This is a genomic window from Actinacidiphila oryziradicis (assembly GCF_005047355.1).
Classification (GTDB): Bacteria; Actinomycetota; Actinomycetes; order Streptomycetales; family Streptomycetaceae; genus Actinacidiphila; species Actinacidiphila oryziradicis.
Window position 1 is genome coordinate 53888 of record NZ_SUMC01000024.1, and the last position, 84884, is coordinate 138771.

General features: G+C 70.1%; 85 protein-coding genes and 7 pseudogenes (1 of these 92 cut by a window edge). 49 read left to right on the top strand and 43 right to left on the bottom strand.

Annotation, left to right across the window (positions count from 1 at the left end; genetic code table 11):
• Positions 1-776, bottom strand: partial view of an amidohydrolase family protein gene (locus FCI23_RS24010; protein WP_136725998.1) — the 5' portion only. Its footprint begins 169 nt before the window's first position; 776 of the gene's 945 nt are visible here — the first part of the coding sequence; it begins with the start codon at positions 774-776; its stop codon lies beyond the left edge, outside the window.
• Positions 777-904: 128 nt separating this feature from the next.
• Between FCI23_RS24010 and FCI23_RS24015 the strand changes: the two genes are divergently transcribed.
• Positions 905-1330, top strand: a complete 426-nt coding sequence (locus FCI23_RS24015) for a MarR family winged helix-turn-helix transcriptional regulator (RefSeq protein ID WP_322973886.1) — start codon at positions 905-907, stop codon at positions 1328-1330.
• Here the strand turns inward: FCI23_RS24015 and FCI23_RS58355 are convergent.
• A complete protein-coding gene (locus tag FCI23_RS58355) occupies positions 1311-1658 on the bottom strand; it encodes a hypothetical protein (protein ID WP_211265458.1) in 348 nt (115 codons plus the stop codon). The genes FCI23_RS24015 and FCI23_RS58355 overlap by 20 nt on opposite strands.
• Before the next feature lie 125 nt (positions 1659-1783).
• Positions 1784-2662, bottom strand: a complete 879-nt coding sequence (locus tag FCI23_RS24025; protein ID WP_136726000.1) for an alpha/beta fold hydrolase — start codon at positions 2660-2662, stop codon at positions 1784-1786.
• Positions 2663-2787: 125 nt separating this feature from the next.
• Here FCI23_RS24025 and FCI23_RS24030 point away from each other — a divergent pair, with 125 nt between their 5' ends.
• Positions 2788-4764, top strand: coding sequence for an AfsR/SARP family transcriptional regulator (locus tag FCI23_RS24030; protein WP_136726001.1), 1977 nt, complete (start codon positions 2788-2790; stop codon positions 4762-4764).
• A gap of 112 nt (positions 4765-4876) precedes the next feature.
• Here FCI23_RS24030 and FCI23_RS24035 read toward each other — a convergent pair whose 3' ends face one another.
• Positions 4877-5542 carry a TetR/AcrR family transcriptional regulator gene (locus FCI23_RS24035; RefSeq protein WP_136726002.1) on the bottom strand — a complete coding sequence of 222 codons (666 nt, stop codon included), beginning with the start codon at positions 5540-5542 and terminating at the stop codon, positions 4877-4879.
• Positions 5543-5835: 293 nt separating this feature from the next.
• Between FCI23_RS24035 and FCI23_RS24040 the strand changes: the two genes are divergently transcribed.
• Positions 5836-7209 carry an MFS transporter gene (locus FCI23_RS24040; RefSeq protein WP_407646018.1) on the top strand — a complete coding sequence of 458 codons (1374 nt, stop codon included), beginning with the start codon at positions 5836-5838 and terminating at the stop codon, positions 7207-7209.
• Between the two features lie 596 nt (positions 7210-7805).
• Here FCI23_RS24040 and FCI23_RS24045 read toward each other — a convergent pair.
• Positions 7806-10388, bottom strand: coding sequence for an MFS transporter (locus tag FCI23_RS24045; protein ID WP_136726004.1), 2583 nt, complete (start codon positions 10386-10388; stop codon positions 7806-7808).
• Positions 10389-10392: 4 nt separating this feature from the next.
• Positions 10393-10830 carry a MarR family winged helix-turn-helix transcriptional regulator gene (locus FCI23_RS24050; RefSeq protein ID WP_246143934.1) on the bottom strand — a complete coding sequence of 146 codons (438 nt, stop codon included), beginning with the start codon at positions 10828-10830 and terminating at the stop codon, positions 10393-10395.
• Positions 10831-11556: 726 nt separating this feature from the next.
• On the opposite strand from FCI23_RS24050, the gene FCI23_RS24055 reads away from it, so the two are divergent.
• Complete coding sequence (locus tag FCI23_RS24055; protein ID WP_136726006.1) at positions 11557-12165, top strand: flavin reductase family protein; 609 nt, start codon at positions 11557-11559, stop codon at positions 12163-12165.
• A 36-nt stretch (positions 12166-12201) separates the two neighbouring features.
• Here FCI23_RS24055 and FCI23_RS24060 read toward each other — a convergent pair whose 3' ends face one another.
• On the bottom strand, positions 12202-13704 hold the full coding sequence (locus FCI23_RS24060) for an NUDIX hydrolase (protein ID WP_136726007.1): 1503 nt from the start codon (positions 13702-13704) through the stop codon (positions 12202-12204).
• 158 nt (positions 13705-13862) lie between these two features.
• Here FCI23_RS24060 and FCI23_RS24065 point away from each other — a divergent pair, with 158 nt between their 5' ends.
• Positions 13863-14120: a hypothetical protein gene (locus tag FCI23_RS24065; protein WP_136726008.1), complete on the top strand. Its 258-nt coding sequence runs from the start codon at positions 13863-13865 to the stop codon at positions 14118-14120.
• A gap of 24 nt (positions 14121-14144) precedes the next feature.
• Here the strand turns inward: FCI23_RS24065 and FCI23_RS24070 are convergent, their stop codons facing one another.
• Positions 14145-15269, bottom strand: coding sequence for a 5-methyltetrahydropteroyltriglutamate--homocysteine S-methyltransferase (locus tag FCI23_RS24070; RefSeq protein WP_136726009.1), 1125 nt, complete (start codon positions 15267-15269; stop codon positions 14145-14147).
• Positions 15270-15393: 124 nt separating this feature from the next.
• Here FCI23_RS24070 and FCI23_RS24075 point away from each other — a divergent pair, with 124 nt between their 5' ends.
• On the top strand, positions 15394-16719 hold the full coding sequence (locus FCI23_RS24075; RefSeq protein WP_136726010.1) for an MFS transporter: 1326 nt from the start codon (positions 15394-15396) through the stop codon (positions 16717-16719).
• On the opposite strand, the gene FCI23_RS24080 is transcribed toward FCI23_RS24075, so the two are convergent.
• Genes FCI23_RS24080 through FCI23_RS24090 form a run of 3 tightly spaced genes read right to left on the bottom strand, consistent with a single transcriptional unit; the run spans position 16700 to position 19777 of the window.
• Entirely contained in the window at positions 16700-17692 is a 993-nt protein-coding gene (locus tag FCI23_RS24080) for an acyl-CoA dehydrogenase family protein (protein ID WP_136726011.1), read from the bottom strand. The two genes, FCI23_RS24075 and FCI23_RS24080, sit on opposite strands and share 20 nt — an antisense overlap.
• Before the next feature lie 58 nt (positions 17693-17750).
• Positions 17751-18905 carry an acyl-CoA dehydrogenase family protein gene (locus FCI23_RS24085; protein ID WP_136726012.1) on the bottom strand — a complete coding sequence of 385 codons (1155 nt, stop codon included), beginning with the start codon at positions 18903-18905 and terminating at the stop codon, positions 17751-17753.
• A complete protein-coding gene (locus tag FCI23_RS24090; protein WP_136726013.1) occupies positions 18905-19777 on the bottom strand; it encodes an enoyl-CoA hydratase in 873 nt (290 codons plus the stop codon). The genes FCI23_RS24085 and FCI23_RS24090 overlap by 1 nt, the downstream gene beginning before the upstream one ends.
• A 78-nt stretch (positions 19778-19855) precedes the next feature.
• Here FCI23_RS24090 and FCI23_RS24095 point away from each other — a divergent pair, with 78 nt between their 5' ends.
• Genes FCI23_RS24095 through FCI23_RS24105 form a run of 3 tightly spaced genes read left to right on the top strand, consistent with a single transcriptional unit; the run spans position 19856 to position 22481 of the window.
• A complete protein-coding gene (locus tag FCI23_RS24095; protein WP_136726014.1) occupies positions 19856-20644 on the top strand; it encodes an SDR family oxidoreductase in 789 nt (262 codons plus the stop codon).
• Positions 20645-20686: 42 nt separating this feature from the next.
• Positions 20687-21274 carry a TetR/AcrR family transcriptional regulator gene (locus FCI23_RS24100; protein ID WP_136726015.1) on the top strand — a complete coding sequence of 196 codons (588 nt, stop codon included), beginning with the start codon at positions 20687-20689 and terminating at the stop codon, positions 21272-21274.
• 49 nt (positions 21275-21323) lie between these two features.
• Positions 21324-22481 carry an acetyl-CoA C-acetyltransferase gene (locus FCI23_RS24105; RefSeq protein ID WP_136726016.1) on the top strand — a complete coding sequence of 386 codons (1158 nt, stop codon included), beginning with the start codon at positions 21324-21326 and terminating at the stop codon, positions 22479-22481.
• Positions 22482-22583: 102 nt separating this feature from the next.
• Here the strand turns inward: FCI23_RS24105 and FCI23_RS24110 are convergent, their stop codons facing one another.
• Genes FCI23_RS24110 through FCI23_RS24125 form a run of 4 tightly spaced genes read right to left on the bottom strand, consistent with a single transcriptional unit; the run spans position 22584 to position 25982 of the window.
• Positions 22584-23639: an NAD(P)H-dependent flavin oxidoreductase gene (locus FCI23_RS24110; RefSeq protein ID WP_136726017.1), complete on the bottom strand. Its 1056-nt coding sequence runs from the start codon at positions 23637-23639 to the stop codon at positions 22584-22586.
• Positions 23639-24364 carry a CoA-transferase subunit beta gene (locus FCI23_RS24115; protein WP_136726018.1) on the bottom strand — a complete coding sequence of 242 codons (726 nt, stop codon included), beginning with the start codon at positions 24362-24364 and terminating at the stop codon, positions 23639-23641. The genes FCI23_RS24110 and FCI23_RS24115 overlap by 1 nt, the downstream gene beginning before the upstream one ends.
• Positions 24361-25209: a CoA transferase subunit A gene (locus FCI23_RS24120; RefSeq protein WP_136726073.1), complete on the bottom strand. Its 849-nt coding sequence runs from the start codon at positions 25207-25209 to the stop codon at positions 24361-24363. The genes FCI23_RS24115 and FCI23_RS24120 overlap by 4 nt, the downstream gene beginning before the upstream one ends.
• A gap of 14 nt (positions 25210-25223) precedes the next feature.
• Entirely contained in the window at positions 25224-25982 is a 759-nt protein-coding gene (locus FCI23_RS24125; RefSeq protein ID WP_136726019.1) for an enoyl-CoA hydratase family protein, read from the bottom strand.
• Between the two features lie 78 nt (positions 25983-26060).
• Between FCI23_RS24125 and FCI23_RS24130 the strand changes: the two genes are divergently transcribed.
• The 5 genes from FCI23_RS24130 to FCI23_RS24145 all read left to right on the top strand — a co-directional run bounded on the left by FCI23_RS24130 (position 26061) and on the right by FCI23_RS24145 (position 28924).
• Positions 26061-26837, top strand: coding sequence for an SDR family oxidoreductase (locus tag FCI23_RS24130; RefSeq protein ID WP_136726020.1), 777 nt, complete (start codon positions 26061-26063; stop codon positions 26835-26837).
• Positions 26838-26850: 13 nt separating this feature from the next.
• Positions 26851-27762, top strand: a complete 912-nt coding sequence (locus tag FCI23_RS24135; RefSeq protein WP_136726021.1) for an SDR family oxidoreductase — start codon at positions 26851-26853, stop codon at positions 27760-27762.
• A gap of 143 nt (positions 27763-27905) precedes the next feature.
• On the top strand, positions 27906-28253 hold the full coding sequence (locus tag FCI23_RS24140; protein ID WP_136726022.1) for a hypothetical protein: 348 nt from the start codon (positions 27906-27908) through the stop codon (positions 28251-28253).
• Between the two features lie 69 nt (positions 28254-28322).
• The gene (locus tag FCI23_RS56600) at positions 28323-28478 is read left to right on the top strand and encodes a hypothetical protein (protein WP_169316915.1); all 156 of its coding nucleotides are present in this window, start codon (positions 28323-28325) and stop codon (positions 28476-28478) included.
• A gap of 263 nt (positions 28479-28741) precedes the next feature.
• The gene (locus FCI23_RS24145) at positions 28742-28924 is read left to right on the top strand and encodes a hypothetical protein (protein ID WP_136726023.1); all 183 of its coding nucleotides are present in this window, start codon (positions 28742-28744) and stop codon (positions 28922-28924) included.
• Here FCI23_RS24145 and FCI23_RS24150 read toward each other — a convergent pair whose 3' ends face one another.
• Positions 28925-29425 (bottom strand): VOC family protein, encoded by a 501-nt coding sequence (locus tag FCI23_RS24150; protein ID WP_136726024.1) that lies wholly within the window; start codon positions 29423-29425, stop codon positions 28925-28927.
• Positions 29426-30130: 705 nt separating this feature from the next.
• Between FCI23_RS24150 and FCI23_RS24160 the strand changes: the two genes are divergently transcribed.
• Positions 30131-30682 carry an MOSC domain-containing protein gene (locus tag FCI23_RS24160; protein ID WP_136726025.1) on the top strand — a complete coding sequence of 184 codons (552 nt, stop codon included), beginning with the start codon at positions 30131-30133 and terminating at the stop codon, positions 30680-30682.
• A 101-nt stretch (positions 30683-30783) separates the two neighbouring features.
• On the opposite strand, the gene FCI23_RS24165 is transcribed toward FCI23_RS24160, so the two are convergent.
• Positions 30784-31599: a peptidoglycan recognition protein family protein gene (locus tag FCI23_RS24165; protein WP_246143935.1), complete on the bottom strand. Its 816-nt coding sequence runs from the start codon at positions 31597-31599 to the stop codon at positions 30784-30786.
• 228 nt (positions 31600-31827) lie between these two features.
• Between FCI23_RS24165 and FCI23_RS24170 the strand changes: the two genes are divergently transcribed.
• Positions 31828-32574: a class I SAM-dependent methyltransferase gene (locus tag FCI23_RS24170; protein ID WP_136726026.1), complete on the top strand. Its 747-nt coding sequence runs from the start codon at positions 31828-31830 to the stop codon at positions 32572-32574.
• Positions 32575-32585: 11 nt separating this feature from the next.
• Here FCI23_RS24170 and FCI23_RS24175 read toward each other — a convergent pair whose 3' ends face one another.
• Together FCI23_RS24175 and FCI23_RS24180 are read right to left on the bottom strand one after the other, a co-directional pair.
• Positions 32586-33386, bottom strand: a complete 801-nt coding sequence (locus FCI23_RS24175) for a class I SAM-dependent methyltransferase (protein ID WP_136726027.1) — start codon at positions 33384-33386, stop codon at positions 32586-32588.
• Between the two features lie 9 nt (positions 33387-33395).
• The gene (locus tag FCI23_RS24180; protein ID WP_136726028.1) at positions 33396-34625 is read right to left on the bottom strand and encodes a DUF4032 domain-containing protein; all 1230 of its coding nucleotides are present in this window, start codon (positions 34623-34625) and stop codon (positions 33396-33398) included.
• Between the two features lie 46 nt (positions 34626-34671).
• Here FCI23_RS24180 and FCI23_RS24185 point away from each other — a divergent pair.
• Positions 34672-35477 (top strand): annotated as a pseudogene (locus tag FCI23_RS24185) (FAD-dependent oxidoreductase).
• 4 nt (positions 35478-35481) lie between these two features.
• Here FCI23_RS24185 and FCI23_RS24190 read toward each other — a convergent pair.
• Positions 35482-36234 carry a hypothetical protein gene (locus FCI23_RS24190; RefSeq protein ID WP_136726075.1) on the bottom strand — a complete coding sequence of 251 codons (753 nt, stop codon included), beginning with the start codon at positions 36232-36234 and terminating at the stop codon, positions 35482-35484.
• Positions 36235-36442: 208 nt separating this feature from the next.
• Positions 36443-36967 (bottom strand): PadR family transcriptional regulator, encoded by a 525-nt coding sequence (locus FCI23_RS24195; RefSeq protein ID WP_136726029.1) that lies wholly within the window; start codon positions 36965-36967, stop codon positions 36443-36445.
• A gap of 100 nt (positions 36968-37067) precedes the next feature.
• On the opposite strand from FCI23_RS24195, the gene FCI23_RS24200 reads away from it, so the two are divergent.
• A complete protein-coding gene (locus FCI23_RS24200; RefSeq protein WP_136726030.1) occupies positions 37068-37832 on the top strand; it encodes an alpha/beta fold hydrolase in 765 nt (254 codons plus the stop codon).
• A 54-nt stretch (positions 37833-37886) separates the two neighbouring features.
• On the opposite strand, the gene FCI23_RS24205 is transcribed toward FCI23_RS24200, so the two are convergent.
• Complete coding sequence (locus tag FCI23_RS24205) at positions 37887-38489, bottom strand: class I SAM-dependent methyltransferase (RefSeq protein ID WP_136726031.1); 603 nt, start codon at positions 38487-38489, stop codon at positions 37887-37889.
• 13 nt (positions 38490-38502) lie between these two features.
• On the opposite strand from FCI23_RS24205, the gene FCI23_RS24210 reads away from it, so the two are divergent.
• The 7 genes and pseudogenes from FCI23_RS24210 to FCI23_RS24240 all read left to right on the top strand — a co-directional run bounded on the left by FCI23_RS24210 (position 38503) and on the right by FCI23_RS24240 (position 44081).
• Positions 38503-38838, top strand: a complete 336-nt coding sequence (locus FCI23_RS24210) for a YnfA family protein (protein ID WP_136726032.1) — start codon at positions 38503-38505, stop codon at positions 38836-38838.
• A gap of 134 nt (positions 38839-38972) precedes the next feature.
• A complete protein-coding gene (locus tag FCI23_RS24215; RefSeq protein ID WP_136726033.1) occupies positions 38973-39743 on the top strand; it encodes an MHYT domain-containing protein in 771 nt (256 codons plus the stop codon).
• On the top strand, positions 39740-42313 hold the full coding sequence (locus FCI23_RS24220) for a sensor histidine kinase (RefSeq protein WP_136726034.1): 2574 nt from the start codon (positions 39740-39742) through the stop codon (positions 42311-42313). Before FCI23_RS24215 ends, FCI23_RS24220 begins: the two co-directional genes overlap by 4 nt.
• A pseudogene (locus tag FCI23_RS24225) lies at positions 42310-42694 on the top strand (roadblock/LC7 domain-containing protein). Before FCI23_RS24220 ends, FCI23_RS24225 begins: the two are co-directional and overlap by 4 nt.
• Positions 42691-43071 (top strand): DUF742 domain-containing protein, encoded by a 381-nt coding sequence (locus tag FCI23_RS24230; protein WP_136726035.1) that lies wholly within the window; start codon positions 42691-42693, stop codon positions 43069-43071. Before FCI23_RS24225 ends, FCI23_RS24230 begins: the two are co-directional and overlap by 4 nt.
• Positions 43052-43675: a GTP-binding protein gene (locus FCI23_RS24235; RefSeq protein WP_407646017.1), complete on the top strand. Its 624-nt coding sequence runs from the start codon at positions 43052-43054 to the stop codon at positions 43673-43675. The genes FCI23_RS24230 and FCI23_RS24235 overlap by 20 nt, the downstream gene beginning before the upstream one ends.
• A 145-nt stretch (positions 43676-43820) precedes the next feature.
• A complete protein-coding gene (locus tag FCI23_RS24240) occupies positions 43821-44081 on the top strand; it encodes a hypothetical protein (RefSeq protein WP_136726036.1) in 261 nt (86 codons plus the stop codon).
• A 67-nt stretch (positions 44082-44148) separates the two neighbouring features.
• Here the strand turns inward: FCI23_RS24240 and FCI23_RS24245 are convergent, their stop codons facing one another.
• On the bottom strand, positions 44149-45168 hold the full coding sequence (locus tag FCI23_RS24245; protein WP_136726037.1) for an alpha/beta fold hydrolase: 1020 nt from the start codon (positions 45166-45168) through the stop codon (positions 44149-44151).
• A gap of 148 nt (positions 45169-45316) precedes the next feature.
• Here FCI23_RS24245 and FCI23_RS56605 point away from each other — a divergent pair, with 148 nt between their 5' ends.
• Complete coding sequence (locus tag FCI23_RS56605; protein ID WP_169316916.1) at positions 45317-45490, top strand: hypothetical protein; 174 nt, start codon at positions 45317-45319, stop codon at positions 45488-45490.
• A 531-nt stretch (positions 45491-46021) separates the two neighbouring features.
• Here the strand turns inward: FCI23_RS56605 and FCI23_RS63845 are convergent.
• The gene (locus FCI23_RS63845; RefSeq protein WP_136726038.1) at positions 46022-46336 is read right to left on the bottom strand and encodes a hypothetical protein; all 315 of its coding nucleotides are present in this window, start codon (positions 46334-46336) and stop codon (positions 46022-46024) included.
• A 130-nt stretch (positions 46337-46466) separates the two neighbouring features.
• On the opposite strand from FCI23_RS63845, the gene FCI23_RS63850 reads away from it, so the two are divergent.
• From FCI23_RS63850 to FCI23_RS24270, 4 genes are all read left to right on the top strand, one after another.
• Positions 46467-46652 carry a sensor histidine kinase gene (locus tag FCI23_RS63850; protein ID WP_136726039.1) on the top strand — a complete coding sequence of 62 codons (186 nt, stop codon included), beginning with the start codon at positions 46467-46469 and terminating at the stop codon, positions 46650-46652.
• Positions 46653-46863: 211 nt separating this feature from the next.
• Positions 46864-47280 (top strand): roadblock/LC7 domain-containing protein, encoded by a 417-nt coding sequence (locus FCI23_RS24260; protein WP_136726040.1) that lies wholly within the window; start codon positions 46864-46866, stop codon positions 47278-47280.
• 6 nt (positions 47281-47286) lie between these two features.
• Positions 47287-47538: a DUF742 domain-containing protein gene (locus FCI23_RS24265; RefSeq protein ID WP_136726041.1), complete on the top strand. Its 252-nt coding sequence runs from the start codon at positions 47287-47289 to the stop codon at positions 47536-47538.
• Positions 47539-47660: 122 nt separating this feature from the next.
• Positions 47661-48527: a DUF6397 family protein gene (locus FCI23_RS24270; RefSeq protein ID WP_136726042.1), complete on the top strand. Its 867-nt coding sequence runs from the start codon at positions 47661-47663 to the stop codon at positions 48525-48527.
• Positions 48528-49550: 1023 nt separating this feature from the next.
• On the opposite strand, the gene FCI23_RS24275 is transcribed toward FCI23_RS24270, so the two are convergent.
• The 7 genes and pseudogenes from FCI23_RS24275 to FCI23_RS24300 all read right to left on the bottom strand — a co-directional run.
• A complete protein-coding gene (locus FCI23_RS24275; RefSeq protein ID WP_136726043.1) occupies positions 49551-50069 on the bottom strand; it encodes an SRPBCC family protein in 519 nt (172 codons plus the stop codon).
• Entirely contained in the window at positions 50066-50383 is a 318-nt protein-coding gene (locus FCI23_RS24280) for an ArsR/SmtB family transcription factor (protein WP_136726044.1), read from the bottom strand. The genes FCI23_RS24275 and FCI23_RS24280 overlap by 4 nt, the downstream gene beginning before the upstream one ends.
• A 345-nt stretch (positions 50384-50728) precedes the next feature.
• A pseudogene (locus FCI23_RS24285) lies at positions 50729-51680 on the bottom strand (UDP-glucose dehydrogenase family protein); the annotation flags it as partial.
• Positions 51681-51789: 109 nt separating this feature from the next.
• Positions 51790-52164 (bottom strand): annotated as a pseudogene (locus FCI23_RS24290) (NAD-dependent epimerase/dehydratase family protein); the annotation flags it as partial.
• A gap of 126 nt (positions 52165-52290) precedes the next feature.
• A complete protein-coding gene (locus tag FCI23_RS60020) occupies positions 52291-53127 on the bottom strand; it encodes a hypothetical protein (protein WP_246143936.1) in 837 nt (278 codons plus the stop codon).
• A complete protein-coding gene (locus FCI23_RS60025) occupies positions 53076-54209 on the bottom strand; it encodes a glycosyltransferase (protein WP_246143937.1) in 1134 nt (377 codons plus the stop codon). Before FCI23_RS60025 ends, FCI23_RS60020 begins: the two co-directional genes overlap by 52 nt.
• A gap of 84 nt (positions 54210-54293) precedes the next feature.
• Positions 54294-55043 (bottom strand): annotated as a pseudogene (locus FCI23_RS24300) (NAD-dependent epimerase/dehydratase family protein); the annotation flags it as partial.
• Here FCI23_RS24300 and FCI23_RS63855 point away from each other — a divergent pair.
• Positions 54942-55405 (top strand): annotated as a pseudogene (locus FCI23_RS63855) (glycosyl hydrolase 53 family protein). The pseudogenes FCI23_RS24300 and FCI23_RS63855 overlap by 102 nt on opposite strands.
• A gap of 53 nt (positions 55406-55458) precedes the next feature.
• Here FCI23_RS63855 and FCI23_RS24310 read toward each other — a convergent pair.
• The 5 genes from FCI23_RS24310 to FCI23_RS24330 all read right to left on the bottom strand — a co-directional run bounded on the left by FCI23_RS24310 (position 55459) and on the right by FCI23_RS24330 (position 60365).
• On the bottom strand, positions 55459-56292 hold the full coding sequence (locus FCI23_RS24310; protein ID WP_211265460.1) for a fumarylacetoacetate hydrolase family protein: 834 nt from the start codon (positions 56290-56292) through the stop codon (positions 55459-55461).
• Positions 56293-56503: 211 nt separating this feature from the next.
• Positions 56504-57136, bottom strand: coding sequence for a methyltransferase domain-containing protein (locus tag FCI23_RS24315; RefSeq protein ID WP_322973888.1), 633 nt, complete (start codon positions 57134-57136; stop codon positions 56504-56506).
• A 187-nt stretch (positions 57137-57323) separates the two neighbouring features.
• The gene (locus FCI23_RS24320) at positions 57324-58733 is read right to left on the bottom strand and encodes an aldehyde dehydrogenase (NADP(+)) (protein WP_136726048.1); all 1410 of its coding nucleotides are present in this window, start codon (positions 58731-58733) and stop codon (positions 57324-57326) included.
• Positions 58734-58756: 23 nt separating this feature from the next.
• Entirely contained in the window at positions 58757-59452 is a 696-nt protein-coding gene (locus FCI23_RS24325; RefSeq protein ID WP_246143938.1) for a GntR family transcriptional regulator, read from the bottom strand.
• 25 nt (positions 59453-59477) lie between these two features.
• Positions 59478-60365, bottom strand: a complete 888-nt coding sequence (locus FCI23_RS24330) for a dihydrodipicolinate synthase family protein (RefSeq protein ID WP_136726049.1) — start codon at positions 60363-60365, stop codon at positions 59478-59480.
• 121 nt (positions 60366-60486) lie between these two features.
• Here FCI23_RS24330 and FCI23_RS24335 point away from each other — a divergent pair, with 121 nt between their 5' ends.
• From FCI23_RS24335 to FCI23_RS24345, 3 genes are read left to right on the top strand one after another with little or no spacing between them, the layout of a single operon-like run.
• Positions 60487-61848 (top strand): MFS transporter, encoded by a 1362-nt coding sequence (locus FCI23_RS24335; protein ID WP_136726050.1) that lies wholly within the window; start codon positions 60487-60489, stop codon positions 61846-61848.
• Entirely contained in the window at positions 61845-62861 is a 1017-nt protein-coding gene (locus FCI23_RS24340; protein WP_136726051.1) for a dihydroxyacetone kinase subunit DhaK, read from the top strand. Before FCI23_RS24335 ends, FCI23_RS24340 begins: the two co-directional genes overlap by 4 nt.
• Positions 62858-63499 (top strand): DAK2 domain-containing protein, encoded by a 642-nt coding sequence (locus FCI23_RS24345; RefSeq protein ID WP_136726052.1) that lies wholly within the window; start codon positions 62858-62860, stop codon positions 63497-63499. Before FCI23_RS24340 ends, FCI23_RS24345 begins: the two co-directional genes overlap by 4 nt.
• Positions 63500-63506: 7 nt before the next feature.
• Here FCI23_RS24345 and FCI23_RS24350 read toward each other — a convergent pair whose 3' ends face one another.
• Positions 63507-65543: a S9 family peptidase gene (locus FCI23_RS24350; RefSeq protein WP_211265461.1), complete on the bottom strand. Its 2037-nt coding sequence runs from the start codon at positions 65541-65543 to the stop codon at positions 63507-63509.
• A 149-nt stretch (positions 65544-65692) separates the two neighbouring features.
• Between FCI23_RS24350 and FCI23_RS24355 the strand changes: the two genes are divergently transcribed.
• Entirely contained in the window at positions 65693-66238 is a 546-nt protein-coding gene (locus FCI23_RS24355; protein WP_136726053.1) for an NUDIX domain-containing protein, read from the top strand.
• Between the two features lie 179 nt (positions 66239-66417).
• Here the strand turns inward: FCI23_RS24355 and FCI23_RS24360 are convergent.
• Together FCI23_RS24360 and alc are read right to left on the bottom strand one after the other, a co-directional pair.
• Positions 66418-67430, bottom strand: a pseudogene (locus FCI23_RS24360) (LLM class flavin-dependent oxidoreductase).
• A 135-nt stretch (positions 67431-67565) separates the two neighbouring features.
• A complete protein-coding gene (gene alc / locus FCI23_RS24365) occupies positions 67566-68729 on the bottom strand; it encodes an allantoicase (RefSeq protein ID WP_169316918.1) in 1164 nt (387 codons plus the stop codon).
• 306 nt (positions 68730-69035) lie between these two features.
• Here alc and FCI23_RS24370 point away from each other — a divergent pair, with 306 nt between their 5' ends.
• From FCI23_RS24370 to FCI23_RS24415, 11 genes are all read left to right on the top strand, one after another.
• Complete coding sequence (locus FCI23_RS24370) at positions 69036-69737, top strand: helix-turn-helix domain-containing protein (protein ID WP_136726054.1); 702 nt, start codon at positions 69036-69038, stop codon at positions 69735-69737.
• A 634-nt stretch (positions 69738-70371) separates the two neighbouring features.
• Complete coding sequence (locus FCI23_RS24375) at positions 70372-71931, top strand: amidohydrolase family protein (RefSeq protein ID WP_136726055.1); 1560 nt, start codon at positions 70372-70374, stop codon at positions 71929-71931.
• 88 nt (positions 71932-72019) lie between these two features.
• Positions 72020-72859, top strand: a complete 840-nt coding sequence (locus FCI23_RS24380) for a creatininase (protein ID WP_211265462.1) — start codon at positions 72020-72022, stop codon at positions 72857-72859.
• A gap of 125 nt (positions 72860-72984) precedes the next feature.
• Positions 72985-74448 carry a purine-cytosine permease family protein gene (locus FCI23_RS24385; RefSeq protein WP_246143942.1) on the top strand — a complete coding sequence of 488 codons (1464 nt, stop codon included), beginning with the start codon at positions 72985-72987 and terminating at the stop codon, positions 74446-74448.
• Between the two features lie 8 nt (positions 74449-74456).
• Entirely contained in the window at positions 74457-75410 is a 954-nt protein-coding gene (locus FCI23_RS24390; RefSeq protein WP_169316919.1) for an amidohydrolase family protein, read from the top strand.
• Between the two features lie 58 nt (positions 75411-75468).
• Positions 75469-76692 (top strand): M20/M25/M40 family metallo-hydrolase, encoded by a 1224-nt coding sequence (locus FCI23_RS24395; protein ID WP_211265463.1) that lies wholly within the window; start codon positions 75469-75471, stop codon positions 76690-76692.
• Between the two features lie 194 nt (positions 76693-76886).
• Positions 76887-77561, top strand: coding sequence for a substrate-binding periplasmic protein (locus FCI23_RS24400; RefSeq protein ID WP_169316920.1), 675 nt, complete (start codon positions 76887-76889; stop codon positions 77559-77561).
• Positions 77562-78260 (top strand): amino acid ABC transporter permease, encoded by a 699-nt coding sequence (locus tag FCI23_RS24405; RefSeq protein WP_136726060.1) that lies wholly within the window; start codon positions 77562-77564, stop codon positions 78258-78260.
• Positions 78253-79071, top strand: a complete 819-nt coding sequence (locus FCI23_RS24410; protein WP_136726061.1) for an amino acid ABC transporter ATP-binding protein — start codon at positions 78253-78255, stop codon at positions 79069-79071. Before FCI23_RS24405 ends, FCI23_RS24410 begins: the two co-directional genes overlap by 8 nt.
• The gene (locus FCI23_RS56620) at positions 79068-79217 is read left to right on the top strand and encodes a hypothetical protein (RefSeq protein ID WP_169316921.1); all 150 of its coding nucleotides are present in this window, start codon (positions 79068-79070) and stop codon (positions 79215-79217) included. Before FCI23_RS24410 ends, FCI23_RS56620 begins: the two co-directional genes overlap by 4 nt.
• Positions 79217-80287: a dipeptide epimerase gene (locus tag FCI23_RS24415; protein ID WP_136726062.1), complete on the top strand. Its 1071-nt coding sequence runs from the start codon at positions 79217-79219 to the stop codon at positions 80285-80287. Before FCI23_RS56620 ends, FCI23_RS24415 begins: the two co-directional genes overlap by 1 nt.
• A gap of 146 nt (positions 80288-80433) precedes the next feature.
• Here the strand turns inward: FCI23_RS24415 and FCI23_RS24420 are convergent, their stop codons facing one another.
• Positions 80434-80883 carry an ATP-binding protein gene (locus tag FCI23_RS24420; RefSeq protein ID WP_136726063.1) on the bottom strand — a complete coding sequence of 150 codons (450 nt, stop codon included), beginning with the start codon at positions 80881-80883 and terminating at the stop codon, positions 80434-80436.
• Between the two features lie 392 nt (positions 80884-81275).
• Here FCI23_RS24420 and FCI23_RS24425 point away from each other — a divergent pair, with 392 nt between their 5' ends.
• The 3 genes from FCI23_RS24425 to FCI23_RS24435 all read left to right on the top strand — a co-directional run bounded on the left by FCI23_RS24425 (position 81276) and on the right by FCI23_RS24435 (position 83274).
• Complete coding sequence (locus FCI23_RS24425) at positions 81276-82139, top strand: helix-turn-helix domain-containing protein (RefSeq protein WP_136726064.1); 864 nt, start codon at positions 81276-81278, stop codon at positions 82137-82139.
• A complete protein-coding gene (locus FCI23_RS24430; protein ID WP_136726065.1) occupies positions 82136-82372 on the top strand; it encodes a DUF397 domain-containing protein in 237 nt (78 codons plus the stop codon). The genes FCI23_RS24425 and FCI23_RS24430 overlap by 4 nt, the downstream gene beginning before the upstream one ends.
• 89 nt (positions 82373-82461) lie before the next feature.
• Complete coding sequence (locus tag FCI23_RS24435; RefSeq protein ID WP_136726066.1) at positions 82462-83274, top strand: SAM-dependent methyltransferase; 813 nt, start codon at positions 82462-82464, stop codon at positions 83272-83274.
• Between the two features lie 64 nt (positions 83275-83338).
• On the opposite strand, the gene FCI23_RS24440 is transcribed toward FCI23_RS24435, so the two are convergent.
• The 3 genes from FCI23_RS24440 to FCI23_RS24450 form a co-directional block, all read right to left on the bottom strand.
• Positions 83339-83737 carry an STAS domain-containing protein gene (locus FCI23_RS24440; RefSeq protein WP_136726067.1) on the bottom strand — a complete coding sequence of 133 codons (399 nt, stop codon included), beginning with the start codon at positions 83735-83737 and terminating at the stop codon, positions 83339-83341.
• A 201-nt stretch (positions 83738-83938) separates the two neighbouring features.
• Positions 83939-84382 carry a glycoside hydrolase family protein gene (locus FCI23_RS24445; protein WP_136726068.1) on the bottom strand — a complete coding sequence of 148 codons (444 nt, stop codon included), beginning with the start codon at positions 84380-84382 and terminating at the stop codon, positions 83939-83941.
• On the bottom strand, positions 84334-84711 hold the full coding sequence (locus FCI23_RS24450) for a hypothetical protein (protein ID WP_136726069.1): 378 nt from the start codon (positions 84709-84711) through the stop codon (positions 84334-84336). Before FCI23_RS24450 ends, FCI23_RS24445 begins: the two co-directional genes overlap by 49 nt.
• Positions 84712-84884: the final 173 nt, after the last annotated feature.

Sequence of the window (84884 nt, forward strand, 5' to 3'; positions counted from 1 at the left end):
AAGGCGAGCAGGGCGGGCAGGGCGCTCGGGCTGGCAGACAGCGCGGTGTCGAAGTAGAACCGCTTCAGGTCGCCGATGACGTCCTCGGCGGTGCGGTTCGGGTCGATGACGGCGGGGGTCAGGCCGGAGAACCGGTAGGCGGCGTAGGGGAGGAACCCGCCGCCGTGGGAGAGGATGACCTTCAGGTTCAGGTATCGGCTCATGACGCCGTTGAGGACCATGTTCAGGGCGGTGCGGGTGGTGTCGAAAACGTAGTCGGCCAGGGGCGCCGGCGTGCCGGGCAGCAGTGGCATCGGGGGCTGGGCGGGGTGGATGAATACGACCGTGTGGCGCCGGTCGAGTTCGGCCCACAGCGGCTCGAAGTCCGCGTCGCCCAGGTAGCGGCCGTGGGCGTTGGACATCAGCACGACACCGTCGGCGCCGAGGGTGTCCAGTGCGTAGGTGGCTTCCTCCAGGGCGCCGTCGACGTCCGGCAGCGGGACGCTGGCGAAGGAGCCGATCCGGTCGGGGTGGTCCTTGGCCATCTCGGCTCCGTACTCGTTGACGGCGCGGGCCAGGGTGCGGGCCTCGGCGTCGTCGCCGAGGTGGACGCCGGGCGCGGTGACCGAGAGGACGCCGGTGGCTATGCCCTGCTGGTCCATCATCGTGATCGCGTCGCCCGCGCTCCAGGCCGGGATGGCCCAGCCGCCGGAGTCCATCCCGTGGGCCTCCAGGACCTGCGCCCAGACCGGGGGAACGATGTGCTGGTGGACGTCGATGCGTGCAGGAAAGTTCATTGCTTTCCTTCCTATAAGTTAGCTTGCTAACGACTTTATTTAGTAAGCTAACGGTCATGCGAGAGAGAAGCAAGAGCACTTCGGGTAAGAATAATAAATCGGACATTACGGTTGTCCCGGGAGTCGGGGTGGATGAGCTGGCTCAGGCCGCGGACGCCCTGTTCTACGCGATGCGCCGCGCCCGTGCCTCCGCCGGACAGGCCGGCCCCGGTCTGTCCCTGGCTCAGCTGGCCCTGCTGGACCCGCTGATGGCGGAGGTGGAACTCCCGGTCGGACGGCTGGCCGCCGCCGCGGACGTCAGCGTCCCCACCGCCACCCGCATGCTCCAGCAACTCGAAACCAAGGGCAGCGTGACCCGCCGACGCTCGACCACGGACGAGCGTCAGGTCCTGGTCCGCCTTACCGAAGACGGCGCCGACCAGCTCACGGCCGTACGCACCCGGCTTCGGGAACGCCAGGCCCGGGGCCTGGCGCAGTTCTCGTCCGACGAGCGCATTCAGCTGGCCCGTCAACTGCGCCGCCTGGCCGACGTGATCACCAGCCTGGACCAGTGATGTACGAGCTCGCACGGCCGGAAGCGGCCGGCCGGCGTAGGTCACCCGGCTGGCTTGATTCGGGCCGGTCGCCGACGCCCTGCGCGTAGCCGAGGGAACCGTCCGGGTGGACGGCTGTTGTCACCAGGCCGTTCCAGGCGCTGGCGACGATGGGCCGGTACTGCCCGGCCGTGTCGACCTTCCAGAAGCCGTCCGCGCGACTCTTGGTGTGGGTGTAAAGGCCGTACATGGTGTCCGCGAAGGCGGATTCGCCGCGCAGCACGCCGAGCCGCGCAGCACGCCGAGCCGGGCGGAGGGCGGCATGGCCATCTGGAGAGCGTTGCACCACGTCCAGTCGTCGTATCGGCCGGGGGCGGCGATCATGCGGCGCAGCGATGCCGCGGGTCCCGCCTCACTCGGTGTTCTCCCATGGCCGGCGCTGCCCTGCCCGGCGCCGCTCCCGGCCTCGGTCGTTCAGCGGGCGAGGAGGTCTCGAAGTGCCTTGGCGATGTCGGCGGGAGCTTCTTCGGCCATGAAGTGGCCGCAGGCGACGGAGGTGTGCCGCAGATCCGGTGCCCAGGCGCTCCACAGGGCTGCCGCGTCGAAGCCGAGGGCGGCGCCCCAGTCCTGCTGGAGCACGGTGACCGGCATCCGCAGCCGGTTGCCGGCGTCCCGGTCGGCCTGGTCGTGGTCGATGTCGATGCCGGCGGAGGCGCGGTAGTCGGCCACGATCGAGGGCACCGCGTCGCGGCAGGCGTCCAGGTAGGCGGCGCGGACGTCGGCGCTGATCGCCTGCGGATCATTGGTCCAGATGTCGAGGAAGTGGCCGAAGAAGGTGTCCGGGCCGGCGGCGATCATCTGCTCGGGGAGGCCCGGGGGCTGGGCCATCAGGTAGAGGTGGAAGCCTACGACGGCGGTGACCCCGCGCATCACCTCCCACATGTCCACCGTGGGGAGCACGTCGAGGCAGGCCAGATGAGTGATCGTCCCGGGGTGGTCGAGCCCGGCGCGGAAGGCGACCAGGGCGCCGCGGTCGTGCCCGGCCAGCGCGAAGCGCTCGTGCCCCAGCGTGCGGGCCAGGGCGACGATGTCGGCGGCCATGGTGCGCTTGGCGTAGGCCGTGCCGTCGGTCTCGGCGGGTTTGTCGCTGGCGCCGTAGCCGCGCAGGTCGGGGCAGATCACGGTGTGGTCGGCCGCGAGGTCGGCGGCGACATGCCGCCACATCAGGTGGGTCTGCGGGAAGCCGTGCAACAGCACGATGGGACTGCCCGAGCCGCAGACGGCCGCGTTCAGGGAAACGCCGTCGGCGACGGGGATGCGCTCGTAGGTGAAGCCGGCGATGGCAGGCGCCATGGTTTTGTCCTTCTCCGTAGGTGACCAGGGTGACCGGATGCGTTGAAGCCTGCCGGGCGCGGATGAGCATCGAGTGAGCGCGCTACGGTGACCAGGGGCGATGCCCCCGGAAAGGCTGGTCAAGGGTGCAGGTCGGGTTCGGGGTGCTGGGGCCGGTGGTGGCCTGGGACGGTGCCGGTGGCGCGATCGCGTTGAAGGGGCCGCGGCACCGCGCGGTGCTGGCCCGGCTGATCGTCGCCCGCCGCCACGTCGTCCCGGTCACCCGCCTGGTCGAGGACCTGTGGGCGGATCCGCCCCCGGGCGCGGTGGGCGCGGTGCGCACCTTCGTGGCCGCGCTGCGCCGCGCGCTGGAACCGCAGCGCCCGCCTCGTACTCCGGCCCGGCTGCTGGTCACCGAGGGCCCGGGATACGCGCTGCACGCCGAGCGGGGCGCGGTGGACGCCTGGCGTTTCGAGCAGGCAGTGGCCGCCGCCGCGGCGCTGCCACCCCAGCAGGCACTCGCCCGGCTGGAGGAGGCGCTGGGACGGTGGCGCGGTCCCGCCTACGCCGGGTTCACCGAGGAGTCGTGGGCCCGTGCGGAGCGCTCCCGCCTGGGCGAGCTGCGGCTGCACGCCGTCGAGCGCCAGGCAGAGGCCCGGCTGGGCCTGGGGCTTGCCGCCGAGGCGGTGCCGGATCTGGACGCGCATGTGGCCGAGCACCCTTGGCGCGAGGACGCCTGGCGACTGCTGGCCCTCGCGCTGTACCGCACCGGCCGCCAGGGCGACGCGCTCGCGGTGCTGCGCCGGGCACGAACGCTACTCATCGAGCAGCTGGGGGCGGATCCGGGTCCGGGACTGCGCCGCCTGGAGGCGGACATCCTCGACCACGCCTGCCACCTCGACCCCGAATTGGGGCCGAGCGGCCCGGCGGGGCGGGTGTGGGCGCAGGCGGCCGCCGCCTATGACCGCACCGTGGCATCCGGCGCCCGGGCCCGACTGGAGTCGACGGTAGGCCTGCTGCGCAATCTCGCGGTGACCGGAGGCGGCGGCCTTCAGGCCGCCCGCCAGCACCGCGTGGCGGCCATCACGGCAGCGGAAGAGCTCGGCGACGCGGAACTGACCGCCCGCGTGATCGGCGCCTACGACGTCCCGGCGATCTGGACCCGTGTCGACGACCCACAGCAGGCCGCGCGTGTCGTGGCGGCGGCCGAGCGTACCCTGGCCGCCCTCCCGCCGGGTGCGCACCCGGCCGCGCGGGCCCGCCTGCTGGCCACGATCGCCCTGGAGTCACGCGGCACCGGCTCAGCGCGTGGGCCCCAGGCCGCCGGGCAGGCAGAGCAGACCGCCCGCCGCCTGGACGACCCCGCGCTGCTGGCGTTCGCCCTCAATGGCGTGTTCATGCAGACCTTTCACCGTGCGGGTCTGGCCGCACGCCGGGACGCGATCGGCGCCGAGCTGATCGCCCTGTCCGCCCGGAACGGCCTGGCCACCTACGAGGTGCTCGGACACCTCATCCGGCTCCAGGCCCGCAGCGCGCTCGCGGACTTCCCCGGAGCCGACGGGCACGCGTCCGCCGCAGACCGTCTGGCCGAGCGCCACGAGCTGCCGCTGGTAGGCGTGTTCACCCAGTGGTATGGGGCGCTGCGGCTCGCGGCCACCACGCGGACACCGGCGGCCGAGGCGGAGGCGGCCTACCAGGACGCCGCCGCGCGACTGAACGGCGCCGGCATGCCCGGACTGGAATGCGGGCTGCTGCCGCTCGCCCTGCTGTGCCTGCGCCTGCGGCGCGCCCGGCCCGCCCAAGCCGACGAACGGACCGGTTGGGGGCCCTACGAACCATGGGCCCGCCCGCTGGTGCTGCTGGCCCAGGAACGCCGAGGTGAGGTCACGGCGGCGCTGCGCCGGCTCCCGGACCCACCCCGCGACCTGCTGTTCGAGGCCCTGTGGTGCCTAGCCGCGCGCGCGGCGATCGCCGTCGGCGACCGGGAGACGATGGAGCGCGCCCAGACCGAACTCGCCCCCGCAGCGGCGGAGCTGGCCGGGGCGGGCAGTGGCCTGCTCACCCTCGGTCCGGTCTCGAAGCACCTCGACGACCTCGCTACCGCCCTCCGGCATCCTCGGTGAGCAAATCGCACCGCTCCTCGCCCAGGTCGTGGGCCTTCCACCTCGTGCACCGCCTCCCCGCACGCCGTACTTCGCTCCGCTGCGTGTCCCGTCAGCTCAACCGACAGCGCGGTCAGGAGGTGGCCGCCAGGGCCTCGATCGAGGCGATGGTCTGGTCGAGGACCACGTCGTAGAGGCGGGCGTAAGCGGCCGGCAGTCGCGGCAGCAGCGGTTCGGCGGCCTGCCTCTCCTCCTCGGGGCGGAGCGCCAGCGCTTGCTGCATCGTGGCCACCACCTGCTCTGCGGGGCTCCGGTTCGTCTCGTACGACGCATAACCGATGGTGGTCGAGCCGATCAGGATGACGGCGAGGGCTAGGTTGTCCTCGCTGAGTCCCAGCGGGCGGAGAATCGCGGCCAGCTTGGCCAGCGCCCGCAGTCCCACGGGCTGTTGTGTCGCGGCCATGTAGGGCAGGAGCTGGGAGTAGGGCCGTAGCCGCTCCCGGGCTCTGCGCATCCAGCAGCGCACCTGCTCCTGCCAGGTGTCACCGGTGGGATTGCTCGGCTCCATGTCGGCTATGACCCGGTCGGCCACGGCTTGGAGCAGGGTGTCGCGGTCCGGGAAGTACCGGTAGAGAGCCATCGGGGCGGAGCCGACAGCCTCGGCCACGCGCTTGATGGTCAGCTCGGTGCCGGGTTCACGCTCCAGGAGACGGACGGCGGCCACGATGATCTGCTCGTGCGAGAAACGCGGCGGCCGTCCCCTGCCCCGCCGGGCCGTTCCGCTGGCTGTCTGCGCCATCCGACGCACCCCTTCCCTTCCCCCCCGCAGGCGAGGGCACCAGCCTGCCAGATTGCGCGGCCACTATTTAGTGTACGACGTACGATAATTGTGCCAGACTTACCGCACACAGGCTGGGAGCCCGTCACTCGCAGGTGCACACTGACGCGGCGTGACGCGGCCATGAGAATGGAAACGGAGGCACTCCTGTGCCCGCAGTCACCTCTCCCACCGAGGACGCCGGACGCGCTCACCCGGCGCGTCCCGGCGCCGTCGTAGCCGTGCTGGCCTTCGGCGGCATCGTCGTGTCGGTGATGAACACCCTGGTGGTGCCGCTCATCTCCCAGCTTCCGACGCTGCTGCACGCAACGGCGTCCGACGCCTCCTGGGCGATCACCGCCACGCTGCTCGCCGGAGCCGTCGCCACTCCGGTGGTCGGGCGGCTCGGAGACATGTTCGGCAAGCGGCGGATGCTGCTGCTCAGCGTGTGCGTGCTGGTGGCCGGCTCGATCGTGTGCGCGCTCAGCGGCTCACTGGCGCCGATGGTCGTCGGACGGACGCTGCAGGGCTGCGGCGTCGGCGTCATCCCGCTGGGCATCAGCATCATGCGCGACGAACTGCCGCCCGACAAGATCGGCTCGTCCGTGGCGCTGATGAGTTCGTCTCTTGGAGTGGGCGGTGCCCTGGGTCTGCCCGGCGCGGCGTTGCTCGCGCAGCACGCCGACTGGCATGTGCTGTTCTGGGTGTCGGCGGCCCTGGGCGCCGTGGTGTTCGCCCTGGTGCTGGCATTCGTACCGGAGTCCCGGGTCCGCAGCGGCGGCCGGTTCGATCTGGTGGGCGGCATCGGGCTGTCGGCCGGACTGGTCTGCCTGCTGCTGGCGATCTCCAAGGGCGCCGACTGGGGCTGGACCAGCGGCCGGACCGACGGACTGTTCAGCGCCGCGGTCCTCATCTTCCTGGTGTGGGGGCGGTGGGAGCTGCGGAGCAAGCGGCCGCTGGTGGATCTGCGTACCACCGCGCGCCGTCAAGTGCTGCTGACCAACCTCGCCTCCGTCGTGGTCGGTTTCGCTATGTACGCGATGTCTCTCGTACTGCCGCAGCTGCTGCAGATGCCGAAAGCCACCGGATACGGTCTCGGGCAGACAATGCTGGTGGCGGGTCTGTGCCTCGCCCCGGGCGGCCTGGTGATGATGGTCGTGTCACCGCTCTCCGCATGGATCACAGCGAATTGGGGGCCCAAGTTCTCGCTGATGCTCGGCTCCGCCGTGGTCGCCGCCGGATACGGCCTGAGCGTGGTCTTCATGGACGCGGTTTGGCAGCTCATCGTCGTCGCGACCCTGATCGGCGGGGGGATCGGCCTCGCCTACGGCGCCATGCCCGCGCTCATCATGTCAGCGGTCCCGCAGTCCGAGACCGCCTCCGCCAACGGCCTCAACAGCCTCATGCGGTCCATGGGCACCTCGATCTCCGCTGCGGTGGTGGGCGTCGTCCTGGCACACATGACCACCGCGTTCGGCACCTACTCTCTTCCGTCCCGGGCCGGTTTCCGCACCGCCATGATCATTGGCTGCGGCGCGGCTGCCGCCGCCGTAGTACTCGCGGGATTCCTGCCGAACGGCCGTCCCGTGGCACGTGTCGCGGCGGCGCCGGACGGGCATACCGTGGCGGAGCCGGCCCCCGCCGGCTGACGGCCGGCTCCCGGGGGAACCCAGGTCCCGGCCGTACAGCCGGAGCAGCGGACGGCCGAGGCGGCCGGCGTGCCCGGGCCGCCAGGCCGGGGCCCGGCGGCAACCGAGCCGCCGACGGCCATGGCCATCACCGTCATGGTCAGGGAGCCCAGCGAGCCGATGGAGCCGGCATGCAGCAGATACAGGGCGAGACCGGAGGCCGCCGCCATGGTGGCAATCGCCGCGACCGCCGCTACCGCCCCCTCCAGCGCGTTTCGCAGCGGCTCGTCGGACGCGCGGGCGCCGACTTCGGTCGTAGACATGCCAGGAGACTCCATTCGGTTCCGGAGGCGCATGGGGTGAAGACCGTGCCACCGTTACCGGGAAAGCCTGGCCCTGGTGGTTGACCGGTCCCGGAGAGGTCCTGTGCGTTTCCTGGGAGATCGGCCAAGGAGCCATGGGACATGCCCAGGGCTACGGCGGCGCAGGGCCCGGAACCGGCTCCCGGCTACCAGAACATTCTCAGAAACGCGGCCCCGGCGGCCGGTCGGCGGAATGCCCGAAAGGCCGGCCCGTACGTCTGTGCTGCACGTACGGGCCGGCCTTTCACCGGAATGTCACCCCTCGGGGTGGCTCAGCTCCACGTCGAAGCCCTTGGCCCCGCTGCCCTCGAGCGTGAGGGCCGTGGCCACCGGGGGGTAACCGCTGGCGATGAGCGAGTACGCGCCCGCGTCGAGGTCGGTGAACGCGTACGCGCCGTCCGAGCCGGTGGTGGCGGTGCTGACGACATTCCCGGCCGCGTCGAGCAGGGTGAGCCGGGCATCGGAGAGCGGGCGGTGGTCGGCGCCGGCCCGGACGGTGCCCTGCAGTTGGGCCCCCGCCTGCAGAGTGATCTCCAGCCGGGTGATTCCGGCACCGCCGACCTGGACAAGCCGGGCGGTAGGCCGGCAACCGGTGGCGTTGACCGCGACCGTGAAGTCGCCCGCCGGCAGCTCGGCGAAGGTGAAGCCACCGCCCGGGTCCGTCTTGCCGGTAGCCAGTACCTCGCCCCGGACATCGGTGACCACGACCATCGCGCCCTCGACGGGCAGGTCGTCCAGCGCGCTGGTCACGACGCCGGTGAGCCCACTGCTCACCGACAGCAACACGTCGTACGCCACCGGCTCCCCGCCGACTGTGACGGTGGACGCCTGCGGCTGGCAGCCGTCGGAGGCCGCGATCAGGACGTACGTACCGGAGCCCGGTACGGGGAGGGTGTAGCTGCCGTCGGCCTGGGCGGCGGCCCGGCCGAGCTGCTGTCCGGTGAGGGAGATCAGCGTGAGCGTGGCGGCTGCCACCGGAGCGCCGTCGGAGCCCCGCACGTGGCCGTGGACGGCAACTGAGCCGGCCATCGGGACGCTATCGCCGCCCGATGAGGCAAACATCGCCACCGGTTGCGGCCGCGTGGCTTCGGCGCCCACGCTGACCGGTTCCCGCTCCAGTTCGGGCTCGGGCTCGGGCTGAGACGCGGGCTCTGCCGCCTCGGCGGCGCGCGCCTCCAGCGCGGAGATCTTCCGCAGCGGCACCTCCTTGATGAACAGGATCACCAGGAAGGCGAGGACCATCACGATCGCGGCGAGCAGGAAGACCGTGTGCATGGCGTTCGCGAAGCCCGCTTTGAAGGGTTCGGCCAGGCGCGGATCCAGCTTCTGGATGAAGGAGGAGTCGCTGAGGACGCTGGAGGAAGTGCTGCTGGATCCGCCCGAGTGCTTCAGCATGGTCAGCACCGGCTTGTTCGCCGGGTCCGCCAGGACTGCCGGATCCTTCAGCGCGGCCCTGAAACTCGCGGTGGACGCGGCCGACGCGAATGCGGAGGCGATCTTGCCGGTGACTGTGCTGAAGAGCACCGAGAGGAAGATCGCCGTACCGGCGGTGCCGCCCATCTGCCGGAAGAAGGTGGACGAGGAGGTCGCCACACCCATGTCCTTGAGCGGCACCGCGTTCTGCACCGCCAGGACCAGCGTCTGCATACAGCCGCCCAGGCCCAGGCCGAAGACGGCCATGTAGATCATCGTCTGCCACAGCGGCGTGTCCCACTGGACCCTGAGGTAGAACAGCACCATCGCGGTGACCATCAGGGCGCTGCCGACGATCGGGAAGATCTTGTACCGGCCGGTCTTGGAGGTGACCTGACCGGAGGTGATCGAGGCGATGATCATGCCAGCCATCAATGGCAGCATCTCCAGGCCCGACTTGGTGGCACTGGCGCCCTTGACGATCTGCAGGTACTGCGGGATCACCAGCATGCCGCCGAACATGCCCATACCGATCAGTACCCCGGCCAGGCTGGTCAGGCTGAAGACCGGGATGCGGAACAGGCGCATCGGGATCAGTGCGGCGTCGCCCATCAGGCGCTCGACGAAGATCCAGACGATGATGCCGACCCCGCCGACCGCGTAGCAGGTGAGGGAACGCGTAGAGCCCCAGCCCCAGCCACGGCCCTGCTCGGCGACGAGCAGCAGCGGCACCACACCGATGATGAGAGTGAGCGCACCCCACCAGTCGATGCGGGACACGCGGCGGGTGTGCGGGATGTTGAGCACCTTGGCGACGACGAACAGCGCGATGATGCCGATGGGGACATTGACCAGGAAGACCCAGCGCCAGCCGACGATGCCCAGGATGCTGTTCGTGCCCGCGAGGAAACCGCCGATCAGCGGGCCGCCCACACTGGCGACGCCGAATGTCGCGAGCATGTAGCCCTGGTAGCGGGCGCGTTCGCGGGGCGAGACGATGTCACCGATGATCGCCAGCGCGAGTGACATCAGACCGCCGGCGCCGATGCCCTGGAAGGCCCGGAACCAGGCCAGCTCGGCCATCGAGGTCGAGAAGGTGCACAGCGTGGAGCCGACGATGAAGACGCTGATCGCGCCCAGGAAGTAGGGCTTGCGGCCATGGAGGTCGGACAGCTTGCCGTACAGCGGTGTCGAGATCGTGGAGGTGATCAAATACGCGGTGGTGGCCCAGGCCTGCTGGCTGAGGCCGTGCAGATCGTCCGCGATGGTCCGGATGGATGTACTGACGATGGTCTGGTCGAGCGCGGCCAGGAACATGCCCAGCAACAGGCCGCTAAGGATGGTCAGGATCTGCCGGTGGCTGAGGCCGCCCGGCGAGGTTATCGGTGTGGACCCCGCGCTCTGCGCGGGGGCTGCGTGGCTCATCGTGCTATATCTCCCTGTCCTCCGCCGACACCCCTGAGCGACCTCCTGGGCACTGTCGCGCGTTGTGATGTTCCAGCAAGTCGTCATTGAGATGTGTCAACAGCCGGACGAGCTGGAAGCGGTCCTCGGGCGTCCATCCCTGAAGAATGGCCGCGACTTCGGAGTCCCGCTCATGTCGGTACTGCTCAAGGGCGGCGCACCCGGCTTCGGTGGCGGTCAGCAGTGCGCCACGCCCGTCTTCCGGGTCCGGCCGGCGTTCGATCAGGCCGCGGTTCACCAGGGACCTGGTCCGACGGCTGACCGTCGAAAGATCGAGGAGTGTGTCCGAGGCCAGATCGGTGGCCCGCCGCGGACCGTCCATCACCAGCCGGGCCAGCAGTAGGCGGTCCGCGCCGCCGGATTCGTACTTGGCATGCTGTTTCCAGGCAGAGGCCAGCCGCATGAGCCGTACCATTTCGGCTCCCAGACTGGGGGCGGCCTCCACTGCGGTCAGCGTGCCGGGGCCAGTGCCGGCGGAGGTACGGGGTCCGCTCCCGCGGTCATGGGTTGTTCTCGCGTTGATCGCCTGTCCCCTCTGAAACTTGCTTGGCCCCAGCAAGCATAGGTTAATTGCTTGCCTAGGGCAACTTAATAGCGGGGGTGCGTGGTTGGCGAGCGCGGGTATGCCGTCGACCCGGTGGCGCGGTCGGTCCGTCAGGGCTCGTCCGGTGTTGGGTTCCAGCACGGCAAGCGCTTGCTAGTCGTGCCTCGCGCTGCGGGTCACCGGGCCGGGGGTTCAGGGTGAGAGTTGGCCAGTCGCTGTCCGCCCCAACCGCGGTCGCAGGAATCCGCCTCCCGTATGCAGGGTCACTTTTGACCCGGAACCGTACGCTGCCGTGCACAGCCGCGTTCTGTGGAAGCCGCCGGCGTCGGCGTGTACCGCTTGATCATGTTGCTCTTGCCACTCAGCTACCTGAACTGCTTCCTCCGGGACCCATCCGTCCCAGTATCAGGCTGTCCAGACCAGCGGGGAAACTTCACGGGCGCGGGGACGCAGGGCAGCGTCGTGTACCTGGACACGGTGCTCCTGTAGCGCCGGGGTGCCAGGCCTGGCCGGGCCGCCCTCCGGCTTGGTGACGCAGCAGAGTGTTGCCGGGGTCCGCGCCCACCTGCGGGGATACTGGACCCCATGCGTGTCGACTTCGATCCCGAAAACATGAGCCGCAATGATTTCTACCGTCTGCTGACGTCGGTCGTGGTGCCACGGCCGATCGCGTGGGTGTCCACGGTCTCGGCAGATCGGTTTCAGGCAAACCTTGCCCCGCACAGCTTTTTCACGGTCGCGTGCGTCAGTCCGCCCGTTGTCCAGTTCACCTCCGTCGGGCGGAAGGACTCGCTGCGCAATATCGAGGACACCGGTGAATTCGTTGTCAACCTGGCGCCGGAGCATCTCTTCGAGCACATCAACGCGACCGCCACCGACTTCCCGCCCGGTGTGAGCGAATTCGACGCGGTCGGTATCGCCCGCGAGCCGAGCCGGCTGGTGAAGCCGCCGAGAGTGGCGGCGTCACCGGTCGTGCTGGAGTGCGAGCTGCACAGCACGGTACGGCTCGGTGACTCCACTGTCGTTTTCGGACGGGTGGTGTACGCCGCGGTCTCCGAGGCCGTAATGGCCGACGGGCTTCCCGACGTACGCAAGCTCCGGCCGCTGTCCCGCCTCGGAAAGGACGAGTGGGGCACGATCGGCGAAGTACTGGAGATCTCCCGGATCCGGTACGAGGACTGGCAGGACCGCTAGGTTCCGCCGCGGCCCTGTGCCGGACTCTGCCCGGGCCTAGCCCAGCCGGACGTTGTGCAGCAGAAGCAGCGCCGCCGCCATGTTGGCGGCCGGGACGTCACCGCGGGCGACCATGTCCGGGACGGATTTGAGCGGCACCCATTCGCGCCGGTCGGACTCGAAGTCGTCGACCGGGGGACCGTCGTAATCGGCCCGCTCGGCCCAGTAGATGTGGTGGGTGGCGTCGGTGAGCCCGTTGGAGGGTTCGAGGGTGAGCAGATGGCGGAGGGGGCCGGGTCGCCAGCCGGTCTCCTCGAACATCTCGCGGGCGGCGGCGGCGGCGATGTCCTCGCCGTCCTCGACGATCGCCGCCGCGAGCGACGAGGCGTGCTCGGCCTGGCCGCGGCGGAGCTCGACATGGACCAGCACGGCCAGCCGGTGCACCCGCCCGCGCGGGTGGGTGGGCAGGCCTGCGGCGTGGTCGGCGTACTCGTGGGCGGACCGCAGCTGGCCCAGGCTGAGAAACGCCTCCGCCAGCTGTACGTCGACCAGCCCCGGCTGGACGTAGCCGGTCTCGGCCGGCTCCTCCTCCGCGCGGATGCGTCCCTCCGCCGCCTCGGCCAGCCGGGCGCAGCGCATGACGCCGGCCGGATCGCCGAGATGTCCGTAGGTCTTCGCCTGCATCGCGTACAGGTCGGCGGCGAGCGCCGGGGTGACGTGGGAGCCGGCCGTACGCAGCGCGGCCTCGGCGAAGGCCACCGCCGCCCGGAAGTCGCCCAGCCACAGCGACTGGTAGACGAGCATGCCGACCACGCAGGCGCCCAGCCGCCGGTCGCCCGAGGCCTTCGCCAGCCGCAGAGCCTGGTGGAAGTAGCGCTGGGCCAGACCGTACGCGTCCGCGTCATAGGCGCAGATGCCGGCGATCCCCACCAGGCCGCCGACCGCCCGGTGCAGATGGCGGCCGACCGCGTCGCCGTAGTGGCCGCGCAGCAGGGGCGCGGCCTCGGCGTTCAGGAAACGGATGATCCGCTCGCGGGTCGCGACCCCGCCCGCGCTGCGGTAGAGCCCCTCGAAATGCGCGCGGGCGGCCCGCAGCATCGCCACGTCGGCCATCCCCACCTGGTCGCGGCCACGTCGTGAGACATCGGTGTCCTCGGGCGGGTTCTCCCACTCCCACACCGGGATCACGGCGTCGGTGCCGGTGAGAGGGGCGGCCTTGCGGACCCCGGGGCGGCGCTTGAGGTCCGAGCGCCACAGGGCGGTGGCGGTGTCGACGAAGCCGGACAGCGGTGTGCCGGCCGGTGGCACGGTGCCGGGAGCGCGCATCCCGATGTCGCCGAGCGTGAGCGGCCGCCGGACCGCGCTGCCGAGGACCTCGCAGATCAGATCGGGCACCCGGCCCCGTGGCCGCTGTCCGCTGATCCACCGGGTGACCGCGGTACGGTCGTAGCCGAGCACCAGGCCGCGGGAACGGCCGGCGGCGTTGACCCGGGCGGCCAGCCCGGAGTGGGAGAGGCCGGCCTCCGCGAGCAGCGCGTCGAGCAGGATGTTGGGTTCCATGGCGGACCCCCTGAGTAGGACAAGGGCAGCGTAGTCCCCCCGTATTCACACGGGTTGCGATCCGCTCGCCCAACTCCAGGTGGCGCACACGCTCCCGCGCACATGCCAGAAGTACTTGACTGGAGCCCCATCCACAAGAGAAAAGCCCGGAGCAGGACATGACGGAGCACCAGCACGTGACAGCCAACGCGGACCTGACTGAGCTGCGCCGCAGCCTCGACGTGGGTCTCACCCGTATGGACGGCCGGCTCGCCCTGCTGCTGCACCGCGGCGAGCAGACCGAGAAGGATCTCGAAGACCTCGAGACCCGGGTGAGCGGGATCGAGCGTGGCCGCTGGCCCCTGCCGGGCGTGGCCGCCCTCACCGCCTTATGCGCCCTCGCCGTCAGTGTGTGGCAGGCGATCGGCCACTACTGAGGGCGGCTGCCACGCGGCGCCTCATCAGATACCGCCCCACACCTCTTCGGCGGTCTCCACGATCAGCCGCAGCTTCGCGGCCTGCTCCTCGTACGTCAGGGCGTTGCCCTCCGAGGTCGAGGAGAAGCCGCACTGCGGCGAGAGGCAGAGCTGGTCGATGTCGACATAGCGGCTGGCCTCCTCGATCCGGCGCTTGAGGGCGTCCTTGTCCTCCAGCGTGCCCCGCTTCGTCGTGACCAGGCCCAGGACCACGGTTTTGCCCGGCGGCACGAAGCGCAGCGGTTCGAACCCGCCGGAACGGTCGTCGTCGTACTCCAGGAAGAAGCCGTCGACCTCCAGCTGGGTGAACAGGGCCTCCGCGACGAAGTCGTATCCGCCCTCGGCCGCCCACGACGACCGGAAGTTGCCCCGGCACATATGAGTGGTGACAGTCATGCCGTCCGGGCGGCCGGCCAGGGCCGCGTTGATCTGGCGGATGTACCGCTCGTGCTGGTGCTCGGGGTCGCCGCCCTGCCCGGCGACGAGTTCCCGCTGCCGGGGATCGTTGAGATAGGCGAGGCTCGTGTCGTCGAACTGGAGGTATGTGCAGCCGAGGTCGGCCAGCCGCCGCAGCTCCTCGGCGTAGGCGGCGCTCAGGTCGTCCCAGAAGGGCCCGAGGCCGGGGTAGACGTCCGGGTCGATCGCGGCCCGGCCCCCGCGGTAATGGACCATGCTCGGCGAGGGGATGGTGAGCTTGGGCACCGCTGTGGTCACGGAGTCCCGCAGGAAGCGGAAGGCGTCGGCGAAGATGGTCTCGCGCAGCGATATCCGGTCATGGACACGAAGCGCCGCGGAGGAGAAGTCGAGCTCGCCTCCCTCGTTGTAGAAGTGCACGGCGAGTTTCTCGTCCGTCGGCCGGACGCCGCCCAGCCGGTAGATGAAGTCCATATGCCACGAGGCGCGCCGGAATTCGCCGTCCGTCGCCGCCCGCAGCCCGGTCTCCTCCTGCATCCGTACCACTTCGCGCACCGCCTCGTCCTCGACGGCCCGCAGCTGCTCGTCGGTGACCGTCCCCTTCGCCTGCTCCTCGCGAGCGCGCAGCAGGCGCTGCGGACGGAGCAGACTGCCGACATGGTCGGCGCGGAACGGCGGCCGGGTACGCACGGACATGGGCACTCCCCGAATTGGTGGCGGCTACGTCAGGTGGCGTGCCTGCGACGCTAGGCGCCCCCGTCCGGCGCCGTCAACGGGAGAGGCGCGGAGCGGGGGTACCCTCTGCGGAGTCACTTGAAAGATGTACGAGGAAGCAAAGCTGGCAGTGGATACCGCGAAGAGCACCGCCGACGACGCCGCCCCCGCGGAGGACGACCCCGCCATACCCACGCGCGCCGGCTGGCGCCAGTGGCTGATGGACACCACACCGCTGCGGCACCCGGCCTACCGCCGGTTGTGGTCCTCGACCACGATCACTTCGGTCGGCAGCCAGCTCACCGCGGTGGCCGTTCCCAAGCAGGTCTACGACATCACCGGCTCCTCGGCCTGGGTCGGCTACGCCAGCGTCGCGGGCCTGATCCCACTGGTGGTCTTCGCCCTGTGGGGCGGCGCGGTCGCGGACAGCGTGGACCGGCGCAAGCTGATGCTCACCACCAACATCGGCATCGCCGTTACCTCGCTGCTCTTCTGGGCGCAGGCCTTCGCGGGCGCGCAGTCGGTGGTCCTGCTCATGGTCCTGCTCGCCCTCCAGCAAGCGATGGCCGGCATGAACTTCCCCGCCCGCAGCGCCTCCATCGCCCGCCTCGTCCCCGCCGCCGAGCTCCCCGCCGCGAACGCGTTGGGCTCCACCGTCATGCAGACCGGGCAGATCGTCGGCCCGCTGCTGGCCGGCGCGTTCATACCGGTCATCGGGCTGCCCGCGCTATATCTGATCGATTCCGTGGCCCTCTGCGTCACCATATGGGCCGTCTGGAAGCTTCCCCCGCTGCCGCCCCTGACCGGCCTGGCCACCCGGCGGGCCGGGTGGCGTGAGGTGGCCGCCGGCTTCCGCTACATCACAGCCCACCGGATCCTGCTGCTCTCCTTCCTCGCCGACATCGTCGCCATGGTGTTCGGCATGCCCCGGGCACTGTTCCCGCAGCTCGCGCACACCACCTACGCCCCCTGGGGCGAGGGCTTCGCGCTCGGCCTGCTCTTCGCGGCCATTCCCATCGGCGCGGTGGCCGGCGGTCTGCTCTCCGGGACCTTCTCCCGGGCCCGGCGGCACGGCCTCATGGTCACCGTCGCGGTCGTGGGCTGGGGGGCGGCCATCACCGGATTCGGGCTCAGCGCGAGTCTGTGGTGGGCCACGGGCTTCCTGGCGCTGGCGGGCGTGGCCGACATGGTCTCCATGGTTTTCCGCAGCGCCATCCTGCAGTCTGTCGCCACGGACGAGATGCGCGGCCGTATGCAGGGCGTCTTCACCGTCGTCGTGGCGGGGGGACCGCGTTTCGCCGACCTTCTCCACGGCGTGACCGGCTCCGCCCTCGGCACCCGGACCGCTGTCACGGCGGGCGGCCTGCTGGTGGTCGTGGTGACCCTGGTGCTGGCGGCGGCGGTGCCGGAGTTCAGACGCTACCGGGCGTGACCGGCCGCCCCTCCAGGACCTGGGCGCGGCACTCGGACGGCGTGCCCCACGCGTTGCGCAGGGCGCGGGCCTTGAGTATCCAGAGCGACAGGTCGTACTCGGCGGTGTAGCCGATCGCTCCGTGCAGCTGCAGCGCGGTCCGTGCGGCGGCGTACGCGGCCTCGCCACAGGCGGCCTTCGCGGCGGCGATGTCGGGCCCGGACAGGGTCAGTGCGGCACCGTAGAGCAGCGGCCCGGCGAATTCCAGGGCGATGAGAGTGTCGGCCAGCCGGTGTTTGACGGCCTGGAAGGAACCGACGGGGACACCGAACTGGGCGCGCTGCTTCGTGTACGCCACTGTGCGCTCCAGGAGCGCGAGGCCGGTGCCGAGGGCCTGGGCTGCGGTCGCGAGCGTGGCCCAACGGCCGGCGTGCGCCGCGGCGTGGCGCACAGCGGGGCCGGTGGCGAGGAGGGTGCCGCCGAGCGGCCGGGCGAGGCGGCGGGCGGGGTCGAAGGAGGGCTGGACGGGCCCGAGCCCCTCGGCGAGCAGGAGGCGGTCGCCGTCGGTGAACAGCACGGCGTGGGCGCAGTCGCCGTCCACGGCGTACGGGCCCGAAGCCGGCAAGGACAGGGACAGGCAGCACTCGCCGGAGGCGATGCCGGGCAGCCACCGTTTGGCGAGCGGCGGGTCGCCGAGCCGGTCGAGGAGCGCGGCGGCAGCCACCGTCTCGGCGAGCGGCCCCGGCACGGCGTGGCGGCCGAGTTCGGTGAACGCGGCGGCGGTTTCGACGGGGAGAGGCCCCAGACCCTCGTACTCCTGCGGTACGGCGATGGCGAGGACCCCGGCCTCGGCCAGCCGGGCCCACAGCACGCGGCCGGGAACGGGATCGCCCGCTGACCAGGCCCGCACGGCGGCAGGCGTATCCGCCGAGGCGAGCATCCGGTCGAGGGTTCGGGCGAACTCCGACTGCTCCTCGTTCAGCACGAACTTCATGAAGCTGTCCCCTCTCCGGGAGCCGGGGCGCACGGTCCGCCCTGAGGGAGGTTCCGCGTCACCGGCGCCCCTTGGGGAGGCCGAGCAGCCGCTCGGCGATGATGTCCCGCTGGATCTCGTTCGTACCGGCGTACACCGGCCCGGCGAGGGAGAAGAGATACCCCTGCGCCCACTCCCCGTCGGACAGTTCGCCCAGCGGACCGAGCAGGTCCAGCGCGGTCTCGTGGAGGGCGATGTCCAGCTCGGACCAGAAGACCTTGTTGAGGCTGGCCTCGGCCCCGGCCGGCCCGCCCCGGTCGGTCCGGGAGGCCTGGGCGTAGGCCGACAGCTGATAGGCGCGGGCGCCGGTCACCGCGTCGGCCACCCGGTCGCGCAGTGCCGTGTCGGCCGGGTCGGCGTGCTCGCGCCACAGCGAGGTGAGCCGGTTGGCGGCGGCGGTGAAGCGGCCGGGGCTCCGCAGGGCCAGACCACGTTCGTTGCCGGCGGTGCTCATGGCGACGCGCCAGCCGTTCCCGGGCTCGCCGATGACGTCCTCGTCGGGTACGAAGACATCGTCGAGGAAGATCTCGGCGAAGGCGGGCTTGCCGTCGAGCCGCCCGATGGGCCGTACCGTCAGCGCCTCGGCGCTCAGCGGGAACATCAGATACGTCAGTCCGTGGTGCGGCTTCGACGTGCCGGGGCGGCCGGGATCGCTGCGGAAGAGCCCGAAGGCGCGGTCGGCGAAGGCTGCCCGCGACGACCAGGTCTTCTGGCCGTTGAGCAGCCAGCCGCCCTCGGCGCGGCTCGCGGTGGAGCGGAGCGAGGCGAGGTCGGAGCCCGCTTCCGGCTCCGACCAGGCCTGCGCCCAGATCACCTCGCCGCGCGCCATCGGCGGCAGGACCCGGGCGAGCTGTTCGGGTGTGCCGTGCTCGAAGAGGGTGGGGGCGAGCAGGTTGATGCCGTTCTGGCTGACGCGGCCGGGCGCTCCGGCGGCGTAGTACTCCTCCTCGAAGACGAGCCACCGCAAGGTGGTCGCGCCCCGGCCGCCGTACTCCTCGGGCCAGGAGACCACCGACCAGCGGTCCGCTGCCAGCTCCCGTTCCCAGGCGCGGTGGGCCGCGAAGCCCTCCGCCGTCTCCAGCGACGGCAGACCGGCCGCGGGCACATGAGTGGTGAGCCAGGCCCGGGCCTGTTCCCGGAAGGCGTCGTCCTCGGGGGAGAAGCGCAGATCCATCAGCGGCCCGCCTCTCTCATGGCGGCGATGTCCATGCCGCCGAGCGAGTCGGCGGCGGTCTCGGCGTTGTGCGCGTGGGCCAGATGGTGGAGCCCGAATACGGAATCGAGCCCGGCGTGCAGCCCCATGAGGTCCTCGGCCTGGTTGACGGCCCGCTTGGTCAGGGCCAGTCCCATACGGGGCATCTCGGCGATCCGCAGTGCCAGCGCCATGGTCTCCTGGGCGAGGGTGGCGCGCGGCACGATCCGGTTGGCCATGCCGATCTCGTAAGCGCGCTGCGCTGTCATCCGGTCCCCGGTGTAGAGGAACTCCTTGGCGACCCGCGGCGGCATCACCCAGGGGTGGGCGAAGTACTCCACGCCGGGGATGCCCATGCGCACCACGGGGTCGGCGAAGAAGGCGTCATCGGAGGCGACGATGAGGTCGCAGACCCAGGCGAGCATCAGTCCGCCGGCCACGCAGGCGCCCTGCACACTGGCGATCACCGGCTTGGGCAGTTCACGCCAGCGCCGGCACATCCCCAGGTAGACCTCGGACTCGCGGGCGAAGCGGCTCTCCGCGCCGCTTCTGTCGCTGTGGTCCCACCACAGCCCGGCCCTTCGCTCGAACGGCAGATGCGCGTCGCGTTCCGGGGTGCCGATGTCGTGCCCGGCCGAGAAGTGCGGGCCCGCTCCGGCCAGCACGATCACCTTGATGTCGTTGTCCTCGGCCGCTCGGTAGAAGGCCCGGTCCAGGGCATAGGTCATGGCGGAGTTCTGGGCGTTGCGGTATTCGGGCCGGTTCATGGTGATGACGGCGACGGGGCCCTGCGGCTCGTAGCGAACCGGTTCCTCCGGCCTGCCCGGCCCGTCTGGCTGATCCGGCTCGTCCATGCGCGACTCCCTTCCCTAACAAGTGTTTGGTAGGTTAACGTGCGGGTCGTCAGCCGTCGAGATCCCGGGGAGCAGCCTGTGGACAGGCCGGACAAGCCGGAGTACGTCCCCGGACACGGACTGCTGGCCGGACGCACCGCCGTCGTCACCGCCGCCGCCGGTGCCGGCATCGGCGGTGCGACCGCGCGGCGGCTCCTGGAGGAGGGTGCCCGGGTCGTCATCGGCGACGCCCATACCCGCAGGCTCAAGGAGGCCGAAACCCGGCTCGCCGCCGAATTCGGCCCGGACCGGGTCGCCGGACGCCCCTGCGACGTCACCGAGGAAACCGACGTCGGCGCGCTCCTCGACCTTGCCCAGGAACGGCACGGGCGTCTCGACATCCTGGTCAACAACGCCGGCCTCGGCGGCACCGCCGAACTCACCGACATGACCGACGAGCAGTGGGACACGGTCCTCGACGTGACCCTGGGCGGCACCTTCCGCTGCACCCGGGCCGCGCTGCGCCGGATGAAAGCGGCCCATGGCGGAGTCATCGTCAACAACGCGTCGGTCCTCGGCTGGCGTGCCCAGGCCGGGCAGGCGCACTACGCCGCCGCCAAGGCCGGGGTCATGGCGCTCACCCGCTGCGCCGCCGTCGAGGCCGCCGCGTACGGGGTGCGGGTGAACGCCGTCGCGCCGAGTCTGGCCATGCACCCGCACCTGGTGAAGGTCACCACGCCCGAGGTGCTGGCCGAGCTCACCGCCCGCGAGGCCTTCGGCCGGTACGCGGAGCCGTGGGAGGTGGCCAATGTCATTGTCTTCCTGGCGAGCGGCTACTCCTCGTACATGACCGGGGAGATCGTCCCGGTCAGCTGCCGGCACCCGTGAGGCGAGAATGGCAATGTGCCGAAAAGCAGCAAGAGACCCACGATGAGCGCGTCCCCCGAGCGCCGCAGCGAACTGCTCGCCACAGCGGCGGAGGTGTTCGCCGCCCAGGGGTACAACGCGACCACCGTGCGGCAGATCGCCGACGCGGCCGGGATGCTCGCGGGCAGCCTCTATTACCACTTCGACTCCAAGGAGTCGATGGTCGACGAGATCCTCTCGGCGTTCCTCGGCGAGCTGTGGGCCGGGTACGACGCTGTCCTCGCCGCCGGGCTCGGCCCCAGGGAGACGATCGAGGCGCTCGTCACCGAGTCCTTCCGGGAGATCGACCGGCACCGCCCGGCGGTCGCCATCTACCAGAAGGAGGCCATGCACCTCTCCGTCCAGCCACGGTTCGGCTATCTGGCCGACTCGCAGAAGAAATTCGAACGGGCCTGGCTCGGCACCCTGGAGCGCGGCGCCGACGCCGGGGTGTTCCGCGCAGACCTGGACCTCCGGCTCACCTACCGGTTCATACGTGACACTGTCTGGGTCGCCGCCTCGTGGTACCGGCCCGGCGGCCTGCATACTCCGGAGGAGATCGCCCGCCAGTACCTGTCGATGGTGCTGGACGGCATCGCCGTACAGAGCTGACACAACACGACACAACATACCGAGATCCGATATCCGCGAAGGAGCAGTCATGGCCGAGGCCTATATCGTCGAAGCGGTACGCACTCCGGTCGGACGGCGCGGCGGCGGACTCTCCGCCGTCCACCCCGCCGACCTCGGCGCGCACATCCTGAAGGCGCTCGTCGACCGCTCCGGCGCGGACCCGGCGGCGGTCGAGGACGTCATCTTCGGATGCCTGGACACCGTCGGCCCCCAGTCCGGCGACATCGCCCGCACCTCCTGGCTGGCCGCCGGGCTCCCCGAGGAGGTGCCGGGCGTGACCATCGACCGCCAGTGCGGCTCCTCCCAGCAGGCCGTCCACTTCGCCGCCCAGGCGGTGCTGTCCGGCACCTCCGACCTGGTGGTCGCGGGCGGGGTGCAGAACATGTCCCAGATCCCCATCGGCTACGCCAGCCACAAGGCCGTCGAACCGCTCGGCATGACCGGCGGCCCCTTCGCCGGCTCCGAGGGCTGGCGGGCCCGCTACGGCGACCAGCCGGTCAGTCAGTTCTACGGCGCCGAGATGATCGCCCAGAAGTGGGACATCTCGCGCCGGGACATGGAGGAGTTCGCGCTGCGCTCCCACCAGCGGGCACTGCGGGCCATCGACGAGGGCCGCTTCGAGCGCGAGACCGTACCGTACGGCGCCGTGACGGCGGACGAGGGGCCGCGCCGCGACACCACCCTGGAGAAGATGGCAGGGCTCAAGATCCTTGTCGAGGGCGGCCGGCTCACCGCGGCCCTCTCCTCGCAGGTCTCCGACGGTGCCTCCGCCATGCTGATCGCCTCGGAGCGCGCCGTACGCGAGCACGGCCTCACCCCGCGGGCCCGGGTGCACCACCTCTCCGTACGGGGCGAGGACCCGATCCGCATGCTGTCCGCACCGATCCCGGCGACGGCGTACGCGCTGAAGAAGGCCGGTATGACCATCGAGGACATCGACCTTGTGGAGATCAATGAGGCCTTTGCCCCCGTCGTGCTCGCATGGCTGAAGGAGACCGGTGCCGACCCGGACAAGGTCAATCCCAACGGGGGCGCCATCGCCCTCGGCCACCCGCTCGGTGCCACGGGCGTGAAGCTGATGACCACCCTGCTGCACGAGCTGGAGCGCACCGGCGGCCGCTACGGCCTGCAAACCATGTGCGAGGGCGGCGGTCAGGCCAACGTCACCATCATCGAGCGGCTCTGAGTCCCTTTCCGCCGCCCGCGCGCCGCCCGACCCTGAGGGCCGGGCGGCGCTTCCTGTCGTGCACCAGGCCGCAAGGTAGGTCCCGCCCCCGGGCACGCGGCGTCACCGAAGCGCCCCGCCCGTCAACCGGGCAAGCGCCTCGTCGGCTTCCGACATGATGCGGCCGACCAGCTCCGCGCAGGACGGCAGGTCGCCGATGACCCCGGCGGCCTGGCCGGAGGCCATCACGCCCAGGTCGGTGCGGCCCTCCACCATTGAGGCCCTCAGCAGCATCGGGGTGTTGGCGGCGAGCAGCACCTGACTCCAGCCCAGCTCTTTGCCCCGTTTCATGGCCAGGCCGTCGCGGATCAGGCGCGTCCAGCTGGTGCCCGACAGCCGCCGGAAGGACGCGGCGTGCCGCAGGGCGCCTACGAGAGCGGCCGCCGGGCCCGAGCGCTCCAGCGAATCGGTCAGTTCGCTGCGGAGCATACGGTGCGGAAGGCCGTCGACCTTGGTGGTGACCATGATGTCGGCGGCGGAGGCGGCGAGGTATCTGGCCTTGACGGCGTCCGGGACGGTGCTGTCCGAGGTGAGCAGGAACCGGGTGCCCATGGCGATACCAGCGGCACCGTAGGCGAGCGCGGCGACCAGACCGCGGCCGTCGAAGAAGCCGCCCGCCGCGATCACCGGTATGTCCACGGAGTCCACCACCTGCGGGAGCAGCACCGTCGTGGCGACACGCCCGGTGTGGCCGCCGCCCTCACCACCTTGTACGAGGACGGCGTCGGCGCCCCACGCCGCGACCTTCTCGGCGTGCCGCAGGGCGCCGACCGAAGGGATCACGACGACGCCCGCGTCCTTGAGCCGTACGATCAGCTCACGGGACGGCGCGAGCGCGAAGGACGCGACTTTCACGCCCTCCTGGATGATGATTCCGACACGCTCGGGCGCGTCGCCCGCGTCCGCGCGCAGGTTGACCCCGAAGGGCGCGGCGGTACGGGCCTTCACCTCGCGGACGGCTGAGCGCAGCTGGTCCGGTGTCATGGTGGCGGAGCCGACGATGCCCAGCGCCCCCGCGTTCGCGGCAGCCGAGACCAGCCGGGGACCGGCCACCCAGCCCATGCCGGTCTGCACGATGGGGTGGGCGGCACCGGTCAGTGCGGTCAGCCGGGTGTCCATCACGGTCGCACCTCGCGGTCGCGCAGGCCCCCGGCGTCCAGCACCTCGCGGATCAGCCGGAGTTCCTCGGCGGTGGGCTCGCGGGTGTACGGGACCGGGTCGCGGACGACGAGCGGGAAGCCCGTGGCCTGCTGGACCTGCTCGACCGTCACCCCCTGGTGCACAGAGGCGATGCGCATGGACCGGTCGGGCGTGTGGAAGTCCAGTACGGCCAGGTCGGTGACGACCCGGCGCAGGTCGTGGAAGCGGGTCGCCGAAGGACCGGCCGCCGCGGCCCGGTCGTATCCGACCCCGCAGACCATGTCGACCGTGGTGACGAAGACCCGTGGCGAGTGCCTGGGGACCCAGTAGCTGGTCGGATTGTTGAGGGTGTTGACGGGGGCGCCGCGGACCCCGAGCAACTGGCGGGACGGCCTCGCCCAGTCGCCGATGCAGGAGATGTTCTGGTTGCCGTAGCGGTCCAGCTGACTGGCGCCCATCATGACGTGCCGCCGTCCGCCGGTGACCATCGCCAGGTGCCTGCGGTACGGCAGCCAGCCCTCGACGGCGTCGCCGACCAGCAGTGCCTCGCCGTCGGTGAGCAGCAGGTCGGGGGAGAAGGTGTGCCGCGCCAGCCGGGCCCCGATCGAGGGCACGGCCCCCATGGGGCTTGCCAGGATTTCCCCGTCCCCGCGCCAGGCCTCGGCGCAGGCGAGGACGCACGTCTCGGCCCGGGTGGCGTTCATGTCTGCTCCTTCCGGAACGCTTCCACGGCGGCCTGGTACGTGTCCTCGTCACCGCTCAGGAAACGGTCGCTGAAGGCCCGCCAGGTATCAGGGTCGCCCGCGGCGGCGGCATAGGCGCGCTGGAAGGTCTCGTCGCGGCCGTAATCCGGGGCACATGAGGTGAAGTGCGCGCCATTGGGGGCTTCTACGACGCCGCTGACGCAGTGGCGCCCGATCAACAGGGTCTGCGGACCGCCGGCCTCCAACAGCTCGGCGCTGTCCACGATCCGCTCGCACGACACATATGCGGCGTCCGCCGCCTCGCAGAACAGGTCGTCGAAGTACGGGTCAGGGCCGAGGTACTGGCTGTTGCCGCGACGGTCCGCACGGTTGAGATGCACCAGGGCGGCGTCCAGCCGCAGCGCCGGGACCGCGGCCAGCTCCTCCCCGTTCTCGTACGGCGAGGTCACCGTCCGCAGCTGAGGGTTGACCCTCATCACGTCCGAGCCGAGCCCGGCCCTGACCGGCATGAACGGCAGCCGGTGCACAGCGGCGGTGAGACCCCACATGACCATTGCCTCGTCCAGTTCCGTCATCTCGAACCCGCCGCGCTGCCGGGCGGAGCGGAAGTGCGGCTCCAGGGGGATCGAGTCGAGGGTGGCGAAGGCCGCGACCAGCCTGCGGATCTTCCCGGCGGCGGCCAGCAGCCCGACGTCCGGGCCGCCGTAGGAGACGACGGTCAGATCGGTGACGTCGGAGCGCAGGAGTGCCCGCACCAGGGCCATGGGTTTGCGGCGCGAGCCCCAGCCGCCGATGCCGATTGTCATGCCGTTGGCCAGCCGCGCGACCACATCCTGCGCGGACATCCTCTTGTCGCTGCTCACTGCCGCTCTTTCTCCTTTGCCGACACGAAGGCGTCGCGATGCCGGTCCGCGATACCGCTGAGGTTGGCCTCGAAGGTGAAGCCCTGCTCGAAGCGGTAGCTGCGGCGTACATCGACCGGGTCGATCCCGTTGATGGCCGCCTTGGCGAGCCGCAGCAGGCTGCCGTCCTTCGCCGCGATCTCGCGGGCCAGCTCCAATGCCGCGTCCCGCAGCTGTTCGCGTGGCACGACCCGCCACACGGAGCCGTGCCGGTGCAGCTCCTCGGCGGTGGCGGTGCGCGAGGTGTAGTACAGCGTCCGCATCAGGTGCTGGGGCACCAGCCGGGCCAGATGGGTGGCCGCGCCGAGCGCGCCGCGGTCCAGCTCCGGCAGGCCGAAAACCGCGTCGTCGCTGGCGACGATCGCATCGGCGTTCCCGGCCAGGCCGATGCCGCCGCCCAGGCAGTAGCCGTGCACGGCCGCGACCACCGGGACCTCGCACTCGTAGACGGCGGCGAACGCCTCGTAGCAGCCGCGATTGGCGCCGATCAGAGCCTCGTGGCCGGCGCCGCGCTGCATCTCCTTGATGTCCGCTCCGGCGTTGAAGCCGCGCCCCTCCGCGGTGAGGACCACACAGCGCACCCGCTGATCGGCGCCTGCGGCGCGCACTGCGCGGGCCAGGTCGTACCAGCCCTGTACGGGTGGGGCGTTGACGGGCGGGAAGTGGGCGGTGATGACTACGACGCCGTCATCGGGATCAGAGGTGGAGACACCCATGGGAGGATCAGCTACCTTTCCACCAAACGTTTGTTAGGTGGAAGGTAGCAGCGGTCCGCGCGCTGCGGGAGGTGTCATATGGCGCTCACTATCGATCTGTCCGGGAGTGTCGCCCTCGTGACCGGCGGCACCAGAGGCGTCGGCGCGGGGATCACCCGCGCTCTGCTCGGCGCCGGCGCGGACGTGGTGACCTGCTCCCGGCGCCCCCCGGACCGGCCCGTCGAGGCCGCCGGGCGCACCGCCCGCCATCTACGGGCCGACCTGCGCGACCCCGATGCCGTGCGCGGCCTCTTCGAACAGGTAAGCAGCACCTATGGCCGGTTGGACACCCTGGTCAACAACGCGGGCGGCACGCTCTTCCGGCTGCTCGCCGACTCCGACGCCCGGCACGCCGCCCGGGTTGTCGAGCTCAATCTGCTGGCGCCGGTGACGGCCTCGCTGGCCGCGTACGAACTGATGCGACGTCAGGAGCACGGCGGATCCGTGGTGATGATCGGTAGCGTGAGCGGCACCCGTCCCTCGCCGGGCTCCGCCGCCTATGGGGCAGCCAAGGCCGGTCTGGCCAACCTCGCCCGGTCCATGGCCGTGGAATGGGCGCCACATGTGCGGGTCAACACCCTCGTCCTCGGCATGGTCCGCACCGAGCTGTCCCATCTGCACTACGGAGACGCCGACGGCATCGCCGCCGTCGCCCGTACCGTGCCGCTGGGACGGCTCGCCCAACCGGACGAGATCGGCGACGCCTGCGTCTTCCTCGCCTCCAGCAGCGCCGCCTACATCACCGGCGCCAGCTTGCACGTGCACGGCGGCGGGGAACGCCCCGCGTTCCTCGACGCCGCCAATGCCGACCGCTGAAGGGATCCTTGTGATGGCCGGAATCTGCAACGGACGTGTCGTCATCGTCACCGGGGCGGGCCGCGGCCTCGGCCGCGCACACGCGCTGGCCTTCGCGGCCGAGGGAGCCCAGGTCGTCGTCAACGACCTGGGCGTGGGCCTGGACGGGGCGGGCGGCTCGGCGGGCCCCGCGGCGACGGTCGCGGACGAGATCAGGGCGCTGGGCGGCGAAGCGGTCGCCAACGGTGACGACATCGCCACTGCCGAGGGCGCCCGGGGGCTTGTCGCCACCGCCCTTGACGCTTTCGGGCACCTTGACACACTCGTCAACAACGCTGGGTTCCTTCGCGACCGGATGCTCGTCAACCTCGACGAGGACGACTGGGACGCCGTCATCCGCGTCCACCTCAAAGGCCACTTCCTGCCGCTGAAGTACGCCGCCGCCCACTGGCGCGCCGAAACCAAGGCCGGACGCGCCGCGGATGCCCGCATCGTCAACACCAGCTCCGGAGCCGGGCTGCTCGGCAGCGTGGGCCAGGGCAACTACTCGGCCGCCAAGGCCGGCATTATCGGTCTCACCCTCGTCGCCGCCGCCGAACTGGCCCGGTACGGCGTCCGCGTCAACGCCATCGCGCCTGCCGCCCGTACCCGGATGACGGAACAGGCCTTCGCCGCCACCATGGCCGCGCCTGTCGACGGCACATTCGACGCCATGGCGCCGGAAAACGTCTCCCCCCTGGTCGTGTGGCTCGGCTGCGCCGCCTCCTCGGCTGTCACCGGCCGCGTCTTCGAGGCCGAGGCCGGGCGGATAACCGTCATGGAAGGCTGGCGCCCCGGCCCGACGGCCGACCGCGGCATCCGCTGGACCGCCGCGGAGGCGGGTGAGACAGCGTTGAAACTCCTGGCCGCCGCTGAACCCCCACGGGGGGCTTACGGCGCGGAGTGAGGCGGGCCGCCACTATGACGGCCGCGGGGCCGCAGGTCCGCCGATCGGGTGAACGCTTACCGCATTCGGCGTACGAAACGCTGGCGGGCCGGTATCCGCGCGGCTATCTCTGGAGCGTGCGTAGGCACCCGGAGGGACGGCATATGGCGCCCGCAGCAGTTCGACGGCCCGGCCGGGCTCCGGCCAGGGCGGGCGTACCGCTGCTCGTCGTCCTGGTGTGTCTGATGCTGCATGCTCTGTGCGCGCCCGTTCCGGCACCGTCGCTGCCGGACCGGGGCGAGGCCCCGGTGGCGGGCCCCGAGGTGCCGGGCGGCGACTCGCACGACCATCCGGAGCCGATGTCCCGCCGCCGAGCCGCCCAGACGGCCAGCCTGCCGCACACCGCCGCGGCGGCCGTGGACGCGGTGTCCACCGGCACGGTGTCCGGGCCCTCGCGGCTTCCCGCCCCCGCGTGCCCGCCGTGGCCCCTGCGCACCGTCCTGCGCTGCTGACATAGCCCGGCCGCCCGGCGGCGGCCCGCAGGCCATGCAGAAAAGGACGAACACCGCAGGAGATACCCCATGCCCCTGGACATTTACGCCGCCCTGGGCGCGCTCATCCGCGCCGAAGCGACCCGCGAGACCGAGCCTATGACCGACGTCCCACTGTCCGGCGAGCCGGAACATGTGCAGGCCGAATGCGACGACTCCGCAGACCCCGGACCGGAGCGGAAGTAGCCGCCCCCCGACGCGGGGCGCAACGCCGGGCGGCCGTCAATGATGGCGCCGCCCGGCGCTGGGCCGGTGCACCGGGCTCCGGGCGACGCGTTGTTGCCCGGGAGTGCTGCGCCGCGTTCGGCCGGGCTGCCCGTACCGGCGTGGAGGCGCAAGAGCCCGGCGGCGCACAGCCTGCCGCGAAGCCGGCCGCCGGGCAGGGAACCGATGCCGTCCGTACAGCGTTTATCCGGTAAGCGGTGGATACCGCAGACGGAGGCCGCAAGATGTCCAAGCGCGCGAAGTATGCCGTCGGTGGCGTGGCGGTCGGGATCATCCTGCTCTGGATCCTCCCGACCTGGATCGCCCTGCTCATCATCGTCGGCGTGCCGGTGGCCGCCTACCTCACGCTGGACCCATCGCAGCGCCGCAGGGTACGCCGGGCCGGACGCAAGGAGATAGGCCGCTGATCAGGTCGCGGAGTCCGCTGCGGCACCGGTTCTGAGGTCTGACCCCCAGCGCCCGAGGGATTCCTGGAGATCGAGCGGGCGTGTCTGGGGGGCGGCGTCCGCGGCGGGCCAGTCCTCGCGCGGCACCCGCCACATGACCTCGAACTCGATGCCGTCCGGGTCCTTGGCGTAGAGCGACTTCGACACGAGGTGATCGCTGGCGCCCACCAGTGCTCCGCGCTCCGCCAGCCTGCGCTGCGTCTCGGTGAGCTCGCCGAGGGTGCCGACCTCCCAGGCCAGGTGGTAGAGCCCGACCCGCCCCTCCTGGGGGCCCGGGGCGTCCGCTCCGATGGCGAAGAGCCCGAGGTCGTGGTCGTTGAGGGTGTCCTGGGAGCGGAGGAAGGCGGCCTGTCCGGCGTACTCGGCTGCCACCTCGAAGTCGAAGACGGAGGTGTAGAAGTCGACGGAGCGGGCGACGTCGCGTACGTAGAGCACTGCGTGGTTGAGACGGCGGACGGGCATGACCTGCTCCTTCGGTGCGGCTGCCACCAGCCTAGACGGTTCTGATTGAATTTTAAAGTAAGAGACGCGCCACCGCTCGGGTGAGCTGCGGGGCGGACGGATCCGGTTGCGATTACGTCCTGTCCTATGATCATTTCAGCTGTCTGGCGCCGGGCCACCAGGGCCACCCTGTGCGCCGCCGTCGTTCTCGCTCCCGTCGTGCTCGCTCCGGCCGTACCGGCTGCCGCTGCCGCCCAGCCCGTCTCCTTCCCCGTACGCCCCGGACGCCTGCCCGAGCCTCCGGACGTGGGCGCCGCCCGGGTGGAGCTGACCAGGCTCACCGTCGCCGGGCAGCGCCCCATGCAGGGCTACTCTCGGGCCAAGTTCCCCCACTGGGCCAAGCAGGGAGCCAACTGCGACACCCGCGAGGTCGTCCTGGCCGAGGTTCGCCAACGACTTCACCGACTCACAGCTCATCGCGGTCTCGGCCGCCTCCAACCGGTCCGAGGCCGACCAGGGTCCGGACGAGTGGAAGCCGCCGCTGCGCTCCTACTGGTGCGTCTACGGGCGTGCCTGGACCGATGTGAAGTACGATTACGGGCTGACGGTGACCGAGGGGGAGAAGTCCTCCCTCGAGGAGATGCTCGACACCTGCCTCGTCGGGGGGTGACCATTGCCCGTCGGCATAATACCGACGGGCACACCGCACGAGGGGAGCACTGCGCGATGGGCGGAACGGGCGGAACGGTCACAGCGGTCAGCCGGGATACCGGGCACAACTTCACCAAGCCGGTCAGGGACAGCATCCGGCTGCTCGCCGGGCTCGGTGTCGAGGGCGACGCGCACCTGGGTGTCACGGTGCAGCACCGCTCACGCGTGGCGCAGGATCCGACCCGGCCCAACCTCCGCCAGGTCCATCTGATCCACAGTGAGCTGCACGAGCAGCTGAGCGCCGTGGGCCACGAGGTCCGGCCGGGCGAGCTGGGTGAGAACATCACGACCGCCGGCATCGATCTGCACGCCCTGCCTGTCGGAGCCAGGCTCCGGCTCGGTGCCGACGCGGTGGTCGAGGTGACCGGTCTGCGCAACCCCTGCGTGCAGATCGACGCGTTCCAGGACGGCCTGCTCAAGCGGGTTGTCGGACGGGACGAGGAGGGGAATGTGCTCCGCCGGGCCGGGATCATGGGCGTTGTTCTGGCAGACGGCGAGATCCGGCCGGGCGACGCCATCGGCGTCGAGCTCCCGGCAGGGCCGCACCGCCCGCTCGAACGGGTTTGAGCGGCAGCCCCCGACCGGCGCGACCAGCTCGAGATCGGCATCGGCCAGGATCCTGCCCACTCGCTTTTCGCCGGGTACGGCCGCAAAAACCGTGCTGGAGACTAACGCCGTCCCTGGATCCGGGCGGCCTGGGCGCGGATCTCCGGTAGCCGGTCGTAGAGGGCGCGTCCGGGACAGTCGGTGAAGAAGCCGTCACGGTGGCCGGAGATGACCTTGAAAACCGCGGACCGGCCCTTGTGGTAGCGGCTGGCGTCACTCGTGGAAATGAGGCGGGTGTGCCCGCGGGGATCGGTCCCGGACAGTCCCAGTTTCCACGCCGAGAGCTTCGCGATCGCGTCGATCATGTCCTGGGGCACGGTGGTACCCGCCGGAAAGGTGCCGATCGCGGCGACTCCCATCGTTTCGTTGTTGAACCCCACGGTGTGCGCGCCGATGACCGGCCGCTCGATGCCGCCCGCCCGGCCCTCGTAGATCGTGCCGCACTTGTCGATGAGGAAGTTGTACGCGATGTCGCCCCAGCCCCGATCCTTGACGTGGCCGGTGTAGAGATTGCGGATCATGCCAGGGACCTGGGAACAGTCGTAGGCATTGCCGGTGTCGGTGTGGTGCAGGACGACCGTGCGCACGGCGTCGGCGTAGCGCGTCCCCTTGTCGCGCAGCGACTCGTCGGCCCCCCAGCGCGCCCGGGTGATGATGTCGGGCTGCGGTGCGGTGTACAGGGGCACGCTGCGCGCGAGCCCGGACACCGGGAGAGCCATCGGGGGCACCGGGCCGGGCAGCGGGCTCGGCCGGGGAGGGGCCTCGCCGCGGACCGAGGCGTACGGCGTGGTGATGTGCGCGCCCCAGGCCGTGAGTGCGGCGGTGCCGGCAAGCGCGACGCCCGCCGCGCCGATCGATGCCGCTTGAAAGGAGCGCATGAATGAATCGTCAGTTGATATGCCTGGCTGCTGTTGCGGTGACACGCCCGAGTGGCCCGCTTGTCACCCGTACGTAGGACGACGCCCCTCCTGTCCCGCATCCGGTGCGGCCCGCCGGAGCCGGTCCTGCCGGTGCGCAGTTCGAGTGATCACTATTCGAGACTCGGGTATCACAGAATGGACACCTTGAGTAGGCTCACCACGTAGCCAAGGGACAAGGAGCGCCAAATGCCCAGGGAATGGGATGCCACTGCGTACGATGCGCTGCCGCTGCCGCACCAGCAGTGGGGCAAGCGCACCCTGGGGCAGCTGACCCTCAACGGCACCGAGCGGGTGCTCGACATGGGGTGCGGCACCGGCCGTGACACCGCGGCGCTGCTGGACCTGCTGCCGCGTGGGCAGGTCGTCGCCGTGGACGGCTCGCTCCGGATGCTGGACCAGCTCCGTAAGCGGCTGGCCGGCCGGCTGGACCGGGTGGAGGTCGTGTACGCCGACATCACTGAGCCGCTGCCGGTCCAGGGGCACGTCGACGCGGTCACCAGTGTGGCCACCTTCCACTGGATCCCCGATCACGCAAAGCTCTTCGCCGGTATCGCGGCCGTGCTGCGCCCCGGCGGCCGGTTTGTCGCCGAGTGCGGCGGTCTCGGCAATATCGCGGCGGTCTCGGCCGCCGTGGACAGTTTTCTCGGCGAACAGCCCGCCGTGTGGAATTTCGCCGGAGCCGAGGAAACCGAGCGGCGCCTGCGTGATGCCGGGTTCACCGGCATCGACGTCGCGCTTGTCCCCGATCCCGCACGGCTGGAGCCGGGGGAGCAGCTGCGGAACTATCTGGCCACAGTCGTCCTCGGCGGCCAGCTCGAACGGCTGCCGGCGGCTGAGCAAGAGGCCTTCGTCACGGCTGTCGCGGCCCGGCTCGCCGAGCCCGTCATCGACTACGTACGGCTGACGATCTCGGCGACGCGCGCCGCGAGCTGACGGCTCCTCACTCAGGCCGTACGCCGAGCCAGGCGCAGCTCCGTCAGATACCGCTTGGTGATCCGCCCTCCGTACCGGTTGTCGATCACCCGCGCGATGCAGCGCAGCAGGCCGTCCCGGGCCACGGGGTCGAGCGCGCGGTGCCCGGAGTAGGTGCGGAGTACGGCGAGGTACTCCTGGGTGGAGTACGTGATCTCCCGCTCGTAGCGGTGGAAGGCGGCGGGGCCGAACCGGCTGGAGCGGTCGGTCTCCTCGTGATCCTCAGGGATTTCCGCGGCCCCCCGTAGCCGCAGGCCGGGCGGTGTCGCCGGATCGAAGCGTTCGTAACACTCCTGGACCTCCGCGAAGAAGTCCTCGCTGCCCCCGGCCACATGGTGAGTGGCGACCGTGGCGAGTACGCCGCCGATCCGGAGCGCGTCGGCGGCTTTCGCCACCCGCACGGCGGGGTCGATCCAGTGGAAGGCCGTCGCAGAGAATACGGCGTCGAACGGCTCGGCCGGCAGCGGCCACTCCTCGAACGCGCCCGTCACCACCTCCACCGCCGGGAACCGTGCCAGATTGCGGCGTGCCACGGTGGCCATGGCCGGGCCCAGCTCCACGGCGGTGATCCGGCACCCCCGCTCGGCCAGCGGGACGGTGGCCTGTCCGGTCCCGCAGCCGATCTCCAGCACCCGGGACCCGGCACCGATCCCGGCCGGTGGTGCGGCGAGGTCGTCGAAGAGCCGGGGCGGGTAGCCGGGACGAACCCGGTCGTAGAGCTCGGCGTCCTCGTCGAAGACCTGCCGCAGACGGGTGCGTTCCAAGTCGGGCATGGTGCCAGGTTAGTCCGGGACGGGTGGCGCTTTGGGGGTGTGCGGGAGGATATTGCGGAGGTAATCCTCGACGGTGGCGTCCAGGCCGACGTCCTTCTGGGCGCGTTCGGACAGGAACCAGCGGTGTTCGAGCAGCTCGTGGTAGATCTGCGCGGTGTCGACCGTGGCGCGCAACTCGCGCGGTATACCCCGCACCGTCGGCCGGAAGACATCACGGACCCAGCGGTGCGCGAGGACCTCGGGGCGGGCGCCGAGCGGGTCGCCGGGGGCGTAGTCGTCCTGGGTGGCCATCCAGGTCTCCAGGTCGTTGAGGAGGCTGCGGGCCTGGTTCTCCTCGGCGTCGAGACCGGTCAGCCGCAGCAGTTGACGCTGGTGGTGGCCGGCGTCGACGACCTTGGGCAGGAAGGTGACGGAGTCACCGTCCGGGGAGCGCTGGATCTTCATCTCGGCGACGTCGAAGCCGAGTTCATTGAGCCGGCGGATCCGGTGGTCGATGTGGTGCCGCTCGCCGAGCGGGTACACGGACTCGTGGGTCAGCTCGTGCCACAGAGCGCAGTACCGCTCGACAATCGCCTCGCCGAAGAGCACCGGATCCACGGACGGGTGCAGTGATCCGCCCGCCTCCAGGTCCATCAGCTCGCCCGCGATGTTCACCCGGGCGACCTCGATGTCGTAGTCCCGCTGCCCTTGCGTCAGCTTCGGCTGGATCTGTCCGGTCTCGGCATCGACCAGATACGCGGCGTAGGCACCCGCGTCCCGCCGGAAGAGGGTGTTGGACAGCGAGCAGTCGCCCCACGCGAAGCCGGTCAGGTGCAGGCGTACGAGAAGGACGGCGAGCGCGTCCAGCAGGCGGCTCACCGTGCTCGGCCGCATCGTCGTCTCGAACATGGAGCGGTACGGCAGTGAGCCGTTGAGGTGCCGGGTGATCAGTACCGGCTCCAGCGGTTCGCCGTGCCCGTCGGTCCGCCCGGTCACGACACCGAGCGCGTCCACGGCCGGGATGCCCAGCCGGTCCAGGTCCCGGAGCAGCCCGTACTCCCGTACGGCAGCCCACTCGCCGACCTCCTTGACCGCGACCACCTCCTCGCCGGCCCGGGCGAACCGCACCACATGCCGGGAAATGCCGCGCGGCAGTGCGACCAGGTGCTCCTCCGGCCACTCCTCCAGGGGGATGCTCCACGGCAGGTCGAGGAGGGCCGCCGGGTGCTCGGGTGCGGTCGCGGTGATCTGCAGGTCCATGATGGTCAAGTGTGCGGTATCCGGAAGACCGAGGAGCGTACGGGGCATGGCGGAACGGCTGGTCGTGATCGGCGGCGACGCGGCGGGCATGTCGGCCGCCTCACAGGCGCGCAGGCGCCGCGGGTCCGACGACCTGGAGATCATCGCCTTTGAACGCGGCCGGTACGCCTCGTACTCCGCTTGCGGCATCCCGTACTGGATCGGCGGCGAGGCGGGCGGCCCCGACGCGCTGACCGCCCGTACCGCCGGGGAGCACCGGGCCCGCGGCATCGACCTCCGGCTCGGTACGGAGGTGGTCGAGATCGACCTCGGACGACGCCGGGTGCGCACCCGGGAAACGGGTGGCGCCGAAGCCTGGACCGGATTCGACCAGCTGGTCATCGCCACGGGCGCGGTCCCGGTCCGCCCGCCGGTCCCCGGCATCGACGCCGACGGGGTGCACGGAGTGCAGACCCTCGATGACGGCGAAGCGGTGACCCGGACGCTCGGCCGGGGCCGTGTACGGCACGCCGTGGTGGTCGGCGGCGGCTATATAGGGGTTGAGATGGCCGAGGCCCTGATGCGGCACGGGCTGGCCGTGACCGCGGCTACTACCCGGGGGCCGCCCCGATGACCGTCAAGATGCTCGCCGAGATCGGCACCGGACGGCTGCTCGGACTGCAGATCGTCGGCCGTGAGGGCGCGGCAAAGCGTGTCGACATCGGCGCAGTGGCGCTCACCGCCGGGCTGACCGTGGAGGAGATGACCGCCCTCGACCTCGGCTACGCACCGCCGTTCTCCCCGGTCTGGGACCCGGTGCTGGTCGCCGCCCGCAAGGCGGCGGAAAAGGTCGCGGCCGGACGGTGCGACTGACCGCTCAGGCCGGGGCTGCTGAGGCCGGGCGTACGGCCAGCTGCTCCAACGCCTCCAGAAGCCCCGGCAGAGCCGGCCCCCGGCCCACCGGCAGCACCTCGCCGGGCTCCTCGTCCAGCAGCACGAACGCGATGTCGTCGGTGCGGGCGACCATGCTCCAGCCCGGCCCGTCGACCCGGAGCGTACGCACTCCTTCGCCGGCCGGAGCGGAACGTATCCGCCCGGGCGGCGGTGGATTGCTCACGTACTCCTGGGCGCCCTCGAGGGCCCGGCGGATGCCTTTGTGCAGCCCCGTCGGCTTCTTGTCCGCTCCGCCCGGTGACGCGGGGGCGCCGAGCTGCTCACGCCATACGCGCCACTGGAGCGCGATCTCGTCCGCGCCCAGGCGGCGTTGTGCCGGGCCCCATACCCGGGTGTCGGGCGGGGCCAGCGGAGGCCTGCCGCCCTCCTCCTCCGACGGGTCGTGCGGATCGGCGACGCCCGGCGCGGCCACCGCCACCGGCAGCGGCCAGCCGGGCAATGAGGCCACGACCGACCTGTCGTCGGGCGACAGGTCGTACTCCAACCCGCAGTCCCATGCCGCCAGCGCACACGCCACCAGGGCCGTGTCGCTGATCGCCACCGTCCACCGGGCCCCGTCTCCGTCCTGTCCGAAGACCAGCCCGTATCCCTCCGCGGCCGGTTCCAGCCCCAGCTCCGCGCACGCCGCCGGGTAGTCGTCGGCGAGGACACCAGGGAACTGGGCGGGCGTCAGCATCGCCGCCGTAAGCACATACAACGCGTCGTCGTCCGTCGCTGACACGGGACCTCCCCTTTTTCGATGGTTCGCGCACCCTAACCAGCCGGTAACACCCGCGTCGAGGGGGCCGCGCATCAAGCCTGTCCGGGCGGATCGTCGCGGTCGCGCTTGTGATCGCAGGCGCCGGACACCGCGCCTTCCTCCACGGAGACCGCTCGGACACGCCCTAGCCGGCGAGTCCGTCCAGGGTGGCCCGCAGCCAATTCAGTTCGGCGCGGGTCGTGGCGCGGGCGATGGTGAGGATGCCCTGCCTGAACGGGTCGCCGACCTCCTCTGCGCGCAGCGGGCGGTCGCCGTCGTAGAAGAAGCTGGCCGGCTGACGCAGGAAGGCGAGGCGGCGTTCCAGGACGCCCGCCTGCTGCCCGGGTTCGTCGAGGTGGCGGAGGAAGGCGAGGACGGTGAACCAGCGGTTCTCGTCGCTGATGTCGAGGTCGGCGGGTTCGGCGAGGCGGTGGCGGAGCTCGGCGCGCCCGGCGGGGGTGAGGGAGAGCACATGGCGGGGCGCGGCGACGGCGCCCGGGCGCGTCTCGCGGCGGAGCCAGCCTGCCCTCTCCAGCCGCTTGATGGCGGGATAGAGCGTGCTCTCGGCCACCGGCTTGATGTGTCCGGTGAGTGCGGCGATGCGTTTGCGCAGCTCGTAACCGTGGAGTGAGGCGTCGTAGAGAAATCCGAGGATCGCGAGTTCCAGCATGCGCGGCATTCTTCCGCAACTGCGCAGTACATCGCCATCGATATACATCGTCGCCGATGTATTCTGATGCGTTGTCATCCGAGGAGCGGAGGGGGAAGCCATGCACCAGGCGCAGTTCACCGACGACGGGGCGCATATCCGCTGGACGGAGGCGGCGGGGGCCGAGCCCGCGCGGGTGTACGTCCACGGGCTCGGCGCGGCCTCGGCCGCCTACTTCGCGCACATCGCGGCACATCCGGCCCTCGCCGGCCGGCGCTCGCTCTTCGTCGACCTGCCCGGCTTCGGGCTCAGCGACCGGCCGGCGCGCTTCGGCTACACATTGGAGGATCACGCGTACGCGCTGGCTGCGGCGCTCGACGCGGCCGGGGTGGCGGCGGCCGAGATCATCGCGCACAGCATGGGCGGGGCGGTGGCGATCGTACTTGCCGCCCGCCGGCCCGACCTGGTGTCCGGGCTCGTCCTCGTAGAGGCGAACCTGGACCCGAATCCGCCGGCGACGGCGGGCAGCAGCGGCACGGCGCGCTATGAGGAGGACGATTTCATTCACGGCGGCGGATTCGCCGAGACGCTGGAGCGAGTCGGCCCGCTCTGGAGGGCGACAATGCGGCTGGCCGATCCGCTGGCCCTGCATCGCAGCGCGGTCGGCCTCGTCCGGGGCACCCGGCCGACGATGCGCGAGCTGCTGCTGGACATGGACATTCCCCGGCTGTTCCTGACGGGAGAGCTGAGCGGGGATCCCGCCGGCCGCGACGAACTGGTGGCCGCCGGGGTGACGGTGGAGACAGTGCCCGGCGCGGGCCACAACATTATGTTCGACAACGCCGAGGCGTTCGTCGCAGCAGTGTCCAGAGATCGGAGCCGGTGATCGTTCAGATTCGCACCTGGATGTTCTGACCCTGGCCGCCGAGGCCCCGGCCGGTCACATGGGTTTCCTGACCGCCAGGGCCAGGAATCGGGTATCTGTGTCGGTGTAGGCGGCGAGATCCCAGCCCGCAGCAGTCAGCAGCGGGCGCAGATTGGGTTCGGCGCGTAGATCGTCGGCGGTGAGAGCGCGCCCCTGGCGGGCGGCCAGGGCAGCCCGGCCGACAGGGTGGAAGACGACGAGGCGCCCGCCGGGCCGGGTGACCCGGGCCAGTTCGCGCAGGGCGTCGCCGGGGCCGGGCAGGTGGCCGATCAGCCCGGCGGCGAAAACCGCGTCCATGGCGGCGTCACGCAGCGGCAGCAGCGCGGCGTCGGCCACCATGAGCGCGCCCTGGTGGTGGCGGCCCGCGCGCACGGCCGCGTAGAGCATCTCCGGGGTGAGATCGGCGCCGATGACACGCCCGGCGGGTCCGACCGCCCTGCGCAATGGCGGCAGGGCCCGCCCCGTGCCGCACCCCGCGTCGAGCACGGACTGCCCCGGGCGGAGCCCGAGTTCGGCGACGGCGGCCTCATAGGCGGGGCCGTCGTCGGGGAAGCGCTTCTCCCAGTTGCCGGCGCGGGCGGCGAAGAACTCCCGGACACGCTCACGATTGGTCTCCATGCATCATGTTCGCATGGTCACGATTCGTTCCATGGCTCTCTTCGTACTCGCCGCCGTCCTCGAGATCGGCGGTGCCTGGCTGGTCTGGCAGGGCGTCCGCGAACACCGCGGATGGGTGTGGATCGGGGCGGGTGTGATCGCGTTGGGCCTGTACGGATTTGTGGCGACCTTGCAGCCGGACGCCGATTTCGGACGGATTCTGGCCGCGTACGGCGGGGTGTTCGTGGCCGGGTCGCTGCTGTGGGGGATGGGTGTGGACGGGTACCGGCCGGACCGGTTCGATGTCGCGGGAGCGGTGGTCTGCCTGGTGGGCGTGGCCATCATCATGTATGCGCCACGGAGCGTCTGAAGATTGCGCCAGGCGAGCACGTTAGAGCGCCGCCCGGTCATTCGGGACCGGACCAGAGCGCGGCCCTGTCAAATTCCGCCTGGTTCCGCAATGCCGCGGATCAGCCGCGCTTCCCGGATTAGCGTCCCGGATCCATGGGACACATGGACCACGCCAGCTTCGGCTGGCTGACCCCGACGCTTTCGTACGCCATGGCGTGCGTCGGTTCGGCACTCGGACTGCGCTGCACCGTACGGGCCCTGGCCGCGACCGGCCGCTCCCGCCGTAACTGGCTGATCACCGCCGCGAGTGCGCTCGGCACCGGCATCTGGACGATGCACTTCATCGCCATGCTTGGCTTCGGCGTCAGCGGCAGCGAGATCCGCTACGACGTGCCGCTGACCGTCCTCAGCCTGCTCGTCGCCATGCTGGTGGCCGGGATCGGGGTGTTCGCCGTCGGCTACGGCCGGCGGCGGCCCCGCGCTCTGGCCGCAGGGGGGCTCACCACCGGCCTGGGCGTGGCCAGCATGCACTACCTGGGCATGGCGGCCCTGCGGCTGCACGGCACGGTGAGCTACGACCCCTGGCTCGTCGGGCTCTCCGTGCTGATCGCGGTGGTCGCCGCGACGGCCGCGCTCTGGGCGGCGCTGACCATCCGCGCCCCGCTCGTCGTGGCCGGAGCGTGCCTCGTCATGGGCGCGGCGGTGAGCAGCATGCACTACACCGGGATGCTCGCGGTACGGGTGGCGGTCCACCCCTCGGTGCAAGCACTGCCAGGCGCCAGGGCCACCGCTTTCCTTTTCCCGCTGGTCGTGGGACTCGGCTCGTACCTCTTCCTCACCTCCGCGTTCGTCGCTCTCTCCCCGACCGCCCGCGAGCGCGCCGCGTCCGAATCGGCCGAATCCCTGCGTGAGGCCGCCGTATGAACACCCAGCACCGTGGCCGTCGCGCGCACGCCGGGCCGCCCGCGGACGAACGGCCGGCCCGGCCGGCCCTCACCAGGTCGGTGACCGAAATCCCCTTCCCGCCCCCGCACCCGCGCACCGGCACACGGCTGCGGCTGCGCCCCCGGTCGGTCCGCGCGAAGATTGTCTCCGTCCTCATGGTGCCCGTCGTTTCACTCATGGCCCTGTGGGCCTTCGCGGCCGTCACCACCGCCCAGGACATATCGGGCCAGCTGCTCCAGCATCGGATCGACGACACGATCCGTGAGCCGGTCGCCGCCACCGTCACCGCCCTCCAGACCGAACGCAGGGCGGCTGCCGGCTACCTCGCATCGCCCACCGCCGCCCGCGCCCGCGACCTGGAAAGACGGGAAGGCGCCACCGACCGGGCCGCCGCTCCGCTGCGCCTTGACGCGGGCCACACGGTGGCCGACGGCACCGGCCTGCCGGACGCGGCCTCCCGGCGCGTAAGGACCTTCGTGGACAGCGTGAAGGCGCTGCGCGAACTGCGGCCCCGGATCACCGCGCGTACCGCCGGCTGGGACACGGCGTACGACGCCTATGGGGAGGCGGTCGAGAACGCCTTCGCGGTCGGCGGCGCGCTCGCCGGAACACCAGGGGATCGCGTCGTACTGGAACTGGGCAGGGCCGGCGAACTGCTTGCCCGCGAGGACGCGATGGCCTCCGCCGCCCAGCTCACCCGCAGCCTGAGCGGCGGCCGTTACCGCGACTTCACCGGCGCCGTTCAGGGGCGCCGGCTGCTGCTGCGCGCCTGCGTGGAGGACCTGAGCCGGGACGGCCGGGCGCGCTGGGGCACGCTCATGCGGTCCGGACCGTACACGGCCCTGCAGATCCTCGAAGACCGGGTGCTCGCCGCCGGCCCCGGGCGTGCCGCCGCCGCAGCCGCACCCGCCGTGGTCTGGGAACAGGCGGCAGGACCGGTCCTCGACCGGTTGAACGCCATCGAACGGCAGACCGGCCCGTCCGCCCGGCACACCGACCCCGTCACCGGCGGCATCCTCACCCGGTCCGGAGCGGCCGTCCTGCTCGGTCTGCTCGCGGTCCTCGCCTCGCTGCTCATCTCGGTGCGGATCGGCCGCGGCCTCGTCGTGGAGCTCGTCGAACTCCGCAACGCCGCCCTGGAACTGGCCCGCCGCAAGCTGCCGCGCGCCATGCGCCGCCTGCGGGCCGGCGAGGAGATCGACATCGAGGCGGAGGTCCCGCACACCGACCACGGCGGCGACGAGATCGGCCAGGTAGGCGAGGCACTCGGCACCCTGCAGCGGGCCGCGCTGCAGGCAGCCGTGGAGCGCGCCGAACTCCTCAGCGGAGTCTCCGGCGTCTTCGTGAACCTGGCCCGCCGCAGCCAGGTCCTCGTCCACCGGCAGCTCGCCCTGCTCGACACCATGGAGCGGCGCACCGAGGACCCGAACGAACTGGAGGACCTCTTCCGGCTCGACCACCTCACCACCCGCATGCGACGCCATGCCGAGGGCCTTATCATCCTCTCCGGAGCGGCCCCCGGACGTGCCTGGAGCAGACCGGTACCTCTCACCAACGTCGTGCGCGCCGCCGTCGGCGAGGTCGAGGACTACGCGCGCATCGAGGTACGCAGGCTCCCGCCTGCCGCCGTCGTCGGCGGCGCCGTCGCCGACCTCACCCACCTGATCGCCGAACTCGTCGAGAACGCCGCCCAGTTCTCACCCCCGCACACCAAGGTCCGGGTCTATGGCGAACAGGTCGGCAATGGTTACGCCATCGAGGTCGAGGACCGCGGCCTCGGCATGGGCAAGGAAGCGATGGCAGAGGCCAACCGGCGCATCGAACAGGCGCAGGCGCTCGACCTGTTCGACAGCGACCGGCTCGGCCTCTTCGTTGTCAGCCGGCTCGCCAGACGGCAGGGGGTCAAGGTCTCGCTCCGCCCCTCCCCGTACGGCGGCACCGCCGCCGTCGTCCTGCTGCCCACCGCCCTCCTGGAACTGAACGTGCCCGAGGCCGACGCCACTCGTCCGGCGACCGCCAAGGGCCGCCCGGCCGGTCCAGTGCCGGACGGCAGCCTGCCCGCACGCACCCGGGTGTCACTCCCCGCGGCACACGAACCCCCGCCGCCCGGACCCGACCCGGCTGCCCACAGGGGCGGCATCCCGCGTGTCCTGCCGGAACCCGGCCCCGCTCTCGGCCCGGCTCCGGACACCGGCGCCAGGCCGGGTTCCGACGGCCCGGGACGGACGCCGCCCGGCGACAGCCGCCTGCCGCGCCGGGTCCGGCGGGCCAGCCTCGCGCCGCAGCTCCTGGAAGCGCCCGCCCCGAAGGGCCGCCCGGGCACCCCGCCGGACGCTCCGCCCGCGCCGGTCCGGTCGCCGGAGGACATACGCGCCACCATGACCGCGTACCGCAGCGGCTGGGTGCGCGGCGGCGGTCCCGACGCCCGGGACGCAGGCCCCGCCCGGCGCCCGCTGCGGACGGCGGCACACCCGGCTGAAGCCGCCGGCCGACACCAGGACACCGACCACACGCCGGACGGGCTGTCGCCCGAAGGAGACCACGGATGATCGACACAACGCACCGGTCCGGAGAGCTGGACTGGCTGCTGGACGAGCTCACCGACCGCGTCGCGCATGTCCGCCACGCCGTGGTGCTCGCGCGCGCTGGTACGGGAGGACGCCGAGCACCTGGCGGCGGTCGCCTCCGGCTTCAACAGCCTCGCCAAGGGCACCGGACGGCACTTCGACGCCGGTGCGGTCCGCCAGACCATGGTCGAACTCGACGGCGGCTTCCTCTTCGTCGCGGCGGCCGGCGAAGGCTCCTGCCTCACCGTGTTCGCCTCCGCAGCCGCCGATGTGGGACTGATCGCCTATGAGATGGCCCGGCTTGTGAAGCAGGTGGGGGAGCATCTGCACACCCCGCCGAGGCACGACACGCCCGGGCCATGACCCTATCCGCCGCACACTGGTTCGACGACGAGGCCGGTCCGCTGGTCCGGCCGTACGCGATGACCGGAGGCCGCACCCGCCCTGACACGGGCGGCGGCCGACTTGACCTGATCGCCCAGGTCTTCGCCGAACCGGGCGCCGCCGATGACCCGGCGCTCGCCCCGGAGCACACCATGATCCTCGCCCTGTGCCGGGGCGAGCCGCTCTCGGTCGCCGAGCTCGCCGCCGATTCCGACCTGCCCGTGGGCGTCGTACGCGTCCTGCTGGGCGACCTGCTGGCGCGGGGGAATGTGCGGGTGCTGGGGCCCGTACCACCCGCGCAACTTCCCGACGAGCACATCCTGCGAGAGGTGATCAATGGACTCCGCGCGCTTTGAGCGACACGAGCAGGAGACAACGACGGTGCCGGACGAACCTGTCATGGCCCTGAAGATCCTTATAGCCGGCGGCTTCGGTGTCGGCAAGACTACGCTGGTCGGCGCCGTCAGCGAGATCCGGCCGCTGCGCACCGAGGAGCGGCTCAGCGAGGTCGGCCGCGATGTGGACCACACCGATGGAGTCGAACGCAAGACCACCACCACCGTCGCCATGGACTTCGGCCGCATCACCATCCGGGCCGGACTCGCGCTCTATTTGTTCGGCACGCCCGGGCAGGACCGGTTCTGGTTCCTGTGGGACGAACTGTCCAACGGCGCCCTGGGCGCGGTGGTGCTGGCCGACACGCGCCGCCTGGAGGACTGCTTCCCGGCGGTGGACTTCTTCGAGCATCGTGGCATCCCGTTCGCGGTTGCCGTCAACTGCTTCCCGGGGTCGCGCACCCACCGGACACAGGACGTCTCACGTGCCCTGGACCTGGAGGCCGGCACTCCAGTCGTGCTGTGCGACGCGAGGGACCGCGAGTCCGGCAAGGAGGTACTGATCGCGTTGGTGGAGCATGCCGGGCGGATGCACACCGCGCGGCTGCTGGATTCCGTGGGCTGAGGAGTGCGGCGCGCTGTACCCGACACGCCCGGAAAATACCCGGGCACCGACCATATTGAGTGCTCCCAGGGTTTCCCGCGTACAGGGTGGCGGATACCACGCGCGAGCGTGCTCGCGTCTCCACCCCCATAGGAGGAGTGCCCAGATGCACCAGCGGATCGGTGCCGTCGTCGCCGGGGCGGCCGCGGCGCTTCTTCTCATCGCGGCCTCGGCGGCGTCCGGTGACGGCGGAGGGGCAGCCGGAGTGAGACCGGCCACGAGTCACCAGGCCGCGCATTCGCGGGCCGCGGAATTCCGGAATCCACCCGTCCTCTTCGTCGCGTACAATACCCGCCCCGGCCACAGCCAACTGCCGGTCTACTGGTACCACGGGGACGCCGGGACGGTTGGCGTCACCGGCCACTGAGCGGCCGGCATGGGGAGAGCCGTGGCGGCCCTCCCGCAAGCAGCAGTTCAGCCGGCGCCGACCGTCATCAGGAGCCGCTCGACGGATGCGGCGGCGCGGCCTCCTCGTACAACGGCTCCCCTGGACTCCCCGCCCGCAGCAAGTGGCGCCAGCGGTCCGCGTCGTATTCCTGGGGCGAGGTCGTCTCGAGGAACTCCTCCAGCACGGAGACGAAACGCTCCGGCGCGTCATGGTGCGGGAAATGCCCGGCCTCCTCGAAGATCTCCACTCGGCTGCCGGGCATCGTGGTGTGCGCCAGGCCGGCGTGCGCCACCGGGATCACAGCGTCGTGAGCACCCCAGATGATCAGGGTCGGCAGACCCGCCGTCAGATAGCCGCGGTCCGTCATGGTGACGACCTGGCCGCGCAGATCGACTCCCGCGCGCAGCGTACGGAGGAACGCCTGGCGCGCAGTGGCGCTGTTCAGGGCGAGATAGCGGTCCAGGACGTAGTCGAAGTCGTGCCGCCCGAGGCCGAGGCCGCCGGTGCGCCGTAGGACGGGTGCCAGGAGGCGCAGCGCACTGCGAACCGGCGCGGAGGTCGCCAGCGGCAGCCCCAGTTCCGCACCGGGCCCGGCCCCGAGCCGCAGCAGTGGATGCACTTCGGGGCCGATGCCACCGCCGCCCACGATCACCAGCCGCTCGCACCGCTCAGGGAACTGGTAGGCGAACTGCATCGCCACTCCGGCTCCCAGCGAGTGCCCGACCACTGTCACCCGGTCAATGCCCAGCACAGCGAGCAGATCCCGCATCCCGCACGCGTACGCGGCCACCGCGTAGTCGGCGCGCGGCTGCTCGCTCCCGCCGTGGCCCAGCAGGTCCGGGGCGATGACAGTACGTTGCCGGGCCAGTCTCGCCAGGATGGGGGACCAGGTCACCGAGGAGTCACCGAGACCGTGCACCAGCAGCAGCGGCGGACCGCTCCCGGCCATCCGGAACGCCCGGCGGTAGCCATGGATCTCCCGGTACAGCACGGGGACATCACCCAAGCAGTGGGCTGCCGCGGGTACGGGACCGCACGCCCATCCGACGATCGCTCCCCGTTCCATGTGACCAGAGTGCTGCGGAAGCATTTCCACGGCATTGCCCCGTGGTTGGCGCGACGTGAACTACCCCGCGCTGACCACGGCGCAATGGTCCGTCAGCAGAACGGTGGTGTCCCCGCCGCCCCATTCCAGTGACGGAGGACCCCACGCCATGCGCATGCGGCCCCACTCCATCAGGACACAACTAGTGACGCTGCTCCTTGTTCCGTCGCTCTCACTGGCCCACCGGTGGATGTACAGCACATACTCCTCCGTGAACGACGCATTGCGGCTGATCCGCGCAGTCGGCATGTACCGCTACTACGGCACCGTTCCTGGGCAGTGAGCGGGAGTGTGTCCTGGCTCACCGGCACGTCCCGAACGCTCTTGGACGCACTGGTCCTCCTCCCCCATAGCCCTTCGGGCATGGGACAGCAGTGCGATCAGCAGCCGCAAGCTGCTGCAGGACATCGCCGCGCCCGGACTCCCCGACACAGAGCGGAGCAGTCTTGAGGACTTCCAGAACGGCAAGCTCGGCGGTGCGCTGAACTCGGTGGAGCTGATGGCCCGCAGCACCGACGCCAAGGGCGCGCCCTTCGCCGTGCAGAAGGCCTGTGGCAGCGGAGTGTGGATGACGCGCTCGGCGAACTGGGCGCCATCAACAGCGAAGCGGCCCGCGACGTGGCGGAGGAGGCCCGGTCCAACGGCACCGCCGTGGTCGTCCGGGCCGGCGCGACCAGCCTGGCCGCACTGGCGGCCGTCGTCATCTCGGTGTTCGTCTCGCTGCGTCTCAGTCGCCGGATCGCGCGCCGGCTGGCTACCCTGCGACGACGCCCTGGAACTGTCCGAGAACCGGCTGTCGGAGGTCCTGCGCAAGCTACGCGCCGGCGAGGATCTCGACGAGGAGGTGGTGGCCCGTGCGGCCCCGGCGCTGCGGGTCGGCGACGACGAGATCGGCCAGGTCGGCCGGGCGTTCAGTACCACGCAGCGAGCGGCGGTACAGGCAGCCGTCGAACAGGAGCGGCTCCGGCGCTGGGTCTCCGAGGTCTTCACCAATCTGGCCGGGCGCAGCCAGTCGCTGCTGCACCGCCAGCTCACCCTGCTCGACACCTTGCAACGGCGCGTCCAGGACCCGGCCGAGTTCGAGGACCTGTTCCGACTCGACCACATGACGACCCGGATGCGTCGACACGCCGAGGGCCTGCTAATCCTTTCGGGAAACGCTCCGGGCCGGGCGTGGCGCCGGCCGGTCCGGCTCTCCGAGGTGGTGCGGGCGGCAGTCGGCGAGACCGAGGACTACCCACGGGTGGGTCGTACGGCGTATGCCGCGGGTCGAACTGGCGGGCTCGGCTGTCGCCGATGTGCGGCATCTGCTCGCCGAGCTGATCGAGAACGCCACCGCCTTCTCGCCGCCGGAGACCGCGGTCACCGTCCGTGGCGCTGGGCGGCCCGCGTCCGTTCCGTTCCGGCGCCCGTCCGGGCCGCCGGAACGGAACGGACGGGGATAGGGCTGCCGAAGAGGCCGCGACAGGCCAGTCGCGTAATGCGGTTGCGGGATGAGCCGGTGCACGAGAGCCCGGCGCAAGGGCCGCCGACCAGCACAGAGCGGGAACGATCGCCGGAAGAGGCCCGTTCCACCATGACGGCGTTCGCCCGCGGCCTGGCCCGTGGCCGCAGCGTCGACGTACTGCAGGCGAGCGGAAAGAACAGGGGATCACGGTGAGCACCGACAGTGGTAATGGCCTCGGATGGCTGCTGGACGACCTGACCGAACGGGTGCCGCATGTGCGGCACGCGCTCGTCCTGTCCAACGACGGGCTGGTGACCGGGGCCAGCGGAAGCCTGGACCGGGCGACCGCCGAGCACCTGGCTGCCGTCTCCTCCGGCTTCCACAGCCTTGCCAAAGGGGCCGGACGGCACTTCCACGCGGGCGGCGTCCGGCAGACGATGGTCGAATTCGACGAGGGTTTCCTTTTCGTCACCGCCGCAGGGGACGGCAGCTGCCTCTCCGTGCTGAGCGGCATGCAGGCCGATGTCGGACAGATCGCCTACGAGATGACCCTCATGGTGCACCGGGTCGGCGAGCACCTGGGCGTGGCGCCGCGGCAGCACGACACCGCGGCCCCGGGGGAGTGACGCCGGATGGGGCCGTCGCAGGACGACAAGGGCGCGCTCTGGTACGACGACGAGGCCGGTCCGATGGTCCGTGCGTACACCATCACCGGCGGCCGGACCCGGCCCGTCAGGAGCGGCGACCTCGATCTGATCGCCGTCCTGGTCGCCGAGCCGGGGATGCCTCCGGATGACGACCTGGACGAGGAGCACTTCGAGCTGCTCGACCTCTGCCGCCGGGGCCCGCTCTCCGTCGCCGAGTTGGCTTGCTGCAGCACGTGATCAGCGGGCTCCGCGCCTTGTGACCGGCGCTGAGCCGGAAGTTATCCACAGGCCTGAATCGGCTGTCGGACGGCTGCGGTACATTCGTGACTGTCAGTGATGGATCGTGACGGGGGGATGTCATGGCTGTACGGGAACTGGTTGCCGCAGAAACGCTCGGACCGCAGCGGGCCAGGGAGGCGCTGGGCCTGGAACCGGTGGAGTTCGAAGTGGCGGTGGAGCTGGGGGAGGTGCGTACGAGCCCGGCAGCCGGCGGCCGGCGCCGGGTCACCCAGGCGGAGGTGGACCGGCTGCGGGCCGAAGAGGGTTTCCCGCAATTGTTGCGCGAGCGGCTGAGGACAGCCGGCAGTGCCGATGGCGCGGACTTGATCTGCATCACCCGCGACCGCTTCACCAAGCTCGCCAAGGGGGGCCTCCTCCAACCTGTCCGCTGGTATGTGAACCGGTACCGGGCCGTGGTCTGGCTCTACTCCGTGGACGAGATCCGGTGGTTCGCGGCATCCAACCCGGCGCTGCTCGACGGGCGGTTGCCCGTCGGGCTGCGCCAGGCCCTCGATGAGGGGGAGGACCACCGGGCACGCGGCTGGCGGGCCCGCCGTGTCGAACAGCTCCGGCGGGACGCTGTCGATGACTGGGAAGAAGCCGCTGTCTGGACCGCGCTGCTCGGGCCCGAGAATGCCGCGGAGGCGGTGCCCGACATCTATGAACGAGCCTATCTGCGGAAGCTGAAGCCCGGGCTGCCGCCCGGCATCACCGGCCCTTATGCCTCACAAGAACTGGTCGACGCGACCGTCACCGCCGACCACCCGGACGAGATCGCCTATGCCCGCTTCGCGCTCGCCCATGCGATGGGCCGCGCCCGGGCCCGGCACCCGGCTCCCCGGCCGGGACATGGGCTCGAACCCGTACCGGAGGGGGCGCCGGCCCCCGGGGCGGCACAGCGCGAACGGCCGCGCAGGCGATGGCTGAGGCTGCTCTGCCGGAGCTGAAGGCGCGCGGCGTCATCCCTGACTAGGCCGGTGGCGGGGGAGCGTGGTGGAACGTACGGTAGGCGCAGCCAGCCGAGTTCGCCGTCGGCCGCGGCCGCGCGGGCGGCAAGACGGGCTTCTCACAGAACAGGGGCAGACCCGCCTCGACGGCGGCGAGGACGCGCGTGAGTGCCCTCCCGGTCCGGCGTTGCCGGGACGTCCCGAGAGGGCTGTCAGGCCCGGCTCCGAGCAGCAGCGCTTACCAGGATCACCTTAGGGTTGGCCCCGTGGCGATACTTCGCGACTGGGAGAGCCGGCTGCCGGGCTTTCTACGGCCTCCCGCCCTCCTGGACCACCGGCCGGATCACTCCGAACGGGTCGTGACACCCCGGCTGGCGCTCTTCTTCCTGGCGGCGGCAGCACTGCTGGTCCCCCGGACCGTCACTCTCTTCCTGACCCTGCCGCACCGGGAGGACGCTGCACGCTGGCACATCGCCTGGGGCGGCTTCGACACTCTACTGATCGTGGTCTTCGTGAGCGCCGGCATCCGCATCCTGCGGCTGTCCCCGGCCGGGGCTCTGGCCATGGCCTCGGCTTCCGCGTTGCTGATCACCGATGCCTGGTTCGATGTCATGACGGCGCCCACCACCCGCGACCTGGTCCAGGCCCCTGGCGGGACTGGTCGAGCTGCCCATGGCCGCCGTCTGCATCCGAGCGGCCTGGCGCATCGTCGGAGTATTCAGCCAGGCCAGGCCTTACCTCCAGGCGGCCGGATTCACCGTCCACCACGGCAGGCTGGTGCCGCCGCCCGACTGGCAGGACCGCATCGCACCCTGCCGGGACGCAGGCCCCGCCGGGGTGCTGACCCAGCGCGCGGGCGGCACGAGTCACGACAGTCCCTCCTTCGTCACCGAGACCGGCAGCCGGCCCCACGGTCGTGGATCCGGCCGCAGGCCGGCCCACGGCCGCCGGTCGCAGCCGGCCAATCCTGGCGGGGAACCCGGCTCGGGCGGGCTCGCGGTGTTTCGGGAATTACTCAGGCGCTCAGGCGTTGCCTTCGTAGCCGGCGGGTGGTCCCTCCTGCGGGCCGAGCGTCGGCTCGAAGGTGGCGACGTAGCGGTCGAAGAGGGGCTTCCACGCGTCTCCCGCCGGGGTGTGACCGGCCAGCAGCTCAAGGCAGACCTCCCATCCCGCGGCGTTCCGGGCGGCGATCTCGCGGTCCAGCTCGTCGGTGAAGACCAGCCGGGTACCGCCCGACGGTTCAGGCGTCAGCTCGAAGCGGAGCGTCTCGTCTCCCCAGGTGTAGGCCAGGACGCGGGGCTCCTCGGCTTCGAGGACTTCACCGGTGAGCGTCGGGCCTTCGCCGTTGCGGAACGGGAAGCTCAGCGTCGCGCCCACAGTCCAGGCGTCGGTGATGATGTCGCTCGGGAACCAGGCCTTGAGCTCCTCGCGATCGGTGATCGCCTGCCACACGGCCTCCGGCGGCTGCGGCAGAATGCGCTCGAACCGGACCACGGGTCGCGCGCCTCCGGTCCGCAGTGTGGCCTTGCTGGCGTCGTTCATTGTCTCGTCCTCTCGTCCAGGTGGCGTTCGAGCCGGCCCAGGCTCGCGCTCCACAGCTTTCGGTACGGCTCCAGCCAGGCGTCCAGCTCGGCCAGCGGCTGGGGCCGTATCCGGTAGAGGCGTCGCTGAGCGTCGCGCCTGACCTCCACGAGTCCGGCGTCCCTGAGCACTCGCAGGTGCTTGGAGACGGAAGGCTGGGTTATCCCCAGGTGGTCGACGAGGTCGCCCACGGGCCGCTCGCCGTCCCGCAGCAGGTCGAGAATGCGGCGACGGTTCGGATCCGCGAGTACCTCGATGACGTCGGCTACCGGCACGACTCCATTATGCCCACTAGGTTATATGCACGTCCAGGAATGTACGCGGGAACGGTCACGGACGAACGAGGTCAGCGGAGTCGACGCGATCCCCGATGCGCGGGTCGCTGCCGGCCTGCGAGGCGCGCTCAGCCTTCAGGCCGGAGGTGCCGGTGCCCCGGGGCCACGCGATTGCTGCGTTTGTCGGTCCGCCCGAGGGCATCCGGTACAAGGACGACCCTCCGCCGAGCAGCCCGGCACCGTGCTGAGCACCCCCTTCCCCGGCGGGGAAGGGGGTGCCGGCGGCTCCCGGCCTCAGGCCAGCGCACGGCCCAGTGCGCGCACGGTCCAGCCGGCGGCCTGCCAGCGCACGTCGTCGCTGTCGGGCTTGAAGGCCGCGCCGAGCACCGCGACATTGCGTCCCAGGAACGAACCGCCGATCAGGTCGCGTGCCAGGTCGACGGTGCGGCGCCGGCGACGCATGTTTATCTCGTCGACCTCCCGGAGGAAGCCCAGCGCGTCGTGCACTCCCAGCTCCTGGGCGCGGACCATGAACGCGCGGATGTCCTTGGGCAGGCAGCCGCCCCCGAAACCCAGACCCGCGGACAGGAATCGCGGGCCGATGCGGGCGTCGTACCCGATCGCCTTCGCGACGGTGGTGACGTCGCCGCCGGTCACCTCACAGATGTCCGCGATCGCGTTGATGAAGGAGATCTTCGTGGCCAGGAACGCGTTGGCGGACACCTTCACCAGCTCGGCCGTCGCGAGGTCCGTCGAGATCCACGGCGTACCGTCAGCCTCCCAGCATCGGGGCGTACACGGCGCGCAGCAAGTCGTCGGCGGACGCGGACGCGACGCCGACGACGAGCCGGTCCGGGTGCAGCGTGTCCTGCACCGCGAAACCCTCCCGCAGGAACTCCGGGTTCCAGGCCAGCTCGGCGCCCGCACCGACCGGTGCCGCCTCGCGGACGCGCGCGGTGAGGCGCGCGGCAGTGCCAACGGGCACGGTCGACTTGCCGGCGACGAGCGTCTCGCGGTGCAGATGCGGTGCCAGTCCGTCGATCACGGCATCGACGTGGCGTAAATCGGCCGCGTTCGAGCCGGGCTTCTGCGGGGTGCCGACGCAGAGGAAATGTACGTCGCCGAATTCCGCGGCCTCGGCGAGCGAGGTGGCGAATCGCAGCCTGCCCCTCTCGACGTTGCGGGACAAGACTTCGCCGAGCCCCGGCTCGTGGAAGGGTGGGCGGCCGGCGGCCAGCGCCTCGATCTTGGCAGTGTCGACGTCCACGCCGAGCACCTCGTGGCCGATCTCGGCCATGCAGGCGGCGTGGACTGCACCAAGGTATCCGGTGCCGATGACGGTGATACGCAAGGGAACCTCCTGTGGGGGGATGGCGGTTCAGGCAGTGCGGTTGAGGTGGTGCGGTTCAGACGGTGGGACTGGCGGAATAGCCCGTGGGGTGGAGCCGCTGGAAGTGCCAGGCGTCGGCGCACATGGCGGCGAGGTCGCGGGTGGTCCGCCAGCCCCAGGCGCGTTCGACGCGGCCGGCATCCGCGATGAGGGCAGGAACGTCGCCGGGGCGGCGCGCCTCGACGCGGTAAGGGATCGGGGCACCGACAGCGCTCGCGAACTCGGCCATGAGTTCCAGCACCGACGCTCCGGATCCGGTGCCGAGGTTGAAGACGCGCAGACCCCTCTCGTCGTCGAGGTGGTCCAGCGCGACGCGATGGCCGTCGGCGACGTCGACCACGTGGATGTAGTCGCGCACACCGGTGCCATCGGGGGTCGGATAGTCGTCGCCGATTCAGCAGCTCCACACAGGTGTGACTGCCGATGAAACCGGCACCACCGGTGACAAGAACGGTCTGGGGCACGGGATTCTCGCTTTCTCGGGTCGGTCTCATCGGTCTCGTCGGCCTTATCGGTCTCACCGGCCGAAGACCGCGGAGAAGTAGGCGGGGTAGCGGGCGATGGCCACGGCCACGGGCACGGCCGCGAGAGTGGCCACCAGGAGCGGGACGTCCGCGGTTTGCCGTGCGGCGACGCGGAATCGGGTTCCGGCGGCGCGGGCCATCTCCTTGGCGTGCAGCAGCGGGACGGCAAGCGCGACGATCGTGTAGGTAGTCGCGCCGAGCAGACACAGGAACGCGTAGCCCGCCGCTTTGGTGAAGTGCTCCGCGTAGAGCGACGATCCGGCCAGGAGCAGATTGGTCAGGACGTAGGGCATCACCAGCCGCAGCGGCAGCGGCTCCATCCCGCCGACGGACTTCGGAGTGACCTTGAAGGTGATCTGCCGCGGCCTTATCCACTGCACGAACGCCGCCGACACGCCCCACGCGATGAACGGCCAACGGGTCAGGCAGTAGAGGTTGTTCTCCCAGCTCAGGATCGGGGCCCGCCGGGGGCGCAGCAGTCCTCTGCGGCGCAGCAGGAGGGTCAGGGCCAGCACCCAGACCGAGATCGACCACCAGAACAGCAGGAACACGGCGTAGTTGACGTTGATCCACGGTGCGCCGGTGATGGCGGCGATGGGCGCCAGGGCCAGCCCACCGACCGTGGTCCCCGCCAGCAGCACGTAGAAGATCAGCGCGTAGAGGAAACGCAGCCGCAGTTTCCAGGGCAGTCGGGGCAGGTGCCTCGGGACGAGCCCGAGCAGCACGGTCGTCAGGCTGCGCGACCACTGGAACTCCTGCACCAGCATCGCGGAGAAGGTCAGCGGGCCGTCGCCGTGGGCTTCGGCGTCATCGCGAAGGCGCCCTGCCACCCGGCCGAGTTGAGCAGAAAACTCGTCGAGAAGTCTTCCGCCAGTTCGGGGCCGATACCGCCGATGTCCCGCAGGGCGTTGGTGCGTACCGCGTAGTGCGAGCCGATGCAGACCGGCCCGAGACCGGCGCTGTGTCCGAGCTGCGCCGGGCCGTGGAACGTCGCCTCGCGATGCAGCCGCCCTCGTGCGGCCCAGGACAGCCCGGCGTTGGCGTCGCACACGCTGGGGGCGGCGACGTAACCGATCGCGCTGTCGGCGAAGGGGCGGACCATCTCGGTGAGATAGTCCGGCTCCGGGACGTGGTCACAGTCGAGCTGGGCCACCACGTCGTAGTTCTCGTAACCGCCGTGGTCGTAGAAGTAGGCGAGGTTGCCCTCCTTGCACCGGGTCCTACGAGGCCAGGTGGCGCGGTGATAGGTCTCCATCTCGAAGCGGGTGGAGAGCTGGACGCCGTATATGCCGCACCAGTTCCGTATCTCTTCGGTGGGCGACTCGTCGCACAGCCAAACGTCGAAGGGGTGTGGGAACCGCTGGCACAACATCGCGACCAGCGTCGCCCGGACGGTCTCCCAGGGCTCGGACGGTGCGCGGGTGACCACGAAGGCGACGCGGAGCCCGGGTACGTCGATGCGCGGATCCACTCGCTTGAGCCGGTTGACCCCGACCATGAAGTAGACCGGCATCACCGAGAGGTAGAGCAGCACTGTGCTGTTGACCCCGAGACCCACCCAGGTGACCCGGTGTGCCGGCTCCAGCCACCACCGCCAGAACAGCACCAGGCAGGTCAGCCAGCCGATGCTCATCAGCGCGACCAGCATCCGGTCGCTGGTGCGCAGAACGGGCACGAACGTCCCGCGCTGCGGCCGGCGCAGCACGATGAGGCAACGGTCCAGCAGCGGCCCGCTCGCCCGGATGCCTACGACGCTGCCCCGGGACAGGGCGGACACCGCGTTCACGAGCTGGTCGTGGTCCCGCAGGGAGACCACGGGGGCGGGGGCGCGGTGCCGGACGGCAGGAAGGGAAGCATCTGGGGCCGACCACGGAGGCATGGGTGTGCCGGCGCCCGAATTCAGGGTACTCACGTACCGGACTCCGAATCATGAGCATGTCATTCCCATCGGCCACTCGGGAGGGAGCGGCCGATGAGCTGATGGCAGGGCAGACGTTCAGGCAGCCGTAACGCCCTCGGCGGCGCGGTGTTCCAGGACCGCCGTCCCGTCGAGCTGCCCGCCGATGAGTGCTTCGCGGGCGGCGAGGACTTCCTCGGGCCGCTCCCGGAAGTACTGCACGGTACGAGTGAGCCCGTCCCTGTCGGTGATGACCGGGCTCCAGCCGAGCACCTTCTGAGCCCGCGTGATCACCGGACGGCGCCGAGTGGGGTCGTCGGCAGGGAGCGGGTGGTACTCGACGGTGCGCTCGGCGCCGGTCAGCTGGAACACCAGTTCGGCGAGGTCGGCCACTGTCCGCTCACTGGGGTTACCCAGATTGACAGGGCCCTGCTCGGTGGAGTCGATCATCGCAACGATGCCGCGGACCAGATCGTCGACGTAGCAGAAACTGCGCGTCTGCGAGCCGTCGCCGTACACCGTGAGCGGATCGCCATTCAGTGCCTGAGCGATGAAACTGGTCACCACGCGGCCGTCGTGGGGTCGCATCCGGGGCCCGTATGTGTTGAAGATACGGAGGATTCCGGTGTTGACGCCGAGGGCACTCCGATATGCGCTGGTCAATGCCTCGGCGAATCGCTTCGCTTCGTCATAGATGCTGCGCGGGCCCACCGGATTCACATTGCCCCAGTAGTCCTCGGGCTGCGGATGAACCAGGGGGTCGCCATAGACCTCACTCGTGGAGGCGAGTACGAAACGGGCGCCGGCGCGGCGCGCGAGCATCAGTCGCTGCGGGCCCAGCTCGCCGATCTCGCGACGCGCTACGGCAAGGACGTGCTGGTCGTCGAGACGGCATACCCTTGGCTGCTGCCTTCCGGGGACGGGAGGCAGTACTACGTGACACGCGCCGACCAGTTGCCCGATTCCGCGCTCTTTCCGGCGACGTCCCAAGGGCAGGTGCCTACTTCGAGGCGCTCCGGACAGCGGTCCGGCAGGTTCCGGGACGTCGCGGTCTCGGCTTCCTGGCGTGGGAACCTGCGTGGCTGCCCGGAGTCGACCGGGACGGCGGCAGCGAGGGGGACCCCTACGGCAACCTCACCATGTTCGACTGGAACGGCGCCGGGTTCCCGTCTCTGGCGGCGTTCCGGCCTGTCTCAGTCCCGCGCCGATGACAACCACGTCCAGCGGGCCGTCCGCGCCCGCGTGCCCGGCGGCCGGATCGAGCTCAAAGGGCGTGGCCGTCACCCTCTCCGATCCGGTTGCGCAGTACTCCGAGGCCTTCGACCTCCAACTCGACGACGTCGCCGGGCCGGAGCCACCGCCCGTCACCGTGTTCGAGGATGCATCCGGTGCCGACCGTCCCCGACCCGATGATGTCTCCGGGCCGGAGCCTGGTGTTCTCGGCAGCGCGTGCCATCATGGTCTCCCATGAGTGGTAGAGCTCGGACAGATTCCCCCGGGAGCGCTCCTCGCCGTTGACGCGGGCCACCATCTCGCCGTGCGCACCGTCGAATTCCTCGGGTGTCACGAGAAAAGGGCCGATACTTGTGGCGAAGTCCTTGCCCTTTGCCGGGCCGAGCCCGACGCGGGTCTCCTTTCGCTGGAGATCCCGGGCCGACCAGTCGTTCATTACGGTGAAACCGCCGATCCCGCCGCCCTCTTTGATGACGGCCGCCACTTCCAGCTCGTAGTCCAGCATCACGGTTCCGGAGGGGTAAGGAATTTCCGCGTCAGGGCCGTAGATCGCGGCGGGATTGGAAAAGTAGAAGACCGGAATCTCGTACCACTCGTCGGGCACCGCCGCGCCATGCAGGGCGCGGGCGGTCGCCACGTGCCGCTCGAACGCGAAGAAGTCGCGGACGGCGGGCGGCTCGGGGACCGGGGCCAGCAGCTCGACGTCGTCCAGCGGGAACCGGGGGCCGTCGGCCACCTGCCCGGATACGGCGAGGACCGCCTGGAGGCTCGGCGCCTCCAGGCGCACGACCTGGTCCCCCTCGACACGCCCGGGCGTGGCATCCGCCGGTCCGCTGCCCTTCGGTTTGAATGTGCACAGGCGCACGGGGACCTCCGTCGCGGGCCGTGTCCTGGACCGGGACTCAGAACTGCGGGCCACGATACGGGACAGATTTTCCTTATTCTGGGACCATACGGGAGGTTGACGGCCGCGTCCCCGCGACGCGTCGCCGTCGCCCACACCAAGCAGGCCACCGGCAAGGTCCTCTTTTCCCCTCCCGACCGGCTGATTCGCATTCCGACCGGTCCCGCAGTTGTCAGGCCGGGATACGTGCCACGACGGTGAAGAGGGTGAAAGAGGCCAGGAAAGGACCTTGTGAAAGCGACGCGAACCAACGGCGCCCACGACCCTCGTCCATGTCGCCGGATTCGATGGCCCGTCGCGTGTTGCGCCCCAGACCGGGGATCTGGTCGGCGACCTCAATGCCCCGGAAGACCGGGGTCGTGGTCACAATGGCGTCGACGGTGAACCCGGCCTCCTCGGCCAGACGTGGCAGCCGCCTGCCGATGGTCGCGTTTCGAACGGCCCTGGTGGTGGTGTATCGGGTGAATGCCCGGCTGGTGTCAACGTCGTCGGAGTCGACTATCAGGGTGTCCCAGTCAGGTTCGGCAAGACCGATCACGGCACCCGGGCGGCCGGCCCGGCGCAGCTCGGCGAGAACTCCGGCGGGATCCGGCACGTGCATCAGGACACGGTCGACGCGTGCCCGGTCGACACTGTGATCCTCCACGGGTAGGGAGCCGGCGTCGCCGCTACGCACCTGGACCCGAGGGCGATCGGCCATGCGCCGCGCTTCGGCGAGCATCGCCGGATCCCGGTCGACTCCGATGACGGACCGGTTTCGCCAACGCCGACGGCCAGATCGCCGAGGTCGGTCCCGGGGCCGCATCCCACATCCAGAGCGGTGTGACCCGGCTTCAGGCCGAGCATTTCGAGCAGGCGCTTCTTGTAGGCGCGGCCGGCCTCCGCAGCCGCCGCCTGGTCCATGCAAGCGATCCGATCGGGCGCGCCGACGCCGGGTTCACCAGTCATGACACCCAGCCAAGCACATGCCGGGATTCGGCCTCCAGGGCTTGTCAGTCCCGGAGTTCGGCGGGGAGTCCGGCCGCGGGCACATTCTGATACGCGACCGGCCGCTGGAAGCGCTGGATCGCCGCTGTGCCGACCGAGGTGGTGGTCGGTGCTGTCGTCGCCGGCCAGGGACCGCCGTGCTGCTGGGCGTCGCTCACCGTGACTCCGGTGGGCCACTCGTTCCAGATGACCCGGCCGGCGTGTTCCGAGAGCAGGTCGAGGACGCGGGCGCCGTCGGCGTCGAGGTCACGGCCGCCGTGCACCGAGCCGGTGAGGCTGCCGGGGTAGCCGTCCAGCACCTCGGCCACCTCGTCCAGTGAGTCGTAGCCCACGACGAGTGAGGCAGGGCCGAAGACTTCGGTGGTGACGAGGGACGGGTCTTCCAGCACCGCCTTCACGGTGGTCCGCAGCAGTACCGAGTCCGGTTCCTGACCGGGGCTCTCGATACGTGCGGCGACCTCGACGCCGGGGCGGGAGGCAATTTCGCCGAGGGCGCGCAGGTAACCCGCCTCGATACGGTCGTTGAGCATCGGCCCGGCCGGGGCGGCGGGGACGGCCGTCAGGAAGGCGTCGGCGTCGGGGACGAAAATAACTCCGGGCTGCGTACAGAACTGTCCCGAGCCCAGGGTGTACGACGCGGCGAAGCCCTTCGCGATCTCCGGACCGCGTTCGGTCCATCCTGCGGGAGTGACGACGACCGGATTGGTCGCGCCGAGCTCACCGTAGAAAGGTATGGGGTCGGGGCGCCCGGTGGCCAGGTCGAACAGGACGCGCCCGCCGTGCGTGGAGCCGGTGAAGCCGACCGCCTTGACCCGCGGGTCCTGGACGGCATCGGTTCCCGCCTGCTCGCCCTCGATGAGGCCGAAAAGCCCTTGGGGGGCCCCGGCTTCGGTGAGTGCCGCAGTGACCACACGGGCCGTCAGGCGGGACAGTTCGGGGTGTCCGGGGTGGGCCTTGACCACTACGGGGCAGCCTGCGGCCAGCGCGCTCACCGAGTCGCCCCCGGCGACGCTGAAGGCGAAGGGGAAATTGCTGGCCGCGAAGACCAGCACCGGGCCGATCGGCACTTGGGTGCGGCGGATGTCGGGCCGCGCTCCCATCGGCCACTGCTGGTCGGCGTGGTCGATGCGAGCGTCGGTCAGGTCGCCGGAGGCGAGCCGGTCGGCGAAGAGCCGGGCCTGGAAGGTCGTGCGAGCCAGTTCGCCGGTGAGACGCCCCACGGGGAGGTGGGACTCCTCGCGGGCGACGGGCAGCAGCGTGTCCGCGGCGGAGTCGAGTGCGTCGGCGAGGGCGCGCAGCCAGCGGGCCCGGTCGGCTGCCGGCGTGAGTCGCGCCGGGCGGACGGCGGAGTGTGCGGCGGCCAGGGCTGCCTCTGGGGTGGCGGGGATGGGCGCGGTGAATCTCGGTGTGTTCACGCGGGGCTTCCAGTTCGGACGGGTCAGGTGACGATCGCATGGGACGCCATGTCGGCGAGGGTCCACTCCTCGACCTCGACGAGGTGGAGTGCGGCGGCCTCCTGCGCGGCCCCTACGTCGCGGCGTGCCATGGCGTCGAGGATTTCCAGATGGCGTCGGGTCGAGCCCGCGAGCCGGTGCCGGCCGGTGGCGCCGAGCACCCGCAGCCAGTACACGAAGGGCTCGACGGACTCGCGGGCCGAGATGAGCCGGCTGTTGCCCGTGACGGCGACGATCTCGCCGTGGATGCGGGTGTCGCTGATGAAGAAGGGCTCGAAGTCGCCATGCTCAGCGGAGTCCAGAGCCGCGACCGCCTCGGCCCGCAGGTCCGCGATCCGCTCCAGGGGCATCGCCTCGGCGGCGACTCCCGTCGCCAGCCATTCGAGGCCCTTGCGCAATTGGCAGACCTCGTGCACATCGTGCCGGGTGGGCCGGGTGACGAAGGTACCCGAGCGGGGCCGCGTCTCGACGAGCCGGTCGTGTTCCAGGCGTGCCAGCGTGTCGCGCACCGGAGTGCGTGAGACGCCGAACTCCTTGGCGATCGACTGCGGGTCGAGACGCGAGCCCGGGGCGTAGACGCCGGTGGTGATGCGCTCGCACAGGATGCCGTACAGCTGGCCGGCGATCGACTCGATGACGAGGGAGGGCCGGTGACTGGCCTGGGTGGGCGAGGTGGTCATGACCGCTCCTCCGTGGTCTTCACATCTAGTGGATCAGATTAGCCTTTTGGAGCGCTTCCCGGATCCGTTCCCGTTCGGCTTCGGTCGCGGGAGCGAACGGACGGCGTGGCAGCCCCGGTGAGCGGCCCTGCAGCTCCAGGGCAGCCTTCAGCGTGGCCGGCAGGTTGGGTGCGTCGATGGCACGCCATACGGTGAGAATGCGCTCGTGGAGCTCCAGGGCCTTCGCGTGGTCACCGGACTGCACCGCCTCCCAGAGCTCGACGCTGAGCCGGGGGGTGACCGTCGGGATCGCGGCGAGAGCGCCGTGCGCGCCCATGACGAACGCGGGGTAGTGCAGGTCGTCCAGCGCGGCGAGGATGGTGAACCGGTCGCGTACCCGGTGCAGCAGATCTGCCAGTAGGTGGATGTCGCCGCCCGACTGCTTGACGGCCACGACCTGCGGCACATCGCGCAGCAACTCGATGGTGGCGATCGGTACCAGGGCCCAGGGCACGACGTTGTAGAGGACGATCGGCAGGTCGGTCGCCTCGCCGATCTCCCGGTAGTGAGCGACCGTCTCCTCGGGCGATGGCGCGAAAACATAGTGCACCGGAGTCACCTGGAGCGCGTCGACTCCGGCCTCCTTGAGCGCCAGGGAATAACGCTTCGCCTGGGCGGTCGAGTTCTGGATGACGCCGCCGATGACCGGCACCCGGCCCGCGACCTCGTCGACGACGACCTCGCAGATCGCGACGCTCTCCTCCAGGGAGAGGGTGTGTCCCTCGCCGGTGCTGCCGCAGGCGCAGATCGCGGTCACCCCCTGGTCGAGAAGGTACTTCACCTCCCCGCGAAGAAGGTCCAGATCCACCGCGTCGTTCTCGTCGAACGGCGTGACGACCGTGGAGATCATCCCCGCGAGCCGAATCTCCTTCATCAGATTCTCCTGAGTGTTGCTGAGTCCACATCACGGATGTAATGTCTGATGCATCAGATGCTAGCACGTGGGTTCCGCTACAGAAGCGTCTCCGCAGAGCCGCAATCGCAATGGAGCGAGCATGTCAGAATCGGCCACCGCGCCCGCCTCACCGGCCGGGTCGCTGCGCAAAGTCGTCACCGCCAGCGCGTTGGGCACCACCGTCGAGTACTACGACTTCACTCTGTACGCGACCACGGCCGCACTCGTGTTCGACAAGGTTTTCTTCCCCAACGCCTCGCCGCTGATCGGTACTCTCGCGGCCTTCGCCACGTACTTCGTCGGCTACGCGGCCCGCCCGCTCGGCGGCGTCATCTTCGGCCACTTCGGCGACCGACTCGGCCGCAAGAACGTCCTCATCGTCACCATGCTGATGATGGGACTGGGCACGTTCGCAGTCGGCCTGCTGCCCTCCTACAGCAGCATCGGAATCGCCGCCCCCCTGCTGCTTGTGCTGATCCGGCTGGTGCAGGGACTGGGCATGGGCGGTGAGTACGGCGGCGGCCTGCTGATGGCGCTGGAGTACAGCCCCCGCGAGAGGCAGGGCTTTTTCACCTCTCTGGTCCACATCGGTACGCCTGCCGGAGTCCTGATTCCGGTGAGTCTGGTAGCGGTGCTGGACGCGGTGCTGCCGTCCTCCGCGTACGCCGGCTGGGCCTGGCGGCTGCCGTTCCTCGCGAGCATCCTGCTGGTCGGGGTCGGCGTCTACATGCGTCTGCATGTCACCGAGAGCCCCGAGTTCGTCAGAATGCGGGCCCAGCGCGAGGTGCAGAGCCTCCCGGTACGCGACGTGTTCACCCAGCGGCCGGGAACAGTGGTGCTGTCGGTCCTCGCGAAGATCGCGGAAAGCGGCCTGTTCAACATCTACTACGTCGTGGCCATCACCTACGTCACGACCGAGCTGAACCTCGACAAGCGACCTGTGCTGATCGCCGTCCTCATCGCCTGCGCGGTCGAATGCTGCACACTGCCGTACTTCGGTGCGCTCTCCGACCGCATCGGCCGGCGCAAGGTCTACATCGCCGGTGCACTCTTCCAGGTCGTCCTCGCCGTGCCGTTCTTCCTGCTCATGCAGACAGGCAGCTTTTGGGGGTACGTGGTCGGCATGACGCTCGGACTCGGACTCGGTCACGGCGCGATGTACGGCGCGCAAGGCGCGCTGTTCGCCAACCTCTACCCCGTCAATGTCCGCTACACCGGTCTGTCCGTCACCCAGCAGATCGGCGCGACGCTCGGCGGCGGCCTTTCGCCCCTCATCGGCGCCGCTCTGCTCACCGCGGGGCACGGCCACTGGGGATGGCTGGCCGTCTACTGCGTCGCCGTGGCCCTCGTCTCCAGTCTCGCGGCCTCCCGGCTGCGGAACGGAGAACGGCAGCCGGACCCATCCGCTCCGCAGGAGCAGGCCGTCTCTTCCCGGCCCTCCGAAAGGACCTCCGCGCCGTGAACCATTTCTTCCTCCCCGAAGCCGAACCCGTCGACGTGTCCCTGCGCGGATTCGCGCGTGCCCATTCCGGCCTGGTCGAACTGCACGAAAACCCCCTCTTCGTCACGGCGGCCGACAGCCACCCCGGCCGGCGGGTCGGAATCGTCTCCGGCGGCGGATCCGGCCACGAACCGATGCACGCCGGATTCGTGGGCCGCGGCATGCTCGACGCCGCGGTCCCCGGGCGGATCTTCGCCTCTCCGCACAACCGGCAGGTGTACGAGGCCAGCCGTGCGGTCGCCCGGGACGAGGGCGTCCTGCACATCGTCAAGAACTACACCGGCGACCGGATCAACTTCGGCATCGCCGCCGAACGGCTGCGGGCCGACGGCATCGAGGTACGCCGAGTCCTCGTGGACGACGACCTCGCGACCGAGAGCGACCAAACGGCGACCGGACGCCGTGGCACGGGCGCCACCGTGATCATCGAGAAGCTGCTCGGCGGCGCCGCTGACACCGGCCTGGGCCTCGGGGAACTCGCCGAGGCCGGGGGGGCGTTCCGCCGCGCGTCCCGCAGCATCGCCGTCGCCGGCCGCGCCCAGACCTCACCGTCCAGGGGCGGGGAGGCATTCGCCCTCGGCGACGAGGAGGTCGAATACGGCGTAGGAATCCACGGCGAGCGAGCCGCCGAAACGATCACCAGGCCGCCGTTCGAGGAACTGACCGAGCGCATGACCGCGCAGGTTCTCGCCGCACTGCCCGACACCGGCGACGGAGTCATCCTCCTCGTCAACGGCCTGGGCGCCACCACCCTGCTGGAGCTCTACGCCGTGTACGAGCAGGTCTGCGAAGTACTGGAGAAGCGCGGTGTACGCGTGGCGGGGCAGCTCGTCGGCACCTACGTTCCCGCGCTGGACATGAGCGGCTTCTCCCTCACCATGACGGCGGTGCAGCCCGACTGGCTCGCGTGGTGGCAGGCGCCGTCGCGCACGCCTGCCTTCCCTTCCCTTCCCTTCCCTGGAGCTGACCGATGACGATCGACCAGGCGCAGCTGCTGCGCACCTACGCCGAAGCCGCCGACACCGCCCACCAAGCGCTGACCGCGCTCGACCAGATCTCCGGCGACGGTGATTTCGGGGACAACCTGCGTGAGGGCCTCCGCTGGACCGTCGCCGCACTGGACGCGCGCCCCCAGGAGCCGGCCATGGCAGTGGCCGGCTCGGTCTTCCTCGACAAGGTCGGCGGCACCAGCGGCCCCCTGATCGGCCTGCTCCTCAGCGCGATCAGCCGTGCCCTCACCGACGCGTCCGACGAGCGCGAGGGCTGGGCGACCGGCGTGCGCGAGGGTCTCGCGGCGATCCAGCGGGTCGGGGAGGCCGAACCGGGCGACCGCACCATGGTCGACGCGTTGGTGCCGGCCCGTGACGCCCTCGACGCGGGAGCGTCGTACGCGGACGGCGCCCGGGCCGCGCTCGCCGGGGCGGCCGCGACGGCGGACATCCGCGCTCGCCGGGGCCGCGCGTCCTACGTGGGCGATCGCGCCCTCGGGACACCGGACCCCGGCGCCACCGGCATCGCACTCCTCTTCTGGGCCCTGGCCCGGGTGGCCGAGCCGGACTCCGGGCTCGGCGAGGTCAACGAGCTGGTACCGGTACCGGGAAAGGCGGGCTGAAAAGCCCTCAGACCAGTTCGGGGCGGTGCCACTGCTCGCCCAGCACGTGGTGTGCCAGGAAGCCCAGCACCGTGGCGTACCACAGGCGGACGTTGTTCGGTTTGAGGATCCAGTGTCCCTCGTCGGGGAAATACAGGAACTTCGCCGGGACCTCGAACCGCGCCAGGTCGTTCCAGAGAGCCAGGGCCTCGCCGATCGGTACCCGGTAGTCCTTGTCGCCGTGGATCACCAGCATCGGTGTGGTGATCTTCGCGGCCCGCAGGTGCGGGGACTCGCGCTCGTACCGCTCGGTGCGCACCAGCGGGTCGCCCTGCCGCCGCATCCAGTAGGCCGGGACATCGGTGACCCCCGCGAAGCTGTACATGTTCCACAGGCTCGCGTGGGTGACGATCGCTTTGAAGCGGTCGGTCCGGGTGGCGATCCAGTTGGCCATGTAGCCGCCGTACGAGCCGCCCATCATCGCCGTGCGCTCACTGTCCAGGTCGTCCCGCCGCAGCGCGGCGTCGGTCAGCGCCATCACGTCCTGGTACGGCGCTCCGCCCCAGTGTGCCCAGCCGCGCTCGTGCATCCGCTGCCCGTAGCCGGTGGACAGCGCGGGATCCGGCAGCACAACCGCATAGCCGGCGGCCGCGGCCACCCAGGGATTCCAACGCCAGTGCCAGGAGTTCCAGCTGCCCTGCGGGCCGCCGTGCACCCACAGCAGCACAGGCGCGGGGGTCGCGGCGGAGGCCTCGCGCGGCAGCACCAGCCAGGCGCGCAGCGCCGTCCCGTCCTCGGCGGTCGTGTGCACCTCGGTGAGGCTGCCGGGCAACTCGCCCACCTGCCCGGGGCACGGCAGCGGCACCGGCTGCCGGCCGGGCGCCGCGGCGTCGAGGCGTACGGGGGCCGGCGGGCTGTCCACGGCCGAGCGCAACGCGTACAGGGTGCGGCCGTCCGGGGCCACGACCACGTCGGAGTACGCGCCGGACGCGGTGAGCCTCACCACCTCGCCGCTGCCGGTGGAGAGCCGGAAGACCGGCGCGTGCCCGGCTTCATCGGCGGTGAAGTAGACCACCGGCGTGCCGTCCCCGCCGGGCACCGGGGAGACGACCGGGGCGCCCGGCCAGTGGTCGAAACCGGGCAGCAGGTCGCGTCCGGGGTCCTGGTCGTCCATGGCGTCCGCCAGCCACAGCGTGACGTCACCAGGAGCGTCCCAGGTGATCCGCCCCTCGCGGGTGCAGACCAGATGCCGGCCGTCCGGAGCGAAGGCCGGAGCGCCGAACTCGGCGTCGGGGGACTCCAGCACCCGCAGTTGCCTGCCCGTGGCGGCGTCTGCCACCACGATGGCGGCGCGGATCTCGTCGGGGAGCGTACCCACGGCCGCCGCGTAGGCGATCAGCGAGCCGTCGGGGGAGAGCGCGATCCCCTCGTAGGCGGCGACCCGGCGCTCCCCGCAGTCCACCACGGCGGACTGCCCGGCGGCGGCGTCCGGAACGGTGAACACCCTCGGGAGGCCGGGACCGAGGTCGTGGTCCCAGAACCGCGCCGGCACCGACTCGTGCAGGATCGCCGAGACCTTGGCCTTCTGCCGGGCCTCGCGCAGTCGCGCGTCCTGCTCGGCGTCTGCCGCGCCGGGCAGCAGGGCGGCCGCCAGGGCGATCCGGGATGCCCCGGACGCGGTCGCGTACTCGTCGATCCCGCCGGGCCTGGTAAGCAGCTGCGATGCCTCGCCGCCGCCCGCCGGCAGGCTCCACAGTGCTGCTTCCCGCTTGTCGTCCTCGCCCTCACCGGGGTCGGCGACCGGGCGGGAGGAGAGGAAGAGCAGGGTGCCGTCGGGCAGGAACCCGGGGGCGGACTCGCCGCGCCCGGAGCGGGTGAGCCGCCGGGCCGGACGCTCCCCGGACGGATCGACGTCCCACAGGGCGCCGATGAACGTGGTGTGGTCGGTGGAGAGTTCCTGAACCACCGTCACCAGACGGGTTCCGTCGGGTGACAGGGCCAGCGAGGAGACTCGGGGCAACGCGACGAACGCCGCCAGGTCGTGGAAGGCAGTGGAATCGGGCATGGGGATCATCCTGGGTCCCGGAGCGGTCACGTACCAGCCCTTTCCGGCAGCCGCTTCCTCTCCGGCCCCCGGCTCCGCCGACCGCCGACCCGCCATCGCCGGCGAAAGGCGGGTTTGTCGGGGTCGGGCCCGGAGGCTACAGTCCGCGCGTGACCAGCCATCAGAAGGGCTCCCCCAACTCTCATTGCTCCTCGTGCGGCCTCGCCTTCCCGCCCGACCCCGGCTGGCCCCGCACCTGCGCCGTCTGCGGTGCCACCGCCTACCGCAATCCGCTGCCGGTGGCGATCGCCCTGCTGCCCGTACGCGAGGACACCGGCACCGGCCTGCTGGTGATCCGCCGCTCGATCGAACCGCGGCGCGGCCTGCTAGCCCTGCCCGGCGGGTTCATCGACTACGGCGAGACCTGGCAGCAGGCCGTCGTCCGGGAACTCGCCGAGGAGACCGGCCTCACCGCGGCCGCCGGCGATGTCCAGCTCGCCGACGCCCTCACCGACACCGACGGCGGTCATCTGCTGCTGTTCGGACTGCTGCCCGAACGCACCGCCGAAGAACTGCCGCCCTTCTTCCCGACCGACGAGACGGACGTCCGGGGCGTCCTGGCCGCTCCCGCCGAACTGGCCTTCCCCCTGCACACCGAGGCGGCCGGCCGCTGGTTCGCCGGCGACTACCCCGCGATCCCGCGGGACAGGCCCTAGGCCGTGTCCGGCTGGTCATGGGCGGGCAAGGCGTCGTCCGGTGCGGTACATCGCAAGGCGCCGGAACGCTTGCACAGTGGCTCTATTCGGGCCCGGACGCGCTGGGGGCACCTCCTGGGGGCACCTCCCGGCCGAAGGCTGGGGGAGGCTGCTCGCGCCCGCTGCGGAGAAAGGGCCGTTCATGATCGGCCGGACACGGCCCGGTCCTTGAGCCCGGGGAGCACACGCTCGGCGAAAAGGTGAAGGCTGCGCCACCCCTCCTCAACCGGCATGCCGCCGCACAGCGGGTGCAGGACCAGGCTCGCCCGGTCGCCCGCCGCCTCGGCGAGGGCCAGGCACGTCTGCGGGGTGATGATCCGGTAGATGCCTTCGCGCCGCAGGTCAGCCACGGACGCGGCCCCGGAGCGGACGGCGGACCGGATGTCGGCGGACTGCCAGGGGCGTATGTACGGGCCTCGTGCAGCAGGTGGTGGCCGTACGAGGCCCAGGCACGGTCCGGGTCCTCGGCGAGATGCAGCAGCGGAACGGGGCCCGGCGGCATCAGGCACCAGCCGTCGGTGCCGTACTCCGCGCGGCGCGCGTGGTAGTACGCCTCCAGCTCCGGCAGATGGGCGCTGGGGAAGAACGGCAGACCGAGCCGCGCGGCCCGGCGGGCGGCCGCCCGTGAGCTGCCGCCGACCAGCAGCAGGGGATGCGGCCTGCTGTACGGGCGCGGGGTCACCCGGACCGTGCGGCCGCGGTACGGGAACGGCTCGCCGGTCCAGGCGGACAGCAGCGTCTGGAGGATCTCGTCCTGCAGCGCCCCCCGGTTCCGCCAGTCCACGCCTTGCGCGGCGTACTCCTCCGGCCGGTAGCCGATCCCGGCGACCGTGACCAGACGGCCGCCACCGGTCAGGTCGAGCACCGCGATGTCCTCGGCGAGCCGCAACGGGTCGTACAGCGGCCCGATCAGCGCTGAGACGGTGACCGCGATCCGCCGGGTGGCACCGAGGACCGCACCGGCGAAGACCAGCGGCGAGGGCAGCCATCCATCGGGGGAGCCGTGGTGCTCCTCGGTCTGGATGGTGGTGACCCCGTGGTCGTCGGCGTACGCGGCCATCTCGACCGCCGTCCGGTAGCGGCCGGAGAGGGCCCCGGGCGTATCGCCGGGGCCGGGGTCGACGAGGTTGAGGCGGACAACGGTGGCAGGCATGGCGCGGACGGTAGGCGCGGCACTGGAAAGAGTCCATAGCCGGAACCGCTGTAGTCGTGCGATCTGCCTGCTTGGCGTCTGGGCGCGGCACTGGTGATAGGTCGGGCTGACCGGTGTATCCGGTTGAATCCAGGGTCAGGCACCGCGCAGTCCCGGGATCGCCGCGGTGGCCGGGTCACCGTGGGTCAGCGGCCGCCGGGCGGTGAGTATCCGTGCGGTGTCCCGGTCAAACCCGGCGGTGCCGGTGAGGACAGCCTGTGCCTGGTCGGCGGGCAAGGCGTTGAACCAGCGGAGGGCGAGTGCGGGCCATGCCGCGGAGTCGACCGCGCCGAAGAGGCGCAGGCGGGAGATTCCTCCGTCAGGGAAGACGTCGAAGCGGACGTGAGTGACGGCTTCGGTGCCGGCGATGTCGAAGAAGTGCCTGGTGTCGGGCTGGAGCCGGGTTCGGGACAGCAGGGGGAACCACACGGGGGAGTCGGGCCCCGGGGTTGTCTCGCTGTTCGCCCCGTACAGTGCGCACTCGCCCGAGGCGTTGTTGACGTAGTAGGACGTGTCGACCTCTATTTGGCGGAGCTGCCCGGGCGCGGCGAGGCTGATGATCGCCCAGTCGTTGCCCGTTCCGCGTCGGCGGCGGGTCTCCCAACCGTCCCCCATGTGCCGGGCGAGGCCGGGAAGGTTGAGGGCGCCGGCAGATGAGTAGAAGGTGTCGCTGCTGACCTCGACCACCCCGCCGTGTTCCCGGGCCGCCAGGTCGGGGGTGAGGCCGTCGAAGCGGCGGGGGTCTGGGACGACCCGGCCGTTGACGCGGAGCCGGGCGACGCCTCCATCGGGGTGGATGGACAGCCGTACGTGGGTGAACCGGGTCGGCGCTGTCACGGTGAAGTGGTTGTGGGTGCCGCCTTCCAGTGCGGAGAGGGGAACGATCTCCTCCCAGCTGACGTCGGGCGCGGTGAGTTGCTCGGGTGACGGATAGCCCTCCACCCCGCAGGCTTCGAGGCGGCACGTCTCCGGGTAGTTGCCGGTGAAGAAGCTGGTGTCGACGTCGATGGAGTGGATGACCCCGGGGCTGCCGAGGCGTATCAGAGCCCAGTCGTGGCCGGGTGTGCGCCTGCGGCGGGTCTCCCAGCCGTCGACGATCTCCCCCTTGTGTCCGAAGGAGCCGGGGGTGAAGTCAGCGGCAGTGGGAACGATCAGGTTCTCCTTCTCGCCGAAGGATTCGTCGTTCGCCATGACGACACTGCCACCGAGGGCACGCGAGGCGAGGTCGATCATCTGTGGTTGGTGGTCGTCGGTGGGCATCTTGCGACTACTCCTATGGTGCGGGTGGGCTCTCGACGGTGCGGGGTGTCAGAGGATCAGGTGCTTGGCAACGGCCGGCCGATGTCTACGGGGCCGGCGACGCGTAGGTGCGGGACCTTGCTGGTGCTCAGTCCCAGACCCGCGACGGCCTCGGTCAGCTACCGAGTACTGCGAGAGTTACGGAAGCTGACGGGCGTCCGTCGAGGAGTTAAGGAGTGACTGCACATCGCTTAACGCAGGCTACACAGCGCGGACCGCGGTCCGCGTTACAGTCCTGTTAAGCGGCGACTCGATAGACTCGCGGCCATGACGGACCGCACGACCCCCGCCGCCAACGGCCTTGCCGCCGATCTTGGCCAGAACATCCGCGTGGCGCGCAAGGCGCAGAACATATCCCTGCGGGAACTGGCCCGCCGTGCGGGCATCAGCGGCAGTGCGTTGTCGCAGATCGAGACGGGTAAGACCCGCCCTACGGTCAAGACTGCCTACGAGATCGCGCGCCAGCTCGGAGTGACGCTCACCGACCTCTCCGCAGGGGTGTCGAGCCCGGGCGGCGCGGGCTTCCATGCCGCGCCCGGACTGTTCCCGCCGCCGGCCGGCCAGGGGGATGTCGTACGCGATGGCCTGGTGGCCCACATGCGCCAGGCGGTGGAGTTCATCCCGCGCGAAGCCCAGCAGGTCGTCGATCTCCAAGGGGGGGAGCAGTTCAGGGTTATCAGTGGCCACTCCCTGCCAGGGGCGAACTGCCTGCTCCTCACCTACGAACCCGGAGCCGTCTCACCTCCGGGCGAGGAGTTCGTACGCCATGCAGGCCACGAGTTCAACTACCTCGCCGCCGGCCGTTTGGTCATCGAGGTCGGCACACAGCGGTTCGAGCTGAAGCCCGGCGACACTCTTACCTTTCCCGCCACGACACCGCACCGCCTGTCCAATCCATGGGCCGAGACCGCGGAGCTCGTATGCGTGTTCGTCAGCGCCCCGGGCCCCCGCACGGAGGTGACCAGCTGAACCGCTCCGCGACGCGAACCTGCACAAGGCGACAGAGCTGACTTGGTATCACTTAACGTTTTCTGCCGACGGACCGGCAATCGCAGGTCGCCCCGCAACTCCTGGACGGCCTCGGAGTCCGAGACGTCGCACCAGGCTCCGTAAAACCGCACGGCGGTCGGCGCCCGCGGCGGTACGGCCAGCCGTACCCCTCTGACCTGCGCACACAGCTAACCGTGCCTGCACGGCCCCGCCGACTGGGGAGCACAAGTACGTTCCTGTCGCTCGACAGAAATCAGGGACGGCCTGTTTCGCCCAGGTGACACAGCGATGTCCATGTCGTACACCACCCCTCACCGCCGGGCCCCGGCGCCGCCAGCGGGCCTTTTTGAAGTTCAGTAGCGCTTCATTCTCGGGCAGATCTCCTGACGCACCATCACTCGCAGGGCCAGATTTCTGGATCAATCGGACATTGCATCCCTTCGGGCAGGCCCGGAATGCCTTGGGAAGCTGTCGTTAACAGGCCTCCGGCTCTACTCCTTAACGGGGACGTTATGCCGCTTAACGGGGATGTCATGAATGACCGCTGAAGTGTGGCCATGCAAGGAGGCTTCGTGACGACGCTCTTTCACAGAGCCTGAGGCGGTGATGTTTGATGACATACACGACAGTGATCCTCGCGGGACGGCTGCTCACTGGTTCACACCAGGGCACTTCACACATGATCCGCGACGCCGCACTCGTCATCCAGGACGCGACTGTGCGGTACGCAGGACCGCGTGCGGACCTGCCCGACCTCGACGATGACGTGGTCGAGATCGACGCCACCACTTCTCTGGTCATGCCCGGACTGGTCAACGCACATCACCATGTCGGACTCACCCCCACCCAGCTCGGGGTGTCCGACGACTCCCTCGAACTGTGGATCGCCCGCAGGCACGGGCCACCGGCGGTGGATCCCTACCTCGACACCGTGTGCGGCGCCGAGGACCTTCTCGCCGGCGGTGTGACCACGGTCCAACACCTCAACGGACGCCTACGCGGCTTCCCCGAGGAGTATGAGGCGGCCGACACGGCCATGCTGCGGGCGTACGCCGACGTCGGCATGAGGGTGTCCTACTCCCGGGGACTGACGGACCAGAACCGTTTCGTGTACTCCGACGACGAGCAGTTCATCGCCTCACTCTCGCCCGCCGAACAGGCGGCGGTGCGCATGTTCAGGCCCGCCCGCTACGAGACCCCCGAAGAACAACTCGCGTCGAGCTACACGCGGCTGCGCGAAAAGTGGCACGGGGCCGCCGACGGCCGCATCGCCATCCAACTCGCGCCCGCGAACCTGCACTGGTGCAGCGAGGAACTGCTGCTGGCGGCCGCCGAGATCTCCGCGCGGGACGACGTCGGTATGCACATGCACCTGTCCGAAACGCCCTACCAGGAGGTCTACGCGGCCCAGCGCTCAGGCGGCGGTACCGCAGTGGGGTACCTGCATGAACGCGGACTGCTGTCCACCCGGCTGACCCTCGGCCACGCCGTGTGGATCAACGAATCCGACATCGACCTGCTGGCCGCCAGCGGCACGCTCGTATGCCACAACCCCGGAAGCAACCTGCGGCTCCGCAGCGGCCTGGCACCCACGGCGCGGCTACGGGCGAATGGCGTCCGGCTGGCACTCGGGATCGACGAGGCAGGTCTCGCCGACGACCGCGACATGTTCAGCGAGATCCGGCTGGCCTGGGCGCTGGCACAGGCACCCGGCCAGGACACGACCGCGCGCACCACCGCGGCCCAAGTACTGGACATGGCGCTGGAGGGCTCGGCGGCCACCACACCGTTCGCCGGGCGCATCGGCCGCCTGGAACCGGGCTATGCCGCGGACTTCCTGGTGCTGGACTGGGAATCGGTCACTGGCGCATACCTCGACCCGGCGGCCGAACGGATCGATGCGGTCATGCGACGGGCACGCCCCGCCGCGTTGCGGCAGGTGTATGTGAACGGCGAACTCGTCTTCGCCGACGGCCGGACGACCAAGGTCGACGGCTCCGCGATGCGGGCGGAACTACGCCGATTCCTCGCCGCCCGGCTTGGCCCTGAGCAACAGGACCGCCAATCCGCCGCGGCAGCGCTCGAGGCCGCTGTGGCCCGCTTCTACACCAGCCCCCCGTGGCGGGATTGGCGGGAGATCACGGAGGAGAGAGCGTCATGGAACAACCTCTGACCTGCGTGAAACGGGGCCGGAACCACCCGCTTACCACCCATGTGACAGCGCCGGGCGTGCTGCGCGTGACGACGAGGAAGGGATCGAAGTGACCGACGACCTGATGTGTCCGAGGATCGGCGCGGGGACCGCCGAGTACGAGTGGATGACGTGGCAGGAGATCGCCGAGGAGGCCCGGCGGGATACTCCCGTGGTCATCTCGGTGGGGGCGACCGAGCAGCACGGCCCGCACCTACCGGTGTCCGCGGACTGGGCGATCCCGCAGGCTCTATTGCGGCTGGCCGCGGCCGAAAGGCACTTCGTCGTGGGCCCGGCGCTACGGCTGGGCTACCGCTCCCGTCCCGGCAGCGGTGGCGGCCAGCACTTTCCTGGCACTCTCTCGCTACGCGCCACCACATTGATGGCGGTGTTGGAGGACGTGCTCAACGAACTCGTGCGCGCACGCTTCACCCGCATCGTTGTCTACAACTGGCACTTCGAGAATGCCGGGTTCGTGTACGAGCCGGCCTTCCTGGTCTCCGAACGCCACCCGCAGGTCAAGATCGTGGTGGTGGAGCAGGGCTTGCCGCAGTTCTCCGAAGAGGATCTGGCGGAGCTGTTCCCGGACGGCTTCCCCGGTCTCGAACTGGAACATGCCTCGCTCATCGAGACCTCGCTGTTCGCCTATCTGCGGCCCGGTGCCATCCGGGAAGACCGGATCTGCGACGACGCGCCGCTGCGGCATCCGCCCTATGACGTAGTGCCGATCGACACGACGATGTCCACCGCCAGTGGCGTACTCGCCTCGGCCACCAAGGCGAGCGCGGAGAAGGGAAAGCTGCTGGCCGAGCGGATCAGCGAGCACATCCTGGACATTATCGAAACGGAGTTCCCGGCCTCGACCGCGGCCGGCGGCGACTCGGCCACGGGGGCCACCACTGCCGGCTGAGGCGAAGACTCCGGGCCGGGCCGCCCAAATCATCGGAAATATCTCTCGGTCAAATCGAGCTTTTGGCGCATATCGAAATAAGACTTCGTATACCCGCATATCATGTAGGGAGTCACACCGTGAAGATGGGCGCAACAGTCCAGACGGGGACCGGGACAGCCGAGCACGGGTCACCGGACCTGCTGTCGAAGCTCGAGTCGTCGGACATGTTGGAAGAGGTCGTACCGGAGAGCCGGCGCGACGGATCACTGAAAATGACCCTCTTGTGGGTGACGTGCCAGGCCACTGTCTCCAACATGTACACCGGCTACCTGGCTCGTTCCGCGGGTTTGTCGCTGGGTGACCTGGTGTGGGCCTCGTTGATCGGCGTCGTCGTCATGGTCGGCTACGGCCTGCTGGCGACCAACGTGGGGACCATCACGGGCCAGCCTCACTCGGTACTGGCCCGAGGAGTCCTCGGGAAGTCCGGGAGCGCTCTGGCGTCGCTGCTTCTCGCCGTCACCGGCTTGGGGTGGTATGGGTTCCAGACGGTGTTCCTGGCGCAGCTCTTCAACGGCCTGTTCGGCCTCACCCACCTGCAGCTCTTCTGTGTGCTGTTTGCCCTCGTGATGATCACTAACAACCTGCTGGGGTTCCGCAGCGTCTCCGGCTACGCCCGTTTGGCGGCCCCCATCCTCCTCGTGTGGGGCGCGTACACCATCATCAAAGCCATCGCCTCGGCCTCGGGACCCAACCTGTTCGCCGCTCCTCACGTCCAACAGACCCAGGGCATCCTCCTCACGGTCGGACTCCTGGTGGGCGTGGCCGTGTACGGCAACGAGCCCGACATGTTCCGGTACGCCCGCCGCGACCGGGGCCGCAACCTCGTGCCCCTGCTGGTCGGCTACGGGCTGGGGATGCTGGTCTTCCCCGCGGCCGGCTACCTCATGGCCGAGCTCTCCAGTGCCTCGACCCTGGGTGCCACGATGCACTTCTTCACCAAGTTCTCGCTGTTCGGGCTCACCGCGCTGGCAGTCGTGGTGTTCACCATCAACGTGGTCGCGGTGAACGACGCCAACCTCTACGAGGCGGTCAACGCGGTGCAGAACTTCCTCCGCGGCCGGCGGCGGATCGAGACCATCCTCGCACTCGGTGTCATCGGCGCGGTGGTCGCCGCATTTATGCAGCGATCGTCCTCACTGCAGGCCAACTTCTTCATCGTGGCCAATATGTGTGCGGTGTTCCTGCCGTGCGCGACCATCGTCATGGCCATGGACGTGTTCCTCCTGGAACGGCTGTCCGGTTGCCGCCGACCCGCCGGACAAGACGGCGTACCCAGGGCCGTAACGTCCTGGGCGGAAGCCTCACCGGGAAACGCGGCAGGGATCGTGGCGATCCTCGCCGGGCTTGTGGTCGGAGCCATTACCGGTGGGCTCATCCCAGGAACGTCGGGCTTCGGGAAGACCAACGTCGGAATCCCCTCCGTGGAGGCATGGCTCACCACCATCGTCATCTACCTGGCGGCCATGCTCCTGGTCCGTGTCCTTCCCTCCTACCGTTCCAAGCAGGTCCTCCTCGGTCTGCCGGCCGCCGAGACAGCGGGCGCCTGACCATGGGAGTGGGCGGATCGAATCCTCTCGTCGACGTCCATGTTCATCTCTACCGGGACAAGAGCGCCGGCCGGCAGGCAAAGGACAGCTACGTCATCTGGGAGTACGGTGACGACCCCGGCGTGGAGTTCGCCACCGCCGCCGGGGACATCACCGACCTGGCCACCACCTACGGACAGGCCGGCTTCGACCGGGCCGTCGTCGTCCATCTGTTCGATACGGCCCTGGCCCGTACTGAAGCGACGGACCGGCTGCCCCCTGGCCGTTCTCCGGAGGAGGCGGCCCACATCACCGCCGCGATCGAGGAGGCGGTCGCCGAGGCCATGCGAGCGTCCAATCGCTGGGTCGCCGAGACGGCCCGGAACAACCCGCTGGTGGAGGTGCTGGTCAGCCTCGACCCGACGGTGCTCAGCCGCCGGGAGATAGCGGATCACCTGACGGAGCTCGCCGATGCGGGCGTGCGGGGCGTCAAACTGCACCCTGTAGCCCAGGGGCTCCTGCCCATCGATCCCCGGCTGCACGCCATCTATGACATCTGCAGCGACGCCGGCCTGGTCGTACTGTCACACTCGGGTCCCGGCCACCGCGGCGACGCATCGGCGCGCCCGAGCGAGTTCGGCCCGGTGCTGCGACAGTGGCCGAACCTGCGCCTCGTCCTCGCCCACCTGGGCGGAGCGAGCTGGCGGGAAACCGCCGAGTTGGCCGACACCTACCCACAGGTCGCCTTCGACGTGTCCGAGATCATCGAATGGATCGGGGCCCCCAACGCCCCGTCGGCGACCGAACTGACAGAACTGGTCCGGCACATCGGAGCCGATCGTGTGATGCTCGGCTCCGACTTCCCCTGGTACGACCCGGTGCGGACGGCGGACCTGGTGGACGGACTGCCCGGCCTCGGGGCCGGGGAACGGGCGGCGATCCTGGGTGTGACGGCTGTCCGCCTGCTGGGTCTGGAGCGGTGATGACCATGCGAGCCGGAGCTCGAGCCGCGGATGGTGCATGGGATGAGCCGCAATGGCCATGATCGACCAAGTGGTGTCGCTGGCGCAGCGACTGGTTCGTATTCCGAGCCCCTCGGGACAGGAGCGTGCCGCCGTCGAACTGCTCGCGGGGAGCATGCGGGCGCAAGGTTTCGCGGTCCGGATCGACGCGGCGGGAAACGCGATCGGGACCCTCGGCCGCGGCCTCCCCGGCCATCCCCGGGTCGTCATCGACGGTCACGTCGACACGATCCCGCCGCCGGCCGAAGGGGACTGGTCCCGCGACCCGTTCGGCGCGGAGATCCTCGATGGTCGCCTCTACGGTCTCGGCATATGTGACCAGAAGGCTTCGCTGGCGGCGGCGGTCGTGGGACTGGGTTCGATGGCTCAGCGGTTCGCCGCGTCACCGGGCATGGTCTCACTGGTCGCCAGCGTCAGCGAGGAGTTCATGGAGGGCGCGGCGCTGGCATACGCGCTCGACGTACTGCGGCCGACGTGCGTAGTGATCACTGAGCCGAGCGAGTTGAAGCTCATGGTCGGGCACCGGGGACGGGCCAAACTCCAGGTCGAGATCGTGGGCCGCTCCGCTCACGCGGCCCGCGCCACGGACGGCGTGAACGCGGCGGAGGCGCTGGCCGATCTGCTCGTCGAGCTGCGGCGGGCACCGCGCCCCAACCATTCCCGGCTGGGGTACCGGGACATCACCTGCATCGATGTCGTGTCGTCACCCTTCCCCTCCGTGTCGACCGTGCCCGGTCGGGTTCAGGCCCGCTTCGACGTCCGCTTCCTGCCGGAAGACACCGAGGAGGAACTGCTTGCCCTGTTCTCGCACGCGGCGGCCCGGGCGTGGAAGAACTGGCCGCGGCCACCGAGCCTTTCGGTGGGCACAGTGGAGGTCAGCGCACTTACGTACACCGGGCAGGAGCTCGCGGTGCGGGAGATCGCGCCGGGGTGGTGGACGGAAGGAGCGCTGGTGGACACCGCCCGCGCGGCGCTCGCGTCCATCGGTCTCTCCGACACTCCGGGCGCGTACTCGATCTGCACCAACGGATCACTGACCGCCGGCGGACGGGGAGTGCCCACGATCGGCTTCGGTGTCGGTGAGCAGCACATGGCACATCGTGCTGACGAATATGTCCACGTGGACGCATTGCTGGATGGCGCGCGTGGCTATGCGGCACTTGCGGCCGCGCTTCTCGAGGGCCAGGTACCTGATAATGCCCGTGAATGCGGAATCAACACAGGAACCACTGAGGCCCATTGATACTGCGATTTTGTCATAAACGCACTGAATGTCGCCCATCCGGCGGCATCATCCTCTGAAAGGAGAGCATGTCAGTGGGCATCCGGAAAACGATTTGCGCCTCATTGGCCGGACTCGCGTTGGTAACACTCGCCGGGTGCGGCAGCTCCTCGGCCACCGCTCCGTCTGGGTCCTCAAGTGCGGACACTCTGCGAGTGGCGATCAACCCCGGCTTCGTCCCGTTTGAGCAGATCGAATCCGGGAAGCTCACCGGCTTCGATGTGGATCTGTCCCGGGCGCTGGCCCGTCGCCTCGGCCGCAAGAACACGACCTTTGACCAGCTTCCTTTCACGAGCCTGCTGCCGGCCGTAACATCAGGACGCGACCAGGTTGCCATTTCCGGGATCCTGGACACGGCGACGCGGCGCAAACAGGTGTCATTTTCCAAGCCTTACATCAATGACTCGTTCGTGATCTCGATAAAGTCATCGAACGGCTCAGTAAAGGGAGTTTCCGACCTTTCGAAAGCGAACATCGCCGTTCAGGTCGGCACCATTCCGGAAGAGTTCGTACGGGCGAAGCTCCCGAAGGCCAAGATCGTCACGGTCCAGGACACGCCATCGGCCTTCCAACTCGTGGCCCAAGGCCGCGCCGACGCCGTGATCACCGATGCCCCTGTGGCGGGTTACTACGTCAAGAAGCTCGGCGGGAGCCTGAAGGTCCTGCCGACCCCGCTCAACTCGGCGCAGCCGATCGCCGTGGTGCTGCCGCTCCACAGCACGCTGCAGCAGTCGGTCGACAAGGCGCTGGCCGCGATGGAGGCCGACGGCACGCTCGGAAAACTGCGCCGGACCTGGTTCGGCAGCTCTGACCTGAACGGCGGTGCATAGGTGTCCGCCGTATTCGACAATCTGCCGTTCCTCCTCAACGGGTTCGTCGTGACGCTCGGCTACGCAGCCGGGGCGCTGGTGTTCGCCATGCTCCTGGGGGGCCTGCTGGGGACGGTGGACTACGCCGTGCATTTCTGGCCCGTGCGTTGGGCGATCCGGGGGTTCGTGGGACTGTTCCGCAACACTCCGTTCATCGTCCAGCTGTACATCTGGTTCTTCGGTCTGCCCTACCTCGGAGTGCAGCTCTCCGCCCCGGTCGCCGGCATCCTCGGTCTCGGCCTGTACGGGTCGAGCTATGTGACCGAGATCGTGCGTGCCTCGCTGGCGGGCGTTGGTAGGGAGCAGGAGGAGGCCGGGCTCTCGCTGGGCCTCGGCCACCGGGACATCATCGTGCGCGTCGTGTGGCCCCAGGCATTCGCCGGCATGGTTCCCGGGCTGACCAATGAGGCCGTGGCCCTGGTCAAGAACACCTCGATGCTGGGGTTCATCACCATCACGGAGCTGACCCTGCGCACGCAGCAGGTGATCAGCTCCACTTTCGCCTCGTTGCCCCTCTACCTGACCGCCGGAGCGATGTACCTCATCGTCAACGTGCTGTTGACGTTGCTGGCCCGCCGCCTGGAGAAGGTACTGGCACGCGGTGGGCGCGGCAGCGCCCTCAACCTCGGATCACGGACGGAGGTCCCGGTTCATGCCTGACGCTGGTCAGAGTTCTAACGAGGTGGTACTGGAAGTCCGGAATGTGGGAATGTCGGTCGGCGGCACCACGATCCTTATCGACGTGGGCTTCCAGCTCGAACGTGGACGCACCATCAGTGTGGTGGGTCCGTCCGGGTCCGGTAAGAGCACCCTGTTGCGCTGCCTGAACAGGCTGGAGCGGATTTCCAGCGGGTCGGTCCTGCTGTGCGGCGTCCACACGGACACGCTCCCGGCGTCGGCGCTGCGCAGCCGCATCGGCCTGGTCTCGCAGAAGTTCGCACTGTTCGGCCACCTCGACGCCCTGGCCAACGTCACGCTGGGGCTGCGGCGGACGCGGCACATGTCCAAGCCTGCCGCGAACGAGCAGGCGATGGAGTGGCTCAACCGGGTGGGGCTGGCCGGCTTGGAGAAGCGCCGCCCCCATGAGCTGTCCGGTGGTCAGCAGCAGCGGGTCGCTATCGCCCGTGCCGCCGCCCTGGAACCGGACGTGCTCCTGCTCGACGAGGTCACCAGCGCGCTCGATCCGGAACTCGTCGAGGAGGTCGAGAACGTGGTCCTCGCGCTCGCTCGCAGCGGCACCTCCCTCGTCGTGGTGACTCACGAGATCCCCTTCGCCGCGAAGGTGGCCGACGTCATGCTGATGATGGATGCCGGGCAGGTGGTGGAGACCGGGTCGCCCCAGGACGTCCTGACCAGCAGCCGGCCTCGCTCACAACGGTTCTTCGCCCGCCATTTGCGAGGGTGGGGCGACACCACGGGCGGCCCGGGCCGTCATCTACCACTGCGGACCGTCCAGGAAGGACACGCATGACGATCGTCGCCCCACCCGCCGTGCGGCACCGCGCCGCGCACATGCTCGGCAGCACCGCGTCCGAAGGGAGTGCCGCGAGCCCGGGTGCGCTGGGTGGGCCCAGTGCCGGGGTCGTCAACGAACTCCTCCTGGGGAGGGCCGGGTAGTGGGCGGCACCGAAGGTCTGCGGATGGATGTGTGGAAGCAGCCACTGCGGCTCGTCCGGCCACTGACGATCTCGCGGTCCACGACGACGGTGGTGGAGAACGTCTTCGTCGCCATCACCATGGCGGGGAAGGCCGGATACGGGGAGGCAGCGCCAGGGCCGTGGCGAGGGGAGCCGATCGAGGCGATCCTGCGCTATCTGGACGTGGCGGCCACCCTCCTGGGCGACGACCCGTTCGACGCCGATGCGATCCTGTCGCGCCTGGACCAGCGGCTCGGCGAGAACAGGGCCGCGCGCTCAGCCGTCGACATGGCCCTGACCGACCTCGTCGGCAAGCTCGTCGGTGCGCCGGCGTTCCGCTTGATGGGCCTGGACGCCACTCGCACCCGCGACCTCTGCTACACGATCGGGCTCGACTCCGTCGACGAGATGGTGAAGGCCGCGGTGGATGCCGCGTCCGCATTCTCCGCGCTCAAAATCAAGCTGGGCGGCCCCGCTGACGCCACCATCGTGCGGGAGATCGCGGCGGCCGTGGACGTGCCCCTACGCGTCGACGCCAACGGCGGGTGGAGCGCCAGACGCACGCTCGATCTTCTCGACGAGGCCCTCGTACCCTGCGGGATCACCCTGCTCGAGCAGCCCGTGCCGGCCGCGGACCTGAGGGCCCTGGCCGAGGTCCACGAACGGTCCCCCATCCCCGTCATCGCCGACGAGTCGGTCACCGACCTTTCGTCACTGCGGCCGCTCATCGGGAAATGCTCCGGCATCGACATCAAACTCACCAAGTGCGGCGGGATGCGGGAGGCTCTGCGCCTCATCCACGCGGCCCGAGCCGTTGACCTGTCGGTCATGATCGGATGCGAGGTGGAGACCTCCCTGGCGATCACGGCCGCCGCGGTCCTCACCTGCATGGCCGACTATGCGGATCTCGACCTCCACCTGTGGCTGGAGAACGACCCCTTCGTCGGCGTGGGACTCCTCGACGGGAAATTCGTACTGCCCGACGGCCCCGGCTTCGGCGCCGAGCCGACCCAGGCGCTGCGGTCCCCGTCCCCGGGCTCGAGCTTCTGACGTGCCGAGTCGACGGTGACCATGCGGGGTCGTCGGACCACCGGGTCGTGCCCGGGTACCAGCCGGTAGCCCCGCGCGGCTGCGATGTGTGTGCCGGAAGCCCAGCCCGTCGACGGACTCACCGGCACCGGCGGTGTGACGGGGCATCACCTCGCAGCGCGCAGCACCGCCCATACGACGTGGCCTTGTCCGCTCTCGGAGGTGGCGACTCCCCACCCGTCCGCCAGGCTGTTGACCAGCTGCAGCCCGCGCCCGTTCTCGTCTCCGGCACCGGCCTCGCGCATCTTGGGTTCGCCGGCATCGGCGCCCTGGTCCGTCACTTGGAGGTGTATGTGCCGATCATCCGCCCGCAGGAGGCAGCTGACGGTCTTGCCGGCCGTGTGCTTCAGCGCGTTCGTGACGAGCTCGGAGATCACTAACGTCGCGGTGTAGCAGGCCTCTTCGCTGAAGGTGCAGCGGCTCAGCAGCGTGCGCACACGGCGCCGGGCTTCGCCCACCGACGCGTCGTGCACGGGAAGCTCGAATGCTTCCCGGCGAATGCCGGAGGCCGACGCGGGGTGTGCGGCAAGGAAGGTCATCGTGTCGATGGGTGCCACGGCCGATTCCTAACGGTGGGGGGACGGGGCCGCGCAGCCCCGGGGCCAAAGCGTCGATGGTGACCGGGTATGACACTTCGTTGGGCATGCTGGGCCAAGTCTTCGGCGGAGATGCGGGGGAGCATCTCCGGCGGCCCGCAGACCGCCCGGCAACGCCTGGCCAACGCGCGGGGTGATGCGTTTCCAGGATGGCGCCTGACAGGGCGGTGCTCGATGCGCGCGTTGACCACCGTCCGTGCCGCAGCCGATTGGACTGGACCACTCGCTCAACTATGCTCGACCTTTACGGCACTTGGCAAGCAGCACTCTGCAATTCTCATAGTTCCAGGTGCAGTGTGTTCCCCTCGGCTCGGCCATGGCACACTGCCGGTCATGAGCGTGGGGAGGCAGACGTGAGCGAACCTCGGCCCAGCCCGACGGCGGGTCAGTTCGTGCTTGGCAATCGCCTGCTGGACCTTCGGGAGAAAGCGGGCATGGCGCGTGATGGGGCTGCCAAGGTGATCCATGTCAGCCCCGCGACAATCCACCGGATGGAAACGGCCAAGGTCGCACTGAAAATCCCTTACGTCCGGTTGCTGCTGAAGGCGTATGGGGTGAGCGAGAGCGAAGCCGAGGCCTTCGTCGGGCTGGTTGAGGAGGCGAACAAACCAGGTTGGTGGCAGCGGTTTCACGACGTCCTGCCGGACTGGTTCAGCGCCCATGTATCGCTGGAAAGCGCAGCCAGTCTCATCCGGTTGTACGAACCCTACTTTGTCCCCGGCCTGTTGCAGACCGAGGACTACGCCCGCACAATCCTGCAGACCGGGACCCTCGGGCAGACAAAGCCGGACGAGGTCGAGCGGCATGTGGCTCTGCGAATGGAACGACAGGCACTGCTCACGCGCCCGGGCGCGCCGCGTCTGTGGGTGATCCTCGATGAAACGGTACTGCGCCGGCGCGTCGGCACCGCTGCCATCATGCGGGAGCAGATCGACCGGCTTCTGGAATCCTCCCGGATCCGCAATGTCACCCTGCAGATCGCCGAGTTCGCCGCCGGACACCACTCAGGTGCTCACGGGCCGGTCGCCCTCTTCCGGTTCGATGCACCGGAATTGCCGGACATGGTTTATCTGGAATACCTGACCGGCGCCGTCTACCTCGACGAACGCGTCGAAGTGGCCTCCCATTACGAGGCCATGGACCAGATAGCGGCCCTGGCGGCGCCTGCGCAACGTACGAAGGAAATCCTGAAGGATTTCCGCAAGGAGCTTGAATGAACCACAGGAACAATGGCATGCCGGCCCGCGACCTCGGTACCGAAGGCTGGCAGAAGCCGTGGAGCGCCGGGAACGGCGGGAGCTGTGTCGAGGCGTTGAAGCTGAACGACGGCCGGGTTGCGTTGCGTCAGTCCACCGATCCGGACGGCCCCGCACTCATCTACGCGGCCAATGAATTTTCTTCGTTCATCAAGGGTGTGAAGGAGGGCGATGCCGACTTTCTACTCTCCTGACAACTCGTCGGTGCCGTGCAACGGCCCGTTGGCATGCGAACTCTCCCCCTCTTGTCGTGCTCGCTTAGCAGAACCCATGGAGTGCTGAAATGACCGAATATGACGCCGGAGCAAATCGGGTTGACACGAGCACAGCTCATTCGGCGCGCGTGTACGACTATTTCCTGGGCGGCAAGACCAACTATCCGGTTGACGAAGAGCTGGCGGAGACGATTCTTGCTGTCGACCCGACAGTCAGGAACACCGCGCTGGTCAACCGCTGGTTTATGCACCGGGCCACGCGATGGCTTTCCCAGAATGGCGTTCGTCAATACATTGATATCGGTACCGGAATCCCCACTGAACCCAACCTCCACCGGATAGCCCAGGAGGCTGCGCCAGCATCCAACATCGTCTACGTGGACAACGACCCGATCGTCATCCGCCACGCCGAAGCCTTGCTGGACAGTGCCCCGGAAGGCGCCACCGACTATATCCAGGCAGACGTACGCAATCCTGGACGGATCATTGAGGCAGCCGGCAGGATCATCGACTTCGGCAAGCCGGTCGCCCTTTCGGTCATCGCGCTACTGCACTTTGTGTCGGATGAGGACGATGCGTACGGCATCGTCCGCCGCCTCGTCGACGCCCTCGCACCGGGCAGCTACCTCGTCCTCGCACACGTGACAGGCGACTTCGACCCGGAGAACGCCGAAAAGGTCGTCGCCCTCTACCGCAAGAGAAGTGGCACCACGCTTCGCCCGCGCACCCGCGAAGAAGTCGCCAGGTTCTTCCAAGGTATGGAACTCGTCGCCCCGGGCCTCGAACTGGCACCGCAATGGCACCCAGAGCTGAGCCGGGATGAGTCGGCGGCTGGGGACACCCCTGTCCCGGTGTATGTGGGTGTCGCACGAAAGGTGTGACCCGCGGCCCTGCTGCACAGGGATGGGGCGTGCCCGGACGCCGATCGGCTCCGCAGTGCGCGTGTTATGTGGCGGCGCCCGGCCGGTCGGGTGTGACGTCGGCCCGTATGGCGGCGAGAAGTCCAATGCCCTCGTCCACCCCGGCCGCGGTGGGGATGACCTGGTCTACGCCGGCCAGGGCGAGTACCTGCCGGACATGTCCGCCGATGGCGGCCAGGACCAGCGCGCCGCCGGCTGCCTGGGCGCTTCGCTGCACGGTCAGTAGGGCGTTCATCCCACGGGAGTCACAGAAGGCAAGACCCGTGCAGTCCAGCACGATCCACGGACGTCCGCTCTCGAGCACCGCGCCTACGACCGCGGCCAGCGTGCCCTCACTGTCCAGGTCGAGCTCACCCGTCAGCTCCAGTACCACCTGCTCATCCTGCTCCCGGTTCGCCGGAAGGACCACCAGCCGGGTGCTCACCTCATGCCTCCTCGTTCAGCGCGGTCGGGACCGCGGGTTGGCTTCGCTGCCCCCGCCCCCCAGGAAGCGCCGGGCGCTCCACACGCCCGACGCCCCTCGGTTGTCGGCTTCGCCTGCCGGGGACTGCAAGATTATCTCTTTCGGCAACATTCCAAAACCTACTGTGGTGATGATATATATGGTCCATACTTGAGTGTACGTTTATGTGATGGCCAGGCAGTCGGCCGTTCCGGCGTCGAGGCCCATGGACAGGCGCATCACCTGGTCGCCGGGGAGGGCGAGTTCGCCCTGGTAGGGGACTGCGTACCGGGCCAGGCGGTCGATCTGGTCCGCAAGGTCGTCGTGGCCGAGGTAGCCGTCGAGGACCACGGCGATGCCCACGCTCCCCTGGCCTACGTACGGCATCGAGCGGCGGCCCTCGTCCAGAGCTTCGGTGCGGTCCACCGCGCAACGGGCCAGACCGGTCCGCATGTCGCTGGCGACTCCGGCCTGGTCGCGGGTCGGGGTGTCGGCCCGGTCCGCCAGCAACCGGGCCGCTTCCAGTACGTGTTCGTACAGAGCGCTCTCCCCGGTGGTGCGGGACAGCTTGTCCAGGGTCAGGCCCTGGCGGTCGGGGGCGAGGCGCTGCCACCTCTCGGCGAGCACGCGTTCGGCCAGTTCGACACGGCGCGAGCGGGATGACCCGGCCGGGCGAGCACCACAGCGGTGCCGAGCAGGCCGTCGCGGCAGGGGATGGCGGAGGCGAGGATCGCCCGCCGCCGGTGCGCCGCACGGTCGCGGCCTGCCCCGGCGATCTTCCGCACGGCCTCGTCCAGAAAGGGCCCCGGCACGGGGAATTGGCGGGCCCTCCACCTCGGCCAGGTGCGCGGCTTGTCCCGGTCGATGGCCAGCACCACGGCCAGCGGGAAATGAACATGAAGGCGACAGCGCGCGGAACGCAGTAGTCCCACACCCTTGCGGCGGTCTTTTGTCATTCCCTCCCGCTGCGTGGCCACGACAATTCCACGGGAGCGGTATGGGGGGTCTTCGAATTTAACCGGGCTTCGCCTCTCTGCGGCTCCGCCTGGTGGTCGCGCAGCGTGACCGTAGGCGTTGGTGCTCGCGGTTGCGGAAGCCGAAGGCGTTGCGGGCTTCGAGCTTGATGAGG

Coding starts and splice junctions, on each gene's coding strand:
- FCI23_RS24025 (WP_136726000.1), bottom strand. CDS start 2,662: ATGGCGCCTGCCATCGCCGGCTTCACCTACGAGCGCATCCCCGTCGCC.
- FCI23_RS24035 (WP_136726002.1), bottom strand. CDS start 5,542: ATGGCGCAGACAGCCAGCGGAACGGCCCGGCGGGGCAGGGGACGGCCG.
- FCI23_RS24040 (WP_407646018.1), top strand. CDS start 5,836: ATGAACACCCTGGTGGTGCCGCTCATCTCCCAGCTTCCGACGCTGCTG.
- FCI23_RS24045 (WP_136726004.1), bottom strand. CDS start 10,388: ATGAGCCACGCAGCCCCCGCGCAGAGCGCGGGGTCCACACCGATAACC.
- FCI23_RS24050 (WP_246143934.1), bottom strand. CDS start 10,830: ATGCGGCTGGCCTCTGCCTGGAAACAGCATGCCAAGTACGAATCCGGC.
- FCI23_RS24055 (WP_136726006.1), top strand. CDS start 11,557: ATGCGTGTCGACTTCGATCCCGAAAACATGAGCCGCAATGATTTCTAC.
- FCI23_RS24060 (WP_136726007.1), bottom strand. CDS start 13,704: ATGGAACCCAACATCCTGCTCGACGCGCTGCTCGCGGAGGCCGGCCTC.
- FCI23_RS24065 (WP_136726008.1), top strand. CDS start 13,863: ATGACGGAGCACCAGCACGTGACAGCCAACGCGGACCTGACTGAGCTG.
- FCI23_RS24070 (WP_136726009.1), bottom strand. CDS start 15,269: ATGTCCGTGCGTACCCGGCCGCCGTTCCGCGCCGACCATGTCGGCAGT.
- FCI23_RS24075 (WP_136726010.1), top strand. CDS start 15,394: ATGTACGAGGAAGCAAAGCTGGCAGTGGATACCGCGAAGAGCACCGCC.
- FCI23_RS24080 (WP_136726011.1), bottom strand. CDS start 17,692: ATGAAGTTCGTGCTGAACGAGGAGCAGTCGGAGTTCGCCCGAACCCTC.
- FCI23_RS24085 (WP_136726012.1), bottom strand. CDS start 18,905: ATGGATCTGCGCTTCTCCCCCGAGGACGACGCCTTCCGGGAACAGGCC.
- FCI23_RS24090 (WP_136726013.1), bottom strand. CDS start 19,777: ATGGACGAGCCGGATCAGCCAGACGGGCCGGGCAGGCCGGAGGAACCG.
- FCI23_RS24100 (WP_136726015.1), top strand. CDS start 20,687: ATGAGCGCGTCCCCCGAGCGCCGCAGCGAACTGCTCGCCACAGCGGCG.
- FCI23_RS24105 (WP_136726016.1), top strand. CDS start 21,324: ATGGCCGAGGCCTATATCGTCGAAGCGGTACGCACTCCGGTCGGACGG.
- FCI23_RS24110 (WP_136726017.1), bottom strand. CDS start 23,639: ATGGACACCCGGCTGACCGCACTGACCGGTGCCGCCCACCCCATCGTG.
- FCI23_RS24115 (WP_136726018.1), bottom strand. CDS start 24,364: ATGAACGCCACCCGGGCCGAGACGTGCGTCCTCGCCTGCGCCGAGGCC.
- FCI23_RS24120 (WP_136726073.1), bottom strand. CDS start 25,209: ATGTCCGCGCAGGATGTGGTCGCGCGGCTGGCCAACGGCATGACAATC.
- FCI23_RS24125 (WP_136726019.1), bottom strand. CDS start 25,982: ATGGGTGTCTCCACCTCTGATCCCGATGACGGCGTCGTAGTCATCACC.
- FCI23_RS24130 (WP_136726020.1), top strand. CDS start 26,061: ATGGCGCTCACTATCGATCTGTCCGGGAGTGTCGCCCTCGTGACCGGC.
- FCI23_RS24135 (WP_136726021.1), top strand. CDS start 26,851: ATGGCCGGAATCTGCAACGGACGTGTCGTCATCGTCACCGGGGCGGGC.
- FCI23_RS24140 (WP_136726022.1), top strand. CDS start 27,906: ATGGCGCCCGCAGCAGTTCGACGGCCCGGCCGGGCTCCGGCCAGGGCG.
- FCI23_RS56600 (WP_169316915.1), top strand. CDS start 28,323: ATGCCCCTGGACATTTACGCCGCCCTGGGCGCGCTCATCCGCGCCGAA.
- FCI23_RS24145 (WP_136726023.1), top strand. CDS start 28,742: ATGTCCAAGCGCGCGAAGTATGCCGTCGGTGGCGTGGCGGTCGGGATC.
- FCI23_RS24150 (WP_136726024.1), bottom strand. CDS start 29,425: ATGCCCGTCCGCCGTCTCAACCACGCAGTGCTCTACGTACGCGACGTC.
- FCI23_RS24160 (WP_136726025.1), top strand. CDS start 30,131: ATGGGCGGAACGGGCGGAACGGTCACAGCGGTCAGCCGGGATACCGGG.
- FCI23_RS24165 (WP_246143935.1), bottom strand. CDS start 31,599: ATGCGCTCCTTTCAAGCGGCATCGATCGGCGCGGCGGGCGTCGCGCTT.
- FCI23_RS24170 (WP_136726026.1), top strand. CDS start 31,828: ATGCCCAGGGAATGGGATGCCACTGCGTACGATGCGCTGCCGCTGCCG.
- FCI23_RS24175 (WP_136726027.1), bottom strand. CDS start 33,386: ATGCCCGACTTGGAACGCACCCGTCTGCGGCAGGTCTTCGACGAGGAC.
- FCI23_RS24180 (WP_136726028.1), bottom strand. CDS start 34,625: ATGGACCTGCAGATCACCGCGACCGCACCCGAGCACCCGGCGGCCCTC.
- FCI23_RS24190 (WP_136726075.1), bottom strand. CDS start 36,234: ATGCTGACGCCCGCCCAGTTCCCTGGTGTCCTCGCCGACGACTACCCG.
- FCI23_RS24195 (WP_136726029.1), bottom strand. CDS start 36,967: ATGCTGGAACTCGCGATCCTCGGATTTCTCTACGACGCCTCACTCCAC.
- FCI23_RS24200 (WP_136726030.1), top strand. CDS start 37,068: ATGCACCAGGCGCAGTTCACCGACGACGGGGCGCATATCCGCTGGACG.
- FCI23_RS24205 (WP_136726031.1), bottom strand. CDS start 38,489: ATGGAGACCAATCGTGAGCGTGTCCGGGAGTTCTTCGCCGCCCGCGCC.
- FCI23_RS24210 (WP_136726032.1), top strand. CDS start 38,503: ATGGTCACGATTCGTTCCATGGCTCTCTTCGTACTCGCCGCCGTCCTC.
- FCI23_RS24215 (WP_136726033.1), top strand. CDS start 38,973: ATGGGACACATGGACCACGCCAGCTTCGGCTGGCTGACCCCGACGCTT.
- FCI23_RS24220 (WP_136726034.1), top strand. CDS start 39,740: ATGAACACCCAGCACCGTGGCCGTCGCGCGCACGCCGGGCCGCCCGCG.
- FCI23_RS24230 (WP_136726035.1), top strand. CDS start 42,691: ATGACCCTATCCGCCGCACACTGGTTCGACGACGAGGCCGGTCCGCTG.
- FCI23_RS24235 (WP_407646017.1), top strand. CDS start 43,052: ATGGACTCCGCGCGCTTTGAGCGACACGAGCAGGAGACAACGACGGTG.
- FCI23_RS24240 (WP_136726036.1), top strand. CDS start 43,821: ATGCACCAGCGGATCGGTGCCGTCGTCGCCGGGGCGGCCGCGGCGCTT.
- FCI23_RS24245 (WP_136726037.1), bottom strand. CDS start 45,168: ATGGAACGGGGAGCGATCGTCGGATGGGCGTGCGGTCCCGTACCCGCG.
- FCI23_RS56605 (WP_169316916.1), top strand. CDS start 45,317: ATGCGCATGCGGCCCCACTCCATCAGGACACAACTAGTGACGCTGCTC.
- FCI23_RS63850 (WP_136726039.1), top strand. CDS start 46,467: ATGCCGCGGGTCGAACTGGCGGGCTCGGCTGTCGCCGATGTGCGGCAT.
- FCI23_RS24265 (WP_136726041.1), top strand. CDS start 47,287: ATGGGGCCGTCGCAGGACGACAAGGGCGCGCTCTGGTACGACGACGAG.
- FCI23_RS24270 (WP_136726042.1), top strand. CDS start 47,661: ATGGCTGTACGGGAACTGGTTGCCGCAGAAACGCTCGGACCGCAGCGG.
- FCI23_RS24275 (WP_136726043.1), bottom strand. CDS start 50,069: ATGAACGACGCCAGCAAGGCCACACTGCGGACCGGAGGCGCGCGACCC.
- FCI23_RS24315 (WP_322973888.1), bottom strand. CDS start 57,136: ATGCGGCCCCGGGACCGACCTCGGCGATCTGGCCGTCGGCGTTGGCGA.
- FCI23_RS24325 (WP_246143938.1), bottom strand. CDS start 59,452: ATGACCACCTCGCCCACCCAGGCCAGTCACCGGCCCTCCCTCGTCATC.
- FCI23_RS24330 (WP_136726049.1), bottom strand. CDS start 60,365: ATGAAGGAGATTCGGCTCGCGGGGATGATCTCCACGGTCGTCACGCCG.
- FCI23_RS24335 (WP_136726050.1), top strand. CDS start 60,487: ATGTCAGAATCGGCCACCGCGCCCGCCTCACCGGCCGGGTCGCTGCGC.
- FCI23_RS24345 (WP_136726052.1), top strand. CDS start 62,858: ATGACGATCGACCAGGCGCAGCTGCTGCGCACCTACGCCGAAGCCGCC.
- FCI23_RS24350 (WP_211265461.1), bottom strand. CDS start 65,543: ATGCCCGATTCCACTGCCTTCCACGACCTGGCGGCGTTCGTCGCGTTG.
- alc (WP_169316918.1), bottom strand. CDS start 68,729: ATGCCCACCGACGACCACCAACCACAGATGATCGACCTCGCCTCGCGT.
- FCI23_RS24370 (WP_136726054.1), top strand. CDS start 69,036: ATGACGGACCGCACGACCCCCGCCGCCAACGGCCTTGCCGCCGATCTT.
- FCI23_RS24375 (WP_136726055.1), top strand. CDS start 70,372: ATGACATACACGACAGTGATCCTCGCGGGACGGCTGCTCACTGGTTCA.
- FCI23_RS24385 (WP_246143942.1), top strand. CDS start 72,985: ATGGGCGCAACAGTCCAGACGGGGACCGGGACAGCCGAGCACGGGTCA.
- FCI23_RS24395 (WP_211265463.1), top strand. CDS start 75,469: ATGATCGACCAAGTGGTGTCGCTGGCGCAGCGACTGGTTCGTATTCCG.
- FCI23_RS24410 (WP_136726061.1), top strand. CDS start 78,253: ATGCCTGACGCTGGTCAGAGTTCTAACGAGGTGGTACTGGAAGTCCGG.
- FCI23_RS56620 (WP_169316921.1), top strand. CDS start 79,068: ATGACGATCGTCGCCCCACCCGCCGTGCGGCACCGCGCCGCGCACATG.
- FCI23_RS24430 (WP_136726065.1), top strand. CDS start 82,136: ATGAACCACAGGAACAATGGCATGCCGGCCCGCGACCTCGGTACCGAA.
- FCI23_RS24435 (WP_136726066.1), top strand. CDS start 82,462: ATGACCGAATATGACGCCGGAGCAAATCGGGTTGACACGAGCACAGCT.
- FCI23_RS24450 (WP_136726069.1), bottom strand. CDS start 84,711: ATGACAAAAGACCGCCGCAAGGGTGTGGGACTACTGCGTTCCGCGCGC.